The organism is Flavobacterium sp. NKUCC04_CG, from assembly GCF_019345525.1.
Lineage (GTDB): Bacteria > Bacteroidota > Bacteroidia > Flavobacteriales > Flavobacteriaceae > Flavobacterium.
The window spans coordinates 115,343-230,685 of sequence record NZ_JAHKRA010000004.1; the positions used below are offsets into that span (position 1 = coordinate 115,343).

Here is a 115,343-nt window from a genome sequence, read left to right on the forward strand (position 1 = left end):
AAATGGCGAAATCTTGGTTATTGACAAGATAATTGAGGAGTGTAATTATACATCAAAAGGAATTGTTGTTACTACACTGACATTTTTAGCTGACAAGACTTTTAATAAAACCAACAAACTGCCATTAAATACGGAATTCCTTTTACCACCTGCACCTGCTAAATTTCTAAGACTGGTTGACAATCAATTTGTAATTGGCGTTCAGAAAAATAGATTAACAGAAATACAATACGACTCTGTAAAAAATGATTTTATGAATTCCGCCGATGTGAAATTAATTTTGACAAGTCTAACTTTACAGAGAGACAATCCAGATAAAGAAATACTGCTCGTAACTGAAGAAACAGAGTTCAGTAATGATAATAAAGTTTTTAAAAAAATACCTGCAATGTGTTCGCTATTGGGCATCAAGACAATAAATATCCAGCAACTTATTAAAAAGCTCGATGGAATTAATTTTGAGATAAATTAAAAAAACAACTATAACATCGTGGTGGTTTAATAGAACGGCGAAATGGAAAGTTTTCTTATCCAGTACCATTGCCTTGTCCCACAACAGCAGTTTTCACTATACCGACACTCACAAATCACCAAATCAAAGAAATGGAAGAAATTATAAAATCAAGAGTTATAGAATTAAATAATACTTTAAACAACTATCTCGTATCTGGGGCCAAAAAGTATTCAAGAACTTAAAAAGCTACGTAGAAGGTCAAATCTACGAGCAAAACACTCCCGAAATTTATTTTTATACCGTTTATTAATTCACACAATTAACGTTTTGGTACTCATTTTTTTGTGTAAATGGATAGGTATATGATATTATTAAAGCTATAATATAGGGTTTATATTAAAAATCAAATTCATTATTCTTATTCAGTCTAAATAAATATATTTGCAATTGAAATAGCTATACTTCAGATAGTACCCAATGTTCAACAAATATATTTAAGTAAAGTATGAAAAGAATAAACTACATATTAATACTGATTACCGCCTTATTCGGTCAAATTTACAGTGGATTTGCCCAGCAATTTAGCCTGTATTCCGAAACCCCAATGCAAGGTGTTTTTTATGGGGATTGCGCAGCAATACATCTCAACAACGATTCCTATCCGAGCATAATTGCTTCGGGAGCTTTGTCTGGATATGAGTCCGGACATACAGCGCTTTACCGAAATGATTCCGGACAACTTAGCTTGTTGGGGCAGGAATTTTCATTAATCATGTATTCTTCTATTGCAACCGGCGATCTCAACGGCGACGGCTTGGAAGATTTTGCAATAATGGGAGTAAAGAACCAACCCGATACGCCTCAAGTACAAGTATTTGAAATTTACTATAACAACGGTGACGGTACCTTTACAAAAAACGATTCGACGGGCATTGCGGCGGCGAGTTACGGCTCTTTAAAGATTGCCGATTTAAACGGCGACGGTATGGCTGATTTGTTTGTTAACGGGATTAGCGGAAATACATATATATCAAAAATTTATTTTCAAGATGGGGATGGGAATTTTACGGAGTCCAACAACGTCTTAACCGGCACCTATTTTAGTGCTTCTGCCATTTTTGATGCTGATGGTGACGGTCGTCCGGATATATTGGTAACGGGTTTTAATACCAGTTATACGCCAAGTGCTACCTTATATATCAACCGTGGAGCAGGGGTTTTTGAGGCGCAAACCAGCGGTATAAATGGCGTTTATTTTTCGTCTGTAGATGCCAAAGATTTTGACGGTGACGGTAGTATTGACGTATTGGTTTCGGGAATGAATACGGCTTACGCGGGCAGTCTGACCCTATATCTAAATGATGGAAACGGAAATTTCTCACCTTCTAACCACAGTTTAACGGGCACCTATACCGGTGCATCCTCGCTGGTAGATTACAACAACGACGGACATATGGATGTGTTTTCCATTGGGTCCAATCCGAGTGGACAAAACACCACCCTATTTTATTTAAATGACGGCACGGGTAATTTGGTCGAAGATTTGGATACCGCGGCATTGGTACGCGGTTTAAACATGAGTAAGGCCAAATGGTTTGATTATAACAACGACGGTTTGTTGGATTTGCTTACTGTGGGTTATACAGGCGATGATGGGCTTACAGCCTTATATATTAACAACAACCAGCCCACTGCCGAAGTGGAAACTGTTGCAGTGACTACAGTAGATGAGGCGGAGCCTGTGATAAATACGGTTAACGGAACCTTACAGTTGGTTGCTGTAGTCAATCCGACTCAAGCAAATCAACGGGTTACTTGGTCTATAACAACTGGCGCAAACTGGGCAACTGTAAACCAAAATGGATTGGTAACTGCGGGTGCAAATGGAACTGTAGTTGTTCGTGCAACGGCTATCGCTGATGCAACTAAATTTGATGAAATCGAGATCACCATCGATGCAGCAGTAATCGAACAGGGCTATTGTGATATTACGGTTGAATTCAATATAGAACCGATTACTTTAGTCAATATAGCCGATCTAAATAACGCCACCTCTGCGGTGATCGACGGCAGTCCGGCTTATGAAGACTTTACTGCAATGACAGCCACTTTAGAACAGGGAAAAACCTATTCGCTTACGGTAAAAGGCAATACAAATGGAAATTTTGAACACGACATCCGCGTGTTTATCGACTGGAATCAAGACTTTCTTTTTGATATGCAACGCGAATACTATACGGTGTCTTTGTTACCGTCAAACGGACTGGATAACGTAACGGCTGTTATACCAATTACGGTACCGCCAAACGCGTTATTGGGACAAACGCGAATGCGCATTATTAAAGATATGTGGAATGTTTACGAAGCAGGCGAATTTGACGCTTGTACCGATGCCTACTACGGACAAATTGAGGATTATACTGTAAATATAGTCGAAGAAACAGTAGTGGTAACCGTAGAAAGTGTTACTGTTACTACTGAAAACCAGGTGGAACCAAAAATCACTATAGAAAATGGAACCCTCCAATTGGTGGCCCGTGTAAATCCAGCAGCAGTAAGCCAAGAAGTGACGTGGTTGGTTGTACAAGGACAGCGATTTGCAGGGGTAAATCAAAACGGACTAGTTACGGCCTTGGCCAATGGTCCGGTGATTATACGGGCAACCTCTGTTGAAGATACGGCTAAATTTGCTGAAATAGCGGTTGAAATAAACAGTACGTTATCGGTGGACAATTTCGAGCGTACGGATTTTAAATTTTACCCAAATCCCGTAAAAGACATACTACATATTTCTTCGGATTCGGAGATAACGGAAATACAAGTATTTAATTTAGTAGGACAACAGCTTGTCAATAAAACGGAAAATAACAAACAGGTCACTGTGGATTTATCAGCCATGGCAACCGGTAGTTATATGGTTAGAATTAAAACAGCATCTATTCAAAAAACCATTAAAATTATAAAAAAATAGATTTAAGTAAGATTCCCTTTGAGGGAATAATATTCTACAATATAGAGTAGATTAGTTAGTTGAAAAGGCCTCGGGTGTAAAATGCTCGAGGTTTTTTTAGGAAATAAAAGGCGTATTGCTTTATAAATCGATACGTTTAGAATCGGAAGGTATTTTATACTTTATCGCCAAGGGTTCATTAAAGGTGATTTTTTTGTAATATAGATTCAGGCTGATTGTACTGATTTGTTCGGCCAATATATGGATTTGTTCGGGCACTATATAATCGTTTATCTTTTGATGTTTGGGGTAAGTGATGGTCAGTTTGCGATCGGTATCGGCTTCGGTGATTTCCTCTTTCTTAAGTAGGCTGTTTTTATCCTCAAAATAGTAAGTAGCTTGGATCTTTTCTAATTCAATAGGGCTGAGTTTGTGTAAGCCATTTTCGATACTTGTGATAAATTGATCCTCGGATTTACTGTCCAATACTTGTCCCAACAAAAGATTTTGCAATTGATTGTAGTGAAGTTCTTGTCCTAGAATACGGGTTAAAACGGCATAGTCTCCTTCAAAAAAACGATTGTTTAGTCTGCTGTAGTAACTGATTTTATCGGGAGTAATTAACGCTTTGGCTACGGGAAAACCCTTAACGCGAAGGTTGATTAAGATTTGTTTGTCTTTTTCGATTTGCACATCCATGCCTAAATCTTGATTTTGAGAGTCGGAAATATAAGTAGCGGTTCCTTTGATTATTGCGGTTTCAAAGTTTTGTGCGTTTTTGGCGTGTTCGTTTAAAATAAACAGCGAAGTCTTTACATTTTTTGCTGCAGATTCGTTCCAGATAAAAGCATTTTTACCACTTTTACAACCTAGCAGTCCGATAAATATAAAGAGTAAAATGGCAGTTTTTTTCATGATAGGAATTGATATTTATTCGAATATAGTAAAAATAAAGTGGGATTTTTCTGGGTGATTGATGGTTCTCAGTTGGTGCTAGGGAGTAAATTAGAAAATTATTCGTTGATATTTTGTGAATTTAATGTATTTTTACCAAATAGGGGCTTGGTTTGTTTTAAATAATAAAGGAACTCTAATTTCGAAATTGGGTAAAAGTTATAGTGGGTCATCTCTCAGACTAAAAGCATTGATTTCAGAAAGCGTAAAAAATAGCAATTAAAATTTAAAAGAATTATAGATGAAAAATAAGGTACTAGTTTTGATTTTATTGATGATATCGACCACGGCTTTTTCTCAGGCGACGGCAGTTGATTTAAATAATGATGGGATTGCTGCTTTAAAGATGGGTGATACTGCCGAGGGATTGGAATTGCTTACCGCATCCATAAAAATGGATTCAAAGAGTCCTGTTGCTTATTATAGCAGAGGAAACGCTTATGTGGCTCAAAAGAATTATAAGTTGGCTATAAGTGACTATACAAAGGCGTTAGAAAATGGGGGGGAGTTATATATATTATTCGCACGAGCAAATGCATATAGAGGAGATGGTAATATAGAGAAGGCGATAGCCGATTATACCGAAGTAATTAGTCAAAATTCGGCATTTCATTCGGTCTATTTGGAAAGGGGCCTTACTTATAGATTACAACAGAAAAATGAATTGGCTAAAAAAGATTTCGAAAAACAATTAAACCACGATACCCTTGATCTTAAGACTCTGGAGGCATTAATTGATGTCAATGTAAAATTAAAAAATTATGATGCGGCTTTAATGGGCTATGAAATTATTCTATTAGAATATTCGAACGTAGATGAAGCATATCTGTTTTATAACTCCCGTGCAAATCTGTATACCTTGATGCAGGAATATGATAAAGCTTTGTTAGACCTTAATAAGGCTATAGAACTAAAAGGTGATTTTGCTCTAGGGATTTTTAATAGAGCAAAAATTTGGATGAAAATGGGCGATACTGAAAAGGCATGTATCGATATGAATAAGATTTTAAAGTTAGATATAGCACTTCAAAAAGACTTTCAATCAGACAAAGATTATGAGGAGTTAAAAAAACTTTGTAATTAAAATAAGTTCAATCGACTATTGATTTCCTTTGCATGGAGCAATCCACCTGTTCTTAAAAAGTGAAGAGCTTCCTGAATAGGAGAATAATCAGGAACAATATACAAGAAAATCGATTTAGAGCAAGTTACATGGAATTGGTGAGCTAAGACGTTACGTAAATAGTTCAACAAGAGCTGTTTCTATTTTGGAAGGTGAGGTAATGGGCCCAAATCGACCGACAACTCTTCCGTTTCTATCAATTAAGAATTTAGTGAAATTCCATTTGATTCGTTGACCTAAAAAACCGCGACTGTGCGCTTTGAGATAGGCAAAAAGAGGATGGGTTTCCGTTCCGTTAACCTTTATTTTACCAAAGGTTTTAAAGGTGGTTTGATAGTGGAGTTCACAAAAGGAAGCCAGTTCAGCATCGCTACCTGCTGCTTGATTTTTAAATTGATTGCAAGGGAAGTCCAATATCTCAAAACCCTCCTTTTGGTGTTTGAGATAAAGCTCTTGTAATTCTCGGTATTGTGGTGTAAAACCACAAGCGGTGGCTGTATTGACAATTAAAAGTACTTTTCCCTTATAATTAGAAAGGGAAATCGATTCGCCTTTGGCGTCTTTTGCTGAAAAATCATAAACCGACATACTTTGATTTTAAGGAGTTATTCAAAGATAGCATAAAAAGGAATGGCATATGCAGGGCTTAACAGCACTTTTTTAGGATTGTTGGGGTTTGCATAGTTGAACATTGTCTCGGTCGGGATGCAAGTCACTCAATATAAAATCATAGACCTCTATCCATTTAAGCGCAATATCAACCGTATAACGTTTCGAAAACAGTTCGAATAATTCTTTACGACTAATATCGACTAAACAGTGATAAAAGGCCATATGTCCTTCCTTTTGAGTTTTACTGATTTCAAACACCACCACAAAATATCCCAAATCAAATACAAAGGTATTTCCATCGTGTTCGGTCATCAGCAAACTGAGGTTGACTTCTATATTAAAGGCTTCGCCAAGTACCGAACGGTTGTAGTCAATCTTTTGAATATCCGTGGTAGCACCATAATCTTGATTGTCGGAAATATCATCGACTAAAAACGTATATTTTTCGGATAAGGGAGGTTGAGGAATGATGTCATATTTTTCCATGAATTTCACTTTTTTAGATTAGAAAGGAATTTCGGGGCTTTTGAGTTCTCTAGGAGTTTTTATATAGGGAAAGATAAAAAAAAATGAATAAAAACAAGCGTATTATACTTAAAAAACCTTTTATTTGAATATTGTTATGAGGTTTCTTAAAAAGCAGATTCTCAGTTAATTATTTGTAAAATTATGGGTAAGTTGCTGTTTTATTTTATGATAATTCGCTTTAGGAAAGTCTTTTCAAAAGGTGATTATTTAGCCGTTTCCATGGTGATTCTCGCCTATATTGCCGTTGCCTTTGTGATTTTTAACCATTATGAAAAGCTAAAATATTATAATTTGTTGTTTTTTATAGAATGCCTTATTTATCATTGGAATAGGAAAGATATCGAATTGTTGAAATTAGTAAAGTCTTATAAAGCAGTCCTTTTTATTGAATATCTGATTTACATGCTGCCTATGTTGGTCGTATTGGTATGTAAAGCAGAGTGGTGGTGGATTTCTATATTGTTTTTGACTATTTACGGCTTTATCAGTTTACCCAAAAGAAACGGAATCACGCTTAAATATCCGTTTCGCCTAATCGATCCGTTTTGGACCATCAGTTTCCGCAAATACAAATTTCTTATCGTTTGCCCCTTAACTGTGGGCGTGGTGTTTTTGGCTAATGCTTATCAAAATGAGAACTTGATTACAGCTTTGGTGTTGCTGCTGACGGTACTTGCTTGTGTGCCTTCTTTTGAGAAAGAGCGCGTGGAGGAGTTAAAGTTATCTACAAGGGACGCCCGTACTTATTTGGAAAAACAAGTGCAAATCAATGTGATAAATACTTTGATTTTTGTATTGCCTTTACTGATTTTGCTGATTCTTTTTTTTAAATGGAGTTTGTTATATATGTTGTTTTTACCCCTTATTGCCGCTGCTATTAATACCATATTGCGTTATTTGTTTTTTAACAACCCCTTACAGCAACAATTGTTTTTTGTGTTTTATATGGCCTTGACGGTGAGTGCCTATGGCATTCCCTTGCTGGTGCTGCCCTTCCTTTATAAAAAAGCGGTTAAAAATATTAATTGGATCAAGTATGTTGAAGATTGAGATTCTAGAAAAGAAATACGGAACAAGTGTCGTATTGGAAAATATTACCTTGACTATAAATAAAGCCGGAGTTTATGGACTTGTGGGTAAGAACGGCCAGGGTAAAACCACCCTGTTTCGATCGGTGCTCGGTTTGGAGAAATTTAACGGAACGGCAGAACTTAATCAGGAAAAAACCAGCTTACAGAAAATAGCGTGGTGTCCAGCAGAACCTCTGGTGTACGACGAACTTACTGCTGCAGAGTTTTATAGCTTTTACCGAGAATTATTGAATTTGGAAAATACCAAAATTGATTATTTGTTCGAATTGCCCAAGGATAAATTAATCCGAGAATTTTCGACCGGAATGAAAAAGAAAGTATTTATCAATGCGGTTTTTCAAAAGGAATATGCAGCCTACTTTCTGGACGAGCCTTTTAATGGATTGGATATAGAATCCAATTATATACTGATGAAAAAGATACTCCAGTTAGCAGAAAACAGTATCGTCATTATCTCCTCTCATATCATTGATGTTTTATATCAACATTGCGAGAAAATCTTTGTAGTAAACGACAAACAATTGTTGGAGTTTCTTCCGCAAGACTACAACCAAATTCAAAATACGCTTTTCCTTAAAAAGTAAATTCTTCGAAAATACAGGGCTTTTTTAGCTTTAAAGCGACTGATTTTTATTCGCTTACGATTCCGGTTAAAGCTTATTTTTAAGTGAGAGCATTTCATTGACCTTTTTGGCGCTGTTTTCCTTTGCATAAGTGGGAAGTGAAAGCGGCATAAGTTGTTGAATATAGAATAAAAGAAGTCTTATTTGAACTTTTCATAAAAATAATAAAACATAAGGCGTTGATCGACTTTGTTTTGTAAATTAGAGGGAACAAAAATACTAACAGATTATGGATTATAAAATAGCTTCTTTAAGGAAACTGCAAGAGGAAGGGAAACCGATTTCAAAATTGCCCTTTTCTATTCGGATTTTATTGGAAAATGTATTGAGGAATCACGATGGATTTGTGGTTACAGACGAACATTTGGACACGCTTACCTATTGGGATCCCAAGGGAACCGACAAAGATATTCCCTTTAAGCCAGCAAGGGTATTAATGCAAGATTTTACCGGTGTACCTGCTGTGGTTGACATGGCTTCCTTACGTGACGAGTTTATTAGAAAGGGTAAGGATGGAAATAAAATTAACCCTGCAATTCCGGTTGACTTGGTTATTGACCACTCGGTCCAAGTTGATTTTTTTGGAACGGATTATTCCTACGAGAAGAATGTCGAAAAGGAGTATGAAAGAAATTCAGAGCGCTACGAACTTTTAAAGTGGGGACAACAAGGAATGAACAACTTTACCGTTGTTCCGCCGGGGATGGGAATATGCCATCAAGTCAACTTAGAATATTTGGCTCAAGGAGTGATAAAGCGCGACGGTTGGGCATTTCCAGATACCTTAGTAGGTACCGATTCTCATACACCTATGGTCAATGGGATTGGAGTAATTGCTTGGGGAGTTGGAGGTATAGAGGCGGAAGCAGCCATGTTGGGTCAACCCATTTATTTTACCTGCCCTGAAGTGGTTGGTTTAAAATTGACAGGAAAGATTCCGCAGGGATCTACGGCTACGGATATGGTGCTGACCATCACTAAATTGCTACGCGATTATGGAGTGGTTGGTAAATTTGTTGAGGTATTTGGATCAGGATTGGATCATTTGTCGGTAACTGATAGAGCAACCATTTCCAATATGTCGCCAGAATTTGGTTGTACCGTAACCTATTTTCCAATTGACAATCAAACCTTAAATTATATGCGTAAAACCAATCGTTCTGACGAACAGATTAAATTGGTTGAGGAGTATTGTAAGGAGAATTTGTTGTGGAGAGTGGATGAGGATAAGATCGTTTATAGCCATGTATTGGAATTGAATTTAGATACATTAATTCCAACAATAGCTGGACCTAAACGTCCACAAGACAAAATATTTGTAAAGGATGTGGCTACGGCATTTTCTCAATTGCTGGCAGACGAACACAACAGGGCTTATGTTTCTGTAAAAGAGCGTCGCGAACAAACTTGGCTTGAGGAGGGCGGTTCCGGAACGGAATTTCGTTTTGAAGACAATCCGATTCCCAATCGAGCTACAGGTATTGAAGTGGCAACGGATACGATGCGTTCGGTACGTATAAAATTAAAAAACAAGGAATATATATTGAGTGATGGTAGCATCGTTATTGCAGCGATTACCAGTTGCACCAACACATCCAATCCGGATGTAATGATTGGGGCGGGCTTAGTAGCGCGTAAAGCTATTGAACGCGGTTTGCGAACCAAGTCATGGGTTAAAACCAGTTTGGCACCCGGATCTAAAGTAGTGACAAAATATTTGGAGCGCTCCGGATTGTCAGAAGATTTGGAGGCCCTGCGATTCCATACCGTTGGATACGGATGTACCTCATGTATTGGAAACAGCGGTCCTTTACCTCCGCATATTGCAGAAGCGGTTGACAAAGAAGATTTGGTTGTAGCATCGGTATTATCTGGGAATAGAAACTTTGAAGCTCGTGTGCATTCGCAAGTAAAGATGAATTTTTTGATGTCGCCTATGTTGGTGGTTGCTTATGCCTTGGTAGGTCGGGTGGATATCGATTTAATCAACGATCCTTTGGACTATGATCCGAATGGAGAGCCGGTTTACTTAAGAGATATTTGGCCTACTCAGGAAGAAATCAATGAAGTGATCAGTACAGCAATGAAAAAAGAAGACTTCGATGAAGTTTATGGTGTTATTTTCGAAGGAGAACAGGATTGGAAAGATTTACAAGCGCCTTTAGGACAAAAATTTGAATGGAATCCAAATTCTACATATGTTCGAGAAGCACCTTTCTTTGAAAACATCAGTGAAGAAGTATTGCCAACCTCAGACATCAATCAAGGACGTGTATTGCTGTATCTAGGTGATTCAGTGACTACCGACCATATATCTCCTGCAGGGTCTTTTAATCAAGAATCGGCGGCTGGAAAATATTTGATGTCGCAAGGTGTTGAACCTAAGGATTTCAATTCTTATGGCTCGCGCCGTGGAAATCACGAAGTGATGATGCGCGGTACTTTTGCCAATGTGAGAATTAAAAATAAGGTAGCACAACGCGAGGGCGGGTATAGTACGTATTTGCCAACTGGAGAATCGTTGACGGTTTTTGAAACGGCAGAGAAGTATCAGGCGGATAAAACGCCTTTAGTAATATTTGCAGGAAAGGAATACGGCAGTGGCTCGTCTCGAGATTGGGCTGCAAAAGGAACCTTTTTGCTAGGAGTTAAAGCGGTAATAGCAGAGAGTTTTGAGCGAATTCACCGTAGTAACTTAGTTGGAATGGGAGTAGCGCCACTGGAATTTATAAAACCAGCTACGGCAACTTCGCTGGGCTTAGACGGAACGGAAATCATTACAATCACAGGATTGGCCAATGATTTAAAACCACATAAACACATGCGCGTAACGGCTGAAAAGAAATCGGGTGAGAAAATAGAGTTCGAAGTTTTGGCTCGTTTTGACTCGGCGATTGAAATCGAGTACTATAAAAATGGAGGTATTCTTCAATATGTTTTACGCGATTATCTAAAGAGATAATAAAGCGAAAATTTTAATGTTAACCAAAAGGGCTGTCTTCCAAGATGGCCCTTTTGTTTTGCGTTCTTTCGCGTAAAAGGGTGTTCCAAATTTGATAAGTAGTTCTAAACAAAGCCTTGTTTAAATGCTTCTTGAATTAAGCAGTTGGTGTCGGAAACATTAAAAGCCTCTTTCATCTTATTGATTCGTTTTTTTAAGGTTGCCGGAGCCAATGGAATTAAAAGATGCAGATCGTTGAGTTTATTTCCTTTGGAGAGGTGTAATAAAATCAGTCGGTTGTTATCGTCTAACATCAGTTCTTTTTTCCAAATTTCCTGATTGCATTTTTTTACGGTTTCACTTTGAAAGGCTATGCCATTTAAAATATCAATCAACAACAAGGGTAGGTTGTCGGGCGTGATGTCATTTTTAACCACTAGGGCATGTGGGCGGGTGTTTTTAATAATGTCGTAGATGATAATGACTTCGGTATGTGCGGTGATAATAGCAATCTTACAATTTGGAAGCGACTCCATAATATAATGTGCTAATGCCGCACCGTCTTTAAGATTCATTTTTTCATAAGCAGGCAATCCAAAATCTATAACAGCTAGGTCAAAAGGCAGTTGTCTCTCTAGGGATTTATTGATTAAATGAAAGGCAGACTCGCAATCGTAAGCCTTTGAAAAAAGCGTGTTATTTTGAAAAAAGGGGTGTTTTGAAATGGAAAAGTGATATCCTTCAACAGTTAAAGGGTGGTCATCGACAATTAGGATATTCATAATGCTATTTTGAAATGGAATTATTTAATCGCAAGAACGACATAGGAAATTTTTCTTTTGAAAGGATAAAGGTAGGAATATTACTAAGGAAATTGGCTGTAAAATAGTTTTTTTATTTGATGTATAAGGTTCTATTAAAAGGGTGAAAAACAGGGGTTTTATCAACAGCCTTATATTTTAGACTTCTATAAGAAAGTGTTTCCTAGAGTAGATTTTAGAAGTTAGTTTGTGGGAATTAGCCTATGTAAATCACGGCTTTATGTTTACTTTTGTCGAGGAAAGAAAGGATATTTATGAATGGTATAAGATGTTTATTGGGTGTTTTTCTACTTATAGTCTGTTGTTTGTCTTGTACTAAAGGACGATTGGCAGCTGTAAAAAATCAAAATTATTTAGATAGTATTGATTTTACGAACTTATCCAACACCGACAGAGGGCGGGTTTTGGATAGCTTATTTGACGATGCTATGGACGAAGATAATTCTGCCGCTACGCGCGTTTATTTGTTGGAATTGGCGTCAAAGTTCGACAAGGAGGAAGCCTCAAGTCAATTTTTACAAATTTTAAATCGGGTTCGTACTTATTCCAAAGAAGAATCGGATTCGTTGAGTTTGGCGAAAACCTTTGAGTCATTGGGTGGTTATTATGAAAACAAAATGCATTTTGACAGCACTTATTTCTTTTATCAACAAGCCGGAAAATGGTATAAATCCCTTAACGACTCTATTAAAATAGCGGAGATGTCGCTAGGGAAGGCTTCCATTTTATATGATTTCGGATTTTATACGGAGGCTGAGGTCGAAACCATCACCGTATTGCGCTATGTGAACAGGGACCAACATCCGATGACGGTTTACGAGAGCTACCAACTCTTGGGTTTGATTTTATGTGAATTAAAATCCTTTGACGAGTCTATAAACTATTTTCGATTAACCCAGTCCGAATTGTTGCGTATGAATGCCGAAGGGACGTTTGACAAGAATGATTTGATATTGGCTTATGGTGCTTTGTATAATAATTTTGCAGGGGCTTATGAGGTTAATAATAATTTTGATGAGGCCATAGAATATTATCAGCGCGGATTGGACGTTAACGGTATTGATGAGAATCACCCAGCCATATATGCTGCTTTATTAAATAACATCGGTTCTGCTCGTATTCAAAACAACGATACCGTTGGGGTGCTTAAAAACTTAAAAATAGCAGAAGCCATTCGTTCCAAGTCGGGCAGTACTCAGGAAATGATATCCAGTAAATTGACTTTAGGAGAGTATTATTTTAAAATTGGCGAGGTCGACTCAGGATTGAAATCTGTTACCCAGGCCTATGATTTGGCCTTGAGTATGAATAGTGAATACGACCAAAAAGAGGCTTTGCGTTTTTTGGTAGAACACGACGTGATAAACAAGGGTAGAAACACCAAGGAATATGTACGCTTGCACGAAAAAATTCAAGCGAATGAACGATCTACTCGAAATAAATTTGCGCGTATTGCTTATGAAACCGAGGAAATGATCAATAAAAACGAATTTTTAAAAGAACGTAATCGACGAATTGTTTTTATAGCTGTTGTAGTAGTAGGTTTTTTGATGTTTTTATTGTTGGTATTGCGGTTGAGTTCGCGAAACAAACAATTGGTTTTGATGCAAAAGCAGCAAGATGCCAACCAATTAATTTATAAATTGGTCATTGATCAACAATCGAAAACGCAGAAAGCCAAACAAAAGGAGCGCAATCGAATTGCAAAGGAATTGCACGACGGTATCGTTAATCGCATTTTTACAACGCGATTTAATTTAATGCAATTAGATAGTGCAGATATGACACGTAAGGATTTGTTGGTAAACGAATTGTTCAAAGCAGAGGAAGAAGTGAGAACGATTTCGCATAAATTAGTCAACCAACAATTTTTAAAAGACGAGACTTTTGAAGAAGTGGTAAAAAAGTTAATCGAGCTACAGCAGAATTCGTTTGGAACTCAATTTGAGTTGTCGGTTGATCGAGGGATTGTTTGGGAAGATATTGCGACAGAAGTTAAGATGCATTTATACCGTATACTTCAAGAGACCTTGCAAAATGTAAACAAATATTCCAAGGCGAAGCATTGTTCGATTTGGATTCTAAAAGAACAGGATAAGGTCAAGTTGCGCATAGCTGATGACGGTATCGGTTTTGATATTCAACGGGTAAAGCGCGGAATGGGTTTTAAAAATCTGAATGAGCGCGTAGCAAAAATCCATGGTAAATTGGTGCTGCAAACTAGTGAAGGAAGCGGAACGGTATTAGAAATCACTTTTTAAGGCTTTTTTATAAGCGTCCAACGCCCGTGCTCTAGCGAACGCGTGTTCAACCATAGGTTGTGGGTAAATATCGCTATTCCATTCTGGGATCCATTTTTGGATATACAGCTGTTCTGCATCGAATTTTTTCATTTGTGCTTCCGGATTAAATACTCGGAAATAAGGCGCGGCATCGCAACCGGTTCCTGCTGCCCATTGCCAGTTTCCGTTGTTGGCAGCCAAATCGTAATCGAGTAATTTTTGCGCAAAATAAGCTTCCCCCCATCGCCAATCTATCAAAAGGTGTTTGCTTAGAAAGCTCGCTACAACCATGCGAACCCGATTATGCATTAAACCCGTTTTATTGAGTTGGCGCATACCGGCGTCTACAAGTGGATAACCGGTTTGACCGTTACACCATTTTTCAAAGTCATTTTCGTCGTTTCTCCAGATGATGCTATCGTATTTAGATTTAAAACTGTGATGGACCACTTTGGGAAAATGAAAGAGTATCTGCATAAAGAACCCACGCCAAATTAAGGCCTTTAGCCAAGTCGCATTGGATTTTAGTCCTAAAGCTACACATGCTCTAATCGAAACGGTACCAAAGCGAAGCGCTATACCTAAATGCGAGCTTGCATCTAAAATAGGGTACTCGCGTACGGTTTCAAAATTTTCAATATGGATTACATTTAAATCGGGTTTCTGAAATACGATATCTGTGGTCTTAAAACCCAAATCGGTTAAGGTTGGAATAGGTGGTGCATTCCAAAGATGTAAATTCGAAAGAAATGCTCCCGATGGGTGTGGTTGATAATGAAAGGGCTGTATTTTCTCCAACCATTTTTTGGAATAGGGAGTGAAAATGGTATAAGGCGTTTGATCGGCTTTTAAAATTTCATTGGCTTCAAATACAACTTGATCTTTATAGTTCTTGAAACGGATCTGATGCGACTTTAAAAAATCCCGTACACGAGCATCGCGCTCTAAGGCATCGGGTTCGTAATCGGTATTGCAATAAACAGCTTCAATGTCATATTGCGCTACTAAATCTTGAAAACACTCAAGCACATTTTGATAAAAAAAACGAATGCCGGATTGTTGTAAAAGCAACTGTTGGTGCAAGCTGTTTAAAGCTTGATGAAAATAATCGACCCTACGGTCGTATTTGTCTTCAAACTGTTGTAGAATTTCGGGGTCAAATATAAAGATTGGCAATATGGGGTTTGGGGTATTTAAGGCGTGAAATAAACCACAATTGTCTTCTAATCGAAGGTCTCTTCTAAACCAAAATATGTCTATCTTTTGCTTTTTTTCCATTTGTCGAAATTAGTATTTTATGTTTAAAGTGCCTAAAAAAAAATGGATCGTCTCCTAAGTTGAGATGATCCATTTTTTTGTAGTATACTCAGAAAATACCGCAGCGATCTTGGTGCAACAACTGCGGTTATTCTCAATGTTTTTATTTACCAGATGTGAACGCGGTTCTCCGGTTTGATGAAAAGTTTATCACCTTCCTTAATATCAAAAGCGGTATAAAAAGCATCAACATGTTGAAGCGGTACATAAGCTCTGTACATACCCGGTGCGTGTGGGTCTGTTTTTACTTGATTTTTAAGTGCTTCGTCACGAGATTTTGTTCTCCAAATCGTAGCCCAAGAGATAAAGAAACGTTGCTCTGGTGTAAAACCATCAATTAAACCTGGGTTTCCATTGGCTTTAAGATATAATTGTAAACCGTCATAAGCAGCATTAACACCACCTAAGTCACCGATATTTTCGCCTAAAGTAAATTTACCATCTACAAAGAAACCTTTTAGCGGTTCCAATTTGCTGTATTCTGCAGCTAGTGCATCACCCAATTTAGTAAAACGAACCAAATCTTGGTCGGTCCACCAGTTTGATAAGTTTCCGTTAGCATCGTAGCGAGCTCCAGAATCGTCAAATCCATGTGAAATTTCATGTCCGATTACCGCGCCAATTCCACCGTAGTTAATAGCTTCATCTGCTTTGTAATCGTAGAAAGGCGGTTGTAAAATCGCCGCAGGGAATACGATTTCATTGTAAGACGGGTTAAAGTAGGCATTTACCGTTTGTGGTGCCATACCCCAACGCGTTTTATCTACAGGTTTACCATAGTCTTCTATGTTTCTTTCCGTTTGCCATACCGATACATTTCTCATATTATCGAAAAAAGTTCCGCCATTTTTTGCGTTTTTAACGGTCAATTTTGAATAGTCTTTCCACTTGTCTGGGTAACCAATTTTAACGGTAAACTTATTCAATTTTTCAATCGCACCTTTTTTAGTGCTTTCTGCCATCCAAGGAAGGTTATTGATCCTTACTTTATAAGCTTCAATAACATTGTCAATCATCGCTTTTGCTTTCGCTTTCGCTTCTGCAGGGAATTTTTTCTCTACATACAATTTCCCTAAAGCTTCACCAACAGTGGCATTCACTACAGCTAAAGCACGTTCTTCAATCGGTCTTTGCTCAACAGCGCCTTGAAGTGTTTTGCTGTAAAACTCCCAATTTGCTTTTTCGATAGCAGTGGTTAGTTTATCCGATGAATCATTGACTAAAGTCCATTTCATATAGGCCTTAATATCATTGATATCGCTTGTTTTTAAAAGTGCCTCAACCGCTTTCATATAACGCGGCTCTGAAACAACGATTACATCCAGATTTTGGATTCCCGATGAGGTGATATACTGATTCCAATCAATAGTAGGAGTCATTTTTTGCAACTCCGCTAATTTCATTGGATTGTATGTTTTTCTGTCGTCTCTGCGTTCTACACGGTCTAATTGAGGTTTGGCTAATGCCGTTTCAAGACTTAATACCTTAGCCGCATTTTTCTTTGCTGCTTCGGGCGTTTCTCCTACAATTTGAAGCATTCTAGACACGTGAGCAACATATTTCTCACGTTTGTCTTTCATATCTGCATCTTGTAAAATATAATAATCGCGATCAGGTAATCCTAATGGACCTGTTCCCAAGTAAACGGTGTTTTTGTTGGAGTCTTTAGCGTCTGCATACACATAAGCGCTATAAAAACCCAAACTACCCTCTTTGGATAATTCTGAAATTAAAGCAATTGCTTCCTTTGCATTGGTTAAAGCGTCAATCTTTGCTAAATAGGGAGCTAAAGGTGTGATGCCACTTTTGTTTCTAGCTACCGTGTCCATATAGGTTTCATAAACGGCTACTGCTTTCGCTTGATCCGATTTAGGGTCCAACTTGGTATTGGCAACCGCTTCTTTTAAAATAGCCAAAGCGTCTTTGTCAGTGTTTTGTCTCAATTCATCGAAACTTCCCCAACGCGTTCTATCTGCTGGAATTTCGGTTTTGTCGTACCAAGTACCGTTTACATATCTAAAAAAATCATCGCCTGGTTTTACAGACTTATCCATGTATTCCAAAACAATACCATGCTTTTCAGTAGGCGTTTCGGCTTTTACTTCTTCCGCCTTTTTATCCTTGCAGGCAACCATAGCTAGCGTAGCGGCAGAAAACAATAATAACTTCTTGTTCATTATATTCTGGTTTTTTGTTTAAAAAATTGTTTACAAACAAAAGTATGAATTAATTGGTTAGCATAGCGATTATTTTGTCGGGTGCTTTACGGACACAAATAAAGCGGTAATCGAACTAGTGACTTCGTTTAGATCATTGATGATTAAAATGAGCTTTTTTTGTGTAATTAGTCGTTCGCACTAAAACCTTTATCTTCTTTTTAACCTATAGTTACCAAGTCATTTTGTAAATTCGCAAAAAAAAATAATCATGGGAGCATTTTTTAAAAAATACCGCTATTTCTTTTTGTTTTTCTTTTTGTTGTGTGTGGGGATCATGATCATGTTTTATAATGCTTTGGCATGGCGTAAAACCTTACCGGTTTATACCCCGTCCATGGTCAATCCAGAATTGGTAGATACCTTGATTCAACATCAGGCCAACAAACAAAAACACCGTATAGCACCGTTTAAATTTGTCAATCAAAACGGTGACACCATTACCAATAAAGATTATGAAGAAACCATTTATGTAGCTGATTTCTTTTTTACAACCTGTACAACCATTTGCCCGATTATGGGAGATAATATGGTTTGGTTGCAAAATCAGATTAAAGACATGCCCAATGTAAAGTTATTATCGCATACCGTAACACCAGATATAGATAGCGTTCCGGTTTTAAAAGCCTATGCCGAGCACAAAGGAGTTCTAGATGCCAAGTGGAATTTGGTTACTGGAAATAAAAAAGACATCTATTATTTGGCCAGACAATCGTATTTAGCAGTAAAAACAGGTTCTGTAGATGAGATGTACGATATGGTACATACCGAAAACTTTATCTTAGTGGATCGAAAAGGACGTATTCGCGGGTTTTATGACGGTACCAATTTGGACACTCCCGATAAGGAGAGTAAAAACGTAAAACAATTATTAGAAGATATCAAGTGGTTGGATACACATGAATCGAAATAATGAAGGAAAAAGTCGTGTCTAAGAGGGCAAATTGACTTTGAAAGTAGAAAAAAGGGTGGGTTATCCTTTTTAATTACTTATTTTTGCAATATGAATTAAATCTAAATAAAAATGGAGGTCACCTTAGACATATTGGGTAAAAACCAAAAGGCAATCATAGTAGATTTTGATATGGAGCATATCCCGTTGAAATTATTAGAGATGGGTTGTTTACCAGGAAACCAAGTGGAATTGCTAGAAGTAGCTCCGTTAGGCGACCCCTTATATCTGTGCATCAATGAAACACATATAGCGATCAGAAAGGAATTGGCTAAGGAAATCCGTATAGAAATTAGAAAATAATTGTTGATGAAATCAAATTTAAAAGTTGCTTTAATCGGCAATCCGAACGTTGGTAAAACATCGGTTTTTAATGCCTTAACGGGTTTAAATCAAAAAGTAGGAAATTATCCTGGAATAACAGTCGAAAAGAAAGTGGGTTCTAGCAGGTTATCGGATTCGATAACGGCTACCATCATCGATTTGCCGGGAACATATAGTATTAATCCGAGTTCTGTTGACGAACAAATCGTATCGGATTTGTTGTTAGACAAAAAGAATCCATTTTATCCCGATGTAGCCGTAGTGGTTTCTGAGGTGGAAAATCTTAAGCGAAACCTGCTTTTGTTTACTCAGATAAAAGACCTTGGAATTCCGACTATTTTGGCTATCAATATGGCGGATCGTATGGAGCTTAAGGGCATTTCCATCGATATTGCTGCCTTAGAGTCTCAATTAAAAACCAAAATCGTTTTAATTAGCGCCCGTCGGAAGGAGGGTATAAGTACATTAAAAGAAGCTATTATCGATTTTAAATCTATTGATTTAGAGCCGTCTTTACAGGCTTCTCAGATTGATCGAGTTTTCTTCGACCAATTGCAGGCTGCTTTTCCCGAAGAGCCTTTATATAAATTATGGTTGGTTTTTACACAAAATCTTCATTTGGGCGCCCTTAATCGATCGGCTATTGAAGTTAAAGGTTTGATATATAAAGAGGCTGACATCAAAAGATTGCAGCAAAAAGAGGTGGTTAAACGCTATCAGTTTATCAACGACGTCTTAAAAAAATCATACCTTGTTGACTCGAGTAAAGCCAAAGATCTTCGCAGTCGTTTAGATAGAGTGCTGACTCATAAGGTTTATGGTTATTTGATTTTCTTTGCGATACTCTTATTGATTTTCCAAGCTATTTTTGAATGGGCTAGTGTGCCTATGGACTTTATCGACGAGTCGTTTTCCTCGCTAAGCTCTTGGCTTAAAGAGGTGATGGAACCGGGGAAATTAACCGATTTGATTGCCGACGGTATCATACCCGGTATTGGCGGAATCATGCCGTTTATACCGCAAATTGCTATATTATTTATGTTTATAGCCATTTTGGAAGAAACGGGTTATATGAGTCGGGTGGTTTTTTTAATGGACCGTATCATGCGTCCATTTGGCTTGAGCGGAAAAAGTGTGGTGCCTTTAATTTCGGGTAATGCTTGTGCCATACCGGCAATCATGTCGGCGCGTAATATAGAAAATTGGAAAGAGCGTTTGTTAACCATATTGGTAACGCCTTTTACCACTTGTTCAGCGCGTTTGCCGATTTATGTTATCATCATTGCTTTGGTGATTCCAGACCAAAAATTATTTGGATTTTTTAGTTTACAGGGACTTACTTTGGGACTTTTATACCTGATTGGTTTTTTTGCAGCTTTGGCTGCGGCTTGGGTACTGAACAAAGTGATAAAAGCCGAGGCAAAAACTTATTTTGTAGTAGAAATGCCAGGCTATAAAATGCCTATACTAAAGAATGTATTGTTAACCATGCTCGAAAAAACCAAAGCCTTTGTTTATGGAGCAGGTAAAATTATATTTGTACTTTCCATTATTATCTGGTTTTTGGGAGCTCACGGTCCGGGTGAAAAATTTAACAATGCCGAGGAAATCGTTGCCGAAAAATATGCCGAACAACATTATAGCGCAGAAGAATTAGATGAGCATATTGCTAGTTATCAATTAGAAAATTCGTATATTGGTATTATAGGTAAGGGAATAGAACCCGTTATTAGACCTTTGGGTTATGACTGGAAAATTGGAATTGCCGTTCTTACCTCATTTGTGGCTAGAGAGGTTTTTGTAGGAACTTTGGCTACAATATACAACGTGGGCTCTACCGATGAAGAAGAAACGATAAAGAACAGAATGGCAGATGAAGTAAGACCAAACGGTGAAAAAGTGTTTGATTTTGCTACGGGTATTTCGTTGTTGTTGTTTTATGCCTTTGCCATGCAATGTGCCTCAACGGTAGCGATTACAAAGAGAGAAACCAATTCTTGGAAATGGACGCTCTTTCAACTGGTTTTTATGACCGTGTTTGCTTATGTGGTTGCGTTGGTAGCCTATCAATTATTAAAATAATAAAGTATGAATTATCAAGAAATTATAGCATATAGTTTAGTGGCTTTAGCAGTAGTCATCTTGTTAAAGAAGTTTTTTTGGAAACCTAAAAAAGGGAACGATCAAGATACTTCTTGTGGCAGTGGCGGTTGCGGCTGTAGCTAAAATAATCAATAAAAAACCGGAATTGTATTTCGGTTTTTTTGTACCCGAGAATTGGCTATATGGAAGTTGTCTGAGACAGACCAAGGATCAATAAAATAAGGATACAAACTGCGACCACTGTTTCATATACCATCAAAACGTTTCTATTACTGCGATAGTACAAAAGGGTATTTGCAACTATTCTACTTAAGAACACCAGGCTAAACGCACTAAAGTAATAAAATGAGTTTGCAGCGATTAAACCTGAAAAATCGCCCTTTAAAATCGATTTAAAATCTCTGGTTAAACCGCAAGTGGGACAGTTTATCCCGTAGTTTTTTTGATAATAACAACTCGGTGTAACGGGACTGAAGAGCAACCATAGTAATCCAGCCATAAAGAGCACCAACAACGTATAGTTGATGATGCGGTAGGACTGTATTGAGGAACTATTTAGTGGCATTGTTAGGGACTAGAGTGTCTTGATACTCGTAAGCAGCATCGTCGTTGTCTGGCTCGGCAAAGATGGTATCTCTGTCGATGATATAGGGCAATTCTTCTTGGTATTGATTGGGGATGTTTTTAGCTATCTTGGCCAATACAAAATATTGTAGACCGGCAATGGCACAGCCTAATAGAGCCAAAATTAGCCCTATGGTCGCAAATAATTTAGACTGATGGTGTTGGATAGAAATAATCAGGGCAGTGGTGGAAAGCACGATAGCTACTATCCCAAATACAATTGCCATAACCCCCACGCAAGGTAGAAAAGATATTAATAGCGTAAGTATTCCCAGCACAAAACCGATGATTCCCAGGGCTTGTGATGTCGACTTATACGGACTTGTTGTCGTGTTTTCCATAACTAATGATAAATGGTTACTCCGTTGTTTTTACAAATAAATTACTGGCAATCTTCTTGGAAATAGTCATGGTAACACCGTTGATTTTTACCCGATATGATTGATCAAAGACTTCGATGTCTAAAATTTCAATTTCACTGCCCAACGACATATTTTGCTTGTCTAAATATTGTAAAAAACTGCTCGAAGAATCTTTTACTCCCACACAAATACAGACGATATTCTTTTTTACGTCGGATAATAATAATTTATTGACGGTTTTTATCTCTCCTTTGGCATTGGGAATCGGATCGCCGTGCGGATCTTCCGTAGGGAAACCCAAATAGGCATCGAGTTTATTGATGAGTTTTTCCGATTTAATATGCTCCAATTCTTCGGCTACATCGTGAACTTCATCCCATGAAAAATCGAGTTTTTCCACTAAAAAAACCTCCCAAAGACGGTGCTTTCTAACGATCATTTTAGCGGCCATCAAGCCTTGTTCTGTTAAGGTAACTCCTTGATACTTCTGGTATTCTATCAGTTTTTTGTCGTTCAGTTTTTTAATCATATCAGTCACAGACGAAGCCTTGGTTTCAATCTTAGCAGCAATGGCATTAGTAGCCACTCCCTTTTTTTGAAAGAGCGAAAGATGGTAAATCGTTTTGAGGTAGTTTTCTTCAGAATAGGTCAGCATGATAATATTTTTTATAAAATACAAAAGTACATTCTTTTTTATTAATGAAATAATATTTAGATTTGTCTAAAAATTAATTTAAACTAATTTAAATAAATACTTATGAGGGCACTAATACTTGTTCTTTTATTGGGGGTAATTCCTTCAAATCTACTCGCTCAAACCGGAATAAAGGGGCGGGTTTCCTCCGGCGAAAATGCGTTGGTAGAAGCCAAGATTACAATGGCGCAAACCACTTTGGGAACGCTGACAGATGAAGCGGGTTTTTATAAATTTGAGGCATTAGAACCGGGTAGTTACAACCTGGTCGTTGAATACGTGGGTTATAAAACGGTGAAAAAGAAATTGGAGGTTGTAGCGGGGAAACTGACAACCTGGGATTTTGATTTGCCGTTAGATTCCGATTTAAATGAAATTGTAGTTTCGGCAACTCTAAAACCGGTATTAAAATCGGAATCGGTGGTTCCTGTAGAAATTTATACGCCTAAGTTTCTTCAGAAAAATCCGACTTCTTCCTTGTTTGATGCTGTGCGCTTAATTAACGGCGTTCAGCCGCAATTAAATTGCAACGTATGTAATACTGGGGACATTCATATCAACGGAATGGAAGGGCCCTATACGATGATTTTGATTGACGGTATGCCTATCGTTTCATCCCTATCATCTGTTTATGGGTTAAGCGGTATTCCAAATAGTTTAATCGAACGCATAGAGGTGGTCAAAGGACCGGCTTCTTCTTTATACGGTACCGAGGCTATGGGTGGAATTATCAATGTGATAACCAAAAATGCCAAATCGGCACCCTTGTTGAGTTTGGATGGATTTACTACCAGTTGGTTGGAGACGAACTTGGATGCAGCTATGAAATTCAAACTGGGAGAAAAGACCCATAGTTTATTGGGAGTAAATTATTTTAAATACGGAGAGCGCAAAGATTTAAATAAAGATGGTTATACCGATGTAACCTTGCAAGATCGTATTTCGTTGTTTAACAAATGGAATTTCGATAGGTCGGACGAACGCAGCGCAAGTATGGCTATACGTTACCTTTATGAAGATCGTTGGGGTGGGGAAAATCACTGGAATCGCGAACGCGATCGTGGCGGAGATCAAGTCTATGGCGAAAGTATTTTTACCAACAGATTTGAAGCGATAGGTATGTATCAATTGCCAACTACACCAAATATTTATACACAGTTTTCTTACAACTGGCATCAGCAAAATTCTTTTTACGGTATAGAATCGTATCAGGCCAAACAGCAAGTGATTTTTGGGCAGGCCTATTGGGATACAGCATGGAAAAACCACAGTTTGCTTTTAGGAGCTTCTTATAAATATACTTATTATGATGATAATACTCGGGGAACGGGTATTTATGACGAAGAGGGTTTGGTGGAAAACGACCCGATGAAACGCCCTAATCTAGGCTTGTTTGTTCAGGATGAATGGAGTTTAAACAAACAGCATAAATTGTTGTTGGGATATCGCTTGGATTACGATAGAGTGCATAAGGAAATTCATTCTCCGAGAATTGGTTATAAATATATGCCGTCAAGTCATCATATACTACGGGCTAGTTTTGGAACGGGCTTTCGGGTAGTCAATGTATTTACCGAAGACCACAGAGCACTTACAGGAGCGAGAGAAGTGGTTTTTGCCGAAGCCTTAGATCCGGAGAAATCGTATAATGGGAATTTAAATTACACTTGGAAAGTTCCCGCTTCTTTTGGAGTAATTAGCTTTGATGCAACAGCTTTTTATTCGTATTTCACCAATAAAATTGATGCGGATACCGATACGGATCAGACTAAAATTATATATGATAATTTAGACGGGCATGCTATTTCTCAAGGCTTGTCCCTTAATGTGGATGTAGTGTTTGATTTTCCTTTAAAATTGATGATGGGTGCAACCTATATGGATGTGTATCGTAAAGAAGAGGGGGAAAAGAACCCCTTGTATCATGCTCCAAAGTGGTCTGGGAACCTTTTGGCAACCTATGATTTCGGAAGTGGTTTTTCTACTGACTTAACGGGAAATTGGACTGGTTCCATGCGTTTACCTAGAGTAGAAGACGATTACCGACCGGAATATTCGCCTTGGGTTGTTTTGGCTAACATTCAAATTACCAAAAAGTTTAACGAACGTTTTGAACTTTACGGCGGAGTCAAAAACCTATTCAATACGCTGCCAAAAGAAGATGTTATTGCCCGTTGGTGGGATCCGTATGGAGAGCCTGGCAATGGCATCGAACCACCTGCGGGAAGAACAGATGTAATTTTTGAACCCAACGACTACAGTTATACACCTTTACAGGGAATTCAAGGGTTTTTGGGATTGAGATATACCGTGTTTTAAGTAATGTCGTAGGTAATTAATGGTTGCAAATTAAAAGGAAGGATAGATTTGTTACAACCTAAAAGTAAATTGACGACTCGAGGCTTTAGCCGAACGGGCGAAGCAATAAACGAAAAAGCAAGAGAAATGAACTATTGGATTTGGATAATTGGATTGTGGAGTTTAGTAAGTGTAGCGCAAATAAAGACGACCACTTTTGCAGAAATTGAGCAATTGATGGAACAGCAACCTCGTCCGTTATTGGTGTTCTTTTATACCGATTGGTGTAGCTATTGCGAATTGATGAAGCAAAAAACTTTCGCAGATCCGAAAATCATACAGGAGTTAAATGAGAATTACTATGTGATTTTCTTCGATGGGGAGTCCAAAGAGCCGCTTAAATGGAATAATCAGAATATGGCGTTTAAAAAAAGCGGATTAAAATCGGGAAGCCATCAGCTGACAACCCATTTTGCCGAGCAAAAGGGAAGGGTTACGTATCCATCTTTAGTTTTTTTAGATTCCAATTTTCAAAAGGTATTCCAACAAAACACTTATCTCAAAGCGTCTGAATTACACGCACTTTTAGAAGTAATTTATTGATTGTATTATTTTTTTTTGCTGAAAACGGCACTCTCAAAAGGGTGCCGTTTTTTATTTCGATGTTTGGTTTACAAAAGAGAAGGAGAGTCTATGTGGAACTACGGCTATATAAAAATTGATTTATAGCAAAGATCTTGGGATGATTTAACCGTTGTGTCTTCCATTTATAAAATCCCGATATTCTATGGTATCGTTAATTTGTGGTTAAAATTAGGCTGTAAAAATTATTTCTATGAAGGTTTAGTGTTAGTTTTCCGTTCTATTTAACGACTATCTAAACAAATATAAAATGATGCGGTTTATTTCTATGGTATTGGTTTTAATTTCTGTGAATGCTTTTGCAATCAATAGAACGGAGCAATTGAATTCGTTTATAAAAATATGGGGAGTAGTGAAATACATGCATCCAGAGGCGAGTCGTGGTGCTTATGATATGAATAAAGAATTTGTTGAAAAATACGAACAAATTACAAAGGGGATCAATCAACAAGAATTTGAACAAAATATACTGAGTTGGATAGAACATTTTGACTCCAAGAGAAACCATTATAATACCACCCAAAATCAGCATATTGAAATTTATGCGGATTACCATTGGATTTCAAACTTCGGAAGTCCTTTGCAAAACAAACTAAAAACTATAATAAACAATGATAATACCGGCGATTATTATGCAAAGCTCAGAAAAATGACTTCTTATGTTAGTTTAGAAGACGAGAGTAAGACATTTGCTTTTAATCAGGATATCAAATCACATCAATTGTTGTTATTGGCTTCATTTTGGAATGCGATGCAATTTTGGAACGTCAACATCACTTTAAACGATAAAGCTTGGAATTTGGTTTTAGAGGAAACTGTTGAGCAATTTGAATCGAGTAAAACAACCACTGATTTTGAACGGATAAAAGACAATTTACTGGCCAATATCAATGATTCGCATTCCGATAATCTAGATATTAGTTTAGTCGTAAACCGAATGAAGTACTATCCGGTATTTGGAGGGAAAATTATTAATGATTCTTTGGTGATTACGGAAATTCGCGATTTGCCAAAAGCCCAAGTTCAGGGAGTTGCCTTAGGTGATGTAGTTGTTGGAATAGACGATATGACCGTGGCGGCCTATATTTCTAAAAACTTTCATTTATGCAGTTCGAACGGCAGTTCAATCAGGGCGAGAATTCAAAGAATTTTATTACTTGCATCGGACAAGCGAACTATCAAGATTAGTTTATTAAAACGGGAATCAGGATTGGTTGTTGACAAAGAAATACCGCTATACGAACCGAGTGAAATAAACTATACTCAAGCATCTTTAATGCCGAGTTCTTTTTTGAGTTCTACCTACACTAGTGTTAATGATGAAATAGGCTATATCAACTTGCAAAGCATAACGGGAAAAACATTAAAAAAAGCCTTGACAGCATTCAAAGATAGCAAGGGAATCATTGTTGATTTACGCACACATCCGGCCAATCTTGTAATCAGGGATATCGATCATTTAGTTTCAGATAAAAAGAGGTTTTTGAAAATATTGGCGCCTGTAGGACCAGCTAAACGAGCTTTTCAAGACGATAATATTGCTGAGAAGATCGCCGGAAGTGCTGTAGTTGTATATGGCAAAAAGGAATCCTTTAAGGGTATAGTGGTTTTATTAGTAGATAGAGGAACACAGAGTAAAGCAGAGTACTTGGGAGCGGCTATACAACAAAATGACAACTGTTATACTATAGGCGAACAGACCTCAGGGGCTATTATGAATTCAAATCATTACCAACTGCTCAACGGACAAACCTTTGTTTTTACCAATTATATGGCGATGGATGTAAGCGGTAATTATACATTGCAACGCAATGGTTTAAAACTGGATAAAGCACTGCAAGAGCATACACTGAATTACAAACCATCACTCTATATTGATGAAGCGATAAAGTATATACAAACAGCAGCGATAGAATAAAAGAGAAGGATGCCATCATCTAAATAATTTTGCTTCCTATTTTTTTTCAATAACAACCTTTAATGTGGTTCCTGTTCCCTTTTTTGATTCGATGTTCCAGCTACCTCCCAGTTCCTTGACGCGTTCATCAAAATTCCGCAGGCCAATACCTTTATTTGATTTGGACGTATTAAAACCAACCCCATTATCTTGAATTTTGATTATAATTGAAGTAGCGTTTTCCAATACAACAATAAAACATTGAGTAGCTTCTGCGTGTTTTAAAACGTTTTGAATGGCTTCTTGAAGCAAGCGATATATGTTTATTTTTTGATCATAGCTAAAAGGCGACCAATCTAGATTTTTAGCGATTAATGATTCAAATGCCGTAGTGGTTGTCGATTGTTTGTCGATTAAATTCTCAATAACCTGAGAGAAATTGGATTGTGCAAAAGTATTGTCTTTCAAATTGTGGGAAATCTGTCTTATTTGTTCTGAAGCGCTTTCTAAATCAGCAACTAATTGTTCTTTTTGTTGGCTGTTTGAGTTCAAATGCAGTTTGATACTAAACAAGGTATTGATGATTCCATCGTGTAATTCCTTAGCGATACGGTTTCGTTCTTGGAGCAACAGTTGTTGGCCGAGTTCGTCCTGTTGTAATAATAATCTATAGATGACTTCTTTGGAATTTTGCTGGTCTTGTATATAGCGCAGTTGCCTGTTTTTTGCTTTTAGGCGGATAATAAAAAAGACGGCAAGTGACAAAATTAAAAACACCCCTAATGCCATCATCAACAGCGATACGCGGCGAACTAAAATTTCATTTTTTTGTTCCATTTCATTGGTTTCATATTCGATACGGGCAAACTTATTTCGGGTTTGTATCTCCTTAACTCGGATGCTGTCGTTCGTTTTAAAATGTAAGTCGGAATAAAATTGGCTTTTTTCGGCATCGTAGTTCGAAAGTAATTTTAGACTTCGCAAGATCTCATCGTGGCTTTGGGTCTCCTTTGCTAAACTGTAAGCTTCTTTCCAGTATTTTAGGGAAGTCGCGGTATCTTTAATGTGGATATAATAGTCGCCTAAACGAATTTTACTAGTGATAATTCCCGGTTTTAATTGTAAACTATCGCGTATGCTTAGAGCTGCTATCAACAGGGGAAATGCTTTTTTATGTTGGTTTTGAAGCATATAATTATTGCCAAGATTGTTGAGAAGCATGGCGTATAGTGCTGGTTTTTCCGTCTTTAAATTTGGGGTAGTTAGCCCTTTTTGATAGAGGTTCTCCGCTTGTTTAAATTCGGATAGTTTATCATAGGTATTACCCATATTATTGTAGCAATTGACTAGAGAATAGTGTAAATCCTCGGGGTCCATATCGGTTTGTTTTAGCTGATTTAAGGTTTCTAAGGCCTTATACTGGTAAAGTAGCGCTTCTTTGTGTTGGGCATTCTGACTTAAAGTAATTGCCAACAAATTGTAACTCTGGTACAAATAGCGTATATCAGTAGTGTTTTGTAACAAGTGTAAGGTTTTGAGAATTTCTGCTTCACTCTCATTATAGAGCCCTTCATCAAACAAAATACCCGCCTTATATAGTGAGGTTTTGGCCTGTTTTAGAGTGTCGTTCAGTAAGTGATAGAGATTGGTAGATTTGGAATAATAGTAATATGCGCTATCGGGCTGACTGATTTCGTCATAATAGTCTCCAATAAAATATAGAGCCTGAGCCGTGTGTGCACTATCCTTGCTTATTTTTGATTTTTCATATAGCTTTTTAGACAGCTTGAAATAGCTTGTCTTATGTCCTAAATTGTAGGCTAACGATGCGGTTTCTATTAAGCGCTCTCGGTGTTGGCTTGTGTTTGTAGCGTTCTTAAACAGTTGACTTATAGAGTCTAGATAATTTAATTGATCGGGTACACTCGTATTGGGAGCATTTAGTTTGTTTAAATACAGTTGATAGGTGGTTGTCGCTTTTTCCGGATTATAATCATTACAACTAAAGAGTGAAAAGAGCAGTAAAATGTAGATTAAGGGAGACTTCATAAGTGTTTTTTGGCTGACTAATCGATATCCCAAAATTATATAATCTGAAGATGATTTTAAGGTCATCTTCAGATTATTATTAAAAAAATAAAAAAATTATTTCTTTTTATCTAAATCTTTACCTAAATCACCATTGTCTGAGGTTTTGTAATTTGGCAGCGGTGTTGGAATAGTGTCCGATAAACTGGTGTTGGTCAGCTCATTCTCATTGGAGTGTAATTCATCGTTGTCACTAGTACACGATTGAAGCGCTAAGGCTATACTAAAAAACCCGAAAAGTAAAAGTGCTTTTTTCATACTAAATAATTTTAAAAATTGGTTTAAAAAATTGGTGACCGCTACTCCTGTTGGAGTATCAGCGTAGAATAGCTGGGACTGGCTTATTCCGGTCAACAGCAACGCCAATTAAAACCGTGGTCTTAATAGTTCCCTCCTTGCTGTATAACCTTTTTTCGTTCGTAATTGGTGGTTATAACTACTACAAAGAAAGTATAGTGGGTTTGAAAAAAGCGAGATTTCCCTTGGAGTTTTGTATAAGCTAGGCGTTGACTAGTAGTGTCTTACGTTTTCGTGGTGAACGTAGGGATTATAAAAAACTAAAGTTTAAGATGGGTTAAAATATGCTCTAAGCTGTTTTTGTAATTTGGTGATATGGGAATGACTTCACCGTTGTTTAGATAGCATTTGGCTTGGCTTAAATGGATGCGTTGAACCGCAGCTATATGAACGATATAACTCTTGTGGATTCGTATAAAAAGAGCGGGTAGGTTTTCTTGAAAATATTTTAAGGTTTTCAAAGCTACCACGGTTCTACCATCCATTAAAATGATATCTGTGGTATTGTTGTCGGCTTTTAGAAAAACAATATCACTGTATTTTATAAATTTGTAGTCGCTATATGATTTTACAGATAAGTAGGAGCTTTTTTTTTCGGGAACCCTGTTCTTAAAACGAGAAAGCGAGGAACCCAATAAATGAATTTTTAAGGGTGTTAACAAATAATCCGAAAAACCGGATTGTATAGCCACTAGAGCGTCTTTGTCCGTATGGCTGAGGTAGATAAAATAGATGTAGTCAGTAAGGTATTCGTGTATGCGAGCAATGCTTTCAAAACTCAATGGACCACGGCCGTTTTGCATACTGTTTTCGGCTATAAAAACCAAAGTAGGCTTCTTTGTTAGTAAAATTTCAAAGACAGTATCGTCGTTTTTATAGACACCCAAACAATTTAAATGTGGAAAAAGTCGTAGTGCATCTACCGTTTTTTTGGATGCTATTTCATCATGGTCGATAACAATAAAACAGTTAGACATCGGTTAAAATTATTTCTGTAAAGAAAACCCCAATTAAATTTTTATATATATAGAAAAAATACCTTCTTTGTTAATAAAAAGCTAAAACATGAATTTTTTAATAGTTGACGATCACCCTCTGATTGTGGAAGGATATAGGAGCATTCTTCAAAGTGTCTTCCCTTTTTTTTGTTTTCACAAAGCACATACTGTAGATCAGGCTTTTAGTCTCATTAGACAAAACACGGAGATTGATTGTTTTATATTGGATTACGATTTGCCGATTTGTGAGATTTATGGTATTGTCAATGGGACAGATTTAGCTAGGGAAATAAGACGGTATTACCCACAGTCTAAAATTATGATGATTACGGCCCATGAGGAAATTCTAACCATTTACCATATCCATAAAAAAGCATTTCCCGATGCCTTAATGGTGAAAAAAGATGTAACAGCAGTAGTGCTGATTAAAGCATTGGAACATATTCAAAATGGCGAACGATTTTATAGTGAAACCGTTAAGAAATGTATGGCGCAAATCTCTAAAAAAGACTTGATGTGGGAAGAGAATAATATTCAAATTCTATTGTTTTTGGCCAAAGGATATAAGATTAAAAATATCAGTGAGTTAATGGGATTAAGTGGCAGTGGGGTGCAAAAACGAATTCTATTGATGAAAGAAGCTTTTGATGTGGTGGATAATGGCGGACTTGTAAGGGAAGCAGTAAAACAAGGATATATTTAATTTATCGTATCAGCCCTGTATATAAACTTTATACAACCAACTCACATCTTTTTTAGGTTTGCAGTATAAAGGGGGCTTTTAACTGTTTTTGTAGAAGGACGTAAGGTTTTTGACCTTTTATTTACGCTAAAAATTAAAAGTTTGTTTTGCTTTTTATCAATTAAAATTGTAAATTTATTAGTAGAAAAGCTTGTTGTTTAAATCCCAAATCAGGGGGTTTCTTAAGCAAAGAAAGTGTTTATAGGCTGGTTTTTTATTAGCAGCAAGAAGGATTTTTCATCAAAATAACCGTTAGTAATCGGGATATTGGGATAGAATAATATGGCCTCCTCTTCATTGTCTAAGCTTACCCCTTCAATAGTCATGGCCGTTTTTCCTTCAATGGTATTGTTAAAACTCATTAGGTGCTGAGCGTATATGTTTCCTTCAGCAACCGTATAATGCCCGTTTTCGGCAATTAGTGTAGTGCTGATGTCTTTTCCTATATAAGTTTCATGATCATTAGATGATGCGCCAAACAACAGCTCACAATTGAGATTTCCTGAAGTGTATAAAGAACCGTTTACAACGACATTTTTAGCGGTAATGTTGGCTGTTACTATAAGGGTAATTCGGTCTTCTATAAAAATATCTCCAGACAAATGAAGGTCATTCTCGATAAGAATTATTTTATTCGGTTCGCCTTCTTTAGTAGTAAATTCTAGAGATGAGGAATGGGTATTGTCTTGTATAAAAACATCAAAAGTGGTATCGTCTTTGTCGATTTGTTGATAGGAAGTACTTAAATGGGTAGCTGCCTCCGGTTCAAGCATTTGAAGAAAGGCCGTTAACATTTCTGAATTGAGATTGGTTTGAGAATAAGTTAAGGATTCCAGCGCCGTTTGCACAGCAGCGTGTAATTTTTCCGACTTGGTTTTTAAATGGTGATTTAACTGTGTTTTGGTTATCTTTTTCATAGCAAATAGGCTGCAATTCACCGCTGCAATATTAGGAGATAATAAGGCAGGGGTGAATTAGTGTTAGGTCTCGATTATCCTAAGAAATCAAATTTGTCCTCAAATATTTTTCCAAAGACAGGAATCGGTTTTTTTTGTTCATTTACAGCATTGATTACACCAAATACCCAAAGTATAAGTAAGATTAAGCTGATATAATTTAAAAAGGATAGAGCAGGAACTATAGACACAACAATAGTTAAGGCAATATTGATGATAATAGATAGTATAAAGAAGCCGAATCCCTGACGTAAGTGATAAGTAACCAAGTCGCTTTTAGGGTTTAAATCTTTGCTTTTTACAAAAGCAATCAACCATCCGATGATGGTTATATAACTTAAAATGGAAAGCGTTTTATTATTCATAATGATTTATTTTTCAGCAAATGTATTATCGAGCACTATTTCGTACAACCATGCCTTTGTGTTTGGTGCTTTTGGCTTTGTATACAACACTTTTCAGTAATAAGCTGCTTATGATTAATCGCGCATTAATTTGAAAAAGGCTTCTTTATGAGCACGCGAGATAGGAATTGATATTTTGTCTACCATTTGTACCCTGCCATCTCGGGAATAACTGCTGATGCAATTGATATTGATCAGATGCGATTGATGTATTCTAAGAAATTGGGGTGCTAGTAGCATTTCTTCATAGTGTTTGAGTGCTTTGGACACAATAATTTTTTTTCCTTCAGTTAAATAAAAGGTGGTATAAGAACCCGAGGTCTCACAGCGAATAATATCGTTAATTTTGATAACATGCATCGCTTCCTGAGTTGGTAGAACAATTCGTTCTGGCATCTTTTTGATATGGGTGGTGAAGTGTTGCAGTTGGGTTTCTAGTTCGAATCTTTCTCGTCGGTTGTCGATTCGCTCGATAGAAGTTTTGAGTTCGTCAGCATCTATGGGTTTTAGTAGGTAGTCAATAGCATTATATTTAAAGGCCCTCACGGCATGTTCTTCATAGGCTGTTGTGAATATTAAATGAAACGACTTATGAGTAATTAGATTTAAGACATCGAAACCAGTGCCGCTTTGTAGCATAATGTCCATAAAGACTAAATCGGGCTTTAAATCGTCTATTAATTTGATAGCATCGCTGGCATTGGCCGCCTGACCAATGATTTGAATTTGTTGCGGTGCTGCGATTTCTAATAATAAGGAAAGCGCTTCGCGTAAATGATGCTCGTCTTCTACAATTATCGTTTTATACATAGGTGTTATAATATTGGAATGTTTAAGGTTACGCGACAACCGGACGCTCCGGTCTGGCTTATCATATCGGTTACTTCAAGGCTGATGTATGGGTTTTTTTCTAGCATTAACGCTAGGCGTTCGTTGGTTATCTTGATGGATAACGAACGATGAGTATCTGCTGTTTTACGGTTACGCGATTCGTTTAGACCAATGCCATTGTCAACTATGGTGCAAATCAATATATTTTTTATTTCATCATATCGGAGGTGAATGTTTAGTTTTCCTCGTCTAATAGCCGTTAAGGGTTTGAGACCGTGTTCAATGGCATTTTCTATAAAGGGCTGCATGAGCAGGGGTGGAATGAGCAACTGGGAATCAAGGCCTTCTTCACAATCAATGTGATAATCAAAACTGAAATTTAGTCGCAATTGTTGCAGTTCTATATAGTTTTTCAGCGTATTTATTTCATCTTCTAAACTGATTCGCTCTTGGCGTGATTGCTCGAGTACTTGTCGCGTTAATTTGGCGAATTTTCCCAAATAGGATACCGCAGTAATACGGTCATTTTGCAAAATCATACTTTGAATATTGCCTAATAAATTAAACATAAAATGGGGGTCCATTTGCGATTGTAGTAAGCGTCTTTCAAGTGATATCTTTTCAGATAAAGCCTCAAGGGTTTCTTTTTCCATCAGTTGCACTTTCAGTTCCGAATTGATTTGTTGTTGCTGTAATATGTGTTCTCTGTTTTGGTAATACCGTTGTCTGTAATAATAAGAGCGGTACATAAAAACCAATCCGCTGAGTAAAACCGCTGAAATTCCGTAACTTAAAAAATTAATTTTTTTTTGAAGCTCGTTTTTCTTTTCCAATTGATCAATGCGCAAAAGTCTTTTTTCAGTTTCAAAACGCGCATTGGTGTTTTCCAATATCTTTTGGATATTTTCGTCGTATTTGATTTGATTGTATTCGCTAAAGAGCTGGTCGTATTGGAAATAAGCGCGATAATCGTTTTCTCGTGCAGCCAAATCTTTAAGGCAGGCGTAAAAAGAAGCAAGGAGGTTATTGTCTTTATAGGGTAAGCTGAGTTGGTAAGCAATTCCTTCTTTAAAAAGTTTTTCTGCGGTTCTATAAGCTCCTTTCTGTAGGAAATATTGTCCGCGTAAACCCAGTGAACTTCGATATATGTTGCGAAAGTTATATGTTTTACCGATCTGAGTTGCTTGTTCAAGATGGGATAGAAAAGCAGCTTCGTCAATCGGTTTTGGGCCTACCATATAGAGTGCCGCCAAATTGATATGTGCAATGCCTATATTGCTTTTGCTAATGATTTCTGATTCGGATTGCTCAATCAATTTAAGGCTGTGCTTAAAAAAGGCAACTGCGTTCTGCCAGGAAGTAGGGTCTTCAAGGCTTATGTTTTCATACAGATAGTTTCCAACTGCAAGTCGCGCGTGAAGGATGATTTCGGGGTTTTTAGTTTTTTCGGAGTAGGCAAGAGCCTCATAGGCATATTTCTTTATATTGTCTTCAGAACCAATTGAAAACAGATAAGATATATCTGCTCCCAATCTGGCGCAATGTTCATCGTCGTTGAGCTTCTCATAGATACTATAGCCCTTTAAGAGGTAATTCAATGCGGCCGTTTTGTCGTCGATATACGAAAACAAGAGCCCCATGCTCCAATTAGCATAAGCAAGAGCCCGCTCATTTTGTAAGCTTTTGGCTGTATTATAAGAAAGTTCGGTATAATAAGTGAATTTCTCAAGATTCAATTTCCCTCTATAAGTCATGGCCAAATAGGCCGCACAAATTACTTGGTCGGCTTTACTGCCTTCTTTTTCTGCTAATACGAGTGCTTCTTGCTGTAATTGCAAACTCCTAATGCTATCTGTGAATCGCAGATTATATGCATTCGTCGCCATTTTTTCCAGAGTAGAAACCTCTTGAGCCGATAAAAACTGAGGTGAAAACATGGCGAATATCAATACAAATGTCAAGGAATAATAATTCCGGTAGTAGCGCTTGGATTTGAATATATAAGAGAATAATTCTATCATACAGTTAATTAATATTTACTAATTTACTAAATAAACTATTAATAGGAATAAAATTGCTTAAATATCGTATTAATTTGTATATGATAAATCTGGGTTTGTTACTAGATTCACCTGAATTATCAAAGCCTTTGCATGCTTGTATGCTAAATACAAACGCAACAGTACTAAATGCAAATTGACAGGAACAAACGAATCTAATATTTTTTAATCTTGTGCAATAAAAAATAATAATATGAAGAATTTTATGAATTTTAAAACCTTGTTTTTTACAATGGTTTTAACCGGTTTAATTGCGGTATCTGCTCATGCGCAAATGTATAGTAATGCAAGAATAAAGGTTGAGGTTACCGTTAAGCATGGAAAACAGACCATGATTTCTAGTCCGCTTACATTTTCGATATCGTACAATAAGCCAGAGCCAGTTACAGTGGAAGAAAATGCGGAGGCACGTGCAACTTATAGCCCATTTTATATTGTATTTAGTTATGATTTATTAGATGTTAGTTTAATAAAAACGCTCACTCAAAGTAAGGAAGCCATTGATATGGAAGTAGCAATAAAAGATTCTTATGGCAAGCTGCCTACTCGTACTTACGTTCTCAAGGATGTGGTTTTGGGAGGATTGAACGAACAAACGGGTAGTGAATACAGCAGTTCTTATGTGAATTTAAATTGTGCAGAAGCAACGGTTGATGGTGTAATGCTGCCAAAATAAATCGGTGATCGTAATTCGCGGTTTATCTTAAAAGGGGGCGCCTCTTCGTTTTTATGAGATAATATAGGGCAATAAAATTAGAAATAAGTGAATAATCAGCTTTTAAGTTTAATTGTTGAGAAATAAAGGCTAGTAGGAGGCGGCCTCCTTTTTGTTTTCTGCTATGTTAATTAAGGAATTAGATGGAGTTATATAGAGTTAAAGATACCATGGTGATAAAAAAACAAATTCAGAGAGAAGCACAAGACGCTTTAGAAGCGGGAAACTATGCTTTGGCAGCGAGAAATTGGGTGGAAGGGCATTGTCTTCCTGAAGATGAGGGAGCGTTAGCAGCGCTTTTTAATCGCGTAAACAATCTAAATGAAAAGTCTCCTAATCCAGATTTATGTGCTATTTTAGGACTAATTGCTCTGGATTTTAATAGTGTTTTTACAGCGGACAGAGAGGATGCTCTCATTCAATGTGTAAATTGGAGTAAAAGCGGACTTCAAGTCAATCCAAATCATTATATATGTAGCCGACATGCCGGATCTGCCTTGTATTGGTTGGGAGATTATAAAGCTGCCTTAAAGTTTTATGAAAAAGCAGTTCAGATTGCGGTCTCTCCTGTTTTGGAAATCAGAATATTTAATATCCTAAATCGACAAGTCGAATGGCCTGACTTCTCTAAGCTACAAATCGATATTCATACAAATTCGGCAATGGAAGCCTATAATGCCGGAGTGGAGCTCAGTTATATATTAGAAAGCAATCGCATTAGTAGCTCAATTGAAAGCGAACGCTTAGCGCAATTGAAGATAGATCTATATGAGCGCGGCTATAGTCTTTATAGAGCTGCTATAGTGGGTCGTAATGGTGATGTGATCAATTGCGATGAGCGCACCTTTTCCATGTGTTGTCATAACCTGGCTTTAGAGTTAAAAGATATTGACCGGTCAATCGCTATAACTACTGAAGGAATTGAAAGCCATCCTTTCATGGGTATACTTCAAAACAGGATGACGCTCTATCAGGACGCGGGTTATTACGATTTGTTGATTAAAGAAGGAGAACGTATCCTTGATGCCTATGTGGATGATATGGACTTAGAAACATACTTTTGTACTTTGGAAATTGTTTGTGCAGGTCATCTAGAACTCAAGCAATATCAAGCTGCGTTGGAATATGTCACTTTAGGCTTAGAGGTGTTTAAGGATGTAAATGATATGGAAGGGATTTGGGAAAGCGAAGATATTGTACGTTGTTATACCAATTTTTATATTCACAAAGCCCAAGCAGAAGAGGCATTAGGGATTGTGACTACGGTGAAAGAAGCAGCCGAAACCGCAGAGCAGATTTTGGCAGAGATGCCCGACAACCACAGCGTGTTGATTTCAAGAGCCAATATCTTTATAGAAGAAGGTTATTTCGAACAGGCTATGGAGTGTTATCAATACGCGCTTAAACTGGGTCTCGAAAGAGAGGAAAGTCGAACCGTACAGGTGGCCTTTTATAATATAGGGTATTTACAGGCGGTACATCTAGGTGACCATCAAGCTGCAATCCTGAGTTTTGAGCAAAGTATGGAGGCGGGCAATACAGATTTTTGGTGTTATTACTGGGTTTTGCATTGTGTTTATCATTTGGAAGACAACCACAAGACGATTCAGTATGCTAAATTGGCCATAGAAGCCTTAGAAAAACAAGAAGATGTAGCGGAGAGTATTATTGCGGAAATCTACGAGCATATGGGAGTGGCTCAGCTTGATTTAGAACAGTATGATAAAGCGGTAGTGACTCTGGAGTTGGCGCTGAGTTATCAAGCGACAGAGTTGATTAGAGAAAACCTAAAAATAGCAAAAGCCCATGTGAATTCATCGGAGGGGTTTTTTAAAAAATTGTTTGGGAAATAGAAAAATAAAGTTATGTTTTTGTGTAATTGATCGTTTTTAAAACGGATAAGTCGTCGTCTATTTAAATACAGAGACGACTTATTTTTTATGGCAAACCCTCGGAAGCTATATAAAAGTCATGTCGTTACGCTATTCCCGGATTTATTTACGCTAACTGGTCGCTTGTGTTTGCTTTTTCTGTGTTAGGATCATAATAATAAAGAATTTAGGCAAAAGCTATTGGTTTGTTGTTGAAAAAGCAAGTTACTTATTTAGAATCATTTTAAAATACTTTGGCGATTTACAAGGTAAAACCTCGTGTAAATCCCTAAAAACCACGAAATAAGCATTCCTATAAGGAGGTATGAGTTGTTTTATAGAGAATATAACGAAATCTGAATTTTGAGATTGAAAAAATATCAAACTCTTATTTATATATTTGTGTTCAAACAAATAACAACAATATGTACAACATTATTAAACAGGCGCACTCAGGCATTGCTTATTTAGCGTTAATTTTATTGGCTATTGCCGCTATCAGCGCTATTATTGGATATGCTTCCAAAAGAGAGTTTAAAGAAAGTGATCGCAAAATTGCGTTATTCGCTTTGATTTTTACACACATCCAATTGGTATTGGGATTGGTTCTTTATTTTATCTCTCCAATGGTAGTTAGTCTTGGTGATGCGATGAAGCACCCTATGATGCGTTTATACGCTTTAGAGCACCCGCTAATCAACATTATCGCCATTGTATTAATCACAATTGGTTGGTCAAAACACAAACGAGTAGTAGAAAGTGACAAGAAATTTAAGTTTTTTGCCATCTTTTATACTTTGGGATTAATCCTTATTTTATCTCGAATTCCATGGGGAGTTTGGTTAGGTTAGGAAAAGTTTAACAAAATAAAAAAAGCCCGTAAGGGCTTTTTTGGTATATTTATTTTTTTTTAAAAGTTACTGTAAATTTAAACCCAGGCTATGAGGATATATCAAACCGGTTTGTTTTTACTTTTTTTTATGGTATTGAGTAGTTTTACTACTTCGCATAGGCCCAAGAAAATCAGTAAAAACAAGACTACCCAAATTGTAAGCATACAAGAATCCACTATAAATGAGGCTTTAATTTCTCAGGATACTTTATCCAAAAGCACTCTAGAATTGCCAGAAGTCGCTGTTGAAGAAACAGAACTGGTTACAGAATCTACTAAAGCTACTTATTATCACGATAAATTTACCGGAAGACGTACAGCTAGTGGGGCCGTATTTGACAATAATAAATACACCGCAGCACACAGCTCGTTACCATTTGGAACTAAGGTAAAAGTGACCAATTTAAAAAATAAAAAGTCCGTTATTTTGACCATTACAGATAGAGGACCACTGTCTAAGGATAGGGGAATCGATCTTACAAAAAAGGCCTTTATGGAAATTGCCCAAAACAAAGGTAGTGGGGTATTAAACGTAAAGATTGAGAAAATTGATGACGATATCTAAGTTACTACATTGTTTTAAATCACCCATATACCTCGCATTAGTTGGCATTTTTTTATTGAGTAGTTGTTCTGCAACACGAGGTAAGTCAAATCTTACCACCTATAAAAAACATGCGTCTGTTAGCTATTATCACGATAAATTTAACGGAAGGCCTACCGCTAGTGGCGAAGTTTTTAGCAACAGCAAACGAACTGCGGCACATAAAAAACTGGCTTTTGGTACTCAAGTACGCCTCACCAATCTTGAAAATAACAAATCGGTTGACGTAAAAATAAACGACCGCGGTCCTTTTACCCGTGGCCGTGAAATGGATATTTCAAAAAAAGCTTTTATGGATATCACCGACAATAAAAACCACGGTGTTCTAAAAGTAAAAATCGAATTGATTAAATAATTTTACCACTTACTATACGGATGTTGGGACAGATAGGAATTGTAGAATCGGATATCGCCCGTGACTTCTTCTCCTAACCATTCCGGTCGTATAAAGGTTTCATTTTCATCATTTAATTCTATTTCAGCTAAAATCAAACCTTCATTTTCTCCGTGAAATACGTCGACTTCAAATAGATGGGAAGCTACTTTTACCAAGTAACGCGTTTTCGAAATGGCAAAATCCTCGCATAGTTTTAATAGTTCTTTAGCTTCAAATAGGTCGATTTCTTTTTCCCACTCCATTCTGCTTGTTCCCGAGCTATTGCTTTTTCCCTTGATCGTTAAAAAGCCTTGATTATCCCTAACACGTACTCTTACAGTTCGTTCGGGCGCCGAATTTAAGTAGCCTTGCTGAATATCACTGTAGTGGTAGGACTCTTTAATAAAATCCAAAGAGCGGATTCTGAATTTTCTTTCAATCTCAATCATAGTTATTATAATAAATAGCGTAATTTTAATCCAAATTACGGAAAATAACTTTTAATAGTCAGTACGTAAAAGTAATAAAAATTGTAGGTAATGAATTTAAGACATAAACTAATTTCTCCCCATACTATAGAAGAGCTTTTTAATAAATACATTGTAGATGGCGAAGTGTACGCTGGAGAAGAATTGCTTTTTCTAATCGATTTGGTTCATGTATTTCGTCCAAAAAATATTAAAAAAATTAGAAGAGTATCGATTGAGGAATTATTGAGTCATCTCGTCAATAATCCTATTGATCGACTGGCGTTTATGAATTACTTAAAAAACTTGCTGAGCAATAGGAAGTTTAGTCGAATGATATCCGATGCGGGAATTTTGCAAGATTCGGATTTTATACCAGAGGTTAAAAAAAGGCTTTTTGCCAAAATTTTACCCTATCAGCCAGAAAAAAATACTTTTGAGTATATCTTAAATCAAGTCTTTTATAAGCATTCCGACTCGGAATGGATTAATAAAGTTCCAGAAGAGCAAATCATTTCCCTTTTTGAATTATTAGAGTTTTCAGATATTTTTACTACGGCCAAAGACAACTCCATATTGTCCGAATTGATTTTATCCATGGGACTAATCACACAGCGAATGAGTGGAAGAGCTATGGAAAGTAACATCATTCGAATGGTACCGGAATACAATCATTTGGAAAGTCCATTTTTAGCTTTTGAAAATGAGTTTTTACTGATTGCACAGAATCTACGCGATGAGGGAACGCATTATTTAGTCAGTAATGATTTAAATTACAAACAGCTACTTATTTTGCATAAACAGTGTTTGGATTTTGTCAGCCAGGCTTTTAAAAATAGTTCTAAATACGGAATTTCTCTAAAGGTAAATCAAAGTTTATTGCGCATTCGCCAGCAATTGTATCGTATTCGAATCTTAATATCGCTACTGGTTGTAGATGATCATGAGGATAGAAAAAAGAACACGGTGTATTTAGCCTTAAAATTAATTGAATACAATTGTTATAAATACGACGTTTCCAAGTTAATTGGAGAAAGTACACAGTTGCTATCTTACGAAATCACTCAGCATACAGCAAAAACAGGCGAACATTATATAACCGAATCTGCTAAAGAATATTGGCAAATGTTCAAAGCATCTATGGGAGCAGGGGTTATTGTAGGGGTGCTTTGTATCATAAAAATTCTGATGTCGAAGGCGGATGCTAGTGCTTTCGGATTTGCATTTTTATACAGTATAAACTATGCTATTGGTTTTACAATCATCTATTTGATGGGTTTTACCTTAGCTACTAAGCAACCTGCTATGACAGCAGCAACCATCATTAAAGCGATAGAAGATGGTATGAAAAAACACATTGAAAGCGGTGAAAAACACATGGCATTTGCCAAATTATTTGCCCGTTTGTTTCGCTCTCAGTTTATAGCCTTTGTCGGTAACGTTTTATTGGCTTTTCCAGTGGCTTTATTAGGTGTCTGGCTCATTGATTTAACAACGGGAATTAATATAGTAGATACCAAATGGCATAAGCTGTTGACAGACGCGAGTCCGGTTGATTCGCCAGCACTTTTTCACGCGGCTATTGCAGGAGTATTTTTGTTTTTATCGGGAATTATCTCAGGTAATGTCTCCAATAAAAACAAGCACAATCAGGTATATTATCGAATTCAAGAACATCCTTGGCTAAAGCGCAACCTCGGCGTCACACGTACAAAGAAATTGGCGAATTGGTTCGAGGCAAAATGGCCGGGAATCGTTTCAAATGTTTGGTTTGGAGTCTTTTTGGGGACCACTGGGTCCATAGGTTTCTTCCTGGGTTTAAACTTGGATATCCGTCACATAACCTTTGTTAGTGGAAACATCGCTATGGGAATCTTTGGAGCCGATTTTAGTGTGGGGACTTCGATGTTGGTATGGGCCATAATCGGCATGTGGTTAATTGGTTTTGTCAATTTTATTGTCAGTTTCAGTTTATCTCTTGGATTGGCATTCCGATCGAGGAACATCCCTTGGCTAGAGGTTTTTCCGTTGATTCGTTCGGTGATGATTTATTTTAAAATGTTTCCCTCGGAGTTTTTCTTTCCGCCACTACAAGCCGATACGGCTGTGGTAAAAGAAACCACTTCAAAAGAAGCTAAAAAAGAACAGCATTAAGACCTTATGATGATATTAGAAATAGTAATTATCGTGTTTTTATTGATTGTTATCCTGGTATTGGGGTATTATTTGTTGCGTGTGCAACAACGAAATATCAGGCTCGAAAAAGAGTTTTTTTTGGTGGATACCAAAATCAAACACTTGCAGTTAGAATCCTTAGAATCTCGCTTAGACCCTCATTTGTTTAAAAACATACTAAATTCTATACAGTCACACGCATATCAGACGTATTTTGCTTTGGATAAGATGGCAGGCGTACTAGACTATGTGTTGTACGACAGCCAAAAAAAACTGGTTAGTCCTAGAGAAGAACACCAATTTGCACTGAGTTTGATTGAAATCAATAAAATCAAAATCAGTCCGCTTTTTCAACTAAACGTGAAAAATAAAATTGCGGCTAATGAAATATTATACGATCAAAACGTATTAGCTCCCTTGATTTCCATAGATTTAATCGAAAATGCTTTTAAACATGCCGATTTGCAAAGTGCCGATTCCTTTATTTCCATTTTATTTGAAATTAAGGACGGGAGTTTTCACTTGATGGTTTCCAATAAAACATCGCCAAAGCATGCGTTGAAAAAACAGCATAGTGGTTTTGGACTGGAATCACTTCACAAGCGTTTGGAAATTATTTATAAAGAACATTTTCGACTCGAGCGATTTGTTGAAAATGACGTGTATATTGCGCATCTAAAAATCAACCTTAATGACTTCAAAGCTAAAATGCATTCTACTGGATGATGAATTACCAGGGCTTACCTATCTGAAAATGCTCTGCGAACAAATTCCGGAAATTGAGATTGTCAAAGTGTTTAACGACCCGATTAAATTGTTGGACGAAGCAGCCGATTTGGATTTTGACTTGGGTATTTTTGACATCGAAATGCCTCAGATAAACGGTTTGAGTGTGGCGCAGTTGTTAGGTAATAAACCGGTCATTTTTACTACGGCCTATAGAGAATTTGCCGTTGATGCTTTTGAAATAGATGCGATAGATTATATCACTAAACCCATCAAAAAAGAACGACTTGAAAAAGCAATTCAAAAGGCTTTAAAGTTGATTAATCCCGTAGAACAAGCCAGCTTTATGACGGTCAATTCCAACAAGGGTAAAGCGGTATTGCAATTCGATAGTATCCTTCATATTAAACCTTCTGAACACGATAGCCGCGATAAAGTAGTATTGCTAGCTGATAATACAACTTTGATACTAAAAAACTTGTCCTTGGAAAAAATTATCAAAGACTTACCTGCAAAGGATTTTTGTAGAATTAATAAAAGTGAAATTATCGCCCTAAAAATTGTCAGTTATTTTAATCACGACGAAATTATCACCACCTTAGTTACAGAAGCCAAAAAACCTTTAGTAGTAACTCTTGGAGTTCATTTTAAGGCAGACTTTTTGGCCAAGCTCTAATTTTCGCTGCACTTTTTTAAGGTTTCATTACAGCTTTGTGATAGTTTAAGGCAGTTACGGCTATACTTTTGCGAAATTGACTGACATTTGCACGGAAATTCAAACCCTATTAGAGATGTCAAAGTATAAAAACACCTTTTTCTATATAACTGTCATTGGATTGTTTTCCGCACTGATGTATTGGATTGTATCACAAGGAGAGTTATTGGAAGAAAATGTAGTGCCAGTTACTTCCGAATTAACAACCTATGAGAACTTTATAGAATCTCTCGCGCAAAACCTTACTCATCCCTTAGCCATATTGTTGGCCCAAATTGTCACCATTGTTTTAGTAGCGAGGGCCTTCGGATGGATTTGTAAAAAAATTGGACAACCGTCCGTTATTGGTGAAATTATTGCTGGTATTGCTTTAGGGCCCTCTTTTTTGGGAATGCATTTTCCTGAATTTTCTTCCTTATTGTTTCCCGTAGCATCCCTGCCTAATTTGAGTTTTTTAAGCCAAATAGGATTGATCCTTTTTATGTTTGTAATTGGGATGGAATTGGATTTAAAGGTCTTAAAAAACAAAGCTCATGACGCGGTTTTAATCAGCCATGCGAGTATTATTATTCCCTTTGCCTTGGGGATGGTTTTGGCCTATTATATTTTCAGTTCTTTTGCTCCGGAGGGGGTCGAATTTATTTCGTTCGCTCTTTTTCTTGGTATTTCGATGAGTATTACGGCCTTTCCTGTATTGGCTAGAATCGTTCAGGAGCGCGGTATTCATAAAACGAGATTGGGAACCATTGTAATTACTTGTGCAGCAGCAGATGATATAACCGCATGGTGTATGTTGGCTGCGGTTATCGCTATTGTAAAAGCCGGTTCGTTTACCAGTTCGTTATATATAATGGCCTTAGCAGTTATCTATGTTATAGTGATGCTTAAATTGGTTAAACCCTTTTTGGGACGCATCGGTAAAATACAAGGAACAAATAAAAATATTTCTAAAGCTACCGTGGCCATTTTCTTGCTTACGCTGATCTTGTCTGCATATTGTACTGAAGTTATAGGAATTCACGCTTTGTTTGGAGCTTTTATGGCTGGGGCAATTATGCCGGATAACGTTCGTTTTAGAACCCTGTTTATTGAAAAAGTAGAAGATGTAGCGGTAATCCTATTTTTACCCTTATTCTTCGTATATACTGGCTTAAGGACGGAGATAGGCTTGCTGAATGAACCTTATTTATGGAAGGTCACTGGATTTATTATCTTGGTAGCTACAGTAGGTAAATTTGTCGGAAGCGCTTTGGCTGCAAAATTTGTGGGTCAGAGTTGGCGCGACAGCTTAACCATTGGCGCCTTGATGAACACCCGGGGTCTGATGGAATTGATTGTATTAAATATAGGTTTTGATTTGGGGATATTGACTGGTGAGGTATTTGCCATGATGGTTATTATGGCTTTGGCTACTACTTTTATGACCGGACCACTTTTGGATATCATCAACAAGATTTTTGGAAAGGAATTGCCTCCTGCTCCCGATGAACTAAAGGCAATGAATAAATATAGAATCTATATGTTTTTTGACAATGCAACCAATGCAAAAGCCTTGTTGCGTATTGCCAACAGTTTGGTTAAAAAGCAAAAATTAAACACTTCGATAACCACCATGCATATTGTACAGAGTTCGGATGTTAATGCCTTTAATTCGGATTCTTATGAGGCAAAGATTTTTCAGCCGATCGAGTCAGAAGCCGGGAAATTAAATCAGGAAGTTCTAACGCTCTATAAAGTATCCAATGATTTGGAATCGGATATGGTCGAAATTGTCAATGAGGATAGTTGTGATTTGTTCTTGTTAGAAATTGGTCATTCTATTTATAAGGGAACTTTATTGGGTAAAATATTAGGGTTTACAACTAGAATTATCAATCCAGATATTTTAATTGATAAAGTAACGGGTAAGGAACCCATGTTTGAAAATTCTTTTTTCGATGAACGTACCAGACAAGTATTGATTCGTGCAAAAGTTCCTGTGGGTGTTTTAATCAACAAGAATTTTGATAAGATGGAGCGAATTTTTGTTCCTATTTTAGATAAATCCGATTTGTTTCTATTGCAATATGCACAAAAATGGATAGCCAATGTGGAGGCTCAAATAACTGTTTCAGACGTTTCTGGTGAAATCGAAAGAAGTTCAGATTTTAAAGAGTCCATTCGCAGTATAGAACAAGTAACTCCCAATCACATTATGATTACAAAGGATAAAACGGTAGAAAAGGAATCTTTAGGTCAATATGATTTGATGTTAATAAGTTTGAGTAGTTGGAAAAAACTAGTCGAAACCCGTAGTGAATGGTTAAATCATTCTCCGTCTATTTTGATTGTCAAAGAGTAAGTACACTATTAATACAGTAAATTTAAAACCTGTTTCCAATTTGTTTGGCAGCAGGTTTTTTCTTTTATAGGCTATTCAATTAACTGTTGTTACTAGTGAATACTTAACTTTAATAAAGGTATTTTTGTATAACGATTTACAGAACAAATGCAAAGAAAAATTATTCATATCGATATGGATGCATTTTATGCTTCTGTAGAGCAGTTAGACTTTCCCGAATTGCGGGGAAAGCCCATTGCTGTTGGTGGTGCCGAAAATCGAGGAGTAGTTTCTGCGGCTAGTTATGAAGCGCGTAAGTTTGGTGTTCGCAGTGCTATGAGTGGGGTGATGGCAAAGAAAAATTGTCCGCAGCTGATTTTTATGCCACCGCGATTCGAGCGCTATAAAGAGGTTTCTCGTCAAATTCGCGCAATCTTTTTGGAATATACCGATTTGGTAGAACCGCTCTCTCTTGATGAAGCCTTTTTAGACGTTACAGAAAACAAAATGGGCAATCCTAGCGCGACTTTAATTGCTCAAGAAATCCGTTATAAGATTTTTAAAACCACAAAATTAACAGCTTCCGCTGGGATTTCGGTCAATAAATTTTTGGCAAAAGTAGCCAGTGATTATAATAAACCCAATGGGCAGAAAACAATCAATCCGGAGGAGATAGAATCATTTCTTGAGGATTTAGAAGTAAAGCGGTTTTTTGGTGTTGGAAAAGTTACTGCTGATAAGATGTATCAATTGGGAATTTTTACGGGTCGGGATTTAAAGTCCAAAACACGGGAATACTTAATAGAACATTTCGGAAAGTCAGGGCAACATTACTACGATATTGTTCGCGGAAATGACTTTTCTGTGGTTAGTCCCGATAGAGCAGTTAAATCGGTAGGTACAGAACGTACTTTTGACGAAAACCTGACATCGGAAATTTTTATATTAGAAAGGCTGGAATTTATAACTGCCGATTTGGAACAACGACTCAAACGCTATGGGGTTTCGGGAAAAACTCTTACCTTAAAAATCAAATATTCCGATTTTACACAGCAAACGCGCAGTACTACCTTAGCTTATTTTGTTTCTGAAAAGAGTTTGTTGTTAGATGTAGCACAAGAATTATTGTATCAAGAGCGGCTCAAGGACTCTGTTCGGTTGATAGGATTGTCCATGTCAAACTTAAATTCTGAGCAAAAAAAAGCAGTTGCGGTGCAACTGCGATTTAATTTTTAACGCTAAAAACAGGTTTTAACTGTATATTGTTTTAGTAATAAGGAGTCGTTAAAGGACTTCTGAAATTCTTAAGGTATTTACCATACCGCGTTCTACGATAGGCATAGCTGCCAAGTTGATAATCATGTCTCCTTTGCCTACATAACCGTGTGCACGGGCCAAAGAGTTGATGTCTTCAATAGTTTCGTCTGTACTGACGTATTTGTCGTAGTAATAGGCAGAAACCCCCCAAAGCAAGCTTAATTGTGTTAAGATGCGTTTGTTTGAAGTAAATACTAAAATATGTGAATTGGGTCTCCAAGCTGAAATCTGAAATGCCGTATAACCACTATTGGTTAGTGTACAAATCACCTTAGCATCGATATCGTTGGCCATAGTGGCGGCGTGATAACAAATGGATTTAGTGATGTATCTTTTGGTTTTAATTTCTGGTGTGTTTTGAGGTAGTTTGATCAAAGGAGAATCCTCAACGCTAAGGATGATTTGGCTCATTTTTTCAATAACCTGTACTGGGTAACTTCCCACAGAAGTTTCTCCAGACAACATCACGGCATCAGCTCCGTCCATAACCGAATTGGCTACGTCGTTAACTTCTGCACGGGTTGGTGTCAAACTGCTGATCATCGTTTCCATCATCTGAGTGGCAATGATAACAGGAATACGAGCCGATTTGGCTTTTTGAACCAATTGTTTTTGGATTAATGGAACCTCTTGAGCAGGGATTTCAACACCCAAATCTCCACGGGCTACCATAAGTCCATCACAATAAGCTATAATTTTATTGATATTGGCTACAGCTTCCGGTTTTTCGATTTTTGCTATAATTGGAATTTTATGTTCCGAATGCTCGTTTATCAGATTTCTTAAATCTTCTAAATCTTCCGGAGTTCTTACAAACGACAGCGCTATCCAATCCACTTTATTTTTAATAGCAAAGATGGCATCACGTATGTCTTTTTCAGTTAAGGCAGGTAAAGAAACTTTGGTTTTAGGTAAGTTGACTCCTTTTTTAGAACGCAATGGACCGCCTTGAATTACCAAAGCTTTTACCTCGTCTTTTTTATTGGTTTCAATTACTTCAAACATTAATTTACCATCATCTAATAAAATGCTTTCTCCTGGATTGACGTCCATAGGAAAGTTTTTATAATTCATGTAAACGCGCTCAGCAGTTCCGTGAAACTCTTCTGCAGTAGAAAAAGTAATGACATCACCTTTAGAGACGATAACGTCTTCTTTCATGATACCTACGCGTAATTTAGGACCTTGTAAATCGCCTAAAATCGAAGTGGTATATCCAAATTCTTCATTGAGTTCTCGAATAATTCTAATCTTGCTTTCTACATCTTCGTAGTCCGCATGGGAGAAATTTATTCTAAAAACATTTACCCCGGAATCAATCATTGCTTTAATGACTTCTTTCGAACTAGAAGCAGGACCTAATGTGGCTACTATTTTGGTTTTTTTTCTTGTTAACATTTTTTAGAATATTAAATTGTTTTTTGATTTAATCGTGTTTTCTTGTAATTCGTATGCAGTGGTAATGCTCTTTAAGGCATTTATCTTGTCGATGACATTTTCAAGGTCAAAGTTGTGGTCGGTATTTTCAATTTTTAAAATAAAATCGACCTTTTTTAACTCGGGTAATAGGTAAATTGGAGTGAAAAAAGCCGGATTCAATTCCTTAAAAAGTGGAGAAGGAGAAGTGCTGTTGGTAGAGAAAAAAGTTTTATTAGAAGCGAGATTCCAAATGATATCTTGTCGGCAATCTTCAAATAAATAGTGAGAGAAATAACTGGGAATTTGCCCGGTATTGATTTCAATCTCTTCCTTGCATTTTGACAACTGTGTTCCTAAAGCTTGATTGAGAAAAAATGCGACTCGGTAATCTTCTAATCCAGAGTGAATTGCAATTAATTCGTAATCGCTTGAAATAAAATCGTCTATGGATATCCGGTGTATAGTCATATAGATCAGTTAGCTGCAAATATACAACTTTATAATACAACGCTTTACTTCTAGTCTAACTTATATGATAAATGAACGTTAAGTTATTTTTCGCCTGAAATAATTTTTTCTTGCAGGGCAAAATAGGCGCGTTGTGCGGCTTTTTCCTCAGCTTTCTTTTTAGAAGTACCTCGCGCACGTCCAACTATTTTGTCGTTGATATACAATTTAACGCCAAAATAACGTACGTCTTCACAACTATCTTCTTCAAATGATTCGAATTTAAAGCTGTATTTCTTCTTTTGACACCATTCAATGAGTAAGCTTTTGTAGCTGGTGATTTTGGTTTCCAAGCGTTGAATATCCACTTCTTTTTTGAGAATCTTTTCGTGGATAAATTTTTCACAGGCCGGATATCCCTTGTCGAGATATATAGCACCGATTAAAGCTTCTAATAAATTGCCGTAAATGTTTTCTCCAAATTGCTGATTCCCAATCTTACTTTCGACTAATTCGATTAAATTGAGGCTTCTGCCCAATTCATTAAGGTTTTCTCTACTGACAATTTTAGAACGCATTTTAGTTAGATAGCCCTCATCTCCATTAGGTACTTGTCGGTATAAATGCGATGCGATAACAGAGCCCAGCATGGCATCTCCTAAAAATTCCAAACGTTCGTAGTTCAAGGGATGGCCTTGAGCGTCGGTAAGGTTCATAGAGCGGTGTGTAAAAGCTCTTTTGAAATTTTGAATATCGGCGGGTTTACCGCCGATAATCTGAGTTATTTTATCATAAAAAAACCCGTTTTCTGGTTGAGAACGGGAAATTTTAAAAAATTTATTGAGTATCCTCATCACAGTGATGGTAGATTAAAGATCTAATTTTTTAACCAATACACAAGCGTTATGACCACCAAAGCCAAAAGTATTACTCATAATTACCTTAACGTCGCGTTTTTGAGCTTGATTAAAAGTGAAATTGAGTTTGGAGTCGATGTTTTCGTCGTCTGTAAAATGGTTAATTGTCGGTGGAATGATTCCGTGAACAATGGATTTAATGGAGGCAATGGTTTCAATAGCGCCTGCTGCTCCGAGTAAATGCCCGGTCATTGACTTGGTAGCATTTAAATTTAAGGTATAGGCATGTTCTCCAAATACGTGTTGAATGGCTTTGGATTCAGCTATATCTCCTAAAGGGGTTGATGTACCGTGCATGTTTACACCATCAACATCCGTTGGAGTTAAACCTGCATCTCGCAAACAGTTTAACATCACGTTTTTAGCACCCAATCCTTCCGGATGCGGCGCTGTGATGTGATAGGCATCTGCAGACATACCACCACCACCTATCTCACAATAGATTTTGGCGCCTCTTGCGATGGCGTGTTCATATTCTTCTAGGATTAATGCTCCAGCACCTTCTCCTAAGACAAATCCTTCACGGTCCTTATCCATAGGACGAGAAGCTGTTTTTGGATCGTTATTTCTTGTTGATAAAGCATGCATGGCATTAAAACCACCTACTCCGGCAATGGTTACTGCCGCTTCTGATCCGCCGGTAATCATGATATCGGCATGACCTAAACGAATATAATTAAAAGCGTCAATCAAAGCATTTGTAGAAGAGGCACAAGCGGATACCGTAGTGAAGTTTGGACCTCTAAATCCGTACTTTATAGAAATATGACCACCAGCAATATCGGCAATCATCTTTGGAATAAAGAAAGGATTGAATTTTGGTGTACCGTTGCCGTTTACAAAATTGGTTACCTCGTGTTGAAAAGTTTCTAAACCACCAATTCCCGAGCCCCAAATTACTCCAGCGCGGTCTTGGTCGATTTTGTCCAAATTAAAATTGGCGTCTTGCATAGCTTCCTGAGCTGTTACCATCGCATATTGCGCATAACGGTCCATTTTTCTAGCCTCTTTTCTGTCTATAAAATCTTCTACATTAAAGCCTTTCAATTCACAGGCAAATTGTGTTTTGAAATTGGTAGCGTCAAAATAAGTTATGGGTGCTGCACCGCTCACTCCATCAATTAGGTTGTTCCAGTATTCCTGAACATTATTTCCAATAGGGGTCAGTGCACCTAAACCTGTTACAACAACTCGCTTTAATTTCATAAAAAAAATTTTATAGTTTTAATGTCAATAAATTAAAATACCCAATGATCTCTTTTATATAAAAAAGGAAACATTGGGTAGTTTAATTTTATAATTTTAAGATTGTCTCCAATCTGTCCTTTTTCCGTTTTTTAAAAAACCTGTCTAGTCCACTTTTAAAAAATAATAACACTCACGTGTTTATTACAAACACGTGAGTTTTTGTTATTATTTTTTAGCTTCTTCTATGTAAGAGATAGCTTGACCTACTGTAGCGATGTTTTCAGCTTGGTCATCTGGAATTTGAATATCAAATTCTTTTTCGAATTCCATGATAAGCTCAACAGTGTCTAGTGAATCAGCTCCTAAATCATTTGTGAAGCTTGCTTCTGCTACAACTTCGTTCTCGTCAACGCCTAATTTGTCAACGATAATCGCTTTTACTCTTGATGCAATGTCTGACATAATCTTTTAATTTTAAATTTAATTTCGATGGCAAAAATAAAAAACTTTATTTTAAAACCAGTTTTTACATGTTAATTGTCGGTGCGAAATTATAAAAATAATTAATACTTCTGCCTATTTTTCTGTTTATTGTCAGTTATTATTCTTTTTTTTGCATTCAAATTGCTCGTTTCTAACTTACTCTCACTCAAAAATAGATGAAAAAAATAATTTTATTCGCTTCCGGATCAGGCACTAATGTTGAAAACATCATCACCTTTTTCAAAAATAAGGCCACCGATGTTGATTTTTTAGTTCTTGTCAACAACCCAGAAGCTAAGGTAATAGAAAAAGCGAGAAAAACAGCTGTTCCGGTTGTTATTTTTGATCGAAATATGTTAAACGATGGAAGTGTCGAGAAAGTTTTGCTGGATTTCAATCCCGATTTAATCGTTTTAGCTGGGTTTTTATGGAAATTTCCAGCGCGTTTGGTCACGATTTTTAAAGATAAAATAATTAATATCCATCCAGCTCTTTTGCCTAAATATGGAGGCAAAGGCATGTATGGACAATTTGTACATCAAGCGGTTCTGGATAATAAAGAGACAGAAACCGGTATAACCATACATTATGTCAACGAAAATTACGACGAAGGTCATGTTATTTTTCAAGCCACTACCTCAGTCGCAGATTGTACCTCAGTCGGTCAAATAGCGAAGGCTGTTCAAAATTTAGAATACAAGCATTTTCCAGAGGTCATCGAATCGCTTTTAAAAAAATCATAATGGCAGCATTGCATCAAGTTATTTTATATACCGACGGATCCTCAAGAGGAAATCCAGGTCCTGGTGGATATGGACTGATATTGGAATGGGCTGGAAAAAATGTGTATAAAGAGTTTTCAGGTGGTTTTCGAAAAACCACCAACAACAGAATGGAGTTGCTGGCGGTTATCGTTGGATTGGAGAAACTCAAAAATCCGAAAACCAAGGTTTTGGTTGTTTCGGATTCCAAGTATGTGGTAGATTCCGTGTCAAAAGCTTGGGTGTTTGGCTGGGAAAAAAAGGGATTTGTAGGAAGAAAAAACGCCGATTTATGGAAGCGATTCCTAATTATATACCGAGAACATTGGGTCGATTTCAAATGGGTAAAAGGGCATAACAACCATCCGATGAATGAACGCTGCGATCAGTTGGCCGTAACAGCGGCGCAACAACCAAATTTACCACCCGATGTTTTCTACGAACAAAATGGGGAGTAGTTTACCTTTAAAATAACTGATATTTTAAAGAAAACCACTAGCTGTTTCGACCTGAAGCAGGACCGCGTTAATTTTAACGTAAAACAAATCGTTTTTAAGTATTCTATTTTTGTCATCTATTACAATTACGCTATATTTGCAGCTTCATTTGTTATCACTTTATATGAATAAATTATTGATTGTGGGAACTGTAGCTTTTGATGCTATTGAAACCCCATTTGGAAAGACTGATAAAATTTTAGGAGGAGCGGCTACATATATCGGACTTTCTGCTTCATTCTTTAAATTACAGTCGGCGATTGTTTCGGTAGTTGGAGACGATTTTCCACAGGAACATTTGGATCTTCTTAAAAATAAAAACATTGATATATCGGGAATCGAAGTGGTAAAAGGAGGGAAAACTTTCTTTTGGAGCGGGCGTTACCACAATGATTTAAATTCTAGGGATACCTTGGAGACACAGCTTAATGTATTGGCTGATTTCAATCCTATAGTTCCTGAAAACTTTAAAGATGCTGATGTCGTGATGTTGGGTAATTTACATCCAAACATTCAAATCGGCGTTTTAGATCAAATGAAACAAAAACCAAAATTGGTAGTTTTAGATACGATGAATTTTTGGATGGACTGTGCTCTAGAGGAGCTAAAGGAAGTTATCAAACGGGTAGATGTGATTACGATTAATGACGAAGAAGCACGTCAATTATCTGGAGAATATTCTTTGGTTAAGGCAGCGGAAGTCATACAAGAACTCGGGCCTAAATACGTAGTGATTAAAAAAGGAGAGCACGGCGCTTTGTTGTTTCACCAAAATGATGTTTTCTTTGCACCGGCTTTGCCGTTAAAAGAAGTTTACGATCCAACAGGAGCAGGAGATACTTTTGCAGGTGGATTTTCAGGATATATCACTCAGAGTAGCAATATTTCTTTTGGGAATATGAAAAATGCAATTATATATGGGTCCAATCTCGCTTCTTTCTGTGTGGAGGAATTTGGAACAAAACGTATGCAACGTTTAACTCGAGAAGATGTGGATGCTAGATTACAACAGTTTAAAATGTTGACACAATTCGATATCGAATTATCTAAATAACGGATTTCCGAAGCCTCTTTATGGGGCTTTTTTTTATTATAAACAACAACACAACAACAGTAAATAATATGAGCGACGCGCTAAAACACGAATGTGGTATTGCCCTTTTAAGACTCAAGAAGCCTTTGTCTTTTTATAAAGAAAAATACGGTACGGCATTCTATGCCATCCAAAAAATGTACTTGCTTATGGAAAAGCAACACAATCGCGGTCAAGATGGAGCGGGATTGGCAAGTATTAAATTGGATATGGAACCGGGCGAACGCTATATCAGTCGTGTACGTTCCAATCAAGCGCAACCCATACAGGATATTTTTACACAAATTAACGGACGTATCAACCAAGAACTGGAGGAAAATCCAGAGTATGTTGATAATGTTGACTTGCAAAAGCAACATATTCCGTATTTGGGAGAACTCTTCTTGGGGCATGTTCGTTACGGAACTTTTGGAAAAAACAGTATTGAAAGTGTGCATCCGTTTTTACGCCAAAACAACTGGATGCATAGAAATTTAATCGTTGCAGGAAATTTTAATTTAACCAATGTTAAAGATTTATTTGCCGATTTAGTACGATTGGGTCAGCATCCTAAAGAAATGGCTGACACCGTTACCGTGATGGAAAAAATAGGACATTTCCTAGATGATGAAGTAACCAATCTTTATTTTGAATGCAAAAACGAAGGTTATTCTAAAAGAGAAGCATCGCCGATAATTGGAGAGCGTTTGGATGTGGGAAGAATTATCAAAAGAGCCTCTAAAAATTGGGATGGTGGATTTGTAATGGCCGGATTAATTGGACATGGAGATGCTTTTGTCTTTAGGGATCCAGCGGGTATTCGACCAGCGTTTTATTATGAAGACGACGAAATCGTTGTTGTGGCTTCCGAGCGTCCCGTGATTCAAACGGCCTTTAATGTGCCTTATGATCAAATCAAAGAAATTGAACCCGGACAAGCCATGATTATCAAAAAAGATGCTACGGTGTCTTTTGAACAAGTTTTAGAGCCTTTGGAAAAAAGAGCCTGTTCTTTTGAACGGATTTATTTCTCTAGAGGAAATGATGCAGAAATCTATCAAGAACGTAAAGATTTGGGGAAATTAATTTTTCCAGCCGTTTTAGAAGCTATTGATGACGATACGGATAATTCGGTGTTTTCTTATATTCCAAATACTTCGGAAACTTCTTTCTACGGAATGGTTGAAGAAGCACAGGATTTCTTAAATCAGCGAAAAATCGCAGATATACTTGCTCATAAAGAGCAGCTTTCAGAAGCGCGTTTACAAGAAATATTGTCTGTAAAATTGCGTACCGAGAAAATTGCGATTAAAGATGCAAAGTTACGCACCTTTATAACAGATGATAGCAGTAGGGATGATCTGGTAGCTCACGTTTATGATGTGACTTACGGAGTAATTAAGCCAACGGATAATCTGGTTATTATAGACGATAGTATTGTTCGCGGTACAACGCTAAAAAAGAGTATCATTCGAATGTTGGATCGTTTAAATCCTAAAAAGATTGTTGTCGTTTCTGCAGCTCCTCAAGTAAGATACCCCGACTGTTATGGTATTGATATGGCCAAATTGGAAGGATTAATCGCGTTTCAGGCTGCAATGGAGCTGTTGAAAGAGCGTAATATGTATCATATTGTTGAAGAGGTTTATAAAAAATCCAAGGCTCAAGAAGACTTTGCTGATGTTGATGTGGTGAATTACGTAAAAGAGATTTATGCGCCATTTACGGAAACGGAGATTTCTGATAAAATTGCAGAAATGGTAAAAGATCCAAGTATCAAATCGGAGGTAAAAGTATTGTTTCAAAGCGTTGATAACTTGCACATCGCTTGCCCTAATAGCTTAGGAGATTGGTACTTTACGGGTAATTATCCAACTGATGGAGGTAAAAGAGTTGTGAATAGAGCATTTATGAATTTCTACGAAGGAAAAGATGCGCGTGCTTATTAAGAAAGTCACACGACCTATATAATCATTTTATAGTATTTTAAAAAGCCCCTGATGAAGCAAATTTCATCAGGGGCTTTTTGCTTTTAGTCGTTTTGTTCCGTATATCGTCTTAAAAAAGCAGCTCGGAATCAAACAAAATAGTGCTTTTATGAAATCTGATGTCGTATAGGTGTGACCTTTTTGTAAAGTTGTGTCTAACTAAAGGAAAAGCTTTTTTGATTCTTTTATGGCTTAGCGCTTGTCGCGATATTGTGACTAGAGGAAGAGTAGATAAAAGGACATAAAGCAATTTTTTTGAGGCTAGCGGTTTATTTATTTTTTATGGAGTTGGGGGTTTTGTGTTTACTAAAGTTCGCTCAAAAGGAGTTTTATTAAATTATAAAGAAATCGTTTTTTAATAGGTACTTCCTAAAGTTACCAGGCTTAATAAGCTTGCGGTTTTTTGAACTTCGTTTAGTAGTAAAGTGGATTAAATATTTGAAGAAAGTTAATCGTTTCGAAGGGATATCGCATAACGCGATTTCCTTCGGAAGTCGCAATCTATTGCCAAAATGTAAACTGTAAAATAAAGAAAATTTAATCTACAATTCAATTATTATGAGAAAACGAAATGACTTATCTTATTCATTAACGGGCTTTTTGCTTTTGCTGTCTGGCCTATCATCAGCACAAGTGTCTGGTGGCGGAAATAGCGGTGTTGGTACCTTAACGCCCGATTCAAGTGCTGTGTTAGATTTGGTAAGTGCAAATACCGGCGTGTTAATACCTCGGATTGCAAATATTGAAACAGCTATCTCAAATCCAGCCAATGGCTTGTTGGTGTACGATACGGTACGAAAATGTTTAAGTCAAAATATAGGAAGTCCATCAGCACCGGATTGGGTGTGTATTAGCGGTAATGTAGTTAAGTTTTTCTATATGCCATCAGTGGCGCTAGATATTACCAATGCATCGGGACGTTATAATCTTTTTGAGATGTATAAAGCTCAATTCTCTTTGCCTAAATCTGCTAGTCCAGGCGCTCCATCTACAATTCCCTTTTTTAACGACGCTAGTGACTTATACTATTATGTTACCGATTATAGTGCTAATGTGTTTTCCAATGTTAGTATAAATGAGATGGGGGTATTGACTTATAATGTACTGCCAAGTGCTCAAGCCAATAGCGATAGTAGTGATTTTATGAATGTCGTATTGGTTGTAAAATAAGCAATCCACGAGAAATTTAATTTTATGGTGACTTATCTTAGTTTTGTTAGGAAGAAGCTTGCTTTGCTTCTTTTTGTTTCTTTTATTTTTACGGCTATCAGTTATGGGCAGCAATCCGGTTGTCCTCAGGATTTTGATTGCGATGGAATCACCGACGATTTAGATGTTGATGACGACAACGATGGTATTTATGATCATATTGAAGCCCCAAATTGTTTTTATTTAGACAAAAGTGTTTTTGAGAGCGGTGACCGCTCGGACTTATTAGTTGCCAGTACCACTTTACCTTTTTCAAATGAAAATCCCGCTTGGCTAATAGGGGGTATGCCGAGTCCTTCAGCTGGGTTAACCATTGCTGGTTCTGTTGATTTGACGCAAGTTGAAATCATGCGATTGACAACAAAAGCTGCTGCGGGTATCGAATATACAGCCGTTACTTTAAATTTTAATGGAACATATTTTTTCGCAGCTTTTGCTAAAGTTGTTTTACAGGGTTCGCATGATGGCGACAACTGGCTGGATTTATCGGAAGTGGTTGCTCCTGGTAGTGGGGCCAATATAACTGTGGAGGTGACAAAAAACCAGCGTAGATATCAATTTTACCGCCTTTTAGGAGTAGAAGGGCTCCGTGGGCCAGCTATCCGTGTATTTCGCCAAATTACAGCTCAGGTGGGTTCGTATATGCCTTCTTTCTATCAAAAAGCCAACTGTGTTGACGAGGATATAGATGGTGATGGTATGCCCAATCATCAAGATTTAGATAGTGATGGTGACGGTGCTTTTGATGTTGTAGAAGCCGGTTTTATTGATGCGGATAATAATGGACATCCAGGTAGCGGTAGGGTGCTTGTAGATGAAGATGGCGCGATTGTGGGGCATCATTATCGTGTTCCTTACGAATTTTATAAGATAGCAACTATAAATGCGGGCAAGGATACCGATGGTGATGGCATTTATGATGTGTTTGATGTGGATGCCGATAACGACGGTATTTATAATCATTTTGAGTCCCCAAATTGTTACGAAAGCGACAAAACGACCTATGAAACTGGCAATAGAACTTCGCTGATGCAAGCCACAACAACCCTAAATTATGTTAGCGGCAAGCAAGAGTATTTAATTGATGGCATTGCTACTTCAGCTCAAGGAATAACTTGGGCGTCGTCTCAGACTTTACAAAATCAAGAGGTATTTAGATTGACAACCCGACTGGCTTTAGGAATACAATTTTCATCGATAGATTTAATTTTTAATGGAGCTGGAGCCTTTACACCGAGCAGTAGGTTAATCATGCAAGGGTCACAAGACGGAATAGATTGGGTTGATTTGACTGAAGAAATAAAGCCTTCTACAGCAGCAAATGTAACCATAGTGGTGACTAAGAATCAGGATATCTATCGTATGTACCGCTTGCTTGGACAAGCAGGAACGACCGGGACAACCAGCAGGAGTTTAATGGAGATAACGGCTATAACCCAAAACTACCTACCGGCACTTTATCCTAAAATAAACTGCACTAATGAAGATTTGGATTTAGATGGCGTTGCTAATCATCTGGATTTGGACAGTGATGGGGATGGAGCAAGTGATGTGTTGGAAGCGGGATTTTCCGATCCAGATGGCGATGGATTTGTTGGTGTAGCTCCTGTACTTGTAAATCGATTCGGTGCGGTAGATGGGCATGGATATTTACAGCCGCTTGGCTATTATAAAATTAGAGAGGTTGTTGCAACCGATGATTTTGATGGTGATGGTGTTTTTGATCTTTTTGATGTGGACGATGATAATGACGGTATTTTTGATCATATAGAATCTCCCAATTGTTTTGAATTAGATGCGAAGATTTATGAAATTGGCGATAGAAGGCACCTACTAGAAGTCACAACTACATTGCCGATTCGAACGGGTAATGCCGACTTATTAATCGACGGAATCGAAACGCTAAGTAATATTGGAATACAAATTCCAGCGGCAACCGCTCTAGGAAATAAAGAGATTTTTAGATTGACTACAACTATGGCCCTGAGTATAGAATATGCCTCTATACGAATGTTGTTTAATACTACAGGTTTTTTTTCAAACGGTTCACAAGTAATTTTACAGGCAACCAACGACGGTATTAATTGGATTGATTTAACTGAAGGCATTAGCCCGAGTTTGAGCAATGAATCCGTTTTTGTTGTAACCAAAAATCAGGCCTTATATCGATCGTATCGATTATGGGGTATAGCGGGTTTTACAGGAACGACCGCTAGAAATATTCTGGAGATTACAGCTACTGTTGCTAATTATCACCCTTCTTTATATCCGAAAATGGGATGTAACGGCCATGATGTTAATGGAAACGGCAGGCCCAATCACCAAGATTTAAATGCAGATGGTGATTCGTGTTTTGATGTTACAGAAGTGGGTTTTGAAGATCCTGATCGCGATGGAATACTGGGTATTAGTCCCGTTACAGTAGATCAATATGGTAAGGTGATTGGGGCAGTTGGTTATACCTTACCTCGAAATTTGTATTGGTTGGAACCCTCTAGAAACGTTTGTACTGGTGTTGGAATTCCAATAGATGAGGATTCTCATTGTCTAGATATGGGCGATATCACTAACGATTATGGATTGATACAATCTTTGTTTCATATGAGTATGGTTCGTACCAAATCAGGTTTTTCAATCTTTGGGGAACACACTAGCCCATCAGGGGTTGGAAACTTATTGTTTCCGACAGAAATTATTCCGAGCAATGGATTTAATTATGGCGGTGATATCATAGCTGGAACTGTTGGAGGTGGCTATAGTAGAGTTACCTGCTTCGTATTGTCTACAGCAGGATTATATACTTGGGGAGTTAAGGCTCAAGTACCGCAGCCGTGGAGACGTTCGGGACGGGGATTTCAATCGATTCCGTTACCCGACGGGATTAATCCTCGAGATGTCAAAGTGATTAGTGCAACGGCATCTGGTTTCGACATGGGAAGTTTGGTGTTGTTGACCAAATGGGGTGATGTCTATGTGTTGGCTGCAGGTGCTCAACAAAGTGCGGCGGTTTATGGCGACGGTAGTACTGCTATTGATTTTGCTTGGCACAAAGTTTTAATCGGGCAGGTTGTGTCTGTAAAATTATTTGGTACGGGTACGGCTATGGCTCTTACCTTAAACGGCGATTTGTTTACATGGGGAAGTAGTATCTTTTTAGGTGATGGTTCTAACGAGACTAACAGTGCTGTGCCAGTTAAAATGACACTCCCGAATGGGGTTAATCGAGTGATTATGACCGCGATGACTGGTGAAAGTTCAACACTGACTTATTATGTATTAGGCGATGATAAACGCGTGTATTCCTTGGGATATAATGTTGGCGGTGTTTTGGGAATTGGTATTGATGGAGGAGCAGTGAGAACCTCTTGGCAGACCGTAATGAGTCCTACTGGCAGCGGAGTAGGGACAGGTACCGGATTTTTGGAAAATATAAAGTTTATTAATGGAGCTCTGCACAACCCATTTTCGGGAGCTGCAGGAGCTATCGATGAAGATGGAGTACCTTATTTTTGGGGTTCTAATGAGCCGACTTACGTTCGATTAGGGTTTAATGGCGGTAATGTGACCCAGCCTAGAATTCCAAATGGAATTACACCAGGAGTACACGATATAATGTATATTGAATTAGGAGGGCACGTTACACCGGTTATCGATAAGAAACTCGGTAAGTACGGATACGTAGGACATAAAATTGCAGGCAGTATGGGTGATGGAGGTCAGGAAGCTACCATCACGGTTTATGATTTTACCAACACGCCTGTTATTGACTTTTGTAATATTGTTATTGGCGAACCTAAAAAAACACGTGTTACTATTAATCCAATGAATATTAACTTACCACTAAAAAAACTAACACTAATCAGTCCTTAAGTTTTACATCTAGTATTGATATAAAAAACAGCTGTTGTTTGGACTTTTTGCCAAAGTAACCTATAGCTGTTTTAAACAAAAAACGCCTGAATGAATTTCAGGCGTTCTTTATAAAGAAAGGGAATTATTTTGCTGCAGCATATCTCTTTGCTACTTCATCCCAGTTGATTACATTAAAGAAAGCAGTAATATAATCAGGTCTGCGGTTTTGGTAGTTTAAATAATAAGCGTGCTCCCAAACATCCATTCCTAAGATTGGAGTTCCTTGACAAGTAACACCTGGCATTAATGGGTTGTCCTGATTAGGAGTTCCACAAACAGCTAGTTTTCCGTCTTTCACACACAACCAAGCCCATCCTGAACCAAACTGAGTAGCTCCAGCTTTAGCAAAAGCCTCTTTAAAAGCTTCAAAAGAACCTAAGTCTTTAACAATTGCAGCAGCCAATTCTCCAGTTGGTTCTCCGCCACCGTTAGGGCTCATTACTTCCCAGAATAAGTTGTGGTTATAAAATCCACCACCGTTGTTGCGTACAGCTCCGTTAGTCATGTCTAAATTGTGAAGAATTTCTTCGATGCTTTTTCCTTCTAATTCGGTACCAGCAATAGCTGCATTTAAGTTAGTAGTATAAGCGTTATGATGTTTAGTATGGTGTATTTCCATCGTACGAGCATCAATATGCGGTTCTAACGCGTCGTAAGCGTAAGGTAATTTCGGTAATTCGAATGCCATAATTAGTATTATTAAAAAGATTAGTATTATTTTTATTCAAATTTAATGATTTAACTTCAATATCAAAAGGAGACTAAGTTTAATTATTCTTAACTATAATATACAGCTATTAAGTGACTACTGCCTCATTTTCAATTTATAACGCCTCAGCCGGATCCGGCAAAACCCATACCTTAGTCAAAGAATATTTAAAAATCCTGTTAACAGACAAGACAAACGATGCCTATAAAAACATTTTGGCCATTACTTTTACCAATAAAGCGGTAGAAGAAATGAAAAGTAGGGTGGTCTCCAGTTTGTTTGCCTTTTCACAAGAGGATATTCCGGAAAAACAATGGGGTATGTTACAACAAATCGAATTGGAAACCGGGTTGAAAGTCGATTTTATCCGAAGCAAGTCTAAATTGATTATCAAAAACATCATTCATAATTATGCTGCTTTTGATATTTCAACCATTGATAAGTTTACCCATAAAATCATCCGGTCTTTTGCCCACGATTTAAACCTGCCTATTACTTTTGATGTTTCGTTGGAGTCCGAAGAACTGTTGCAAGAAGCAGTCGATGCGATTGTTTCTAGGGCGGGTACCGACAAGGAACTGACCGACTTACTAATCGATTTTTCGATTGATAAGGCCGATAACGATAAAAGCTGGGATGTGACTCGAGAGTTGTTGGAAATCGGCTATCTGTTGATGAATGAAAATAATCGTGACGAAATAGCCCTATTTCAAGATAAGAATTTACCTGATTTTGTAGCGGTTCGCGATCGATTAAAGGCGGAAATCAAGAGAATTTCTGCCGAAACAAAGGTTTTGGGGAAAGAGGCATTACAATTGATTTCCGATTACGGAATCGACGAAAAGTCGTTTTCCAGAGGAACTTTTCCCAACCATTTAAAAAAAATAGAAAGCGATGAGGTATTGGCATCGCATAAGCGGTTTGTAAATTTTGACGATATTCAAATCAATAAAACAGCCAAGGATCGAGATCTCATAGAAGGCATCATACCTCAGTGGATTGAGCTTTTGCAACAGGTGTATCAAGCCTATGCTAAACGGTCGTTTTACGAGGCTTTTTTAAAAAATATCACGCCGTTATCACTGCTAAATACAATTCGACAAGAGCTTGATAAAATACAAACAGAGCAAAATATACTTTCGATTTCTCAGTTTAATGCCATCATTCACAAGGAAATTCAGAATCAGCCCGCTCCATTTATATACGAACGATTGGGTGAGCGCTACCGACACTTCTTTATTGACGAATTTCAAGATACATCGGAAATGCAATGGCTTAATCTAGTTCCGCTGATTGACAACGCATTGGCGGGAGAAGATTTGTCGGGTACCAAGGGAACCTTGATGATTGTTGGTGATCCAAAACAGTCTATTTACAGATGGAGAGGAGGTAAGGCAGAGCAATTTATCGCTTTGAGTAAAAAGGATAATCCCTTTTCGAATCCGAGTAAAGAAACGGTGGTGTTAGGGAAAAACTATCGGAGTTACTCAGAGGTGATTGAATTTAATAATGCTTTTTTTAAAGATATTTCGCAGTCATTTACACAGGTAGATTACAAAGATTTATACGAAAATAATAGTGGACAAGAAATCAATTCTAAAATTGGAGGTTATGTAAACATACAATTTTTGCCCAAACCCGAATCGGAAGACGAATTGGAAACCAAGGAAGAATTACACGTAAAAGCTACTTTGGAGACCATTAAAAAAGTAAAAGCACAAGGCTTTGAATACCGCGATATCGTAGTGTTAACGCGTAAACGCTCGGCGGGTGTGGCTTTGGCTAATTACTTGACCGAGCAAGAGGTGCCGATTTTATCGTCGGACTCCCTATTGATTGATAATGCGACCGAAGTACGTTTGATTATTCAAGTATTGCGCTTTTTGAAAAATGATCGCGATAAGGAATCCAAGGCTTTGATGTTGTATTATGTGGCATCCAAACAGTCCGATGGGTATCCCATACACGATTTTATAGCAGAAGGATTGGCTTTGTATGTAGAAAGTGAACTCGAAAATTGGTTGGCTACTAAAGGGGTGGTCATCTCTTTTAATGCTTGTAGAAAGAAATCGCTATACGAAGCGGTAGAAGATATTGTAAGGGCCTTTTTACAAGATAAGAGCTCGATGTCGTATGTGTTGTACTTTTTGGATTTGGTTTTGGAACGCACCATTAAAAGCCAATACAGTATAGCTGACTTTTTGTATTTTTGGGAGAACAACGGACAAAAATTCAGTATTCCAACTCCGGAAGGCGTAGATGCCGTTCGTATCATGACCATTCACAAATCTAAAGGCCTGGAGTTTCCGGTAGTGATTTTTCCTTTTGCGGAAGAAGATTATTCCCGTCCTTCACGTAATAAATTGTGGTTGGATTTGAACGAAGAAGGATTGGATTTGCCCAAAGCCTTAGTCGATTCAAAAAAAGAAGTAGCTGAATATGGTGCTTGGGCAGAACAACTATATGAAGAAAAGCAGCAGGAAGAATTATTAGACAATGTCAATGTGTTGTATGTTGCCTTAACTCGAGCAGAAGAACAGTTGTATATTATATCGTCTAAAAACATCAACAGCAAAGGAGAGTTATCCAATAATATGTCCAAATTCTTTTTGGAGTTTTTGATAAAAACAGGTGTTTATACAGACGAGGATTTTAGTTATGACTTTGGAGTGCCGGTTAAGGTTTCAAAACCGCTAATTGATTATGGGGAACAGTCTAAAAACACCAATAAAACCATCCGTGCAGTAGATCGATTGATGGATTTTAAATCGATAAAAATTGCGCAACGAGAGGCTTTGATGTGGGATTCGGAAAGTCAGAAAGCCATTGAATATGGAAATATATTGCATCAAATGATGTCTTATATTAATACGTATAAGGATGTCGACGAGGCTCTAAGGAAAAGTCTGGAAATTGGATTAATTACGGAAAGTCAGCGTTTGAATTTTAAAGAATTGATTGAAAATATTGTTTTTAATCCAGAATTAGAACTGTATTTTGCAGAAAATGGCTTGGTTTTTAACGAACGTACTATTTTTAGTGCTACCTTTAAGAATATCAAACCGGATCGAGTGACTATTAGAGGGAGTCAAGCTTATCTATTGGATTATAAAACCGGAAAAGTCGAAGATGCCCATGTTAAACAAGTTCGAGAATATCAGCTCGCCCTAGAAGATATGGGCTATGTCGTGGCTAAAAAAATAATCCTATACACAGGAGATCACATAAATATGGTACATTTGCCATAGTAATTTTGAAACATAAATATTCATAAATATGTACGGAAAGATTAAAAACCATTTACAAGAAGAGCTTCAGGCTATTGAAGAAAATGGATTGTTTAAAAAGGAGCGTATCATCACTTCTCCACAAGGAGCGGAGATTACCATTTCAACAGGAGAAACTGTTTTAAATTTTTGTGCCAATAATTATTTGGGTCTTTCATCTCATCCAGAAGTGGTTCAAGCAGCTAAAGACACATTGGACAGTCATGGATTTGGTATGTCGTCTGTTCGTTTCATTTGTGGAACTCAAGACATTCACAAACAATTGGAAAAGACCATTGCCGAATTTTATGGAACAGAGGATACCATTTTATACGCCGCTGCGTTTGATGCCAATGGAGGTGTTTTTGAACCGTTGTTGGGAGCTGAAGATGCAATCATTTCCGATAGTCTAAATCACGCATCCATCATCGATGGAGTCCGCTTGTGTAAAGCTGCGAGATACCGTTATGAAAACAACGATATGAACGACTTGGAGCAACAATTGATTCAAGCCAATGCAGCGGGGCATCGCTTTAAAATTATTGTTACCGATGGGGTGTTTTCCATGGACGGATTAGTGGCGCCTTTGGATAAAATATGTGATTTAGCAGACAAATACGATGCTTTGGTTATGGTTGACGAATGCCATGCTGCCGGTTTTATCGGAGCTACTGGTAAGGGAACTTTGGAAGCAAAAGGTGTTATGGGTAGGGTTGATATCATTACCGGTACCTTGGGTAAAGCCTTAGGTGGAGCTATGGGAGGTTATACAACGGCTAAAAAAGAGATTATCGAAATCTTAAGACAGCGCTCAAGACCGTATTTGTTTTCAAATTCATTGGCGCCTGCCATCGTCGGGGCTTCGCTTAAAGTATTTGAAGTGCTAAAAAGAGATAATTCCCTTAGAGATAAATTGGAGTGGAATACCAATTATTTTAAAGCCGGAATCAAAAAAGCAGGATTGGAATTTATCGATGGCGACTCCGCTATAGTTCCAGTGATGTTGTATGATGCAAAACTCGCGCAACTCATGGCAGAAGAATTGCTTAAAAAGGGAATCTACGTAACGGGCTTCTTTTTCCCAGTTGTTCCTAAAGGTAAAGCGAGAATTCGCGTTCAATTATCAGCAGCACATACTCAAGAACACTTAGATAAAGCTATTCAGGCGTTTACAGAAGTAGGAAAACAGCTTAATATTATAAAATAAAGACAATTTTAGTAGGAAAAAGAGATAATTGTTAAGAATTTTTTTGTAGATAACAATTAAGGTCTTATTTTTGCTAGATATTATTACGTACAGTAAATAAATAAAAAAAGTTATGAAACATCTCAACAAATTATTTGCGGCAGCACTTCTTTGCGCGGGGTTAACCTCAAACGCTCAGAATGCGGATCACCCTTGGGCGGTGACTATCGGAGCCAATGCTGTTGATACTAAAATTAGTACAACAAACAATTTCTCCAACAGATTAGGAGGTTACTTCAACGTTAAAGACCAGTGGAATATCCTTCCGTCTGTATCTTACTTGAACGTAGCAAGATACTTAGGAGATGGTTTCTCCTTTGGAATCACAGGATCTGTAAATAAAATTGATAAGTTTATCAAACCGGAAGCAGAGAACTACGCGATCTACAATCCAGGTGATTTAACTTATTATGGTATTGATGCAGAAGTTAAATATAGCTTCAAAGATTTATTGAAATTTAAAGTAGTTGACCCTTTCTTATTAGTTGGTGGGGGATACACTTTTATGGGAGATGCTAGTGCAGGTACTGTAAATGGAGGTTTAGGTTTAAACTTTTGGTTTACTGAAAACCTTGCGTTAACAGTTCAATCTACGTACAAACATTCATTTGATGATACAAGAACTCCTAATGTTGATATTGCTTCGCATATGCAACATTTCGCAGGTATTAAATTCCAATTTGGTGGAAAAGATACAGACGGAGATGGAATCTTAGACAAATATGACGAATGTCCAGATGTTGCAGGTCTTAAAGAATTCAACGGATGTCCTGATACAGATGGAGACGGAATCCCTGACCATTTAGACGAATGTCCAGATGTTGCTGGATTAGCAGAATTCAGAGGATGTCCTGATACAGACGGAGACGGAATCCCTGACCATTTAGACGAATGTCCAGATGTATTTGGTCTTAAAGAATTTAACGGATGTCCTGATACTGACGGTGACGGAGTACCAGATCATAAAGACGAATGTCCTGAAGTTAAAGGTCCTAAAGAAAACAAAGGTTGTCCTTGGCCAGATAGAGATGGAGACGGAGTACCAGATCATTTAGACAAATGTCCAGATGTTGCAGGTCCTGCTTCTAACAACGGATGTCCAGAAATCAAGGAAGAGCAAATGAAACAGTTGAACGACTACGGTAGAACTATCTTATTCAACACTGGTAAATTTACTTTCCAAGAAAAAACTTACCCTGTTCTTGATAACATGGCAAAAATCATGAGAGAGTACCCAACTGCTAAATTTAGCATTGAAGGACACACTGATAGCACAGGTTCTGATAAAATCAACTTACCATTATCTGAAAACAGAGCTAATGCAGTAAAAGTTTATTTGATTGAAAAAGGTATCGATGCTTCTAGATTAACATCTAAAGGTTACGGGTCTTCTAAACCAATTGAATCTAACAAAACTGTTAAAGGTAGAGAGATCAATAGACGTGTAGAGGTTGTATTAGAAAAATAATCATCCTTCTTAAATAATTGAAAACGCCTCGAGAAATCGAGGCGTTTTTTTTATATATTTATGCGATACTATAAAGACTGCATAAAAGTATATGCTCTTATAAAATTCTTCCATTAGGATAAAAATCATAAAAAAATCAAGTTTTCGGATTTTTTCAAAATGCCAATACTATATGAACAAGATGAGTTTTCTAGATAAATTAAGCGCGGAAATCAAAACCGATTTCCCCGATTCATTAAATGACTTAATCGTTGTTTTGCCCAATAAAAGAGCTAAGGTATTTTTGTTAGAGGCCTTAAAAAAACAATATGCTAAAAGCCTTTTTGCTCCAGAGATCATCAGTGTTGAAGAATTGGTTCAAGAAATATCTGGAATACGGGCTTTAGACTCGATCGAACTCGTTTTTGAGTTTTATGAAGTCTATCGAACCGTAGTCACTCCAGAAAAATCACAACCTTTTGAGCAATTTGCCAATTGGGCTAAAATGTTGTTACAAGATTTTAATGAAATCGACCGTTATTTGCTCAATCCCGATCGAGTTTTTTCCTATTTAAAAGATATTGAAGACATCAAGCATTGGTCCTTGGATTTGGAAAAACGAACGACGATGATTCAAAATTATTTAGAATTTTGGGAGATGATGCCTGTATATTATCACGCTTTCTTTAAATACTTATCCGATAAAAGAGTCGGTTATCAAGGACTGATTTACCGCTTAGCAGTTGATAAATCTGCGGAATTCGCATCCAAACTCGGTGCTAAAAAAATGTATTTCGCTGGATTCAACGCCTTAAATGCCGCAGAAGAAGTCATTATTCAAGCGTTTTTAGAGCGTGATTGTGCTAAGGTTTTTTGGGATATTGATGCCGTTTTTCTAGACGACCCCTATCACGATGCCGGTTTATTTCTAAGAAGGATAAAAAGGGATTGGAAGTATTATCGTACACATCCCATGGATTGGATTGTCAACGATTTTAGTGATGAAAAAACAATACGAGTTATTAAAACGCCAAAAACCGTTGGACAAGCTCGAATTGCTGGTAAGCTAATCGAAAAGATAAAAAGTGAAAATCAAAGCCTTAATCAAGTGGCTTTGGTGCTCGGTGAAGAGAATTTGTTAATGCCTGTTTTGTATTCCTTACCCGTAGAAGTGGATGCTTTAAATATTACTATGGGTTATGATGGACGCAGCAACCCGGTTCAGATACTGATTTCCAAACTGTTTAAAATGCATCTTAATGCCCTACGTAGAGATGCTGTAAATTACACCTTATATCATAAAGAAGTTTTGGATGTTTTGAGTAATCCAATGATTGAGCCCTATATAGATGCGGGCGTAACCATTAAAAACATACACGAAGGGAATCTTACTTTTTTTAGTCTAGACAGCTTAAAAGCTTTTAATGCTGAACCCAATATCTTGCGCGATTTGGTGTTGACCAAATGGGAAACGACGCCTTTAGACGTATTGCGATTGTTGTCGGCAATTATTTCAGAAATCAAAAATAGATTATCTACCGATGCGGAAGAGGATAAAGTGGTAAAGACTTTTTTGTATTCCATGTTTCAGTTAATCAATAAATTGATCAACTACGGAGAACAATATCCAACCATGGACTCGATAGAAAACGTATATGCTATTTACAAGCAGGTGATTGATTTGGCTGAAGTGTCTTTTGAAGGGGAACCTTTAAAGGGTTTACAGATTATGGGTGTTTTGGAAAGTCGTGTTTTGGATTTTGATACCGTAATTATTACTTCGGTAAATGAGGGTAAATTTCCAGCAGGAAAATCTCAAAATTCGTTTATTCCTTATGATGTAAAGCGCGAGTTGGGTTTGCCTACCTATAAAGAAAAAGATGCGATTTACAGTTATCACTTTTACCACCTGTTGTTGCGGGCTAAAAATGTATATCTGTTATACAACTCGGAGGCAGAGGGTTTGGATGCTGGTGAACGCAGCCGATTTATTACGCAGTTGGAAATTGAGAAAAGACCCAATCATCATTTGGAGCATCTGACCTATGCAGCCTTTCTACCGGAAAAAGCATATCAGCCTATTGAGGTGCCTAAATCGAAACTTTTGCAAGAAAAATTAAGAGAGATTGCCTCGGAACGCGGTTTTTCACCATCGGCTTTAACGAACTATTTGCGCAACCCTATACAGTTTTACCTTCAACGTGTATTGAGAATACGGGAAGTTGATGAAGTAGAGGAAAGTGTGGCTTTAAATACTTTGGGAACCATTATTCATAATGCTTTAGAAGAATTGTATAAACCGTTGGTTGGTAGGATTTTGACAGTAAGTGATTTAGATGACTTGCAAAAACGTTCCGACGCAGTGGTTGAAGTGGAATTTGAAAAGGAATACAGTAGTAACAAAGACAAACTCGGTAAGAATTTACTCGCCTTTGAAGTGGCCAAAAGAAACGTTTTTCACTTCTTAATGGAAGAACGCAAAAACCTACTAAACGGCGATGTGGTACAAATCTTGGAATTGGAACGTTTGTTGGAGTACCAATTAATCGATGAGCGATTGCCATACCCAGTCAACCTATTTGGTTATGTTGATCGTATCGAAATTCGAAATGAAGCTATACGCGTTATTGATTATAAATCTGGAAAAGTGGAGTCAAATCAATTGCGTTTAAAAAATTGGGAAGGCTTAACGACTGAACTTAAAAATGATAAAATCATACAACTTTTGTGTTATGCATTGATGTTTGAAGAAGAAGCGGCTGGTAGGGCTTTGGAAGCGGGTATCTATTCGTTTAAAAATCGCAAGGAAGGGTTTTTGTTCTTTGGCGTGCGACAAGGACGAGAAGTGGATCAAGTTATTACAACTGAAGTATTGGCAGAATTTCGAACGGAATTGGTATCACTGATCAATACTATTTTAAAAGCAGATACCAATTTTATAGAAGAGCTGATACGTTGATAGGCGGATATGCTGATACGCGAATGGGCTTATAAGCATATAAGCGTATGGGCGTATAGACGTATAGACTTCTAAATTATTTTAGCTTAAAAAACTTCCCTAAAATATCGAGTAATTCTGCTTCGTTTTCGATATGTACCATGTGTCCACCTGCTGTACTGGCCAATTGAACCGGACTTCCCTCGACTTGTTCGATGGCTTCCTCGTATGGAATAACGCTGTCTTTTTCTCCTAAGATTAATAAAATCGGATAGGGTGCAAAATGAAAGATGACCTCGCGGTCCGGACGTATTTTCATCCCTTCCAATGCGGCAATCATGCCTTGTTTGGACGTTAGAAGTGCCTGATTTTTGGCCTGCTCAATTTCGTCAGGAAATGCTTTTTGTGCCGATTCTCCGAATAGATTGGAAATCGACATGGTAACAAAAATGGAACTGTTTTTCTTGACTAATTCTATGGCGCGGTCGCGATTGATTTGACGCATTTCACTATCAGCGCGAGAAGTTGAAGCAACCAATGCCAAACTCCGAACATGGTCTGGATACAATTCTGCGAAGGCTAAGGCAACATAGCCGCCCATGGAATGACCAATCAAGGTCACTTTGCGAATTTTTAGTTCAGATATTATGGCAAATACTGCGTCGGCCATATCTTCCATACTGTGAACATAACCGGTACAACCCGATTGTCCGTGTCCAAGCAGGTCAATCGCGATAACACGGTATTTGGTCTCAAAATGACTCATACAAGCATCCCACATGGATGAATTTTCTAAAAAACCATGTAAAAATACCAGTGCATTACCTTTGCCGCCCTCGGTAAAAGACAGTGTGGTGTTTTTGTGAATAGTCTGTTTTGTTGTCATTGGGAATGAGAGTTAAATGCAAAAATACAATTTATATAAAAAAGCGTAGACTTTAATAGCTAGTATTTGTTTTTGGGCGTACCCCAAAGGGTCGGGCTATCCGCTATATCTTTTGTTTCGCTTTGCTACACCAAAGGATGTCGCTGCTATCCCTCACGCAATACGTATAAATATTTCTTTTAGCATTTAAAAAAACTTACTTTTGCAGTCAATCATTCCTTTATAATGGCTCAGAATATCACTTTGCGAATACCCCCGGCGGAAGCTGCAGACGAAAACTTACTTAAAGCGCGAATTGCTCAGGCGGTTAAGGTGCCTATAAGTAAAATCAATGCTTATCAAATCATTAGAAAATCTTTGGATGCGCGTTCGAGAAATATTGTGATGCAATTGCAAATCAATGTTTTTGTTGACGAAGTCTTTAAAGATGCTTTTGCATTTTTTCCAAATCTGCAAAATGTAAGTAATGCAAAACCGGTATATATTGCTGGGGCAGGACCTGCAGGATTGTTTGCTGCTTTGGAATTGATTGAATTGGGGTTAAAACCGATTATTATTGAACGAGGAAAAGATGTGCAAAGCCGTCGCCGTGATTTGGCAGCAATGAATAAAGAGGGGATTGTTAATCCGGAATCCAATTATTGTTTTGGTGAAGGCGGCGCGGGAACTTATTCAGACGGAAAACTTTATACGCGCTCCACCAAACGCGGTAACATCATTAAAAGTTTACAGTGGTTTCATTATTTTGGAGCCTCAGAAGATATTTTGCAAGAAGCACATCCTCATATAGGTACTAATAAATTACCGGCTATCATTGCCAATATGCGTAAGGGAATTGAGGAGTGTGGAGGAGAAGTGTTGTTCGACACCAAGTTGACGGATATTCACATAGAGAGTGATCAACTTAAGGGAATTACGCTTAATGATGAAATCAAGATAAAGACAGATAAATTAATTCTGGCTACAGGGCATTCAGCAAGAGATATCTTTAGGATGTTGGCAGCAAAAAAAGTGTATTTAGAAGCAAAACCCTTTGCATTAGGTGTTCGTATAGAGCATCCACAAGCGCTTATTGATCAGGTGCAGTATCATTGCGGTCTAGGGGAATCGCGCAATCCATTACTGCCTGCTGCAGCTTATTCCTTGGTTAGTCAAGAAGCAGGGCGTGGTGTTTTTTCTTTTTGTATGTGCCCTGGAGGTATTATTGCTCCGGCCAGTACGGATGAAGGTGAATTGGTAGTCAACGGTTGGTCACCATCTAAGCGCGACGGACTTTATGCCAATTCCGGTATGGTGGTGACTGTAGATGAAAAGGATTTTGCGCAATACGGTTTTACAGGCCCTTTAGCGGCTATGGAATTTCAACAATTAATTGAAAAAAGAGCTTGGACGGCAGGTGGCGGTAGATTAAAAGCACCGGCGCAACGCATGACTGATTTTGTCAGCGGAAAAATGTCTACTTCACTACCGGATTGTTCCTATTTACCGGGAATTACACCCAATTTATTGGATCAAGTATTGACCAAAGAAGTTCGTGTTGCTTTGCAACAGGGATTTGTGTCATTTGGAAATAAAATGCGCGGCTATTATACCGAAGAGGCAGTAGTAGTAGCAACGGAAAGTAGAACTTCGTCACCGGTGCGTATTCCTAGAGATGAGATTACTTTAGAGCACGTTCAGGTCAAAGGATTGTTTCCTTGCGCTGAAGGAGCGGGTTATGCCGGTGGTATTATTTCGGCTGCCATGGATGGGGTCAAAGTAGCTCAGGCTGTTTTTCGAAAATAGTAAAAACTAAACAGTAACCCATGACCAGAAATTGGACTGTTCATGGGTTGTTGTTTGTTAGTTCATTAAATCCTCAATTTCTTCTGCTAGTATTGGGATGTTTTTCATCAGATTAATCGGTTCTCCTTTAGGTTGAATAACCACATTGTCTTCAATTCGGACTCCAAAACCTTCTTCGGGTATATAAATTCCAGGTTCTACTGTAAAAACCATATTCGCTTCCATGGGTAAGTGAAGTAGTCCATAGTCGTGGGTATCCAGTCCCATATGGTGTGAGGTGCCGTGCATAAAATATTTTTTATAGGCAGGCCAAGCCGGGTCTTCATTTTTTATGTCTGCACGATCTAAAAGTCCTAAATCAAGTAATTCCGAAGTCATGATTTTTCCAACTTCGGTATGATAGTCTCTCCATAGTGTACCCGGTACTAGCATTTTGGTTGCTTCGTTTTTTACGCGCAATACTGCATCATAAACTTGACGTTGGCGGCTGCTGTACTTTCCGTTTACGGGAATGGTTCTCGATAAATCGCTAGAATAATTGGCATATTCAGCAGCGGTATCAAACAAAATAATGTCGCCTGCTAAACACTTTTGGTTGTTTTCTATATAATGCAACACATTGCTGTTGTTTCCGGAAGCTATAATGGGAGTATAGGCAAACCCTTTAGAGCGGTTTCGGATAAACTCATGTATCAATTCGGCTTCGATTTCGTATTCCCAAACACCGGGTTTGACGAATGGCAAAATACGGCGAAATCCCTTTTCAGTGATGTCGCAGGCGTGTTGGATTAAGGCTATTTCTTCGGGTTCTTTTATCGATCGAATTTTTTGAAGAATGGGATTGCTTTTTGCTACACGGTGGGCTGGATAAGTTTCTTTCCACCATTTAATAAAACGGTCTTCACGTGTTTGTGTTTCTACAGCAGAGCGATAATGTTCGTTGGTATTGATGTATATGGTATCGGCATAAGCCATCAATTCTTTTAAAATTTTTTGAAAATCTTGTATCCAATAAACCGTTTTGACTCCCGATACTTCAAAAGCTTGTTCTTGGGTTAGTTTGGCGCCTTCCCATACCGCTATATGGTCGTTGGTTTCCGTTAGGAAAAGAATTTCTCTTTGATGTTCAAAAGGGGCATCGGGAAATAAAACGAGTATCGATTCTTCTTGATCAACGCCGGATAAATAGAATATATCACGATGTTGCGCGAACGGTAAAGTGCTGTCTGCGCTTACCGGGTAAATATCATTAGAATTGAATACGGCTATGCTGTTGGCAGACATAGCAGCGGTGAATTTTTTTCTGTTTTTGATGAATAAATTACGGTCGATTTGTTTATATTTCATAGTTTTGAACTTTAATTCTTACGTTGATTTTCAAAGTTACTGACTTTTCTTTTAATAAGACTTTATAGCAGCTGAAAATATGGATACTCCTGTTGTTCGCTTACAAAGCAGCTGCCGTTTTGGCGAAGGGGAATTAGCGGAGAAAAATAATGTTTTTACAACAACAATTTCACATTTATGAAAACTTATATAATTCTGTTTTTTTTAGTATTTAGTCCCTTAGTGTTACCGGCACAGGAGGCGATTCCCTTTGTTATTTATTCCAAAAACGGAAAGCAAACCACTTATAAAAAGTTGATCAAGGAAGCTTCACAAAAAGATGTGGTACTTTTTGGAGAGTATCACGACAACTCTATAGTGCATTGGTTGCAGTTAAAGATGGCTCAGAATTTAGTAGGGCAGCGTTCCTTGATTTTGGGTGCAGAAATGTTTGAAGCCGATAATCAAGTGGGTTTGAATCAGTATTTAAGTGGTGAAGTTGATCAAAAAGGTATGGATACCCTAGTGCGTTTGTGGAATAATTATAAAACGGACTATAAGCCGTTGGTTGATTTTGCCAAAGCCAAACAACTCCGTTTTATTGCTACAAATGTTCCTCGTAGGTATGCGAGTAAGGTGTTTAAGGAAGGGGTAGCATCTTTGGGATTACTAAGCGCGGAAGAGAAGAAATGGATGGCTCCTTTGCCTTTTCCATATGATAAAAATTTGCCGGGATATCTGAAAATGATGGAAATGTTTGAGGATCATGCAAATGATAATTTACCTAAAGCACAGGCTATAAAAGACGCTACAATGGCTTATTTTATACAATTAAATCACCTTCCGAATAGCCTGTTTTTGCATTTTAACGGGAGTTATCACAGCGATAATTTTGAGGGTATTAACTGGTATTTAAATCGCTATAACTCTGATTTAAAGGTCTTAACTATTTCTACGGTTTCTCAGGAGAACCTTTCCAAGTTGGATAAGGAAAATTTGGGAAAAGCGGATTATATTATAGTCACAGATAAAGAAATAACTAAAACATTCTAATTTTTTTTAAATTTTCTTTAACATTTTTACTTTTTTTAGTTGTAATAAGTTTTTTTCCAGCAAAATAGGCTGCTTTCAGCTTGTTTATACCGAATATAAATAAATGAGCGCCTTTGTAAGTGTGTGGATTTAACTGTATTTTTGTTTTGATTTTTTTCACGAAAACTATTAAAATTACACTATGGCAAAATCTGCACTTTTAAAGTCGTCAATCGGTAAGAAATACTGGATGGCTCTTACGGGTTTATTTTTATGCGTGTTTTTGGTAGGTCACTTAGCAGGTAACCTTCAGTTGATCTTCGGTACTCAGTTGCAATTCAACGAGTATGCCTTGTTCATGACTTCCAATCCAGCAGTAAAAATTCTTTCTTACGTAACGTACATTTCAATTTTATTCCACGCTGTCGATGGGATTTTATTGACAATCCAAAACAAAAAAGCGAGACCAATCGGTTATGCAAAAAACAATGCGGCTTCAAACAGTGCTTGGCACTCGAGAAACATGGCAGTTTTGGGAACGTTAATCTTGGTATTCATCGCTACCCACATGGTCAATTTTTGGGCAAAAATGCATTTTTCTGAAATGCCTTTGCAAACAACGACCATCGAAGTACAACCGGGTATGGTTCAAGATTTTTATGTAACTACTCAAGGAGGATATTTGCCTAAAGATGGTGTGGAAATCAAAAACAAAACAGAGTTTTTTGATCCTACAGCTAAGGTTAAGATTGCACAAGGGTATAAAGATTTACACACCATTACTGTTGCGTTTTTTAAAGACCCAAAATACGGTTTAGCATTTACTGTTTTTTATGTGTTTTCAATGTTTGTTTTAGCCTTCCACTTAATGCATGGATTTAAAAGTGCTTTCCAGTCTCTAGGGGCAAATAATCCTAGATATAATGGTTTGATTTCAGGTACAGGTATAGGGTTCGCTATTATCGTTCCTTTGCTCTTCGCGATCATTCCAATTTACATTCATTTTATTAAGTAGTCATAAAACAATTGATTATGAAATTAGATTCAAAGATTCCAAATGGACCTATCGATAAGAAATGGTCAGAATATAAAGATCACATCAGTTTAGTAAACCCTGCAAACAAGCGTAATATCGATGTAATTATCGTAGGTACTGGTTTGGCAGGAGGTTCTGCTGCTGCGACATTAGCTGAGTTAGGATATAACGTAAAAGCTTTCTGTTATCAAGATTCACCAAGACGTGCGCACTCTATTGCGGCTCAAGGGGGGATTAATGCTTCGAAAAACTATCAAGGTGATGGGGATTCGGTTCATAGATTATTCTACGATACTGTAAAAGGTGGAGATTATAGAGCTCGTGAAGCAAACGTACACCGTTTGGCGGAAGTATCAGAAAACATTATCGACCAATGTGTGGCTCAAGGGGTTCCTTTTGCTCGTGATTACGGAGGTCTTTTAGACAACCGTTCTTTTGGTGGTGTTCAGGTTTCTCGTACTTTTTATGCTAAAGGACAAACCGGACAACAATTGCTTTTAGGAGCATATTCTGCTATGAACCGTCAAATCGGTCGTGGTAAAATAAAAATGTATAACCGTCACGAAATGTTAGATATCGTGGTTGTTGATGGAAAAGCAAGAGGAATTATTGCTCGTAACTTGATCAGTGGTAAAATCGAACGTCATTCTGCTCACGCTGTAGTTATTGCTACAGGTGGTTATGGAAACGTATTCTTTTTGTCTACCAATGCTATGGGGTCTAATGCTACTGCAGCTTGGAAAGCGCACAAAAGAGGAGCTTACTTTGCAAACCCTTGTTATACACAAATTCACCCAACATGTATTCCAGTTACAGGAGATCATCAGTCAAAATTAACTTTGATGTCGGAATCACTTCGTAACGACGGACGTATTTGGGTTCCAAAGAAAAAAGAAGATGCTTTGGCAATTAGAGAGGGAAAATTAAAGCCAACTCAAATCGCTGAAGGAGATAGAGATTATTATTTAGAAAGAAGATATCCTTCTTTTGGTAACTTAGTGCCTCGTGACGTGGCATCTCGTGCTGCTAAAGAGCGTTGTGATGCTGGTTATGGTGTTAATGCTACTGGAGAAGCTGTTTATTTGGATTTCGCTTCTGCAATCGAACGTTATGGGAAAGAGCAGGCGAGAATTCAGCATTTAGATGAAAACGATGCCAAATTGGTTTACAAATTGGGTCGTGATTTAGTGGAGAATAAATATGGAAACCTATTCCAGATGTATGAGAAAATCGTTGATGAGGATCCATATGTTACACCGATGATGATTTATCCAGCAGTTCACTACACTATGGGTGGTATCTGGGTGGATTATAACTTGATGACAACCATTGAAGGATGTTACTGTATTGGAGAGGCCAACTTCTCGGATCACGGAGCAAACCGTTTGGGAGCATCGGCTTTGATGCAAGGTTTAGGTGATGGATATTTCGTATTGCCTTACACGATCGGGGATTATTTATCTCAGGATATTCGTACAGGTGAAATTCCAACAGACCTTCCGGAATTTATAGAAGCAGAGAAAAACGTTACCGGTATGATTGATCACTTGATGAATAATAAAGGAACGCATTCTGTAGATTATTTCCATAAGAAATTAGGGAAAATCATGTGGGATAAGGTAGGTATGGCTCGTAACGCTAATGGGTTGACCGAAGCGATGAGCGAGATTGCTGTTTTAAGAGAAGAATTTTACAAAGATGTTAGAGTATCGGGTAGTGCAGACAGCTTTAACCAAGAATTGGAAAAAGCATTAAGAGTAGCCGATTTCTTAGAACTAGGAGAATTGTTTGCTAAAGATGCCTTACACAGAGAAGAATCTTGTGGTGGACACTTCCGTGAGGAACACCAAACTGAGGATGGTGAAGCGAAACGTGACGATGAAAATTTCGCATACGTAGCTGCTTGGGAATACAAAGGCAATCCAAGTGAATCAGTACTTCATAAAGAAGACTTGGTTTATGAAAACATTAAATTGGTAACTCGTAGTTATAAATAATATTGAGTATTAGATCTGTTTTAGATCAATATTCACTGTAAAAATTCGATATATGAATCTTACTTTAAAAATATGGCGTCAGAAAAACGCCCAAGATAAGGGTCAGATGGTTGATTATAAAATCAGCGGAATTGAACCTGATATGTCTTTCTTGGAAATGTTGGATGTTTTAAACAACCAATTGGTAGAGAAAGGCGACGATGCTGTAGCGTTTGATCACGATTGTCGTGAGGGAATCTGTGGTATGTGTTCGTTGTTTATCAACGGGGAAGCTCATGGACCGGACCGTGGTATCACCACTTGTCAGTTGCATATGAGAAAGTTTAAAGATGGCGATACCATTTACATCGAGCCATTTAGAGCCAAAGCATTTCCAGTAATTAAAGATTTAGTTGTAGATAGAACTTCTTTCGATAGAATTCAACATGCAGGTGGATTTATTTCTGTAAATACTTCGGGTAATACTCAAGATGCTAACAACATTCCTATTCCTAAACACGATGCGGACCGCGCTTTTGATGCGGCTACTTGTATCGGTTGTGGAGCTTGTGTGGCTACTTGTAAAAACTCTTCGGCTATGTTATTTGTTTCTGCAAAAGTTTCTCAATTCGCTTTGTTACCACAAGGACGTGTTGAAGCGACAGAGCGTGTACTTAACATGGTAGAACAAATGGATCATGAAGGTTTTGGTAACTGTACCAATACCGGAGCTTGTGAGGTAGAATGCCCGAAAGGAATTTCTTTGGAAAACATCGCTCGTATGAATAGAGAATACCTAAAAGCTAGTTTTAAATAAATAAAACGGTTTGTTATATGTAAAAGCGAAGACCACGGTCTTCGCTTTTTTTGTTTAAATCACTCAGACTTTGAGGGAGTAGGCATAGGGCTTGATGAAATGGTGTGGCAGCTGCAAATAATGCTACACTGACGAGAATTAGTAAAGTATGTAAAAAACACCTTAAAAGGTTTGATAGTGCATTTTTCTCGCATATTTTAAATTTATTTAGACATATTGAGTAAATGGTTTAGCTGAAATTAACTTAAAAAGTATAAAAATTTAAGATTAAATTAGGGTTTTCGGGCTCTATTATATTATATTTGGCAGCCAAGAAACAAAACGTTTTTTATCGGTTTTAAAACCTCCAACTATCTTATGAAAAAAATTACTTTATTGCTTTTATTCTTCTGTTTTCAATCTCAAGCCCAGTTTATGCATTTAAAAGTCAATCAGGAATCAGGCCCTGTTAAAATTACTTTTATGGACGACACCGTGCTGTCTGGTGTTGCTAAAAACAACAAGGCAGATGATTTTATGCTTAGAGGACTATCGAGGCAAAACGATCGAAATGCGATGAAGAATGCCAATATGGTAGCGGAAACCATTCAGTTTAAAGAGGAAGGCACAGATGAATTTAAGGTGTTCAATTCAAACCAAATTAAAAAAGTAAATTTTATATATACTGATGGTACCCTATATTGGGAGTATTTTCGAATCGAGGTGGCCAAGTTGGATTTGGATACGTTTGAGACTAAAAAAAGCGTCTCCATGTTTTTAACTAAATTAAGGGATGGGCATTTTCAGACTTATGGTTATGCGCTTTACAATAGCGGACTGTATATGTACACCTATGCATTTGTGAAAGTTATTGGAGAAGATTATACCGTTTCCTTAACTCAAAATACTTTGCTGTATTCAGACACTAAAATATTTAAAGTTTTGGATTATGTGGGAAAAGATTGTCCGGCTTATCAAAAGTATATGAAAGCCGTTGATGCTAAGGGAGATTTGATTTTTAGAAAGGAATATAAAGAAGCTTTTAACGCTTTTAAGGAAAGCATGAAGGAACGCTTAGCAAAATATTCAAAGGCAGAAAGACATATTAAAATTCAAGAAACCGTTGCATTTAATAAAATGAAAGATTTGTATTATATCGACTTTTTGGAGGGTAAATACGGGGAATTGTGTCAATAGAAATATTTTTTTGAATTTTTAAACGAATCTATTTTTTTAGTATTATAAGTATTTTATGAGAAACCTTATTTTAGTCTGTATATTGTTTTTTTGTTCGCAATCGCATGCGCAGTTTCGCTATGTTGACCAGTTTAAAGTCGCAGGACCTGTAGTTATTACTTTTAAAGACGGTACCGTACAGAGTGGTATTGTAAAATATCACAATCCGGGTAATTTGATTTCTAGAGACCAATACAAGTCGGCTTTTAAGGCTTTTAAATCAACAAAAAAACAAATCATTTCAGAGAATAGGGAAACAAAACAGCTCAGTATTGGTGAAGCAACAACAAATTTTAGAATGAGGAAGGACCTTTACTATATCGCATTTTTAAACGATAAATACGCCGAATTTTGCAAATAGTTAAAAAAGAGAAATAGTCTTATTTTTTTTATATATTTGAACCTTCAAACAAGAACAATGAAAAACACTAGATTAAATATGGCAATGATGATGATGTGGACTAAGTCTGCAGAGGTCGCTATTGCTTAAAATCTAACCCAGATATAAAGTTAAAGCCTCTGTAATTCAGGGGCTTTTTTTTTGGTGTAAAGCGAGTGATAAACTCGATTTGGAGATCAATAAATATTCTTTTTACGGAACTTAAATAAGGGGAAATAGCATAGTAATAGAACAGATGAATACATATAACGCAAACAGAGGAACGATGATGATGATGATGTACATAATGATGTATATCCGATTTGTTGTATCCAAAAGTTGACGAGTAGTAATTTAAAAAACACTTTAGTTTAAGCCCTTTTGGATTTTCCAAAGGGGCTTTTTTTTTAATATCAAATAAAACAGTATGCAAAAACCACCATCAACAGCAGCGACCGCACTTTATAAATTATTGCGTAAAAACATCCTCATTTTGGATGGGGCTATGGGCACCATGATCCAAAAGCACCAATTTTCTGAGGCGGATTACCGCGGGCAACGCTTTGCTCAATTTGAATATCCACTACAGGGAAACAACGATTTACTATCGTTAACACAACCCGAAGCTATTTTAGCAATTCACAGGCAATATTTGGAAGCAGGAGCAGATATCATCGAGACCAATACCTTTTCAAGTACCACAATCGGTATGGCCGACTACCATCTGGAACACTTGGCTTATGAATTGAATTTGGAGTCTGCTCGAATAGCCCGTAGGGCTGCGGATGAATATAGCTCAAAAACACCTTTAAAACTGAGATTTGTAGCCGGTGCGATGGGGCCTACAAATAGAACGGCGAGTATGTCTCCAGACGTTAACGACCCGGGATATCGAGCTGTAGGATTCGATGATTTAAGACTTGCTTATAAACAACAGGCGGAAGGACTTTTGGATGGGGGTTGTGATATCTTTCTCGTTGAAACCATCTTTGATACCCTAAATGCCAAAGCGGCCTTATTTGCGCTTGAGGAGCTTAAAGAGGAAAGGGAAGTGGATTTTCCAATTATGATTAGTGGTACCATTACCGACGCTTCGGGTAGAACATTGTCTGGGCAAACGGTCGAAGCTTTTTTGATTTCAATCGCGCATATTCCCGTTTTGAGTATCGGGTTGAATTGTGCTTTGGGTGCCGATCAGTTGAAACCTTACCTAAAAACCTTGGGACGAAATACAAGCAGTGCTGTCTCTGCCTATCCCAATGCAGGCTTGCCCAACGCCTTTGGGCAATACGACGAAACCCCAGAAGAAATGCAACAATTGATGCGTGGGTATTTTGCAGATAACTTGGTCAATATCGTTGGTGGGTGCTGTGGCACCACACCCGAACACATTCGTTTAATTGCTCAAGCAGCTCAGAAATTTCAACCCAGACCGTTTTCTATACCCCATATTATTTAGGTCAATAAACCGACACAGCCATCGCTATTTTTAGGGATTGACTGCGCAAAAAAACAATCAAAAACAATGAGTAAAGTAGCTAAATATTTAAAATTATCGGGACTAGAACCCTTGATCGTCACACCGGAAAGTTTATTTGTCAATGTAGGTGAGCGAACCAATGTTACGGGTTCTAAGCGATTCTTGAGATTAATACAACAAGAAAAATACGAAGAAGCCTTGGACGTTGCCCGTGCACAGGTTGACGGAGGTGCGCAAATCATCGATATCAATATGGATGAGGGCATGTTGGATGGGGTCTATGCGATGACGAAATTTTTAAATCTAATTGCTTCGGAACCCGATATTTCAAGAGTGCCTATTATGATTGACAGCTCCAAATGGGAAATCATTGAAGCGGGTTTAAAAGTGGTGCAAGGAAAAAGTATCGTGAACTCGATCAGTTTAAAGGAAGGAGAAGTAGCGTTTAGACATCAGGCTAAATTGATTCGTAGATATGGCGCCGCGGTGGTGGTTATGGCATTCGATGAAAACGGGCAGGCAGCTACTTATAATCGTCGAATTGAGATATGTAAACGCTCTTATGATATCTTGGTTAATCAAATGGGTTTTGCAGCTGAAGACATCATTTTTGATCCCAATATATTTCCCGTTGCCACGGGTATGGAAGAACATCGTAGAAACGCATTAGATTTTTTTGAGGCGACAAAATGGATACGTGCCAACCTGCCTTTTGTCAATGTATCTGGCGGTATAAGCAATGTATCGTTTTCGTTTAGAGGCAACAATTATGTACGTGAAGCGATGCATGCGGCTTTTTTATATCACGGTATTCAGCACGGTTTGTCGATGGGAATTGTCAATCCGGAAATGCTGATGGTATATGACGAGATTCCCAAAGATTTATTGGAAAGGGTAGAAGATGTGCTGTTAGATCGCAGAGAAGACGCTACCGAGCGACTGTTGAATTTTGCAGATCAGTATCAGAATGAATCGAGTGTACAACAAGAAGCGCCCAAAGAGTGGAGAAATGAAAGCTTACAAAATCGCATTACACATGCCTTGGTTAAGGGTATTGATGAGTTTATAGAATTGGATGTTGAGGAGGCCCGATTGTTAGCGGAAAAACCCATTCAAGTGATTGAAGGGAATTTGATGGAGGGTATGCGTGTTGTGGGCGACTTATTTGGTGCGGGAAAAATGTTCTTACCTCAGGTGGTTAAGTCCGCGAGAGTCATGAAAAAAGCTGTTGCTTATTTGTTGCCCTTTATTGATCAAGCTAAAGATGGGAGTTCCAATTCGTCGGGTAAGATATTGATGGCTACAGTCAAGGGCGATGTGCACGACATTGGCAAAAACATCGTAGCCGTGGTATTGGCTTGTAATAATTTTGAAATCATTGATTTGGGAGTTATGGTGAGTCCCGAGCGTATTATTCAAACGGCTATAGAGCAAAAGGTGGATGTTATCGGTTTAAGTGGACTGATCACACCGTCTTTAGATGAAATGGTTTATTTGGCTAAAGAACTCGATCGATTAAAAATTGATATACCCTTGATGATCGGCGGAGCTACTACTTCCAGAGCGCATACGGCAGTAAAAATAGCGCCGGAGTACTCTTTTTCGGTGGTGCATGTGAACGATGCTTCGCGTGCAGTTGGGGTTGCGGGTAATTTAGTCAGTAAAAAGCAAGATTATGCCTTACAGATTAGACAGGAATATGCCGATTTGCGTACGGGATATTTAAATCGTGCTCGCGAAAAGGATTTTTTGAGTATCGCTGCTGCGCGAAAAAACAAATTACAGTTGGATTGGACTATAGATAAACCGGTGGAACCGGCATTTTTAGGGGTGCAGACTATAGATGTCAATATTTCTGAATTAATCGATTATATCGATTGGTCGCCTTTTTTTAGATCCTGGGATTTGCACGGAAAATATCCAGAGATTTTAACGGATAAGGTCGTTGGAGAGCAGGCTCAGATTTTATGGGATGATGCCCAAGAGATGTTACAAGAAATTCAAAAAACTCAAATCCTAAAGGGCAAAGGGGTGTATGGAATTTTTAAGGCCAATCAGGTTAATGACGATGATATTGAGGTCTATGATCAAGAAGGGAATGTGTTGGATACCCTGCTCTTTTTACGGCAACAGCTTCAAAAATCCAAGGGCAAACCCAATGTTTCCTTGGCAGATTTCGTGGCTCCAAAGGCAAGTGGGATTTCCGATTATATGGGTTTATTCTGTGTGACAACTGGATTTGGAGTTGATGAAATCGCCGGTCAATATGAACAACAGTTAGACGATTATTCGTCTATTATGATTAAGGCGTTGGCCGATCGGTTTGCCGAAGCCTTTGCGGAGTATTTACACGCTAAAATCAGAAAAGAAATTTGGGGCTATGCGGCTGAAGAGACTTGGAATAACGAACAGTTGATTCAAGAACAATATCAGGGAATTCGCCCGGCCCCGGGATATCCTGCTTGTCCAGACCATCTCGAAAAAGAAACAATCTGGAAGTTGCTTGACGTAGAAAAGAGAACGGGAGTGGTTTTGACAGAGAACCTTGCCATGTGGCCGGCTTCATCGGTTTCAGGCTACTATTTTGCCCATCCTCAAAGTCGATATATCGGATTGGGAAAAATCAAATTAGATCAGGTAAAGGACTATGCGCAACGTAGAAATTGTACGTTGGAGTATGCTGAAAAATGGCTTGCTCCTAATCTGACAGAATTATAAAATAACAACCTATAGTGGTTCATGTCGATTTCCTGATATAGGTAATGCGGTCGTGATAAGGCACTAATTATAAAGATAAAAAAAATGAAAGTAACAGAACATATTGAATTAGCACAGAAAAAGGCCCGTTTTTCAATAGAAATTTTACCACCCTTAAAAGGACAGAACATACAGTGTATTTACAATAATATCGAACCTTTATTAGAAGCTAAACCGGCCTTTATAGACGTGACTTATCATAGGGAGGAATGTATTTATAAGGAAAAGGAAAATGGATTGCTCGAAAGGAAAATTGTCAAAAAAAGACCGGGTACTGTTGGTATTTGTGCAGCTATTCAAGAGAAATTTAAAATTGATGCCGTACCGCATATACTGTGTGGTGGTTTTACAACAGAAGACACGGAAAATTTTTTAATTGATTTGGATTTTTTGGGAATTGAAAATGTGGTGGCTTTACGCGGAGATGCGATAAAAAACGAAACCTACTTTAGAGCAGAAAGTAAGGGGCATCACTATGCCAATGAGCTCGTTGCACAAATCAGCGATTTAAACAACGGGATCTATTTGGATACGGAATTGGAGAACAGTCATGCTACCAATTTTTGTATTGGGGTTGGCGCTTATCCGGAGAAACACTTAGAAGCACCAAGTTTGGACGACGATATTCGATTTTTAAAACAGAAGGTCGATGCGGGAGCCGATTACATCATTACTCAGATGTTTTTTGACAATCAAAAATATTTTGAATTTGTCGAAAAATGCCGGACTGCAGGAATAGGGGTGCCGATCATTCCGGGTTTAAAACCCATTACTACTAAAAGACAATTGACACTAATACCCCATCGGTTTAAGGTTGATTTCCCGGAAGCCTTGGTTTTGGAGGTCAATAAGGCTAAGGACAATCAGGCCGTAGCGCAAATCGGACTAGAGTGGTGTAAGCAACAAAGTCGGGAGCTTTTAGAACACGGTGTACCGCTTTTACACTATTATTCTATGGGTAAATCCGATTTGATTCAGCAAATTATAAGGCAATTGTTTTAATTTTTAGGACTATTTTTTATTTGCCCATCCGCCCATCCGCCCATCTGCGTATCTGCGTATCCGCATATTTTACCTAACTTTGTTAGAAACGACAAAAAATGAAAATAGCTTTAATTCAGGCACCGTTAGTTTGGGAAGACACCGATGCCAATCTACGGTACTTCGAATCCAAAATAGAACAGTTGGAACAAGATACGGATTTGGTGGTCGTGCCAGAAATGTTTACTTCGGGTTTTACAATGAATCCGGAACGCGCTTTTGAAGTGATGGATGGGCATGCCGTATCATGGATGCAAAAAATGTGTATGCAAAAAAGTATTGCTTTGACTGGTAGTTTGATTATAAAAGAAAAGGGCAATTATTACAATCGGATGTTTTTTGTGTTTCCTAATGGTACGTATCAAACTTACGATAAGCGCCATCTTTTTTCCTTAGCGGGGGAAGAAAAAAAATATACAGCAGGCTCACAAAGACTAGTGGTAAGCTATAAAGATTGGAAAATTTGCCCGTTAGTTTGTTATGATTTGAGATTTCCAGTTTTCGCTCGAAATCAGGATGAAGCTTATGATTTGTTGATTTATGTAGCCAATTGGCCAGACCAACGAATTTACGCATGGGACAGCTTATTTAAAGCCCGTGCCATTGAAAACATGACCTATGCAATAGGAGTGAATCGAGTGGGAACTGATATCGGAAATAACCTGTATTCAGGTCATTCACAAGTTTTGGATTATATGGGTGAATACCTGATTCCGCCACATACAGGTGAAGCTGTATTGTATGCGAAATTAGAAAAAGCCAATTTGATTCAGGCTAGAAAAAAATTGGCTTTTTTAAGTGATGGTGATTCGTTTATTCTGACAGATTAAAAGTTTGATCGACATCCCAATTGGCGCGAACATCTATTTCCGTGGGGTAATAAATAACTTCCTCGGGTTGTTTGCGTTCAAAGAAATAACCTGTATCCCATTTTCCGTTTCGATTATCGTCGTAAATAGCTCGTAAAAAGTATTTTTTAGGAGGTAAAATATCAAATTGAAGTTTGGTGTTTTCTTCGGTAATTATGCTAGCTACCACAACCTCTTTGGAATCCAAGACTTCTACTATAACAGGAAAGCGCTTGACACCGCTTAGATTGACCAATAGATTGCCGTAGTCGGTGAGTGATTGCGTGCTAACCATAAAGTTTAAGCTGTCGTTCCTCTTGCCAAATAGGTCGGTTATGGCTTCCGGGAGTAATTGAATCTTATATTTATCCTGTTCCTTCTTTTCGAATTCTAAAGCAATTTCTTGGAGAAAGGGATGGCGAATCATTTTAAAGGGAACCGCTACAGTGTCTTTGTTGGTAATAAAAATTTTTGTAGAATCGACTTTTGTAAAGGGAGTCGTTGTTTTTATCCTAAAGGTGTCATTAAAATCCAGAACGCCCCGTTGAACAGGAGAGACAACTAAGGTATCGACCATTTTTATTTTTCGCGGGCGTATGGAAAATTGCTTCTCATAATCGCCTTTTTTAAATTGTACTAAAAGGGAGTCCACTTCCATTTTTGGAAACCACATTTGGAGCGAATCTTTGCCCGGTAGACTCGTTATGGCGTGTAAAACATCTTGGTCAACATTTTTCAGTTTAATTTCTAGTTTTTCGGAATTTCCACTATAAGGTATATACCATTTGTTTTCCGATACTTGAGAAGGTCTATTAACCTTGAGTTTTTCTTCCGATTTAAATAAGTTCAGCTCAAAAGTCTCTTCAGTAGGAATCGTAATCGGTTCGTTGATAAAAGCGATTAAATCCTGATCGGGGTCAAACTTAAAATTGTTGCTTTTGTCTTTTAAGGCGACCAAATAATAAGAACCATCTTTTACGTTTTCAATAGAAAAAGTTTTTAAACTGTCTAAGGTATTGGTAACATAGAGCGGTTTTTGTTTATAAACGGTAGAATCTTTAAAAGTTGCAGCGTCATACAGCATCACATTAACAAAATTGGGGTGGTCTTTTTTATAGGCCGCACGTATGCTTCCATTGACTTTTAAGGAGTCAATATACGAGCCGGTAGAAAAGATATATTTAAATTGTTTCAATGCATTCCCCTCATTGTTGTCTATAATACTTTCACCAAAGTTAAAACTGTAGGTCGTATTGGGTTTTAGGGTATCGATGATTTTTATGGTCAATTCTTTTTTAGCACTTCCAGCAGGACTGATGTCCGGTGCCGTTTCCATAGGTGGAGAAATAATCAATTGTTGGTTGATATTCTTTAATTTGATGTATTCGTCGAATTGGATTTTAATGGTATTTTCATTAAAATTTTTGCTGTAATTTTCTGGATTGCTCTTCAGCATCACGGGTGGAATGGTGTCTTTATCTCCACCGCTAATAACACCTCGTTTTGCACAGCTTACAAAAGTGGTTATTATAATAAAGAAAAGGGCAATCTGACGTATTCTCAACATGATATGGCTTTTATTTGACAAATTAACGACTATATTTTTTAGGAATAAAATCTAGTAGTAAAAACTTTATTGAGTTTGTGCTAAACACAAAACACTAATGGAGGAATTGGGGATCTCTAAGATCTTTTTACCACAGGATTCCAAGGTTCCGCCGGTTGTTAATATATCGTCGAGGATTAGAAAATGCTTGCCTTGATGCAGAGGTTGAGCATGTATGTTAAACCGCAATTGATTTGTTTTAGTACGCTCAAATAGGTTTTTACGGGTTTGCGACACAGTATAAATATCTTGGGTTAGTAGGTGATAGTCAATGGGTATATTAAAGTGGTCCGATAGTGCTTCGGCGAATCCGTTGACTTGATTGTATCCTCTAATGGATTGTTTTTTTGTGTGTAACGGTACGGGTATTATGATGTCAACCGTTTGCAACCATGGACAATCCGTTAATTGAGAGGCATATATTTGCCCGAGATAATAACTGATTTGGGGCTGATTTTTGTATTTTAAGTGATGAAAAACTTGCTGTACGAATCCGGTTTTTGTAAAATAGAGTAGGCAAGAACAATTCTTTAAGCGCAGTCTTCCGTGAAATCGTTGGTGTGCTTCATTTTCTGAGTGCAGATGTTGGAAGGTAAAGGGCAATTGATGCAGGCACTGTACACATAGAAAATCCTGATTGCGCAACAAGTGGTTGTCGCAGCCGAAACAACATTTTGGAAAAAGAACATCAATGATGGTGGTCAAAGGCATTTTTGTGTTTTAGCGGTTAAAGTTTGTGTTTTTCAGTAAGTTATAATTTAATTTGGATGGTAAAGTAGTTAAAAAAAATAAAAAAACGGTATAGAATTGCTTTTTAATTCGTAAATTGAAGAGAACCTTCTACCTTTGAGGGGTCAATAATATATCGTATCGTAGTATGAAAAACAGCCTAGAAAACACCCAGAAGAAAATAATGCACTTAATGGTGAGTATTGCTCAAAAGGATCAGGGGAATGCGGAGCGTCAAATCGAAGAAATTAAGGAAATGATTTTGGAGGGGCTCGATTATACTGCAGACGATGAGGAACTGGTCAAATGGAGTAAGTACTTTAAAATAGTTGAGGAATTAGAATCCAAATTGGGAGTATGATGATGGAAGTAGTTGAGTTGGCTTGTTATTGTGGACATAAAATGGGTTTTGAAGCTTGTTGTAAACCTTTTATAATAGGGAAGCAAAACCCCAGTTCTCCTGAACAATTAATGCGTTCGCGTTATACGGCATATGTATTGATTGATGCAGATTATATTTTAAAAACCACCCATCCCAAAACGCGTTATCTCCATAAAAAGCGCGATATTCTGGCATGGGCTAAAGAAAGCGACTGGGCGGGTTTAGATGTTTTAGAGGCTCATGATAATCTCGTGGTTTTTAAAGCCTACTATCGCGATAGAAACCAACAACTCATCACGCATGCTGAAAATGCTGTATTTGAACAGGTTGCGGGGAAATGGTTTTATTTAACAGCCAAATAATCAAAGAGGTGTTGCTGTTGATTACAGAAAGAAGAAAGGGCTGAATCTTGGAATAGGGTTGTTTTTCTAAAGTAGCGATAACATGACCAATATATAAATAATCGGAAGCAATTGCCGGGTGCAGTTTGTTATTCTCAATACAATAAACATGTTAAAAGCGGTAGTTATTGGTGCCACAGGTGCTACGGGTAAGGAATTGGTTGAGGGATTACTTCAAAGCGATGCGTATGAAAGTGTAACGGTTTTTGTTAGAAAAAATCAGGCTTCTAGCAATTCCAAATTAATTATTCATCAAGTCGATTTTGAACAGCCAGAGAGCTGGGCGCATCTCGTTGTTGGTGATGTGGCTTTTTCTGCTTTGGGAACCACTTTAAAGGTTGCAGGTAGTAAAGATAAACAGTGGAAGGTGGATTATGATTATCAATTTCACTTTGCCAAAACGGCTAAAATAAATGAAATTCCCTCTTTTGTATTGGTTTCTGCTATAGGGGCTGATGCCAAATCTTCGGTTTTTTATTCCAGAATGAAAGGCGCTTTGGAGCAGGCCATTATCAAGCTAAATTTTGAGAAATTATTGATTTTTCAACCGGGTTTACTAATTAGACCAGGAACCGATCGTCAGGCGGAGGCTAGCTTTGAAAAGGTGATACGGTTTTTTAATCGCTTGGGAATCGCTCGTAAATACCGACCCATTGCTGTTTCGGATTTAGCCCAAAAGATGATTGCGTATAGTTTATCGACAGAAGCGGGGGTAAAAATAATCAGTAGCCGTGAACTTTTTACTCAAAAATAAAAATAAAAAGGACGTTTCTTGGCTAGAGAAACGTCCTTTATCATAAAAAACAGGGTGTTGTTTTATGTTTTGCTTATCCTTTTTTTGCGAATTCTAAATTTACTTTAAGCGTTACCTCTTTTGCGATAGCCTGTCCAGAAGGGTCGTAGGCAACATCAAAATCGAAACGATTAATCGTTGTAGTAGCTTGGAATCCCATTTTTTGATTTCCTTGTCCATCATCCTTAAGTAGTCCACCATAAACCAAATCAAATTTTACGGGTTTAGCAATTCCACGAATCGTTAAAATTCCGTCTAATACATAATTGTTGTCCGAAATTTTCTTAAGTGATTTTGAAACGAAAGTGATGGTTGTGAACTTATCCGTATTAAAGAAATCGTTTGTTCGCAAATGATCATCACGCATTGAAACGCCTGTATTGATACTGTTGGATTGGATGGTGAAATCAAATTTTCCATCGGTCAAATCGGCTTTGTTACTGGTGAAAGTTCCGTCGTATTTATCAAATTTTCCTTCTACGAAAGAAATGCCTAAATGTTTAACTGAAAAAGTTAAAAAGGAATGCATTTGATCTACTTTCCAAGTTGTTTGTGCAAACATGGTTGCTGATGCGAATACCGCAACAAATAAATAAATAAATTTTTTCATGGCTAGTTGTTTAATTAATTACAAATCTAAGAGCTTATTACTTCTTGGAACTTAATCTAGATTAATAAATAGGTCTCTAGAGAAATGTAATTGGTTGTGAATACTTAAAGTTAGTGTTTATTTTGATTTTTTTTTTATTTTTAGTTGAAAATTTATACTATACCCTTAAGGTTTAGATTATTAATTATTAATTTTTAAAAATTTGAAGATGCATAAAGATTTAGAAGTTTGGAAAAAATCCATGCAATTAGTTACTGAAATATATCTCGTAACTCAATCTTTTCCAGAGGAGGAGTTGTATGGTTTGGCAAGTCAGATAAGACAATCGGCAGTGTCAATCCCCTCAAACATTTCAGCAGGTGCTGCCAGGAAAGAGAACCTGGAGTTTATTTCATTTCTACACCTGGCTTTAGGTAGTAAAAATGTACTGGAAACACAATTAATTATTGCTTTCAATTTGAAGTATATGAGTGATAAGCAACACATCGATTTAAAATTGAAAGTAGGTGAAATTGGGAAAATGATTTTAGGATTGATCAACTATTTTAAAAATAAAAATAGCAACAATCGCGAATCATTATAAAAACAAAGAGCCACTTATTAGTGGCTCTTTGTTTTTTATTACATTCTTCTTAACCAGTTTCTAATGGAAACTTCGTCGTTGATGATGTTTTTTAAGTCTGCAATGTTTACACGATCTTGTTCCATACTATCTCTATGACGGATAGTTACAGTTTTGTCTTCAAGAGTTTGGTGGTCTACGGTTATACAGAATGGTGTTCCCAGAGCGTCTTGACGACGATATCTACGGCCTACAGCATCTTTTTCATCGTATGCTACGTTGAAGTCCCATTTCAATTCTTCGATGATTTCATGAGCCAATTCTGGCAAACCATCTCTTTTGATTAAGGGTAACACAGCGGCTTTGGTTGGAGCCAATACCGAAGGTAATCTTAAAACGGTTCTTGTGCTGCCGTCTTCTAGGATTTCTTCTTGTAGTGATTTGGAGAATATAGCTAGGAACATACGGTCTAAACCTACAGAGGTTTCAACTACATACGGAACATAACTGCTGTTGGTTTCGTTGTCGAAAAATTGCAGTTTTTTACCGGAATGTTGCTCGTGTGCTTTTAAATCGAAATCCGTTCTAGAGTGAATTCCTTCTAGTTCTTTAAATCCGAACGGGAAATTAAATTCGATATCCGTTGCGGCATTGGCATAATGAGCCAATTTTTCGTGATCGTGAAAGCGGTAATTTTCTGCTCCCATACCCAAGGACAAATGCCATTTTTGACGGGTTTCTTTCCAGTATTCATACCATTTCATCTCTTCGCCTGGCTTAACGAAATATTGCATTTCCATCTGCTCAAATTCGCGCATACGGAAGATGAATTGACGGGCTACGATTTCATTTCTAAAAGCCTTACCGGTTTGTGCAATTCCAAACGGAATCTTCATTCTACCCGTTTTTTGTACGTTTAAGAAATTGACAAAAATACCTTGAGCCGTTTCTGGGCGCAGGTATAAATCCATAGCAGTGTCTGCTGAAGCACCTAGTTTAGTCCCGAACATCAAATTGAATTGACGTACTTCGGTCCAGTTTCTAGATCCCGTTTCTGGATCGGCGATTTCCAATTCTTCAATCAAAGCTTTTACATCGGCTAAATCACCAGTATCTAAACCGCGAGCCATACGTTCTAAAATCGCTTTTTTTCTAGAAAGGTATTCTACCACACGAGGGTTGGTAGTTATAAATTCTTGTTCATTAAAAGAGTCGCCGAAACGCTTGCTCGCTTTCTCGATTTCTTTCTGTGCTTTTTGATAGATTTTTTCACAGTAATCTTCAATCAATACATCGGCACGGTATCTCTTTTTAGAATCTTTGTTGTCGATTAAGGGGTCGTTAAAAGCATCAACGTGACCCGATGCTTTCCAAATGGTCGGATGCATAAATATTGAAGAATCAATACCTACAATATTTTCGTGCATTTGAACCATGGATTTCCACCAGTATTCACGAATGTTTTTTTTGAGTTCCACTCCGTTTTGAGCATAGTCGTAAACTGCGCTTAAACCGTCATAAATTTCGCTGGACGGAAATATAAATCCGTATTCCTTTGCATGCGAAATAACATTTTTAAAAATATCATCTTGTTTTGCCATAATGCAAAAATAGCAAAAGACTTGAGATTATGAATAGGATCAGTCGTTTTTTAATGTAAGCAGCGGTAGGAACTGCTTATACGCTGATAAAAAGAGTGTAATTAATCACTTTTTTGCTGTTTTAACAGTTTTAGAGTGTGTTCCAAATGCCCTTGACCTTGCCAGTTATCGTGACCAGGGATGATGAATTTGGCACTTTTAAAACGTTTTTGTATATTGATAATACTGGTAGGCCAGGCTTCCAAATTGGCTTCACCTATATAGCCAAGATCGGTGGCTGCACTGCTTTTTACTAAGCATCCACCATCTAACACGCTTTGTTTTGGAAACCAAACAACGATGTTGTCAAAAGTATGCCCTTCTCCGACAAATAACAGCTCAAAAACATCTTTACCAACCGTAAATACCGCTTCATCTTTAAAAGTGTGTGTGGCGGTTGCTAAACCTTCGGCTGCTAATTTCTGATTTGTTTTTTGCGAAGCATAGGTATCTATGCCTAAACGGTTAAAAAAGTCAAATCCTCCTGCTCGATCTTCGTGCCAATGCGTGGCAAATACCTTGACAACGGCTAACTGATGTTTTTGTTGAATGGAATCGAGTAGCGGTTGATTGAGTTGTTTGTCCCATGGCGTATCGAAGAGAACTACACCTTCTTCGGTAACCAAATAGAGGGCGTTGGAAGAATATAAGGTTCCGTTAAATGTTTGATAAGTAGTATAAGTATAGAGGTTTTTAGTTATTTTTTCGATTTGCAAGGGTTTGTTTTGCGCCTGTATACCAAAGGTAAATATAGATAAAACGACTAGTAGAAACTTTTTTAGCATAATAAAAATAAAATAAAGGAAAGTTAAGGCTGCTACTCTCGAGTAAAAATAGTGTCCGTATCTTGAAGGTATTCGTCTAGAGAATCTCCTTGTATATCTTTTTGTAGTTCTCTAGAAAGGGTGTTCATGTCCATTATGTTGCTGCTAAAGACTGCTGCAAAAAGCAGTGTCCATATCAAAACAAAAATAGAGGCAATAATTCCCAAAATCAAACCCGTAATAGGTAGGCCTAAGGAAGCGTTTTCTCTTTTGGCTTGTGTATATCCAATAATTCCGAATACAATAGCAAGTACACCGAAAATCATGGCAAAAAATCCAAAACAGGGGATAAAAGCGGTTAAAACACCTAAAATCCCCAATACCAATGCGGCAATTCCCATACCTTGACCGGCATTGCTTTTCTGTATTTGACTGTTTTCCATAGTTTGAAATGGTAAAATTAAATATCCTTTTTTTTGTTAAAATGAAGAGCAAATATAGAATAAAAAAAACAATTCGTTCGTTTTTATATCTTTATTGAGTTTTTTAGCAAAAGTTATTTATTTCTAAATGTTTAGCTAAGGCGTTGTTTTAGCAAGATTATAGTGCTGGATAGGAAGCTGGTCGGCATGGATGGTCCTGATTGTCTAAAAGAGAATTATAGTCGTTTGGCTTTTATTGGTGACTAAAGTTGACACCTTAAAAGTGAACTTATTTGTATTGGCTAGTGAAGTTGCCATTTATTCCCTTTTCGTAACCTAAATATAAAAGTGAAAAAGTATTTCTACTAGGGTTCTTTTGTTTTTAACGAGCTTATAAATAGTGCTTAAGTATGGAAATCCATTGGGGTGTATTGAACATAAAAATGCCGTCGTCTGGTGGAATATTCTCCTAAGAATCAAAAAAGAAGACCACTTTTTTTTGGTCTGGAACAGATTTTAGGTAAGCACGTATTTTTCTGAATTTTTTAACGGCATTCCAGGTTGGGTTGAAGTCGGGTGCACGTTTGTTTTAGTTTAATGGTATAAATGTGACGGGGTTTACTTAATACTACTGTGTAGATAATGCAAAAGTCCCTATCAAATTAATGATAAGGACTTTTAATTTTATACAATTCGCATACGGTTTTTCGTTTATGTAAAACAGCATTGATCAATGGTCTGAAATGCGGAGCTTTCAAGCAAGGCTTGTTTTAGTGAACACCATGTAAACTATAGCGGAATGTTTCCGTGTTTTCTCTTCGGAGTATCCACTACTTTGTTTTCCAACATAGCAAAAGCTTTAATTAATTTTCTACGGGTTTCATGTGGAAGGATTACTTCGTCTATAAAACCGCGTTGTGCTGCGCGATAAGGCGTTGCAAATTTTTCTGCGTATTCCGCTTCTTTTTCGGCCAATTTGGCTGCCGGGTCTGAGGCTTCTGAAATTTCTTTTTTAAAGATAATTTCGCTGGCTCCTTTGGCACCCATTACGGCAATTTCGGCATTAGGCCACGCGAAGTTTAAATCGGCTCCGATGTGTTTGGAGTTCATCACGTCATAGGCTCCACCATAGGCTTTACGCGTAATCACGGTAACTCTAGGTACCGTAGCCTCGCTCAGGGCGTATAATAATTTGGCTCCATGAACGATAATTCCGTTCCATTCTTGATCGGTTCCAGGTAAAAAGCCGGGAACGTCAACCAGTACCAATAAAGGAATGTTGAAAGCATCGCAAAAACGCGTAAAACGCGCGGCTTTAACAGAACTGTTTACGTCCAAACATCCCGCTAAAAACATAGGGTTGTTGGCAATAATTCCAATACTGCGTCCGCCTAATCTTGCAAATCCTACAACTATGTTTTCCGCATAATCTTTGTGAATTTCAAAGAAAGAATCCTCGTCAATAATACCGTCGATAACGGCTTTCATATCGTAAGGTTTATTCGCGCTTTCCGGAACTATATGGTTCAACTGGTCGCGGTATTCCTCATTAAGCGTTATCGGTAATAAGGCAGGAGATTCGGTATTGTTCTGAGGTAAATAACTCAGTAATTTTTTAATATCTTCCAAACATACAACGTCGTTTTCCGATGTAGTATGGGCTACTCCTGATTTGGTAGAATGCGTACTAGCACCACCGAGTTCTTCTGAAGTAACCGTTTCATTGGTCACGGTTTTAACAACGCTAGGTCCCGTTACAAACATATAACTAGAACCTTCTACCATCATGGTAAAATCGGTCATCGCTGGAGAATACACAGCTCCTCCGGCGCAAGGCCCCATAATAGCGGAGATTTGTGGAATCACTCCAGAAGCCTGAACATTTCTAAAAAAGATATCGGCATAACCACCTAACGAGCGAACCCCCTCTTGAATACGGGCACCGCCTGAATCGTTAAGTCCAATCATCGGAGCGCCCATTTTTAAAGCCATATCCATGATTTTACAAATTTTTTCAGCATGTGTCTCAGACAAAGCACCTCCAAATACAGTAAAATCTTGAGCAAATATATAGACCAATCTTCCGTGGATGGTTCCGTATCCCGTAACTACACCATCACCATAATAGATTTCTTTGTCCATGCCAAAGTCTGTAGTACGGTGAGTAACCAACATACCAACTTCTTCAAAGGAACCCTCATCTAAAAGGTAAGCGATGCGTTCTCTAGCAGTTAATTTCCCTTTGCTGTGTTGTGTTTCAATTCTTTTCTCGCCACCTCCTAAATGAGCTTGAGCGATTTTATCTTGTAACTGATTTATTTTCGAATTCATGATAGACTAATTAGGTAAGCGTAATTGTTTCTGATCTTCTAAATACTGTTGTAATGCTACATAAGCCGCTACTTGCGCCTCTTCATTATACTGTTCTTTTAGCAGGTCGGAATTGTAGTATTTTTTGACAAAATTAGTGTCAAAATCCCCAGATTTAAAAGCGTCGTGTTCCATAACAAATTGCCCAAATGGCAAGGTAGTACTAATACCTTCGACCTGGTAATTTTTGATAGCTTGACGCATCACTTGGATCGATTCTTCACGAGTTTTACCGAAAGTAATCAATTTGGCTAGCATAGGGTCATAGTAAATTGGCACATCCATTCCTTGTTCGATACCGTTATCCACTCGAATTCCTTCACCTACAGGTAGGATATAGGTGTCTAAATGTCCTACACTAGGTAAAAAATCGTTTAAAGGGTCTTCGGCATATACTCTTAGTTCCATCGCATGACCTTGTATTTTAAGGTCTTCTTGTTTAAACGGAAGTACTTCACCGTCTGCAATTCGAATTTGCATTTCGACCAAATCCAATCCGGTAATCAATTCGGTAACTGGATGCTCCACTTGCAGGCGGGTATTCATTTCTAAAAAATAGAAATTTTTGTTTTCATCTAATAGGAATTCTACAGTACCCGCTCCAACATAATCACATGATGCGGCAACTTGTACGGCTGCAGCTCCCATTTTTTGTCTGATTTCAGGTGTTAATACCGCAGAAGGAGCCTCTTCAACTACCTTTTGATGACGGCGTTGTATACTGCATTCCCTTTCGAATAAGTGTACGATATTTCCGTGTTTGTCTGCCAATACTTGAATTTCGATATGTCGTGGTGCTCCGATGTATTTTTCAATAAATACCGAGCCGTCTCCAAAAGCATTCGTCGCTTCTGAAATGGCACGTTGCATTTGTGATTCAAATTCCCTTTCGTTTTCAACGACACGCATTCCTTTTCCTCCACCTCCAGCAGCGGCTTTAATCAAAATGGGAAAGCCGATTTCAGCAGCCACTTTTTTAGCTTTTTCAATGTCGGTTATGGCTTCGTCTAAACCGGGAACCATAGGAATATTATAAGCTTTTACGGTTTCTTTTGCCGCCAATTTATTTCCCATGACCTCAATGGCATGTGAATTTGGACCGATAAAAGTGATGTTTTTTTGTTCACATTTGTTCGCAAATTGCGCGTTTTCACTCAAAAAGCCATATCCTGGATGAATACCATCTACACCTAATTGCTGAGCTACCTCCAAGATTTTATCGCCTAACAAATACGATTGACTGGAAGGCGCTTCTCCAATACAAACAGCCTCATCAGCCATTTTTACGTGAGGAGCATTACGATCTGCTGTAGAAAATACCGCTACCGTTTTTATACCCATTTTCTTAGCTGTTTTCATGATACGAACAGCGATTTCGCCACGGTTGGCTATCAATATTTTTTTCATAATCCTATTCGAATTCAATTAACAATTGTCCTTTTTCTACAGTATCTCCTTTGGAAACCGAAATCGATTTGATGATTCCAGCACGTGGAGAACTCAAGTTGTTTTCCATTTTCATGGCTTCCAAAATCAATAGGTTGTCGTTTTCTAAAACTTCTTGTCCTACTTGTACGCTGATTTCTAGAATTAAACCCGGCATGGGTGCCTTAATCGCATTGACCTGTTTGTTGGTTCCTATAGAAAAACCCAATTGTTTGATCAATTGATCCAAATGATTTTGAATGTTTACCGTATAGGTATTGTTGTTGACTTTGACTACATAGCGTTTTTGATCGAATTGACCTGCTGTGATTTCAGTAGTAAAGGACTTGTTGTTCTTTAAAACGTGGTAGTTATTAGGGGAAACTAAGGTTGAGTTTACATCTAGTCCGGTTAAATCAGACGACTGATAACTCGAATCGGAGTTTACGGTAAGTTGATACTTTTCGTTCATTTTAGGTTGATATTTTACTAACCGTAAATATAATTATTTTGAAAACCAAAACAGCTATTTAAAAGATATTTAGAATCAAACTAAAATATTATACGGTCTAGCGCTTTTGTTAGTTTAAAAGTAAAGCACCGAAATATTCGGTGCTGTATATTTTTATTCGCTCTCCTCTTCGTGTGCGTTCCAGCCACGAGCTTTTAAGGGAATTTGGGTGTTTTCTCTCGTAATTAAATGCGTACCTTCCTCTTCGGGATTGATATATCCAATAATGGATAAACTTGGGTTTCCTTTGATTTTCTCAAAATCTTCCATCTTGATGGTAAACAATAATTCGTAATCTTCACCTCCGTTTAAAGCAATGGTAGTACTGTCTATGTTAAATTCTTCACAGGCATTGATAAATTGTGGGTCTAAGGGAAGTTTGTCTTCATACAATTTACAGCCAACTTGTGATTGTTTGCACAAATGCATGATTTCCGAAGACAGCCCATCGGAAATATCGATCATTGAAGTGGGTTGTACACCTAGATCGGACAATAACTTCTTAATGTCGTTTCTGGCTTCGGGTTTTAATTGCCTTTCTATTAAATAGCTATAGGCATCCAAATCGGGTTGGTTATTGGGGTTTACTAAAAACACTTGTTTTTCCCGTTCCAAGATTTGAAGTCCCATATAAGCGGCACCTATATCGCCACTAACCACGAGTAAATCTTTGTCGCCAGCGCCATTTCTATAAACGATTTCTTCCTCTTTGGCATGACCAATTGCGGTGATGCTAATGATTAATCCCTTTTGAGAAGAAGTGGTATCGCCTCCAATGACATCCACTCCATAGTGTTTGGAAGCAGTGGCAAAACCATCAAAAAGTTCTTCAAGGGCTTCGAGTGGAAATCGGTTTGATACGGCTATGGAAATGGTTATCTGAGTAGCTACGGCATTCATTGCATAGATATCGGATAAATTAGCTACAACCGCCTTGTATCCCAAATGCTTTAAAGGCATATAGGCCAAGTCAAAATGTACTCCTTCTACTAACAAGTCCGTAGATACAACTACTTTATCGTTTTTAAAGTCCAAAACTGCAGCGTCATCGCCAATCCCTTTAATCGTGGTTTCTTGGTTGATGTCAAAAACTTTGGTTAAGTGATCGATCAGTCCGAATTCCCCTAGTTGAGACAGGGCTGTTTTGGATTGGTTTTTATTTTCTATCATGTTGTTTTTTTAGGTCCTAAAGTAAAGTGCAAAAATACAAAGTTTATAATAGAAAAAAGCGATAAGTGGTTTTAGTTCATATCGCTTTTTTCGGTTTTGTTATTCGAGGTTACTTCGTTTAAATCGGGCGAAATAGCCGTTGTATTTATTGAAGATTGGAACTCCTTTTCTGTAATATTCCTTGTCGTGCTCCTCGGCAATTTGTAAATTTTGCCTGTAAGTTTCAATCTCGCTCATGATTTCCATAGCGTAGTATTCTTGATCGCCTGAACTTAAGCCTTTGTAATAGTTGAGTTGTTGTTGTGATTTTTCAATCAGCTTTTCAATAATTTCACGTGCTTTTTGTTTTTCACCAACCAAGTAATACGACTCTGCAAAAGGCGGAACTACACTGTAATATTGGAATTTATCGATAGGCATATTGGTCATTGCTAAATCAATGATGTCTTTTGCTTTTTTAAGCTGACCTTCCTCAATTAATTTCTCAGTTAATCGGGCCATACTAATTCGGTATTGAATACTGTTTCTACGCGTTTGCGGATCGTGATAGATATCGCCACCGCTATTTCCCCAATACCAACCCATTACGGTCTTGTACATTCTGTCTGCATCAATACCTCCCATATATAGCGAATGGGATTGTGTGCTCAGTGGGGTTTTAAGAGGAACTAATTTATAGGTTAATCCGCTTAACTGTAGATAATCTTTCATCCACAAATAGTCGTCGTCGCCATAGCTACCTCCAGAGAAATACACAGGACGCTCCCAATTGTTGTTGGCGATAATATCTAACATAATCAATCGGTGTTTGTATAACACTTGGTCTTTGATATCAACGTCTATATAAGGAACTACTTGGTCTCTTAAATGTTTAGATACAATATTGTTTTTAGCTACCGCTACACTATCAACCGGAATTCTAATTTTTCCTGTTGGTACTAAATATAATGTTTGACCGGATTCTGTTGTTGTTTTCGAACGCGGATGATCGGAACGTATAAAATCTAAAAACTGTTTGATATCCAAGCGCTCTTTGATCAGTTCTTCGATTAAAACGATATCGCGAGTTCCTGCCACATATTGATCGTGTGTAAAGTCGATCGGTAGTGGTTCTGAATCATAGGCTTTAGATTTCATTTGATCGATATACCAGTCTTGTGGTAAAAGGGAAGTACATACGACACGAACGTCGGTACGGTAACCTTCAACCTCTTGTAAATACCAAAGTGGGAAAGTATCGTTATCTCCGATGGTAAACAATATGGCATTGGGGTCACAAGAGTCTAAATAGGCTTTTGCATTGGCCAAGGCGGTATATTTGCCAGAGCGATCGTGATCGTCCCAATTTTGATAAGCCATCAAAAGCGGAGCGCAAAGAAGGGATAAACCGACAATAGCTGGTCCGGCAATTTTTGGGCTGATGTATTTTTTTAAACCGTCGTAAATCGCATATACTCCAAAGCCGATCCACATGGCGAACACAAAAAAGGAGGCTACTACGGCGTAGTCGCGTTCTCGGGGTTCAAAAGGGCGTTCGTTTAAGAATATCTTTAAGGCGAGACTGGTAAATAAAAACAAAACCAGCAATACATAAAACGACTTTTTGTCTTTTTTAAAGTGAAATATAAATCCAATTACACCTAAAATAAAAGGTAAGAAATAATATAGATTACGGCCTTTGTTGTTTAAAACATCTGCCGGTAGATTGTCTTGAGATCCCAATCGGATTTCGTCGAACAACTTAATACCGCTCATCCAATTTCCGTTTTCAGGTCCTCCATTTCCTTGGATATCGTCTTGACGTCCTACGAAATTCCACATCAAATACCTCCAGTACATATATCCGAATTGGTATTCGAACATAAACTTAAGATTGTCTGATAATGATGGTTTTTCAATGTCTAAATAGCGACCGCTTTGATTGAAAAACTGGTCAAGTCCTTCTATTCCTATTTCTCCTGTTCGCAAACCTTGTCGAACACCAGTTACCAATTGAACCAATTGGTCTTCTTGGGCGTATTCGGGTTTGATACGGAATTCTAGGGGTTTGGTGAAACGCATATAATTGATGCGGTGGCTGTTGTCTGTGCTCCACATTCTCGGAAGGAAACCCTTGTGGTTTCGATCGATATTTTGGGATGCATTTTTGTAATTATTGATGATGACGTACTTGCCGGTTTTGTAATCTCGTTCGTAGTTGGGCTTGTCGTCAACATAGGGTTCTTCTTGATCGATACCCGAATATTTAGATGAAAACATAGCATCATAGCTCAAACTTTGAGAGCCGTATTGCTCTCGTTGGTAATAGGCTAATAATTCGGCTGCATCTGAAGGTCTGTTTTCATTGATGACCGTATTGGCATTGGCTCGAATAGGTAGCATAACCCAGCAAGTCAATCCAACAAATACAAAAATTAGACAAAGTACTATAGTGTTGGCAAAGGGTTTGTCTTTCTTTTTGGTGTATCTCAGTCCGAAAATAAAGAAGGCTAAAATAAGTAAAAAGACCAGTATCGTTCCCGAATTAAAAGGCATCCCCAATTCATTTACGATAAATATTTCCATTTTACCGAAGAAGGCTAAGGTATATGGGAATAAAAACATAAAGATAAAGAAGAGTACACCAACGATGATTAGGTTGGCAACTATAAAGTTGGTAACGGTAATTTTCTGGTATTTTTTAAAATAATATAAAAACCCAATTGAAGGAATGGTCAAAAGTGCCATTAAATGGACTCCAAAAGACATACCGATAATCAATGAGATAAGTAATAACCATCTGTTTCCGCGTGCCTGGTCGCTTTCATCGACCCAACGAAGGCCTAACCACAGCAAAAGGGATATTAAAAGCATGGCAGAAGCATATACTTCCGTTTCAACCGCACTAAACCAAAAACTATCGGAGAAAGTAAAGGCTAAGGCTGCAACAGCAGCGCTTCCCAATACTGCAATGGCATTGGAATTATTCCATTCCGAATAGGTGGTGCTTATTTTTTTAAGCAAATTGGTAACAGACCAAAATAAGAATAAGATGGTAAAGGCACTAGAGAAGACCGACACCATATTTACCATCAGAGCAACATGTTGTGGAGCCGTAGCAAACATAGAGAAAAAGGCCCCTAGCATTTGGTACAAAGGTGCTCCAGGTGGATGTCCTACTTCAAGTTTGGCCGAGGTAGCAATATATTCCCCCGAATCCCAGAAACTGACCGTAGGTTCTACCGTAAGAGTGTAGGTGATTAAAGCAAGGGCAAAAACAAGCCAGCCAATGATTAGATCCCATCTCTTAAAATTAAATGTCAACATAAATTATAGATACTTGATTCTTAAATTACTTGTAGATACAAAGAAACTGTTTTTTTTGTATCAGCTTACATAAATTAAAAAAAAATCATTTTTTTTGTAGGAAAGTTTGCGGGTTTCAAAAAATGTGCTACTTTTGCATCCGCATTACAGAAGTAATGCATGCTTAAAAAAACAAGCATTGGCCTATGGTGTAGCGGTAACACAGCTGATTTTGGTTCAGTCGTCCTAGGTTCGAGTCCTAGTAGGCCAACAAGAAAAGATCTTCATTTTTGAAGGTCTTTTTTTTACAATAGAATTACGGGGAATTATAGGGGATGTGTCAAAAAAATATAGTTTCTAATAAAAGAGTTAAGAATACGCATTAAGTAAGATATAGTGGCCTATGGTGTAGCGGTAACACAGCTGATTTTGGTTCAGTCGTCCTAGGTTCGAGTCCTAGTAGGCCAACAAAAAAGACCTTCATTGTGAAGGTCTTTTTTTATGGGGTAAATACGCAGATAGGCGAATAGGCAGATAGGCGAATACGCAGATACGTGAATACGTGAATACGTGAATAGGCAGATACGTGAATAGGCAGATACGTGAATACGCAAATACGTGAATACGCAAATACGTGAATACGCAAATACGTGAATAGGCAGATAGGCAGATACGCGAATACGTGAATCAGCTCTAAAATACATAGAAACCAACACGATTTTAGCCTAGATAAACACTTAGTCTGTTTTATATGCTCAAAAGCGAATACGCAAATCTGCGAATAGGCGAATCCGCTCTAGAATAAAACCAACACGATTTTAGCCTAGATAAACACTTAGTCTGTTTTATATGCTCAAAAGCGAATCCGTAAATCTGCGAATAGGCGAATCCGCTCTAGAATAAAACCAACAAAATTTTAGTCTAAATAAACACTTAGTCTGTTTTATATGCTCAAAAGCGAATACGCAAATCTGCGAATAGGCGAATCCGCTCTAGAATAAAACCAACATGATTTTAGCCTAGATAAACACTTAGTCTGTTTTATATGCTCAAAAGCGAATCCGTAAATCTGCGAATAGGCGAATCCGCTCTAGAATAAAACCAACACGATTTTAGCCTAGATAAACACTTAGTCTATTTTATGAGTGCTAAAGCGAATCCGCGAATCCGCGAATCCGCAAATAGGCGAATAGGCTCTAGAATAAATAGGTGCCAACAAAATTTTAGTCTATTTTAGGCGCGCTAAAGCGAATACGCGAATCCGCATATAAGCGAATAAGCAAATCCATTCTAGTTGATTTGATATTTCAAAATTTCATATATACATTGTTTTCTTAGATATTTTTATAACTTTACAACGCTTTGTCTTTACGGTAAGGGGTTCCGTCGGGAATCCATTCTTAATTTATTTAATGTTATGGAACATAAAACAATACATCAAGGTCGAAATATAAAACGTTTCCGTGAAATGCTTGGTATTAAACAGGAAGCTTTGGCGTTTGATTTAGGAGAGGATTGGAATCAGCAGAAAATTTCACTTTTAGAAAATAAGGAAGTTGTGGATAAATCATTGCTAAAAGATATTTCACAAGCCTTAAAAATTCCTGTAGAAGCTTTTGAAAACTTCGATGAAGAACAGGCGATTAATCTAATCTCCAATACCGCAACTTTTGAAAATTGCTCTCAACCTTCTTTTTTTAGCTTTCAGCCTACATTTCATCCTGTAGAAAAAATCATGGAACTTTACGAGGAAAAAATGGCTTTATACGAGCGTATGTTGCAAGAGAAGAGCGACATGATATCGCAATTAAAAGAACTGATTGACACTATTAAAGGGTAAAGGAGTTATTAGTCTATTTCAAATGTGCTAAAGCGAATAGGTGAATACGCAGATACGCAGATACGCAGATACGCGAATAGGCGAATCCGCGAATCCGCGAATAGGCGAATAGGCTCTAAAATAAATAGGTGCCAACAAAATTTCAGTCTATTTTATGCGTGCTAAAGCGAATCCGCAAATCCGCAAATAGGCGAATCCGCAATAAAAAAAAGACCAACATCAGTTGGTCTTTTTTTTATCTTACAATCCTTTAAAATCCGGTTTTCTTTTTTCTAAAAAGGCGGTAGTACCTTCTTTGAAATCTTCTGTAGCAAAACACTCTCCAAAAGCTTTGATTTCTTCGTGGAAACCGTTTACGCCATCTTTAAAGTTGGCATTAACTGCTTTGATGGCTTTACCTACTGCAGTTGGGGAGTTTCTGGCGATTTTAAGAGCCATTTCCTTAGTGAAGTGTAGTAATTGTTGTTGTGGGACTACATGGTTAACCAAACCGTATGCTTTGGCTGTTTCGGCGTCGATCATACTTGCGGTTAAAATCATTTCCATAGCGCGTCCTTTTCCTACTAATTGCGGTAGTCTTTGTGTACCTCCATATCCAGGAATAACGCCTAAGGTTACTTCCGGTAGGCCCATTTTTGCATTGTCTGATGCGATTCTAAAATCAGCTGCCATAGCCAATTCCAGTCCACCGCCTAGAGCAAAACCATTGACGGCTGCAATAACGGGTTTGGAAATGTTTTGTACAAAGTCAAACAATAATTCCTGACCTTTTGCTGCGAGTTGCGATCCTTCGCTTAAAGAGAAATTAGCAAATTCTGAAATATCGGCGCCTGCGATAAATGCTTTCTCGCCACTTCCTGTAATGATGATGGCACGAATACTAGAATCTTTTTCAATGGATTTTAGCGCTTGGTGCAATTCTTCAATCGTGGCTTTGTTTAAAGCGTTTAGTTTGCTTGGACGATTAATAGTCAAAATGGCCAAAGGCGCTTCTCTTTCAACTAAAATGTTTTCAAATTCCATAATTTGTGATTTATGTGTTAATGATCGGTAGGCTTACTCGGAAACAGGTTCCCTTTCCGGGTTCTGATTCAAAGCTGATACTACCGTTGTGGTTTTCTACTATATTTTTGATAATTCCCAGTCCCAATCCCATTCCGCTGGATTTGGTAGTGAATTTAGGTTCGAAAATACGATTTTTATTTTCAATGCTGATTCCTATTCCATTATCTTTTACTTCTAGCAATACGTTATTGTGTACTTTCTTAATAGAAACAACGATTTCCGGATTCGTTTCTGTTTCGGGTATGGCTTGTATGGCGTTTTTGACCAAGTTGGTAATAATTCGGATAAGATGGGTACGATCCATTCGCGTAATGATGCTCTTTTCTTCCGACTCAAAACGAATGTAGTTCTCGTTAAAAATATCCAATGCCAGTTGAACGATCTTGACGATGTTGAGGTTTTCGTTTTTCTGAGCCGGCATGGAGGCAAAGTTTGAAAAGGCCGAGGCAACCGAATTCATCGTGTCAATTTGTTGAATCAGTGTTTTGGAGTAATCATCGACTTTCTGTTTGATATTCGGGTCATTAACGTCAAAACGCCTTTGAAAACTCTGTACGGTTAAACGCATCGGAGTTAAGGGGTTTTTGATTTCATGCGCCACTTGTTTGGCCATTTCGCGCCAAGCTTGCTCGCGTTCGCTTTGGGCTAGTTTAGAAGCACTGTCGTCCAATTGATCCACCATCTGATTGTAGGCCGTAATCAAATCGTTGATTTCCTTACTCGAGGAAGTGACTAATATTTTTTCGTTTTTCTTGTTGAGTTGGGTTGCGGTTATTTTTGTACTGATCGTTTGTAATTTGCTGGTGATATAGGTCGATAGAAAATAAGCAATAGTGATCGACATGATCAACATAAACAAATACACCTGACTAAATCGCATTAAGAAATTTTTGATTTCATTCTCATAGAACTCCGTTTCTTCGGGATAGGGAAGTTGGATAACCCCCAAAGGTTTGAATTTGTTGTCCTTTAAGTAGCTATAAGCCGTGCGATATCGCTCGTTATTAATCATCTTTAAATCTACAAAACGCTTGGATTGAGACGATTGTAGGATTTTTAAAATCATGGGTGAAATCGGTGGTGGAATGCTGTCTATCGAAAAATTGCCTTTGGAAGAAATCAGTAAGTGTCCTTCTAAGTCGTGTATGTTGATTTCTATGCTGTGTATGGTGGCTAATTCGTGGATTTTGTCCTTAAAAATCAGCGGGAGGTTTTTGGTTGTTAAAGGATAAGTTGTGGTCGAAAGTATAAAATTGATGTGTTCGTTAATCGAGTTTTCCTTACGTTCCAAACGATCTTGATGAAAGGTACGCGCTTCCTTTCGGAATTGATATACCGATACGGCCGCTATGAGTACAGAGGAAATTAAGGTCAAAAAGATTAACGAAATAAATATTCTATTTCGCAATGAAAAATTCCTTAGTAGAAAATTGTTTTTCATCTAATTTTTGTTCTGTTCGCGTATTTTTTTATAAAATTTATACCCCATCATCAATAAAAATGAAAACGCGATGATTCCTATCAGTCCGTAAATCCAATTGACAGCACTTTTTAAAACGGCTAAAAAAACAACTGCAAACAAGATGATGGTTGCTCCTTCATTCCAAAGTCTAAAAAAAGCAGCGGTTTTATTTAGGGTAGCCTTTTCGATTTGTGTTACAAACTGCTGACACTTGAAGTGGTAGATAAGCAATAAAAGTACAAAAAATAATTTGACATGCATCCAGGGTTGCGTAAATAAAATGGGATTGTAAATAAACATCCCGATGCCGAAACTCACCGCTAAAACAGCTGCTGGCCAGGTGATAATGTACCAGAGGCGGTTCGTCATGAGCTGGTATTGCTCGGATAGAATTCGCTTTTCCGGTTCCGATTTGAGTTGTGCTTCGGCATAATACACAAACAGGCGGACGATATAAAAAAGTCCGGCGAACCAACAAACTATAAAGATGATGTGTAGTGCTTTTAAATATAAATACATGCTGTTTTTATTTGGTTTTCCATTCGTTAATCCAGGTCACTAAGGCGTCGATCCATTGGTCGTCGTCGTTTAAGCACGGAATGGTTTTAAATTCGGTACCGCCACGTTGTAAAAACTCATGCTTGGCTTCCATTCCTATTTCCTCAAGGGTTTCCAGGCAGTCTGCTACAAAAGCAGGGGTGACGATGGCGAGTTTTTTAACGCCGTTTTCAGCCATTTGGTTAACGGTCATGTCCGTTGCTGGGTCTAGCCATTTATCGCGCCCCAAACGCGATTGAAAACTTACGGAATATTTATCAGCTGGAATTCCCAAGGCGTCAACCACTTGTTTGGTGGTTGCAAAACATTGGTGACGGTAACAGTAGTCGTGAGCGACAGAAGGCGTATTGCAACAGCTACCGTCTATTTGGCAATGACTTTTGGTAATATCGGATTTTTTGATGTGGCGCTCGGGTACACCGTGGTACGAAAAAAGCAGTTGATCGTAATCATAATTTTCTAAGTGACTTTTGATTGAGTTAGCTAGTGCGGCTACATATTCCTTTTTTTTATAAAAAGCCGGTAAACTCGTAATATTCATTTCAGGATAGAATTTGCTGCGTAATTCTTCTGCTAAAACCGTTATGGTTTCTGTGGTAGCCATCGCAAATTGTGGGTATAGCGGAATTAAGAATACGTCGGTTACACCTTGTTGGTGTAATTTTTCTAAGCCTTGTTTGATAGAGGGTTCGCCATAACGCATCGCTAAAACCACGGGAATGTCCATCTTTTCTTCCACTTTAGCATGAGTACGTTGTGAAATCACTACAAGTGGAGATCCTTCGTCCCACCAAATCTTTTTATAGGCCGCCGCCGATTTTTTCGGGCGGGTGTTGAGGATGATTCCCTTTACCAATAAAGCTCTATATACATAAGGGATATCGATTACACGCTTGTCCATTAAGAATTCGCCTAAATACGGTTTAACATCTTTGGGTTCGGGACTTTTTGGGGAGCCTAGATTGACTAGTAGTACACCTTTCATCTTGTTTAGTTTTGAGTTTTATGATATGTTTTGACTGATAGACATCAGGTATTTTTTTGGAGTGGTTCCGAATTTCTTTTTAAAGGCAGAAATAAAATGACTCGAAGAACTGTATCCGATTTTTAATCCAACCTCGGTTACATTGTAATTCCCATTATTAAGCAGTTTTCGCGCAAATTCCATTTTGTAATCGAATAAAAAACTAAAAACCGAATCGCCGTAAATTTGTTTAAAGCCCATTTTGAGTTTTTTAATATTGATACCTACGGTATCTGCCAATTCCTGAAGCGTCGGTGGCTCTGCCATTCTACTGATGATAATCTCTTTGGCACGACGTATTTTTAAAACATTATCCTCGTCGATTAAGAAAGGACAATTTTCGGCATTGGGATCTTCATTTCGGTTAAAGTATAAACTCAATAACTCATAGGTTTTCCCTTTGTAATACAGTTTCTTAATCGAAGGATTTAAGTGATAATTAAAAACTTGATTTAATACTATGGCCATAGAAGGAGAAATACGTTCTTCACCATAATATTTCTTGTCCTTGGTTTCTTCGTTGAGGAAACCGATGAATGCCGCTTCTGTTGAAAACAGCGAATGGAATTTTTGTATCGATATCAAGATGGAAACGATCCACGAATTTGGAGCTATTTCCAAGTGGACAGGCAGCTCTCTTTGCGGATTGTATAACACCAACGAACGTTCGCCTTCTAGCTCTAAAACATAACTTCCTTGGTTGAATAAAAAGCGGGCACTCCCTTTTAAATCGAAGTGAAATTGGATAACGCCCATTTTCATTTCCCTTTCGTAAGTTACCGTTTCATTGCTCTGGTTATCGAAGCGCAACAGTATGAAATCGTCTTCAATAATAACTTCTTCATTTGTACTCATAGCGGTGTTTTTTTTATTCCTTGGGGCGGCATACTTGAAAATATTTATTTAGAATCAATCTAGATAAGCCACTCTGTAAGTATTGCCATTGCTACAAAAGTACTGGTTTTTATATAAATATGCCTAGTTTTGTTTAGATTTTCTAAGAACGATATAAATAGTCCTTCTAGCGGTGTTTTTATCAATGGCGAAGTCATACATTTGTTTACTTTTTAGAATTGAAGAAATTTATATGGAAAACTCAACGAAGGTAAAACATGCGTCATTTTACGTAATCGGTCTGAATTATCAGAAGGCAGATGCGGAAATGCGCGGTAAATTTAGCTTAAACGACGCGGCTAAAACTGCTGTTTTTGATCAGGCTAATGAAACGGGTATCGCGAGTTTGATTATTATTTCTACCTGTAATAGAACCGAACTTTACGGTTTTGCGCAGCATCCTTTTGAGTTGATAAAATTGTTGTGTGACAACAGTAATGGCAGTATTGAAGATTTTCAAAAAGTGGCTTATGTGCATAAAAATATGGAAGCCATTTCACATATGTTTCGAGTTGGAACCGGTTTGGACAGTCAGATTCTAGGCGATTTCGAAATCATCAGTCAGATAAAAAACAGTTTTATACAAGCGCGGGAAAAGGGATTGACGACCAGTTATTTTGAACGTTTAGTCAATGCGGTCATTCAAGCGAGTAAACGTATAAAAAACGAAACGGAAATCAGTTCCGGAGCTACTTCGGTTTCCTTTGCTTCGGTACAATATATAATGAATACCATACCGGACATCAGTTCCAAGAATATTTTATTGTTTGGAACCGGTAAAATCGGAAGAAATACCTGCGAGAACTTGGTTAAACACACCAAGAACGAACACATCACCTTAATCAACAGAACCAAGGATAAAGCTTTGGAGATTGCTGGTAAATTTGATTTGATAGTAAAGGATTATGCCGATTTGCATTCGGAACTTCGGCAAGCAGATGTTTTGATTGTGGCGACTGGAGCTCAAAATCCAACAATTGACAAGACCATTTTAAACCTAAACAAGCCCTTATTGATATTGGATTTGTCGATTCCCAAAAACGTTGACGAAAACGTTCGCGATTTACCGGGGGTCGAATTGATTCATCTCGATCATCTGTCGCAAATGACCGATGATACCTTGGAACGACGCAAACAGTTTATTCCACAGGCCGAAATTATTATCGAGGAGGTGAAAGCCGAGTTTTTAGCTTGGGCTCAAGCCAGAAGATTTGCACCTACCATACATGCTTTAAAATCCAAATTGGAGGTTATAAAAGACAACGAGTTAAATTATCATCGAAAAAAAATAGATAACTTTCAGGAAGAACAAGCGCAACTGATCAGTATGCGTATTATCCAAAAAATCACTACCCATTTTGCCAACCATCTTAAACACGAAGATACCATGGTAGAAGAGAGTATTGAATGGATTGAAAAAGTTTTCCAAATAGAAACTGTAAAAAATGACTAAAACATTACGTATTGGAACTCGCGATAGCGAGTTAGCGCTTTGGCAAGCCAACACTGTAGCTCAAAAACTACGTGATTTGGGTTATAAAACAGAAATTATTGCAGTAAAATCTACCGGTGATTTGGTCTTGGACAAGCCCTTATATGAAATGGGGATTACGGGTATATTTACCAAAACACTAGATATCGCTATGATTAATGGGAGTATTGATATAGCCGTACATTCGATGAAAGACGTACCTACCGCTTTGCCTGAAGGTGTTGTTCAAGCTGCGGTGCTCCCTCGTGCTAGTGCAAAAGATATTTTGTTGCATCAGGGCGATGTGTCGTTTTTAGATGCAGATATGGCTACAATTGCAACGGGAAGTTTGAGAAGAAAAGCACAATGGTTAAACAAATATCCCAATCACCAAACGGTTGACCTGCGTGGAAACGTCAATACGAGAATGCAGAAATTAGCAGACAATCCATGGCAGGGGGCTATATTTGCCGCTGCAGGATTGGATCGTATTGCAAAAAAACCAGAAAATTTTATCAGTTTAGATTGGATGATTCCCGCTCCCGCTCAAGGGGCTATGGTGGTTTTGGCCATGGAAAACGACGAATATGCTTTGGATGCATTGGCTCAATTAAACGATATAGAATCGGAAATCGCTACCTATATAGAACGTCAGTTTTTGCGAACATTAGAAGGCGGATGTACCGCGCCAATCGGAGCTTTTGTACAATATAATGAACACGACGATACCCTGACTTTTAAAGGGGTTTTGTTGTCTTTGGATGGAACCGAGAAATTTGAGGTACACAAGGAGGTTCCCATTGAAGAATGGAAAAAATTAGGATTCTTTGCGGCCAAAGAAATTTTGGATAATGGAGGAGCGGCTTTGATGACAAAACTAAGAGAACAATTGAAGAAATAAGTTTAAGTCCATTGGTGTACTAATGATTCCAACAATTTCCATACTCTCTACCAAAACACTTGCAGCAGACCAAAGGGCTATTTTGCGGGCGGTACCTATTGAGTTAATAGAAATCGATTTTATCACAATCAGCACTTTGGATTTCAATATCGACCATCTTCACGATTACCTGCTGTTAACCAGTCAGAATGCGGTAAGAAGTTTATTACAGCATCCGAAAGGGATGGAGTTAAAGCAAAAACCCGTTTTTTGTGTTGGTATCAAAACCAAATTATTATTGGAACAAAACGGATGGGAAGTGTTGGCTTGGGCACATTATGCAGTGGATTTAGCACCGATAATCGCAAACCGATATCCGCATGTCCAAATCAGTTTTTTTAATGGAAACTTGCGTAGTCATGTATTGCCAGAGGCATTTCAGGCTGCTCAAATGGAATTCAATGAATTTCAGGTTTATCGCACCGATTTAAGCAGTCATTCCATTACGAAAAAACTCGACGGCATCTGTTTTTATAGTCCGTCTGGAGTTTATAGTTATTTAAAACAAAATACCGTAGGCGAGGCCGTTTGTTTTTGCATTGGTAAAACCACGGCTACAGCCTTAGAGGGAATTACAACACGAGTGATTCTGGCGAGCCATCCCACCGTAGAAGCTACGTTGGAGGCTTGCGTTAATTATTATAAATAGAGGTTCTTATTTAAAGATAAGAAAATTTTAAAAACAAACAAAATGATTAAAAACGATTTATTCTTAAGAGCTTTAAAAGGGGAGTCTGTTGAACGACCACCGGTATGGATGATGCGTCAAGCAGGTAGGTATTTACCGGAATTTCGTGCTTTACGAGATAAATATGATTTTTTTACACGCTGTAGAATGCCGGAAATCGCGGCAGAAATAACTGTACAACCGATTCGAATTGTAAAACCCGATGCGGCCATCTTGTTTTCGGATATTTTGGTAATCCCGCAAGCCATGGGAATCGATGTGGAAATGAGAGAGAATATAGGACCTTGGGTTC

General features: G+C 37.7%; 96 protein-coding genes and 2 tRNA genes (2 of these 98 running past the window's edge). 57 read left to right on the forward strand and 41 right to left on the reverse strand.

The features are described from left to right. Together KO524_RS04525 and KO524_RS04530 are read left to right on the forward strand one after the other, a co-directional pair. On the forward strand, positions 1–472 hold the 3' portion of the coding sequence (locus tag KO524_RS04525; RefSeq protein WP_219290882.1) for a DUF4411 family protein. It extends 104 nt beyond the left edge of the window; the window shows 472 of its 576 coding nt (coding positions 105–576); its start codon lies off the left edge, out of view; the stop codon is at positions 470–472. Positions 473–959: 487 nt separating this feature from the next. Further along, positions 960–3,425: an FG-GAP-like repeat-containing protein gene (locus KO524_RS04530; RefSeq protein WP_219290885.1), complete on the forward strand. Its 2,466-nt coding sequence runs from the start codon at positions 960–962 to the stop codon at positions 3,423–3,425. Between the two features lie 120 nt (positions 3,426–3,545). Here KO524_RS04530 and KO524_RS04535 read toward each other — a convergent pair whose 3' ends face one another. Beyond that, on the reverse strand, positions 3,546–4,319 hold the full coding sequence (locus KO524_RS04535) for a DUF4292 domain-containing protein (protein WP_219290888.1): 774 nt from the start codon (positions 4,317–4,319) through the stop codon (positions 3,546–3,548). Between the two features lie 280 nt (positions 4,320–4,599). Here KO524_RS04535 and KO524_RS04540 point away from each other — a divergent pair, with 280 nt between their 5' ends. Further along, positions 4,600–5,442: a tetratricopeptide repeat protein gene (locus KO524_RS04540; protein WP_219290891.1), complete on the forward strand. Its 843-nt coding sequence runs from the start codon at positions 4,600–4,602 to the stop codon at positions 5,440–5,442. 150 nt (positions 5,443–5,592) lie between these two features. Here the strand turns inward: KO524_RS04540 and KO524_RS04545 are convergent, their stop codons facing one another. Both KO524_RS04545 and KO524_RS04550 read right to left on the reverse strand, forming a co-directional pair. Then, positions 5,593–6,069 (reverse strand): glutathione peroxidase, encoded by a 477-nt coding sequence (locus KO524_RS04545; RefSeq protein ID WP_219290893.1) that lies wholly within the window; start codon positions 6,067–6,069, stop codon positions 5,593–5,595. A gap of 72 nt (positions 6,070–6,141) precedes the next feature. Continuing rightward, on the reverse strand, positions 6,142–6,579 hold the full coding sequence (locus KO524_RS04550) for a hypothetical protein (RefSeq protein ID WP_219290895.1): 438 nt from the start codon (positions 6,577–6,579) through the stop codon (positions 6,142–6,144). 183 nt (positions 6,580–6,762) lie between these two features. On the opposite strand from KO524_RS04550, the gene KO524_RS04555 reads away from it, so the two are divergent. The 3 genes from KO524_RS04555 to acnA all read left to right on the forward strand — a co-directional run bounded on the left by KO524_RS04555 (position 6,763) and on the right by acnA (position 11,297). After that, positions 6,763–7,671 carry a hypothetical protein gene (locus KO524_RS04555; RefSeq protein WP_219290898.1) on the forward strand — a complete coding sequence of 303 codons (909 nt, stop codon included), beginning with the start codon at positions 6,763–6,765 and terminating at the stop codon, positions 7,669–7,671. After that, positions 7,658–8,296 carry an ATP-binding cassette domain-containing protein gene (locus tag KO524_RS04560; RefSeq protein ID WP_219290900.1) on the forward strand — a complete coding sequence of 213 codons (639 nt, stop codon included), beginning with the start codon at positions 7,658–7,660 and terminating at the stop codon, positions 8,294–8,296. The genes KO524_RS04555 and KO524_RS04560 overlap by 14 nt, the downstream gene beginning before the upstream one ends. A gap of 265 nt (positions 8,297–8,561) precedes the next feature. Then, positions 8,562–11,297: an aconitate hydratase AcnA gene (gene acnA / locus KO524_RS04565; protein WP_219291209.1), complete on the forward strand. Its 2,736-nt coding sequence runs from the start codon at positions 8,562–8,564 to the stop codon at positions 11,295–11,297. Positions 11,298–11,401: 104 nt separating this feature from the next. Here the strand turns inward: acnA and KO524_RS04570 are convergent, their stop codons facing one another. Continuing rightward, positions 11,402–12,058 carry a DNA-binding response regulator gene (locus KO524_RS04570; RefSeq protein WP_219290903.1) on the reverse strand — a complete coding sequence of 219 codons (657 nt, stop codon included), beginning with the start codon at positions 12,056–12,058 and terminating at the stop codon, positions 11,402–11,404. A 293-nt stretch (positions 12,059–12,351) separates the two neighbouring features. Between KO524_RS04570 and KO524_RS04575 the strand changes: the two genes are divergently transcribed. Continuing rightward, positions 12,352–14,358, forward strand: a complete 2,007-nt coding sequence (locus KO524_RS04575) for a tetratricopeptide repeat-containing sensor histidine kinase (RefSeq protein WP_219290905.1) — start codon at positions 12,352–12,354, stop codon at positions 14,356–14,358. Here KO524_RS04575 and KO524_RS04580 read toward each other — a convergent pair. Then, the gene (locus KO524_RS04580) at positions 14,341–15,657 is read right to left on the reverse strand and encodes a deoxyribodipyrimidine photo-lyase (protein ID WP_219290908.1); all 1,317 of its coding nucleotides are present in this window, start codon (positions 15,655–15,657) and stop codon (positions 14,341–14,343) included. The two genes, KO524_RS04575 and KO524_RS04580, sit on opposite strands and share 18 nt — an antisense overlap. 146 nt (positions 15,658–15,803) lie before the next feature. Next, a complete protein-coding gene (locus KO524_RS04585) occupies positions 15,804–17,873 on the reverse strand; it encodes a M13 family metallopeptidase (protein WP_219290911.1) in 2,070 nt (689 codons plus the stop codon). A 250-nt stretch (positions 17,874–18,123) separates the two neighbouring features. Between KO524_RS04585 and KO524_RS04590 the strand changes: the two genes are divergently transcribed. The 4 genes from KO524_RS04590 to KO524_RS04605 all read left to right on the forward strand — a co-directional run bounded on the left by KO524_RS04590 (position 18,124) and on the right by KO524_RS04605 (position 21,414). Next, positions 18,124–18,825 carry an SCO family protein gene (locus KO524_RS04590; protein ID WP_219290914.1) on the forward strand — a complete coding sequence of 234 codons (702 nt, stop codon included), beginning with the start codon at positions 18,124–18,126 and terminating at the stop codon, positions 18,823–18,825. A 111-nt stretch (positions 18,826–18,936) separates the two neighbouring features. Further along, positions 18,937–19,167 (forward strand): FeoA family protein, encoded by a 231-nt coding sequence (locus KO524_RS04595; protein WP_219290917.1) that lies wholly within the window; start codon positions 18,937–18,939, stop codon positions 19,165–19,167. A gap of 6 nt (positions 19,168–19,173) precedes the next feature. Next, a complete protein-coding gene (feoB, locus tag KO524_RS04600; RefSeq protein ID WP_219290920.1) occupies positions 19,174–21,270 on the forward strand; it encodes a ferrous iron transport protein B in 2,097 nt (698 codons plus the stop codon). 6 nt (positions 21,271–21,276) lie between these two features. Next, a complete protein-coding gene (locus KO524_RS04605) occupies positions 21,277–21,414 on the forward strand; it encodes a FeoB-associated Cys-rich membrane protein (protein ID WP_219290923.1) in 138 nt (45 codons plus the stop codon). Between the two features lie 55 nt (positions 21,415–21,469). On the opposite strand, the gene KO524_RS15490 is transcribed toward KO524_RS04605, so the two are convergent. Genes KO524_RS15490 through KO524_RS04620 form a run of 3 tightly spaced genes read right to left on the reverse strand, consistent with a single transcriptional unit; the run spans position 21,470 to position 22,932 of the window. Beyond that, a complete protein-coding gene (locus tag KO524_RS15490) occupies positions 21,470–21,856 on the reverse strand; it encodes a DUF2752 domain-containing protein (protein WP_219290925.1) in 387 nt (128 codons plus the stop codon). Continuing rightward, complete coding sequence (locus KO524_RS04615; RefSeq protein ID WP_219290928.1) at positions 21,843–22,256, reverse strand: hypothetical protein; 414 nt, start codon at positions 22,254–22,256, stop codon at positions 21,843–21,845. The genes KO524_RS15490 and KO524_RS04615 overlap by 14 nt, the downstream gene beginning before the upstream one ends. Before the next feature lie 16 nt (positions 22,257–22,272). Then, positions 22,273–22,932 (reverse strand): metal-dependent transcriptional regulator, encoded by a 660-nt coding sequence (locus KO524_RS04620; RefSeq protein WP_219290931.1) that lies wholly within the window; start codon positions 22,930–22,932, stop codon positions 22,273–22,275. A gap of 102 nt (positions 22,933–23,034) precedes the next feature. Here KO524_RS04620 and KO524_RS04625 point away from each other — a divergent pair, with 102 nt between their 5' ends. The 3 genes from KO524_RS04625 to KO524_RS04635 all read left to right on the forward strand — a co-directional run bounded on the left by KO524_RS04625 (position 23,035) and on the right by KO524_RS04635 (position 27,829). Then, positions 23,035–25,290, forward strand: coding sequence for a TonB-dependent receptor (locus KO524_RS04625; RefSeq protein WP_255555139.1), 2,256 nt, complete (start codon positions 23,035–23,037; stop codon positions 25,288–25,290). Positions 25,291–25,416: 126 nt separating this feature from the next. Then, positions 25,417–25,872 (forward strand): thioredoxin fold domain-containing protein, encoded by a 456-nt coding sequence (locus KO524_RS04630; RefSeq protein WP_219290934.1) that lies wholly within the window; start codon positions 25,417–25,419, stop codon positions 25,870–25,872. 289 nt (positions 25,873–26,161) lie between these two features. Beyond that, positions 26,162–27,829, forward strand: a complete 1,668-nt coding sequence (locus KO524_RS04635) for a S41 family peptidase (protein WP_219290937.1) — start codon at positions 26,162–26,164, stop codon at positions 27,827–27,829. Positions 27,830–27,865: 36 nt separating this feature from the next. On the opposite strand, the gene KO524_RS04640 is transcribed toward KO524_RS04635, so the two are convergent. The 3 genes from KO524_RS04640 to KO524_RS04650 form a co-directional block, all read right to left on the reverse strand. Then, entirely contained in the window at positions 27,866–29,923 is a 2,058-nt protein-coding gene (locus KO524_RS04640; RefSeq protein WP_219290940.1) for a tetratricopeptide repeat-containing sensor histidine kinase, read from the reverse strand. Between the two features lie 30 nt (positions 29,924–29,953). Continuing rightward, complete coding sequence (locus tag KO524_RS04645) at positions 29,954–30,154, reverse strand: hypothetical protein (protein ID WP_219290943.1); 201 nt, start codon at positions 30,152–30,154, stop codon at positions 29,954–29,956. 299 nt (positions 30,155–30,453) lie between these two features. Continuing rightward, positions 30,454–31,170 carry a LytTR family DNA-binding domain-containing protein gene (locus KO524_RS04650; RefSeq protein WP_219290946.1) on the reverse strand — a complete coding sequence of 239 codons (717 nt, stop codon included), beginning with the start codon at positions 31,168–31,170 and terminating at the stop codon, positions 30,454–30,456. A gap of 88 nt (positions 31,171–31,258) precedes the next feature. On the opposite strand from KO524_RS04650, the gene KO524_RS04655 reads away from it, so the two are divergent. Further along, positions 31,259–31,894: a response regulator transcription factor gene (locus tag KO524_RS04655; RefSeq protein WP_219290949.1), complete on the forward strand. Its 636-nt coding sequence runs from the start codon at positions 31,259–31,261 to the stop codon at positions 31,892–31,894. A 221-nt stretch (positions 31,895–32,115) separates the two neighbouring features. Here the strand turns inward: KO524_RS04655 and KO524_RS04660 are convergent, their stop codons facing one another. The 4 genes from KO524_RS04660 to KO524_RS04675 form a co-directional block, all read right to left on the reverse strand. Beyond that, positions 32,116–32,850, reverse strand: a complete 735-nt coding sequence (locus KO524_RS04660) for a hypothetical protein (protein ID WP_219290951.1) — start codon at positions 32,848–32,850, stop codon at positions 32,116–32,118. Positions 32,851–32,924: 74 nt separating this feature from the next. Further along, a complete protein-coding gene (locus KO524_RS04665; protein WP_219290954.1) occupies positions 32,925–33,254 on the reverse strand; it encodes a DUF4870 domain-containing protein in 330 nt (109 codons plus the stop codon). Positions 33,255–33,368: 114 nt separating this feature from the next. After that, positions 33,369–34,103, reverse strand: a complete 735-nt coding sequence (locus KO524_RS04670) for a LytTR family DNA-binding domain-containing protein (RefSeq protein ID WP_219290957.1) — start codon at positions 34,101–34,103, stop codon at positions 33,369–33,371. Between the two features lie 5 nt (positions 34,104–34,108). After that, positions 34,109–36,145: a sensor histidine kinase gene (locus KO524_RS04675; protein WP_219290960.1), complete on the reverse strand. Its 2,037-nt coding sequence runs from the start codon at positions 36,143–36,145 to the stop codon at positions 34,109–34,111. 232 nt (positions 36,146–36,377) lie between these two features. Here KO524_RS04675 and KO524_RS04680 point away from each other — a divergent pair, with 232 nt between their 5' ends. The 5 genes from KO524_RS04680 to KO524_RS04700 all read left to right on the forward strand — a co-directional run bounded on the left by KO524_RS04680 (position 36,378) and on the right by KO524_RS04700 (position 40,621). After that, the gene (locus tag KO524_RS04680; protein ID WP_219290963.1) at positions 36,378–36,860 is read left to right on the forward strand and encodes a hypothetical protein; all 483 of its coding nucleotides are present in this window, start codon (positions 36,378–36,380) and stop codon (positions 36,858–36,860) included. A gap of 182 nt (positions 36,861–37,042) precedes the next feature. Beyond that, positions 37,043–38,752, forward strand: a complete 1,710-nt coding sequence (locus KO524_RS04685; protein ID WP_219290966.1) for a hypothetical protein — start codon at positions 37,043–37,045, stop codon at positions 38,750–38,752. 443 nt (positions 38,753–39,195) lie between these two features. Further along, entirely contained in the window at positions 39,196–39,621 is a 426-nt protein-coding gene (locus KO524_RS04690) for a hypothetical protein (protein WP_219290971.1), read from the forward strand. A gap of 90 nt (positions 39,622–39,711) precedes the next feature. Further along, positions 39,712–40,227, forward strand: a complete 516-nt coding sequence (locus KO524_RS04695) for a septal ring lytic transglycosylase RlpA family protein (protein WP_219290974.1) — start codon at positions 39,712–39,714, stop codon at positions 40,225–40,227. Continuing rightward, on the forward strand, positions 40,214–40,621 hold the full coding sequence (locus KO524_RS04700) for a septal ring lytic transglycosylase RlpA family protein (RefSeq protein ID WP_219290977.1): 408 nt from the start codon (positions 40,214–40,216) through the stop codon (positions 40,619–40,621). The genes KO524_RS04695 and KO524_RS04700 overlap by 14 nt, the downstream gene beginning before the upstream one ends. A gap of 2 nt (positions 40,622–40,623) precedes the next feature. Here KO524_RS04700 and KO524_RS04705 read toward each other — a convergent pair whose 3' ends face one another. Beyond that, positions 40,624–41,091: a CYTH domain-containing protein gene (locus tag KO524_RS04705; protein WP_219290980.1), complete on the reverse strand. Its 468-nt coding sequence runs from the start codon at positions 41,089–41,091 to the stop codon at positions 40,624–40,626. A gap of 90 nt (positions 41,092–41,181) precedes the next feature. On the opposite strand from KO524_RS04705, the gene KO524_RS04710 reads away from it, so the two are divergent. The 5 genes from KO524_RS04710 to dinB all read left to right on the forward strand — a co-directional run bounded on the left by KO524_RS04710 (position 41,182) and on the right by dinB (position 48,281). After that, the gene (locus KO524_RS04710; protein ID WP_219290983.1) at positions 41,182–43,263 is read left to right on the forward strand and encodes a site-specific recombinase; all 2,082 of its coding nucleotides are present in this window, start codon (positions 41,182–41,184) and stop codon (positions 43,261–43,263) included. A gap of 6 nt (positions 43,264–43,269) precedes the next feature. Further along, positions 43,270–44,010 (forward strand): sensor histidine kinase, encoded by a 741-nt coding sequence (locus tag KO524_RS04715; RefSeq protein WP_370629717.1) that lies wholly within the window; start codon positions 43,270–43,272, stop codon positions 44,008–44,010. Further along, positions 43,976–44,686, forward strand: a complete 711-nt coding sequence (locus KO524_RS04720) for a LytTR family DNA-binding domain-containing protein (protein ID WP_219290986.1) — start codon at positions 43,976–43,978, stop codon at positions 44,684–44,686. The genes KO524_RS04715 and KO524_RS04720 overlap by 35 nt, the downstream gene beginning before the upstream one ends. A 115-nt stretch (positions 44,687–44,801) precedes the next feature. After that, positions 44,802–47,066, forward strand: coding sequence for a cation:proton antiporter (locus KO524_RS04725; protein ID WP_219290988.1), 2,265 nt, complete (start codon positions 44,802–44,804; stop codon positions 47,064–47,066). A gap of 147 nt (positions 47,067–47,213) precedes the next feature. Then, positions 47,214–48,281, forward strand: coding sequence for a DNA polymerase IV (dinB, locus tag KO524_RS04730; protein WP_219290991.1), 1,068 nt, complete (start codon positions 47,214–47,216; stop codon positions 48,279–48,281). A 48-nt stretch (positions 48,282–48,329) separates the two neighbouring features. Here the strand turns inward: dinB and pyk are convergent, their stop codons facing one another. The 5 genes from pyk to KO524_RS04755 form a co-directional block, all read right to left on the reverse strand. Further along, on the reverse strand, positions 48,330–49,760 hold the full coding sequence (gene pyk / locus KO524_RS04735) for a pyruvate kinase (RefSeq protein ID WP_219290994.1): 1,431 nt from the start codon (positions 49,758–49,760) through the stop codon (positions 48,330–48,332). Positions 49,761–49,763: 3 nt separating this feature from the next. After that, complete coding sequence (locus KO524_RS04740; RefSeq protein ID WP_219290998.1) at positions 49,764–50,249, reverse strand: IPExxxVDY family protein; 486 nt, start codon at positions 50,247–50,249, stop codon at positions 49,764–49,766. Positions 50,250–50,332: 83 nt separating this feature from the next. Then, entirely contained in the window at positions 50,333–51,082 is a 750-nt protein-coding gene (gene rnc, locus KO524_RS04745; RefSeq protein WP_219291000.1) for a ribonuclease III, read from the reverse strand. Between the two features lie 15 nt (positions 51,083–51,097). Continuing rightward, the gene (gene fabF / locus KO524_RS04750; protein ID WP_219291003.1) at positions 51,098–52,351 is read right to left on the reverse strand and encodes a beta-ketoacyl-ACP synthase II; all 1,254 of its coding nucleotides are present in this window, start codon (positions 52,349–52,351) and stop codon (positions 51,098–51,100) included. 207 nt (positions 52,352–52,558) lie between these two features. After that, entirely contained in the window at positions 52,559–52,795 is a 237-nt protein-coding gene (locus KO524_RS04755) for an acyl carrier protein (RefSeq protein WP_002988156.1), read from the reverse strand. 197 nt (positions 52,796–52,992) lie between these two features. Here KO524_RS04755 and KO524_RS04760 point away from each other — a divergent pair, with 197 nt between their 5' ends. From KO524_RS04760 to KO524_RS04785, 6 genes are all read left to right on the forward strand, one after another. Beyond that, complete coding sequence (locus KO524_RS04760; protein WP_219291005.1) at positions 52,993–53,559, forward strand: phosphoribosylglycinamide formyltransferase; 567 nt, start codon at positions 52,993–52,995, stop codon at positions 53,557–53,559. Then, on the forward strand, positions 53,559–54,035 hold the full coding sequence (rnhA, locus tag KO524_RS04765) for a ribonuclease HI (RefSeq protein ID WP_219291009.1): 477 nt from the start codon (positions 53,559–53,561) through the stop codon (positions 54,033–54,035). The genes KO524_RS04760 and rnhA overlap by 1 nt, the downstream gene beginning before the upstream one ends. Positions 54,036–54,198: 163 nt before the next feature. Next, complete coding sequence (locus KO524_RS04770) at positions 54,199–55,128, forward strand: PfkB family carbohydrate kinase (RefSeq protein WP_219291011.1); 930 nt, start codon at positions 54,199–54,201, stop codon at positions 55,126–55,128. 68 nt (positions 55,129–55,196) lie between these two features. Continuing rightward, positions 55,197–57,095 (forward strand): amidophosphoribosyltransferase, encoded by a 1,899-nt coding sequence (locus KO524_RS04775; protein ID WP_219291014.1) that lies wholly within the window; start codon positions 55,197–55,199, stop codon positions 57,093–57,095. Positions 57,096–57,692: 597 nt separating this feature from the next. Continuing rightward, positions 57,693–58,304 (forward strand): hypothetical protein, encoded by a 612-nt coding sequence (locus KO524_RS04780; protein WP_219291016.1) that lies wholly within the window; start codon positions 57,693–57,695, stop codon positions 58,302–58,304. A 63-nt stretch (positions 58,305–58,367) separates the two neighbouring features. Beyond that, positions 58,368–62,213, forward strand: coding sequence for a hypothetical protein (locus tag KO524_RS04785; RefSeq protein ID WP_219291019.1), 3,846 nt, complete (start codon positions 58,368–58,370; stop codon positions 62,211–62,213). A 124-nt stretch (positions 62,214–62,337) separates the two neighbouring features. Here the strand turns inward: KO524_RS04785 and KO524_RS04790 are convergent, their stop codons facing one another. Continuing rightward, the gene (locus KO524_RS04790; protein ID WP_219291022.1) at positions 62,338–62,943 is read right to left on the reverse strand and encodes a superoxide dismutase; all 606 of its coding nucleotides are present in this window, start codon (positions 62,941–62,943) and stop codon (positions 62,338–62,340) included. A 113-nt stretch (positions 62,944–63,056) separates the two neighbouring features. On the opposite strand from KO524_RS04790, the gene KO524_RS04795 reads away from it, so the two are divergent. The 4 genes from KO524_RS04795 (at position 63,057) to KO524_RS04810 (ending at position 71,882) form a co-directional block, all read left to right on the forward strand. Next, positions 63,057–66,212 carry a UvrD-helicase domain-containing protein gene (locus KO524_RS04795; protein WP_219291024.1) on the forward strand — a complete coding sequence of 1,052 codons (3,156 nt, stop codon included), beginning with the start codon at positions 63,057–63,059 and terminating at the stop codon, positions 66,210–66,212. Positions 66,213–66,240: 28 nt separating this feature from the next. Next, entirely contained in the window at positions 66,241–67,437 is a 1,197-nt protein-coding gene (kbl, locus tag KO524_RS04800) for a glycine C-acetyltransferase (protein ID WP_219291028.1), read from the forward strand. Between the two features lie 112 nt (positions 67,438–67,549). Next, the gene (locus tag KO524_RS04805; protein ID WP_219291032.1) at positions 67,550–68,944 is read left to right on the forward strand and encodes an OmpA family protein; all 1,395 of its coding nucleotides are present in this window, start codon (positions 67,550–67,552) and stop codon (positions 68,942–68,944) included. Between the two features lie 172 nt (positions 68,945–69,116). After that, positions 69,117–71,882, forward strand: a complete 2,766-nt coding sequence (locus tag KO524_RS04810; RefSeq protein WP_219291035.1) for a PD-(D/E)XK nuclease family protein — start codon at positions 69,117–69,119, stop codon at positions 71,880–71,882. A gap of 76 nt (positions 71,883–71,958) precedes the next feature. Here KO524_RS04810 and KO524_RS04815 read toward each other — a convergent pair whose 3' ends face one another. Next, a complete protein-coding gene (locus KO524_RS04815) occupies positions 71,959–72,747 on the reverse strand; it encodes an alpha/beta fold hydrolase (protein ID WP_219291038.1) in 789 nt (262 codons plus the stop codon). Between the two features lie 225 nt (positions 72,748–72,972). Between KO524_RS04815 and KO524_RS04820 the strand changes: the two genes are divergently transcribed. Continuing rightward, positions 72,973–74,532 carry an NAD(P)/FAD-dependent oxidoreductase gene (locus KO524_RS04820; protein ID WP_219291040.1) on the forward strand — a complete coding sequence of 520 codons (1,560 nt, stop codon included), beginning with the start codon at positions 72,973–72,975 and terminating at the stop codon, positions 74,530–74,532. Positions 74,533–74,589: 57 nt separating this feature from the next. Here the strand turns inward: KO524_RS04820 and KO524_RS04825 are convergent, their stop codons facing one another. After that, on the reverse strand, positions 74,590–75,879 hold the full coding sequence (locus KO524_RS04825; RefSeq protein WP_219291042.1) for an aminopeptidase P family protein: 1,290 nt from the start codon (positions 75,877–75,879) through the stop codon (positions 74,590–74,592). A 177-nt stretch (positions 75,880–76,056) separates the two neighbouring features. On the opposite strand from KO524_RS04825, the gene KO524_RS04830 reads away from it, so the two are divergent. The 10 genes from KO524_RS04830 to KO524_RS04875 all read left to right on the forward strand — a co-directional run bounded on the left by KO524_RS04830 (position 76,057) and on the right by KO524_RS04875 (position 88,421). Beyond that, complete coding sequence (locus KO524_RS04830) at positions 76,057–76,911, forward strand: ChaN family lipoprotein (protein ID WP_219291044.1); 855 nt, start codon at positions 76,057–76,059, stop codon at positions 76,909–76,911. 181 nt (positions 76,912–77,092) lie between these two features. Continuing rightward, the gene (locus KO524_RS04835) at positions 77,093–77,905 is read left to right on the forward strand and encodes a succinate dehydrogenase cytochrome b subunit (RefSeq protein ID WP_219291047.1); all 813 of its coding nucleotides are present in this window, start codon (positions 77,093–77,095) and stop codon (positions 77,903–77,905) included. A 17-nt stretch (positions 77,906–77,922) separates the two neighbouring features. Further along, positions 77,923–79,923, forward strand: coding sequence for a fumarate reductase/succinate dehydrogenase flavoprotein subunit (locus KO524_RS04840; protein WP_219291050.1), 2,001 nt, complete (start codon positions 77,923–77,925; stop codon positions 79,921–79,923). Between the two features lie 52 nt (positions 79,924–79,975). Then, positions 79,976–80,719 carry a succinate dehydrogenase/fumarate reductase iron-sulfur subunit gene (locus KO524_RS04845; protein WP_219291053.1) on the forward strand — a complete coding sequence of 248 codons (744 nt, stop codon included), beginning with the start codon at positions 79,976–79,978 and terminating at the stop codon, positions 80,717–80,719. Between the two features lie 357 nt (positions 80,720–81,076). After that, positions 81,077–81,895 carry a hypothetical protein gene (locus KO524_RS04850; protein WP_219291056.1) on the forward strand — a complete coding sequence of 273 codons (819 nt, stop codon included), beginning with the start codon at positions 81,077–81,079 and terminating at the stop codon, positions 81,893–81,895. 55 nt (positions 81,896–81,950) lie between these two features. Then, on the forward strand, positions 81,951–82,295 hold the full coding sequence (locus KO524_RS04855; protein ID WP_219291059.1) for a hypothetical protein: 345 nt from the start codon (positions 81,951–81,953) through the stop codon (positions 82,293–82,295). Positions 82,296–82,740: 445 nt separating this feature from the next. Further along, on the forward strand, positions 82,741–83,772 hold the full coding sequence (locus KO524_RS04860; RefSeq protein ID WP_219291062.1) for a homocysteine S-methyltransferase family protein: 1,032 nt from the start codon (positions 82,741–82,743) through the stop codon (positions 83,770–83,772). A gap of 66 nt (positions 83,773–83,838) precedes the next feature. Next, on the forward strand, positions 83,839–86,511 hold the full coding sequence (metH, locus tag KO524_RS04865) for a methionine synthase (RefSeq protein ID WP_219291065.1): 2,673 nt from the start codon (positions 83,839–83,841) through the stop codon (positions 86,509–86,511). An 84-nt stretch (positions 86,512–86,595) separates the two neighbouring features. Beyond that, positions 86,596–87,552: a methylenetetrahydrofolate reductase [NAD(P)H] gene (gene metF, locus KO524_RS04870; protein ID WP_219291068.1), complete on the forward strand. Its 957-nt coding sequence runs from the start codon at positions 86,596–86,598 to the stop codon at positions 87,550–87,552. A 98-nt stretch (positions 87,553–87,650) separates the two neighbouring features. Next, on the forward strand, positions 87,651–88,421 hold the full coding sequence (locus tag KO524_RS04875) for an amidohydrolase (protein WP_219291072.1): 771 nt from the start codon (positions 87,651–87,653) through the stop codon (positions 88,419–88,421). Here the strand turns inward: KO524_RS04875 and KO524_RS04880 are convergent. Continuing rightward, positions 88,405–90,006, reverse strand: a complete 1,602-nt coding sequence (locus KO524_RS04880; protein ID WP_219291075.1) for an Ig-like domain-containing protein — start codon at positions 90,004–90,006, stop codon at positions 88,405–88,407. The two genes, KO524_RS04875 and KO524_RS04880, sit on opposite strands and share 17 nt — an antisense overlap. Positions 90,007–90,072: 66 nt before the next feature. Beyond that, complete coding sequence (locus KO524_RS04885) at positions 90,073–90,756, reverse strand: ComF family protein (protein WP_219291078.1); 684 nt, start codon at positions 90,754–90,756, stop codon at positions 90,073–90,075. A gap of 166 nt (positions 90,757–90,922) precedes the next feature. Between KO524_RS04885 and KO524_RS04890 the strand changes: the two genes are divergently transcribed. The 3 genes from KO524_RS04890 (at position 90,923) to KO524_RS04900 (ending at position 92,311) form a co-directional block, all read left to right on the forward strand. Beyond that, on the forward strand, positions 90,923–91,135 hold the full coding sequence (locus tag KO524_RS04890) for a hypothetical protein (RefSeq protein ID WP_219291081.1): 213 nt from the start codon (positions 90,923–90,925) through the stop codon (positions 91,133–91,135). Beyond that, on the forward strand, positions 91,132–91,518 hold the full coding sequence (locus KO524_RS04895) for a YchJ family protein (protein ID WP_255555144.1): 387 nt from the start codon (positions 91,132–91,134) through the stop codon (positions 91,516–91,518). The genes KO524_RS04890 and KO524_RS04895 overlap by 4 nt, the downstream gene beginning before the upstream one ends. Positions 91,519–91,666: 148 nt before the next feature. Further along, complete coding sequence (locus KO524_RS04900; RefSeq protein WP_219291084.1) at positions 91,667–92,311, forward strand: NAD(P)H-binding protein; 645 nt, start codon at positions 91,667–91,669, stop codon at positions 92,309–92,311. Between the two features lie 73 nt (positions 92,312–92,384). Here KO524_RS04900 and KO524_RS04905 read toward each other — a convergent pair whose 3' ends face one another. Further along, positions 92,385–92,960 carry a YceI family protein gene (locus KO524_RS04905; RefSeq protein WP_219291087.1) on the reverse strand — a complete coding sequence of 192 codons (576 nt, stop codon included), beginning with the start codon at positions 92,958–92,960 and terminating at the stop codon, positions 92,385–92,387. Positions 92,961–93,168: 208 nt separating this feature from the next. Between KO524_RS04905 and KO524_RS04910 the strand changes: the two genes are divergently transcribed. Then, the gene (locus tag KO524_RS04910; RefSeq protein ID WP_255555146.1) at positions 93,169–93,543 is read left to right on the forward strand and encodes a four helix bundle protein; all 375 of its coding nucleotides are present in this window, start codon (positions 93,169–93,171) and stop codon (positions 93,541–93,543) included. Between the two features lie 38 nt (positions 93,544–93,581). On the opposite strand, the gene KO524_RS04915 is transcribed toward KO524_RS04910, so the two are convergent. The 8 genes from KO524_RS04915 to KO524_RS04950 form a co-directional block, all read right to left on the reverse strand. After that, positions 93,582–95,123 carry a glycine--tRNA ligase gene (locus KO524_RS04915; protein ID WP_219291093.1) on the reverse strand — a complete coding sequence of 514 codons (1,542 nt, stop codon included), beginning with the start codon at positions 95,121–95,123 and terminating at the stop codon, positions 93,582–93,584. 101 nt (positions 95,124–95,224) lie between these two features. Further along, positions 95,225–95,947 (reverse strand): BlaB/IND/MUS family subclass B1 metallo-beta-lactamase, encoded by a 723-nt coding sequence (bla, locus tag KO524_RS04920; protein WP_219291096.1) that lies wholly within the window; start codon positions 95,945–95,947, stop codon positions 95,225–95,227. A gap of 32 nt (positions 95,948–95,979) precedes the next feature. Beyond that, entirely contained in the window at positions 95,980–96,369 is a 390-nt protein-coding gene (locus KO524_RS04925) for a DUF4190 domain-containing protein (RefSeq protein ID WP_219291099.1), read from the reverse strand. Between the two features lie 768 nt (positions 96,370–97,137). Beyond that, positions 97,138–98,679, reverse strand: a complete 1,542-nt coding sequence (locus KO524_RS04930; protein ID WP_219291102.1) for an acyl-CoA carboxylase subunit beta — start codon at positions 98,677–98,679, stop codon at positions 97,138–97,140. A 6-nt stretch (positions 98,680–98,685) separates the two neighbouring features. Beyond that, the gene (gene accC, locus KO524_RS04935) at positions 98,686–100,125 is read right to left on the reverse strand and encodes an acetyl-CoA carboxylase biotin carboxylase subunit (protein WP_219291105.1); all 1,440 of its coding nucleotides are present in this window, start codon (positions 100,123–100,125) and stop codon (positions 98,686–98,688) included. A 4-nt stretch (positions 100,126–100,129) separates the two neighbouring features. Beyond that, complete coding sequence (locus KO524_RS04940) at positions 100,130–100,615, reverse strand: acetyl-CoA carboxylase biotin carboxyl carrier protein subunit (RefSeq protein ID WP_219291108.1); 486 nt, start codon at positions 100,613–100,615, stop codon at positions 100,130–100,132. A gap of 153 nt (positions 100,616–100,768) precedes the next feature. After that, positions 100,769–101,824 carry a thiamine-phosphate kinase gene (thiL, locus tag KO524_RS04945; RefSeq protein ID WP_219291111.1) on the reverse strand — a complete coding sequence of 352 codons (1,056 nt, stop codon included), beginning with the start codon at positions 101,822–101,824 and terminating at the stop codon, positions 100,769–100,771. A gap of 99 nt (positions 101,825–101,923) precedes the next feature. Then, positions 101,924–105,130 carry a DUF2723 domain-containing protein gene (locus tag KO524_RS04950; protein WP_219291114.1) on the reverse strand — a complete coding sequence of 1,069 codons (3,207 nt, stop codon included), beginning with the start codon at positions 105,128–105,130 and terminating at the stop codon, positions 101,924–101,926. A 179-nt stretch (positions 105,131–105,309) separates the two neighbouring features. Between KO524_RS04950 and KO524_RS04955 the strand changes: the two genes are divergently transcribed. The 3 genes from KO524_RS04955 to KO524_RS04965 all read left to right on the forward strand — a co-directional run bounded on the left by KO524_RS04955 (position 105,310) and on the right by KO524_RS04965 (position 106,949). Then, positions 105,310–105,380 (forward strand) — tRNA-Gln (locus KO524_RS04955). A gap of 126 nt (positions 105,381–105,506) precedes the next feature. Next, positions 105,507–105,577, forward strand: a tRNA-Gln gene (locus KO524_RS04960). A gap of 949 nt (positions 105,578–106,526) precedes the next feature. Continuing rightward, positions 106,527–106,949 (forward strand): helix-turn-helix domain-containing protein, encoded by a 423-nt coding sequence (locus KO524_RS04965; protein WP_219291117.1) that lies wholly within the window; start codon positions 106,527–106,529, stop codon positions 106,947–106,949. A 240-nt stretch (positions 106,950–107,189) separates the two neighbouring features. On the opposite strand, the gene KO524_RS04970 is transcribed toward KO524_RS04965, so the two are convergent. The 5 genes from KO524_RS04970 to KO524_RS04990 are packed head-to-tail and all read right to left on the reverse strand — an operon-like array spanning position 107,190 to position 111,913. After that, entirely contained in the window at positions 107,190–107,972 is a 783-nt protein-coding gene (locus KO524_RS04970; protein WP_219291120.1) for an enoyl-CoA hydratase/isomerase family protein, read from the reverse strand. Between the two features lie 10 nt (positions 107,973–107,982). Next, positions 107,983–109,455 (reverse strand): ATP-binding protein, encoded by a 1,473-nt coding sequence (locus KO524_RS04975; RefSeq protein ID WP_219291122.1) that lies wholly within the window; start codon positions 109,453–109,455, stop codon positions 107,983–107,985. Continuing rightward, a complete protein-coding gene (locus KO524_RS04980; RefSeq protein ID WP_219291125.1) occupies positions 109,456–109,995 on the reverse strand; it encodes a CopD family protein in 540 nt (179 codons plus the stop codon). Positions 109,996–110,002: 7 nt separating this feature from the next. Further along, entirely contained in the window at positions 110,003–111,019 is a 1,017-nt protein-coding gene (gene hemH / locus KO524_RS04985) for a ferrochelatase (protein ID WP_219291127.1), read from the reverse strand. A gap of 18 nt (positions 111,020–111,037) precedes the next feature. Further along, a complete protein-coding gene (locus KO524_RS04990; RefSeq protein ID WP_219291130.1) occupies positions 111,038–111,913 on the reverse strand; it encodes an AraC family transcriptional regulator in 876 nt (291 codons plus the stop codon). 232 nt (positions 111,914–112,145) lie between these two features. Between KO524_RS04990 and hemA the strand changes: the two genes are divergently transcribed. The 4 genes in view from hemA to hemE are tightly spaced (at most 42 nt apart) and all read left to right on the forward strand, a layout consistent with a single transcriptional unit that may run on beyond the window. Then, a complete protein-coding gene (hemA, locus tag KO524_RS04995) occupies positions 112,146–113,405 on the forward strand; it encodes a glutamyl-tRNA reductase (protein ID WP_219291134.1) in 1,260 nt (419 codons plus the stop codon). Further along, the gene (gene hemC / locus KO524_RS05000) at positions 113,398–114,324 is read left to right on the forward strand and encodes a hydroxymethylbilane synthase (protein ID WP_219291138.1); all 927 of its coding nucleotides are present in this window, start codon (positions 113,398–113,400) and stop codon (positions 114,322–114,324) included. The genes hemA and hemC overlap by 8 nt, the downstream gene beginning before the upstream one ends. Positions 114,325–114,346: 22 nt before the next feature. Further along, the gene (locus tag KO524_RS05005) at positions 114,347–115,012 is read left to right on the forward strand and encodes a uroporphyrinogen-III synthase (protein ID WP_219291142.1); all 666 of its coding nucleotides are present in this window, start codon (positions 114,347–114,349) and stop codon (positions 115,010–115,012) included. A 42-nt stretch (positions 115,013–115,054) separates the two neighbouring features. Beyond that, on the forward strand, positions 115,055–115,343 hold the beginning of the coding sequence (hemE, locus tag KO524_RS05010) for a uroporphyrinogen decarboxylase (protein WP_219291145.1). The gene runs 737 nt beyond the window's last position; the window shows 289 of its 1,026 coding nt (coding positions 1–289); the start codon lies at positions 115,055–115,057; its stop codon lies off the right edge, out of view.

Excerpts from the sequence above, each read along its gene's own strand:
- KO524_RS04530 (WP_219290885.1), top strand. The coding sequence starts at position 960 with ATGAAAAGAATAAACTACATATTAATACTGATTACCGCCTTATTCGGT.
- KO524_RS04535 (WP_219290888.1), bottom strand. The coding sequence starts at position 4,319 with ATGAAAAAAACTGCCATTTTACTCTTTATATTTATCGGACTGCTAGGT.
- KO524_RS04540 (WP_219290891.1), top strand. The coding sequence starts at position 4,600 with ATGAAAAATAAGGTACTAGTTTTGATTTTATTGATGATATCGACCACG.
- KO524_RS04545 (WP_219290893.1), bottom strand. The coding sequence starts at position 6,069 with ATGTCGGTTTATGATTTTTCAGCAAAAGACGCCAAAGGCGAATCGATT.
- KO524_RS04550 (WP_219290895.1), bottom strand. The coding sequence starts at position 6,579 with ATGGAAAAATATGACATCATTCCTCAACCTCCCTTATCCGAAAAATAT.
- KO524_RS04555 (WP_219290898.1), top strand. The coding sequence starts at position 6,763 with ATGGGTAAGTTGCTGTTTTATTTTATGATAATTCGCTTTAGGAAAGTC.
- KO524_RS04560 (WP_219290900.1), top strand. The coding sequence starts at position 7,658 with ATGTTGAAGATTGAGATTCTAGAAAAGAAATACGGAACAAGTGTCGTA.
- KO524_RS04570 (WP_219290903.1), bottom strand. The coding sequence starts at position 12,058 with ATGAATATCCTAATTGTCGATGACCACCCTTTAACTGTTGAAGGATAT.
- KO524_RS04575 (WP_219290905.1), top strand. The coding sequence starts at position 12,352 with ATGAATGGTATAAGATGTTTATTGGGTGTTTTTCTACTTATAGTCTGT.
- KO524_RS04580 (WP_219290908.1), bottom strand. The coding sequence starts at position 15,657 with ATGGAAAAAAAGCAAAAGATAGACATATTTTGGTTTAGAAGAGACCTT.
- KO524_RS04585 (WP_219290911.1), bottom strand. The coding sequence starts at position 17,873 with ATGAACAAGAAGTTATTATTGTTTTCTGCCGCTACGCTAGCTATGGTT.
- KO524_RS04590 (WP_219290914.1), top strand. The coding sequence starts at position 18,124 with ATGGGAGCATTTTTTAAAAAATACCGCTATTTCTTTTTGTTTTTCTTT.
- KO524_RS04595 (WP_219290917.1), top strand. The coding sequence starts at position 18,937 with ATGGAGGTCACCTTAGACATATTGGGTAAAAACCAAAAGGCAATCATA.
- feoB (WP_219290920.1), top strand. The coding sequence starts at position 19,174 with ATGAAATCAAATTTAAAAGTTGCTTTAATCGGCAATCCGAACGTTGGT.
- KO524_RS04605 (WP_219290923.1), top strand. The coding sequence starts at position 21,277 with ATGAATTATCAAGAAATTATAGCATATAGTTTAGTGGCTTTAGCAGTA.
- KO524_RS15490 (WP_219290925.1), bottom strand. The coding sequence starts at position 21,856 with ATGCCACTAAATAGTTCCTCAATACAGTCCTACCGCATCATCAACTAT.
- KO524_RS04615 (WP_219290928.1), bottom strand. The coding sequence starts at position 22,256 with ATGGAAAACACGACAACAAGTCCGTATAAGTCGACATCACAAGCCCTG.
- KO524_RS04620 (WP_219290931.1), bottom strand. The coding sequence starts at position 22,932 with ATGCTGACCTATTCTGAAGAAAACTACCTCAAAACGATTTACCATCTT.
- KO524_RS04625 (WP_255555139.1), top strand. The coding sequence starts at position 23,035 with ATGAGGGCACTAATACTTGTTCTTTTATTGGGGGTAATTCCTTCAAAT.
- KO524_RS04630 (WP_219290934.1), top strand. The coding sequence starts at position 25,417 with ATGAACTATTGGATTTGGATAATTGGATTGTGGAGTTTAGTAAGTGTA.
- KO524_RS04635 (WP_219290937.1), top strand. The coding sequence starts at position 26,162 with ATGATGCGGTTTATTTCTATGGTATTGGTTTTAATTTCTGTGAATGCT.
- KO524_RS04640 (WP_219290940.1), bottom strand. The coding sequence starts at position 29,923 with ATGACCTTAAAATCATCTTCAGATTATATAATTTTGGGATATCGATTA.
- KO524_RS04645 (WP_219290943.1), bottom strand. The coding sequence starts at position 30,154 with ATGAAAAAAGCACTTTTACTTTTCGGGTTTTTTAGTATAGCCTTAGCG.
- KO524_RS04650 (WP_219290946.1), bottom strand. The coding sequence starts at position 31,170 with ATGTCTAACTGTTTTATTGTTATCGACCATGATGAAATAGCATCCAAA.
- KO524_RS04655 (WP_219290949.1), top strand. The coding sequence starts at position 31,259 with ATGAATTTTTTAATAGTTGACGATCACCCTCTGATTGTGGAAGGATAT.
- KO524_RS04660 (WP_219290951.1), bottom strand. The coding sequence starts at position 32,850 with ATGAAAAAGATAACCAAAACACAGTTAAATCACCATTTAAAAACCAAG.
- KO524_RS04665 (WP_219290954.1), bottom strand. The coding sequence starts at position 33,254 with ATGAATAATAAAACGCTTTCCATTTTAAGTTATATAACCATCATCGGA.
- KO524_RS04670 (WP_219290957.1), bottom strand. The coding sequence starts at position 34,103 with ATGTATAAAACGATAATTGTAGAAGACGAGCATCATTTACGCGAAGCG.
- KO524_RS04675 (WP_219290960.1), bottom strand. The coding sequence starts at position 36,145 with ATGATAGAATTATTCTCTTATATATTCAAATCCAAGCGCTACTACCGG.
- KO524_RS04680 (WP_219290963.1), top strand. The coding sequence starts at position 36,378 with ATGAAGAATTTTATGAATTTTAAAACCTTGTTTTTTACAATGGTTTTA.
- KO524_RS04685 (WP_219290966.1), top strand. The coding sequence starts at position 37,043 with ATGGAGTTATATAGAGTTAAAGATACCATGGTGATAAAAAAACAAATT.
- KO524_RS04690 (WP_219290971.1), top strand. The coding sequence starts at position 39,196 with ATGTACAACATTATTAAACAGGCGCACTCAGGCATTGCTTATTTAGCG.
- KO524_RS04695 (WP_219290974.1), top strand. The coding sequence starts at position 39,712 with ATGAGGATATATCAAACCGGTTTGTTTTTACTTTTTTTTATGGTATTG.
- KO524_RS04700 (WP_219290977.1), top strand. The coding sequence starts at position 40,214 with ATGACGATATCTAAGTTACTACATTGTTTTAAATCACCCATATACCTC.
- KO524_RS04705 (WP_219290980.1), bottom strand. The coding sequence starts at position 41,091 with ATGATTGAGATTGAAAGAAAATTCAGAATCCGCTCTTTGGATTTTATT.
- KO524_RS04710 (WP_219290983.1), top strand. The coding sequence starts at position 41,182 with ATGAATTTAAGACATAAACTAATTTCTCCCCATACTATAGAAGAGCTT.
- KO524_RS04715 (WP_370629717.1), top strand. The coding sequence starts at position 43,270 with ATGATGATATTAGAAATAGTAATTATCGTGTTTTTATTGATTGTTATC.
- KO524_RS04720 (WP_219290986.1), top strand. The coding sequence starts at position 43,976 with ATGACTTCAAAGCTAAAATGCATTCTACTGGATGATGAATTACCAGGG.
- KO524_RS04725 (WP_219290988.1), top strand. The coding sequence starts at position 44,802 with ATGTCAAAGTATAAAAACACCTTTTTCTATATAACTGTCATTGGATTG.
- dinB (WP_219290991.1), top strand. The coding sequence starts at position 47,214 with ATGCAAAGAAAAATTATTCATATCGATATGGATGCATTTTATGCTTCT.
- pyk (WP_219290994.1), bottom strand. The coding sequence starts at position 49,760 with ATGTTAACAAGAAAAAAAACCAAAATAGTAGCCACATTAGGTCCTGCT.
- KO524_RS04740 (WP_219290998.1), bottom strand. The coding sequence starts at position 50,249 with ATGACTATACACCGGATATCCATAGACGATTTTATTTCAAGCGATTAC.
- rnc (WP_219291000.1), bottom strand. The coding sequence starts at position 51,082 with ATGAGGATACTCAATAAATTTTTTAAAATTTCCCGTTCTCAACCAGAA.
- fabF (WP_219291003.1), bottom strand. The coding sequence starts at position 52,351 with ATGAAATTAAAGCGAGTTGTTGTAACAGGTTTAGGTGCACTGACCCCT.
- KO524_RS04755 (WP_002988156.1), bottom strand. The coding sequence starts at position 52,795 with ATGTCAGACATTGCATCAAGAGTAAAAGCGATTATCGTTGACAAATTA.
- KO524_RS04760 (WP_219291005.1), top strand. The coding sequence starts at position 52,993 with ATGAAAAAAATAATTTTATTCGCTTCCGGATCAGGCACTAATGTTGAA.
- rnhA (WP_219291009.1), top strand. The coding sequence starts at position 53,559 with ATGGCAGCATTGCATCAAGTTATTTTATATACCGACGGATCCTCAAGA.
- KO524_RS04770 (WP_219291011.1), top strand. The coding sequence starts at position 54,199 with ATGAATAAATTATTGATTGTGGGAACTGTAGCTTTTGATGCTATTGAA.
- KO524_RS04775 (WP_219291014.1), top strand. The coding sequence starts at position 55,197 with ATGAGCGACGCGCTAAAACACGAATGTGGTATTGCCCTTTTAAGACTC.
- KO524_RS04780 (WP_219291016.1), top strand. The coding sequence starts at position 57,693 with ATGAGAAAACGAAATGACTTATCTTATTCATTAACGGGCTTTTTGCTT.
- KO524_RS04790 (WP_219291022.1), bottom strand. The coding sequence starts at position 62,943 with ATGGCATTCGAATTACCGAAATTACCTTACGCTTACGACGCGTTAGAA.
- kbl (WP_219291028.1), top strand. The coding sequence starts at position 66,241 with ATGTACGGAAAGATTAAAAACCATTTACAAGAAGAGCTTCAGGCTATT.
- KO524_RS04805 (WP_219291032.1), top strand. The coding sequence starts at position 67,550 with ATGAAACATCTCAACAAATTATTTGCGGCAGCACTTCTTTGCGCGGGG.
- KO524_RS04810 (WP_219291035.1), top strand. The coding sequence starts at position 69,117 with ATGAACAAGATGAGTTTTCTAGATAAATTAAGCGCGGAAATCAAAACC.
- KO524_RS04815 (WP_219291038.1), bottom strand. The coding sequence starts at position 72,747 with ATGACAACAAAACAGACTATTCACAAAAACACCACACTGTCTTTTACC.
- KO524_RS04820 (WP_219291040.1), top strand. The coding sequence starts at position 72,973 with ATGGCTCAGAATATCACTTTGCGAATACCCCCGGCGGAAGCTGCAGAC.
- KO524_RS04825 (WP_219291042.1), bottom strand. The coding sequence starts at position 75,879 with ATGAAATATAAACAAATCGACCGTAATTTATTCATCAAAAACAGAAAA.
- KO524_RS04830 (WP_219291044.1), top strand. The coding sequence starts at position 76,057 with ATGAAAACTTATATAATTCTGTTTTTTTTAGTATTTAGTCCCTTAGTG.
- KO524_RS04835 (WP_219291047.1), top strand. The coding sequence starts at position 77,093 with ATGGCAAAATCTGCACTTTTAAAGTCGTCAATCGGTAAGAAATACTGG.
- KO524_RS04840 (WP_219291050.1), top strand. The coding sequence starts at position 77,923 with ATGAAATTAGATTCAAAGATTCCAAATGGACCTATCGATAAGAAATGG.
- KO524_RS04845 (WP_219291053.1), top strand. The coding sequence starts at position 79,976 with ATGAATCTTACTTTAAAAATATGGCGTCAGAAAAACGCCCAAGATAAG.
- KO524_RS04850 (WP_219291056.1), top strand. The coding sequence starts at position 81,077 with ATGAAAAAAATTACTTTATTGCTTTTATTCTTCTGTTTTCAATCTCAA.
- KO524_RS04855 (WP_219291059.1), top strand. The coding sequence starts at position 81,951 with ATGAGAAACCTTATTTTAGTCTGTATATTGTTTTTTTGTTCGCAATCG.
- KO524_RS04860 (WP_219291062.1), top strand. The coding sequence starts at position 82,741 with ATGCAAAAACCACCATCAACAGCAGCGACCGCACTTTATAAATTATTG.
- metH (WP_219291065.1), top strand. The coding sequence starts at position 83,839 with ATGAGTAAAGTAGCTAAATATTTAAAATTATCGGGACTAGAACCCTTG.
- metF (WP_219291068.1), top strand. The coding sequence starts at position 86,596 with ATGAAAGTAACAGAACATATTGAATTAGCACAGAAAAAGGCCCGTTTT.
- KO524_RS04875 (WP_219291072.1), top strand. The coding sequence starts at position 87,651 with ATGAAAATAGCTTTAATTCAGGCACCGTTAGTTTGGGAAGACACCGAT.
- KO524_RS04880 (WP_219291075.1), bottom strand. The coding sequence starts at position 90,006 with ATGTTGAGAATACGTCAGATTGCCCTTTTCTTTATTATAATAACCACT.
- KO524_RS04885 (WP_219291078.1), bottom strand. The coding sequence starts at position 90,756 with ATGCCTTTGACCACCATCATTGATGTTCTTTTTCCAAAATGTTGTTTC.
- KO524_RS04890 (WP_219291081.1), top strand. The coding sequence starts at position 90,923 with ATGAAAAACAGCCTAGAAAACACCCAGAAGAAAATAATGCACTTAATG.
- KO524_RS04895 (WP_255555144.1), top strand. The coding sequence starts at position 91,132 with ATGATGATGGAAGTAGTTGAGTTGGCTTGTTATTGTGGACATAAAATG.
- KO524_RS04900 (WP_219291084.1), top strand. The coding sequence starts at position 91,667 with ATGTTAAAAGCGGTAGTTATTGGTGCCACAGGTGCTACGGGTAAGGAA.
- KO524_RS04905 (WP_219291087.1), bottom strand. The coding sequence starts at position 92,960 with ATGAAAAAATTTATTTATTTATTTGTTGCGGTATTCGCATCAGCAACC.
- KO524_RS04910 (WP_255555146.1), top strand. The coding sequence starts at position 93,169 with ATGCATAAAGATTTAGAAGTTTGGAAAAAATCCATGCAATTAGTTACT.
- KO524_RS04915 (WP_219291093.1), bottom strand. The coding sequence starts at position 95,123 with ATGGCAAAACAAGATGATATTTTTAAAAATGTTATTTCGCATGCAAAG.
- bla (WP_219291096.1), bottom strand. The coding sequence starts at position 95,947 with ATGCTAAAAAAGTTTCTACTAGTCGTTTTATCTATATTTACCTTTGGT.
- KO524_RS04925 (WP_219291099.1), bottom strand. The coding sequence starts at position 96,369 with ATGGAAAACAGTCAAATACAGAAAAGCAATGCCGGTCAAGGTATGGGA.
- KO524_RS04930 (WP_219291102.1), bottom strand. The coding sequence starts at position 98,679 with ATGAATTCGAAAATAAATCAGTTACAAGATAAAATCGCTCAAGCTCAT.
- accC (WP_219291105.1), bottom strand. The coding sequence starts at position 100,125 with ATGAAAAAAATATTGATAGCCAACCGTGGCGAAATCGCTGTTCGTATC.
- KO524_RS04940 (WP_219291108.1), bottom strand. The coding sequence starts at position 100,615 with ATGAACGAAAAGTATCAACTTACCGTAAACTCCGATTCGAGTTATCAG.
- thiL (WP_219291111.1), bottom strand. The coding sequence starts at position 101,824 with ATGATAGAAAATAAAAACCAATCCAAAACAGCCCTGTCTCAACTAGGG.
- KO524_RS04950 (WP_219291114.1), bottom strand. The coding sequence starts at position 105,130 with ATGTTGACATTTAATTTTAAGAGATGGGATCTAATCATTGGCTGGCTT.
- KO524_RS04965 (WP_219291117.1), top strand. The coding sequence starts at position 106,527 with ATGGAACATAAAACAATACATCAAGGTCGAAATATAAAACGTTTCCGT.
- KO524_RS04970 (WP_219291120.1), bottom strand. The coding sequence starts at position 107,972 with ATGGAATTTGAAAACATTTTAGTTGAAAGAGAAGCGCCTTTGGCCATT.
- KO524_RS04975 (WP_219291122.1), bottom strand. The coding sequence starts at position 109,455 with ATGAAAAACAATTTTCTACTAAGGAATTTTTCATTGCGAAATAGAATA.
- KO524_RS04980 (WP_219291125.1), bottom strand. The coding sequence starts at position 109,995 with ATGTATTTATATTTAAAAGCACTACACATCATCTTTATAGTTTGTTGG.
- hemH (WP_219291127.1), bottom strand. The coding sequence starts at position 111,019 with ATGAAAGGTGTACTACTAGTCAATCTAGGCTCCCCAAAAAGTCCCGAA.
- KO524_RS04990 (WP_219291130.1), bottom strand. The coding sequence starts at position 111,913 with ATGAGTACAAATGAAGAAGTTATTATTGAAGACGATTTCATACTGTTG.
- hemA (WP_219291134.1), top strand. The coding sequence starts at position 112,146 with ATGGAAAACTCAACGAAGGTAAAACATGCGTCATTTTACGTAATCGGT.
- hemC (WP_219291138.1), top strand. The coding sequence starts at position 113,398 with ATGACTAAAACATTACGTATTGGAACTCGCGATAGCGAGTTAGCGCTT.
- KO524_RS05005 (WP_219291142.1), top strand. The coding sequence starts at position 114,347 with ATGATTCCAACAATTTCCATACTCTCTACCAAAACACTTGCAGCAGAC.